98 protein-coding genes, 7 tRNA genes, 1 pseudogene and 1 riboswitch (2 of these 107 cut by a window edge) are annotated in these 115343 nt (G+C 59.9%); of the genes and pseudogenes, 42 read left to right on the top strand and 64 right to left on the bottom strand.

What is annotated here, in order from left to right; translation table 11 throughout:
• Window positions 1–241, top strand: partial view of a class I poly(R)-hydroxyalkanoic acid synthase gene (gene phaC / locus ASTEX_RS13990; protein ID WP_013480283.1) — the 3' portion only. The gene continues 1793 nt to the left of window position 1, outside the view; 241 of the gene's 2034 nt are visible here — the last part of the coding sequence; the start codon falls outside the window, past its left edge; its stop codon occupies window positions 239–241.
• Window positions 242–612: 371 nt separating this feature from the next.
• Here the strand turns inward: phaC and ASTEX_RS13985 are convergent, their stop codons facing one another.
• The 19 genes from ASTEX_RS13985 to ASTEX_RS13895 all read right to left on the bottom strand — a co-directional run bounded on the left by ASTEX_RS13985 (window position 613) and on the right by ASTEX_RS13895 (window position 19275).
• Window positions 613–2280, bottom strand: a complete 1668-nt coding sequence (locus ASTEX_RS13985) for a ribonuclease J (RefSeq protein ID WP_013480282.1) — start codon at window positions 2278–2280, stop codon at window positions 613–615.
• Complete coding sequence (locus ASTEX_RS13980) at window positions 2273–3061, bottom strand: type III pantothenate kinase (RefSeq protein WP_041659380.1); 789 nt, start codon at window positions 3059–3061, stop codon at window positions 2273–2275. The genes ASTEX_RS13985 and ASTEX_RS13980 overlap by 8 nt, the downstream gene beginning before the upstream one ends.
• On the bottom strand, window positions 3058–3786 hold the full coding sequence (locus ASTEX_RS13975) for a biotin--[acetyl-CoA-carboxylase] ligase (protein ID WP_013480280.1): 729 nt from the start codon (window positions 3784–3786) through the stop codon (window positions 3058–3060). Before ASTEX_RS13975 ends, ASTEX_RS13980 begins: the two co-directional genes overlap by 4 nt.
• 58 nt (window positions 3787–3844) lie before the next feature.
• Window positions 3845–5278: an NADH-quinone oxidoreductase subunit NuoN gene (gene nuoN, locus ASTEX_RS13970; protein WP_013480279.1), complete on the bottom strand. Its 1434-nt coding sequence runs from the start codon at window positions 5276–5278 to the stop codon at window positions 3845–3847.
• Between the two features lie 11 nt (window positions 5279–5289).
• On the bottom strand, window positions 5290–6792 hold the full coding sequence (locus tag ASTEX_RS13965; RefSeq protein WP_013480278.1) for an NADH-quinone oxidoreductase subunit M: 1503 nt from the start codon (window positions 6790–6792) through the stop codon (window positions 5290–5292).
• A 16-nt stretch (window positions 6793–6808) separates the two neighbouring features.
• Window positions 6809–8881, bottom strand: a complete 2073-nt coding sequence (nuoL, locus tag ASTEX_RS13960; protein WP_013480277.1) for an NADH-quinone oxidoreductase subunit L — start codon at window positions 8879–8881, stop codon at window positions 6809–6811.
• An 8-nt stretch (window positions 8882–8889) separates the two neighbouring features.
• Window positions 8890–9198: an NADH-quinone oxidoreductase subunit NuoK gene (gene nuoK / locus ASTEX_RS13955; RefSeq protein ID WP_013480276.1), complete on the bottom strand. Its 309-nt coding sequence runs from the start codon at window positions 9196–9198 to the stop codon at window positions 8890–8892.
• Entirely contained in the window at window positions 9195–9803 is a 609-nt protein-coding gene (locus ASTEX_RS13950; protein WP_013480275.1) for an NADH-quinone oxidoreductase subunit J, read from the bottom strand. The genes nuoK and ASTEX_RS13950 overlap by 4 nt, the downstream gene beginning before the upstream one ends.
• A gap of 115 nt (window positions 9804–9918) precedes the next feature.
• Window positions 9919–10410, bottom strand: coding sequence for an NADH-quinone oxidoreductase subunit NuoI (gene nuoI / locus ASTEX_RS13945; protein ID WP_013480274.1), 492 nt, complete (start codon window positions 10408–10410; stop codon window positions 9919–9921).
• Window positions 10407–11492 carry an NADH-quinone oxidoreductase subunit NuoH gene (gene nuoH / locus ASTEX_RS13940; protein ID WP_013480273.1) on the bottom strand — a complete coding sequence of 362 codons (1086 nt, stop codon included), beginning with the start codon at window positions 11490–11492 and terminating at the stop codon, window positions 10407–10409. The genes nuoI and nuoH overlap by 4 nt, the downstream gene beginning before the upstream one ends.
• Window positions 11493–11498: 6 nt before the next feature.
• Entirely contained in the window at window positions 11499–13562 is a 2064-nt protein-coding gene (gene nuoG, locus ASTEX_RS13935) for an NADH-quinone oxidoreductase subunit NuoG (protein WP_013480272.1), read from the bottom strand.
• 37 nt (window positions 13563–13599) lie between these two features.
• Window positions 13600–14040, bottom strand: coding sequence for an NINE protein (locus ASTEX_RS13930; protein WP_013480271.1), 441 nt, complete (start codon window positions 14038–14040; stop codon window positions 13600–13602).
• Between the two features lie 9 nt (window positions 14041–14049).
• Entirely contained in the window at window positions 14050–15363 is a 1314-nt protein-coding gene (nuoF, locus tag ASTEX_RS13925) for an NADH-quinone oxidoreductase subunit NuoF (protein WP_013480270.1), read from the bottom strand.
• A 2-nt stretch (window positions 15364–15365) separates the two neighbouring features.
• Entirely contained in the window at window positions 15366–16031 is a 666-nt protein-coding gene (gene nuoE, locus ASTEX_RS13920; RefSeq protein WP_013480269.1) for an NADH-quinone oxidoreductase subunit NuoE, read from the bottom strand.
• Between the two features lie 48 nt (window positions 16032–16079).
• A complete protein-coding gene (locus ASTEX_RS13915) occupies window positions 16080–16448 on the bottom strand; it encodes a hypothetical protein (protein WP_013480268.1) in 369 nt (122 codons plus the stop codon).
• On the bottom strand, window positions 16448–17707 hold the full coding sequence (locus ASTEX_RS13910) for an NADH-quinone oxidoreductase subunit D (protein WP_013480267.1): 1260 nt from the start codon (window positions 17705–17707) through the stop codon (window positions 16448–16450). Before ASTEX_RS13910 ends, ASTEX_RS13915 begins: the two co-directional genes overlap by 1 nt.
• A 9-nt stretch (window positions 17708–17716) precedes the next feature.
• A complete protein-coding gene (locus tag ASTEX_RS13905; protein WP_013480266.1) occupies window positions 17717–18331 on the bottom strand; it encodes an NADH-quinone oxidoreductase subunit C in 615 nt (204 codons plus the stop codon).
• Between the two features lie 15 nt (window positions 18332–18346).
• Window positions 18347–18907 carry a NuoB/complex I 20 kDa subunit family protein gene (locus ASTEX_RS13900; RefSeq protein WP_013480265.1) on the bottom strand — a complete coding sequence of 187 codons (561 nt, stop codon included), beginning with the start codon at window positions 18905–18907 and terminating at the stop codon, window positions 18347–18349.
• Window positions 18898–19275, bottom strand: coding sequence for an NADH-quinone oxidoreductase subunit A (locus ASTEX_RS13895; protein WP_013480264.1), 378 nt, complete (start codon window positions 19273–19275; stop codon window positions 18898–18900). The genes ASTEX_RS13900 and ASTEX_RS13895 overlap by 10 nt, the downstream gene beginning before the upstream one ends.
• 320 nt (window positions 19276–19595) lie before the next feature.
• Here ASTEX_RS13895 and ASTEX_RS13890 point away from each other — a divergent pair.
• The 4 genes from ASTEX_RS13890 (at window position 19596) to ASTEX_RS13875 (ending at window position 23734) form a co-directional block, all read left to right on the top strand.
• Window positions 19596–19672: transfer RNA gene (locus tag ASTEX_RS13890), tRNA-Asp, on the top strand.
• 60 nt (window positions 19673–19732) lie between these two features.
• Window positions 19733–19809 (top strand) — tRNA-Asp (locus tag ASTEX_RS13885).
• A gap of 326 nt (window positions 19810–20135) precedes the next feature.
• Complete coding sequence (locus ASTEX_RS13880; protein WP_013480263.1) at window positions 20136–23342, top strand: autotransporter family protein; 3207 nt, start codon at window positions 20136–20138, stop codon at window positions 23340–23342.
• A 146-nt stretch (window positions 23343–23488) separates the two neighbouring features.
• The gene (locus ASTEX_RS13875; protein ID WP_013480261.1) at window positions 23489–23734 is read left to right on the top strand and encodes a tumor necrosis factor receptor family protein; all 246 of its coding nucleotides are present in this window, start codon (window positions 23489–23491) and stop codon (window positions 23732–23734) included.
• 246 nt (window positions 23735–23980) lie between these two features.
• Here the strand turns inward: ASTEX_RS13875 and ASTEX_RS13870 are convergent.
• The 3 genes from ASTEX_RS13870 to lon all read right to left on the bottom strand — a co-directional run bounded on the left by ASTEX_RS13870 (window position 23981) and on the right by lon (window position 27089).
• Window positions 23981–24056 (bottom strand) — tRNA-Val (locus ASTEX_RS13870).
• Window positions 24057–24152: 96 nt separating this feature from the next.
• Complete coding sequence (locus tag ASTEX_RS13865) at window positions 24153–24431, bottom strand: HU family DNA-binding protein (protein WP_013480260.1); 279 nt, start codon at window positions 24429–24431, stop codon at window positions 24153–24155.
• 264 nt (window positions 24432–24695) lie between these two features.
• Window positions 24696–27089, bottom strand: coding sequence for an endopeptidase La (gene lon / locus ASTEX_RS13860; RefSeq protein ID WP_013480259.1), 2394 nt, complete (start codon window positions 27087–27089; stop codon window positions 24696–24698).
• 258 nt (window positions 27090–27347) lie between these two features.
• Window positions 27348–27454: riboswitch (SAM-I-IV-variant riboswitch) on the top strand.
• Window positions 27455–27495: 41 nt separating this feature from the next.
• Here lon and ASTEX_RS13855 point away from each other — a divergent pair.
• From ASTEX_RS13855 to ASTEX_RS13845, 3 genes are all read left to right on the top strand, one after another.
• Window positions 27496–28560, top strand: coding sequence for a threonine aldolase family protein (locus ASTEX_RS13855; RefSeq protein ID WP_013480258.1), 1065 nt, complete (start codon window positions 27496–27498; stop codon window positions 28558–28560).
• Between the two features lie 122 nt (window positions 28561–28682).
• Window positions 28683–28952 carry a hypothetical protein gene (locus tag ASTEX_RS13850; protein ID WP_013480257.1) on the top strand — a complete coding sequence of 90 codons (270 nt, stop codon included), beginning with the start codon at window positions 28683–28685 and terminating at the stop codon, window positions 28950–28952.
• Between the two features lie 172 nt (window positions 28953–29124).
• Window positions 29125–29628: a c-type cytochrome gene (locus ASTEX_RS13845; RefSeq protein ID WP_013480256.1), complete on the top strand. Its 504-nt coding sequence runs from the start codon at window positions 29125–29127 to the stop codon at window positions 29626–29628.
• A 77-nt stretch (window positions 29629–29705) separates the two neighbouring features.
• On the opposite strand, the gene gmk is transcribed toward ASTEX_RS13845, so the two are convergent.
• The 7 genes from gmk to fabD all read right to left on the bottom strand — a co-directional run bounded on the left by gmk (window position 29706) and on the right by fabD (window position 35936).
• Entirely contained in the window at window positions 29706–30347 is a 642-nt protein-coding gene (gmk, locus tag ASTEX_RS13840; RefSeq protein WP_013480255.1) for a guanylate kinase, read from the bottom strand.
• A 1-nt stretch (window position 30348) separates the two neighbouring features.
• Window positions 30349–31227: a YicC/YloC family endoribonuclease gene (locus tag ASTEX_RS13835; RefSeq protein WP_013480254.1), complete on the bottom strand. Its 879-nt coding sequence runs from the start codon at window positions 31225–31227 to the stop codon at window positions 30349–30351.
• Window positions 31224–32282 (bottom strand): endolytic transglycosylase MltG, encoded by a 1059-nt coding sequence (gene mltG, locus ASTEX_RS13830; RefSeq protein ID WP_013480253.1) that lies wholly within the window; start codon window positions 32280–32282, stop codon window positions 31224–31226. Before mltG ends, ASTEX_RS13835 begins: the two co-directional genes overlap by 4 nt.
• A gap of 1 nt (window position 32283) precedes the next feature.
• The gene (gene fabF, locus ASTEX_RS13825; RefSeq protein ID WP_013480252.1) at window positions 32284–33567 is read right to left on the bottom strand and encodes a beta-ketoacyl-ACP synthase II; all 1284 of its coding nucleotides are present in this window, start codon (window positions 33565–33567) and stop codon (window positions 32284–32286) included.
• Window positions 33568–33659: 92 nt separating this feature from the next.
• Window positions 33660–33899, bottom strand: coding sequence for an acyl carrier protein (locus ASTEX_RS13820; protein WP_013480251.1), 240 nt, complete (start codon window positions 33897–33899; stop codon window positions 33660–33662).
• 171 nt (window positions 33900–34070) lie between these two features.
• Window positions 34071–34811: a 3-oxoacyl-[acyl-carrier-protein] reductase gene (gene fabG, locus ASTEX_RS13815; RefSeq protein WP_013480250.1), complete on the bottom strand. Its 741-nt coding sequence runs from the start codon at window positions 34809–34811 to the stop codon at window positions 34071–34073.
• A gap of 180 nt (window positions 34812–34991) precedes the next feature.
• Complete coding sequence (gene fabD / locus ASTEX_RS13810; protein WP_013480249.1) at window positions 34992–35936, bottom strand: ACP S-malonyltransferase; 945 nt, start codon at window positions 35934–35936, stop codon at window positions 34992–34994.
• A 205-nt stretch (window positions 35937–36141) separates the two neighbouring features.
• On the opposite strand from fabD, the gene ASTEX_RS13805 reads away from it, so the two are divergent.
• The 20 genes and pseudogenes from ASTEX_RS13805 (at window position 36142) to ASTEX_RS13715 (ending at window position 59942) form a co-directional block, all read left to right on the top strand.
• A complete protein-coding gene (locus tag ASTEX_RS13805) occupies window positions 36142–38091 on the top strand; it encodes an alpha/beta hydrolase family protein (protein WP_013480248.1) in 1950 nt (649 codons plus the stop codon).
• Between the two features lie 52 nt (window positions 38092–38143).
• Window positions 38144–39427 (top strand): alpha/beta hydrolase family protein, encoded by a 1284-nt coding sequence (locus ASTEX_RS13800; protein ID WP_049781733.1) that lies wholly within the window; start codon window positions 38144–38146, stop codon window positions 39425–39427.
• A 27-nt stretch (window positions 39428–39454) separates the two neighbouring features.
• Window positions 39455–40087 (top strand): annotated as a pseudogene (locus ASTEX_RS19985) (alpha/beta hydrolase family protein); the annotation flags it as partial.
• A gap of 103 nt (window positions 40088–40190) precedes the next feature.
• Window positions 40191–42182, top strand: coding sequence for an alpha/beta hydrolase family protein (locus ASTEX_RS13795; protein WP_013480247.1), 1992 nt, complete (start codon window positions 40191–40193; stop codon window positions 42180–42182).
• Window positions 42183–42297: 115 nt separating this feature from the next.
• Complete coding sequence (locus ASTEX_RS13790; RefSeq protein WP_013480246.1) at window positions 42298–42825, top strand: peroxiredoxin; 528 nt, start codon at window positions 42298–42300, stop codon at window positions 42823–42825.
• Window positions 42826–43031: 206 nt separating this feature from the next.
• Complete coding sequence (gene rpsF, locus ASTEX_RS13785; protein WP_013480245.1) at window positions 43032–43406, top strand: 30S ribosomal protein S6; 375 nt, start codon at window positions 43032–43034, stop codon at window positions 43404–43406.
• Window positions 43407–43418: 12 nt separating this feature from the next.
• Window positions 43419–43697 (top strand): 30S ribosomal protein S18, encoded by a 279-nt coding sequence (rpsR, locus tag ASTEX_RS13780; RefSeq protein WP_013480244.1) that lies wholly within the window; start codon window positions 43419–43421, stop codon window positions 43695–43697.
• Window positions 43698–43709: 12 nt separating this feature from the next.
• Entirely contained in the window at window positions 43710–44294 is a 585-nt protein-coding gene (rplI, locus tag ASTEX_RS13775; RefSeq protein WP_013480243.1) for a 50S ribosomal protein L9, read from the top strand.
• Window positions 44295–44740: 446 nt separating this feature from the next.
• Window positions 44741–47200, top strand: coding sequence for a TonB-dependent receptor plug domain-containing protein (locus ASTEX_RS13770; protein WP_013480242.1), 2460 nt, complete (start codon window positions 44741–44743; stop codon window positions 47198–47200).
• A gap of 361 nt (window positions 47201–47561) precedes the next feature.
• Complete coding sequence (locus tag ASTEX_RS13765; protein ID WP_013480241.1) at window positions 47562–47900, top strand: P-II family nitrogen regulator; 339 nt, start codon at window positions 47562–47564, stop codon at window positions 47898–47900.
• 42 nt (window positions 47901–47942) lie between these two features.
• Window positions 47943–49349 carry a type I glutamate--ammonia ligase gene (glnA, locus tag ASTEX_RS13760; protein ID WP_013480240.1) on the top strand — a complete coding sequence of 469 codons (1407 nt, stop codon included), beginning with the start codon at window positions 47943–47945 and terminating at the stop codon, window positions 49347–49349.
• A gap of 333 nt (window positions 49350–49682) precedes the next feature.
• Window positions 49683–51122 (top strand): ammonium transporter, encoded by a 1440-nt coding sequence (locus tag ASTEX_RS13755; protein ID WP_013480239.1) that lies wholly within the window; start codon window positions 49683–49685, stop codon window positions 51120–51122.
• A 261-nt stretch (window positions 51123–51383) separates the two neighbouring features.
• The gene (locus ASTEX_RS13750; protein ID WP_013480238.1) at window positions 51384–52019 is read left to right on the top strand and encodes a TorF family putative porin; all 636 of its coding nucleotides are present in this window, start codon (window positions 51384–51386) and stop codon (window positions 52017–52019) included.
• A gap of 371 nt (window positions 52020–52390) precedes the next feature.
• Window positions 52391–53062, top strand: a complete 672-nt coding sequence (locus tag ASTEX_RS13745; protein ID WP_013480237.1) for a TorF family putative porin — start codon at window positions 52391–52393, stop codon at window positions 53060–53062.
• Between the two features lie 215 nt (window positions 53063–53277).
• The gene (gene parE / locus ASTEX_RS13740; RefSeq protein ID WP_013480236.1) at window positions 53278–55284 is read left to right on the top strand and encodes a DNA topoisomerase IV subunit B; all 2007 of its coding nucleotides are present in this window, start codon (window positions 53278–53280) and stop codon (window positions 55282–55284) included.
• 152 nt (window positions 55285–55436) lie between these two features.
• Entirely contained in the window at window positions 55437–56942 is a 1506-nt protein-coding gene (locus ASTEX_RS13735) for a DEAD/DEAH box helicase (RefSeq protein WP_013480235.1), read from the top strand.
• Between the two features lie 101 nt (window positions 56943–57043).
• Window positions 57044–58102 carry a GGDEF domain-containing protein gene (locus ASTEX_RS13730; RefSeq protein WP_013480234.1) on the top strand — a complete coding sequence of 353 codons (1059 nt, stop codon included), beginning with the start codon at window positions 57044–57046 and terminating at the stop codon, window positions 58100–58102.
• 98 nt (window positions 58103–58200) lie between these two features.
• Window positions 58201–58959 (top strand): lysophospholipid acyltransferase family protein, encoded by a 759-nt coding sequence (locus ASTEX_RS13725; RefSeq protein ID WP_013480233.1) that lies wholly within the window; start codon window positions 58201–58203, stop codon window positions 58957–58959.
• Window positions 58960–59034: 75 nt separating this feature from the next.
• Complete coding sequence (locus tag ASTEX_RS13720) at window positions 59035–59427, top strand: STAS/SEC14 domain-containing protein (RefSeq protein ID WP_013480232.1); 393 nt, start codon at window positions 59035–59037, stop codon at window positions 59425–59427.
• A 92-nt stretch (window positions 59428–59519) separates the two neighbouring features.
• On the top strand, window positions 59520–59942 hold the full coding sequence (locus ASTEX_RS13715; protein WP_013480231.1) for a hypothetical protein: 423 nt from the start codon (window positions 59520–59522) through the stop codon (window positions 59940–59942).
• Window positions 59943–59948: 6 nt separating this feature from the next.
• On the opposite strand, the gene ASTEX_RS13710 is transcribed toward ASTEX_RS13715, so the two are convergent.
• From ASTEX_RS13710 to ASTEX_RS13670, 9 genes are all read right to left on the bottom strand, one after another.
• Window positions 59949–60347 (bottom strand): HesB/IscA family protein, encoded by a 399-nt coding sequence (locus ASTEX_RS13710; RefSeq protein WP_013480230.1) that lies wholly within the window; start codon window positions 60345–60347, stop codon window positions 59949–59951.
• Window positions 60348–60416: 69 nt separating this feature from the next.
• Complete coding sequence (locus tag ASTEX_RS13705) at window positions 60417–60863, bottom strand: SUF system Fe-S cluster assembly protein (RefSeq protein WP_013480229.1); 447 nt, start codon at window positions 60861–60863, stop codon at window positions 60417–60419.
• A gap of 5 nt (window positions 60864–60868) precedes the next feature.
• Complete coding sequence (locus ASTEX_RS13700) at window positions 60869–62089, bottom strand: cysteine desulfurase (RefSeq protein ID WP_013480228.1); 1221 nt, start codon at window positions 62087–62089, stop codon at window positions 60869–60871.
• Window positions 62079–63137, bottom strand: a complete 1059-nt coding sequence (gene sufD / locus ASTEX_RS13695; protein WP_013480227.1) for a Fe-S cluster assembly protein SufD — start codon at window positions 63135–63137, stop codon at window positions 62079–62081. Before sufD ends, ASTEX_RS13700 begins: the two co-directional genes overlap by 11 nt.
• Window positions 63137–63886, bottom strand: coding sequence for a Fe-S cluster assembly ATPase SufC (gene sufC, locus ASTEX_RS13690; protein WP_013480226.1), 750 nt, complete (start codon window positions 63884–63886; stop codon window positions 63137–63139). Before sufC ends, sufD begins: the two co-directional genes overlap by 1 nt.
• A gap of 17 nt (window positions 63887–63903) precedes the next feature.
• The gene (locus ASTEX_RS13685; RefSeq protein ID WP_013480225.1) at window positions 63904–64227 is read right to left on the bottom strand and encodes a hypothetical protein; all 324 of its coding nucleotides are present in this window, start codon (window positions 64225–64227) and stop codon (window positions 63904–63906) included.
• Entirely contained in the window at window positions 64224–65690 is a 1467-nt protein-coding gene (sufB, locus tag ASTEX_RS13680) for a Fe-S cluster assembly protein SufB (protein ID WP_013480224.1), read from the bottom strand. Before sufB ends, ASTEX_RS13685 begins: the two co-directional genes overlap by 4 nt.
• On the bottom strand, window positions 65690–66814 hold the full coding sequence (locus ASTEX_RS13675) for a cysteine desulfurase family protein (protein WP_013480223.1): 1125 nt from the start codon (window positions 66812–66814) through the stop codon (window positions 65690–65692). Before ASTEX_RS13675 ends, sufB begins: the two co-directional genes overlap by 1 nt.
• Window positions 66814–67332, bottom strand: coding sequence for an Rrf2 family transcriptional regulator (locus ASTEX_RS13670; protein WP_013480222.1), 519 nt, complete (start codon window positions 67330–67332; stop codon window positions 66814–66816). The genes ASTEX_RS13675 and ASTEX_RS13670 overlap by 1 nt, the downstream gene beginning before the upstream one ends.
• Before the next feature lie 200 nt (window positions 67333–67532).
• On the opposite strand from ASTEX_RS13670, the gene ASTEX_RS13665 reads away from it, so the two are divergent.
• Window positions 67533–68183, top strand: coding sequence for an alpha/beta hydrolase (locus tag ASTEX_RS13665; protein ID WP_013480221.1), 651 nt, complete (start codon window positions 67533–67535; stop codon window positions 68181–68183).
• A gap of 201 nt (window positions 68184–68384) precedes the next feature.
• Here ASTEX_RS13665 and ASTEX_RS13660 read toward each other — a convergent pair whose 3' ends face one another.
• Window positions 68385–69515, bottom strand: coding sequence for an anhydro-N-acetylmuramic acid kinase (locus ASTEX_RS13660; protein WP_013480220.1), 1131 nt, complete (start codon window positions 69513–69515; stop codon window positions 68385–68387).
• 83 nt (window positions 69516–69598) lie between these two features.
• Between ASTEX_RS13660 and tyrS the strand changes: the two genes are divergently transcribed.
• Window positions 69599–70849, top strand: a complete 1251-nt coding sequence (gene tyrS, locus ASTEX_RS13655) for a tyrosine--tRNA ligase (RefSeq protein WP_041659376.1) — start codon at window positions 69599–69601, stop codon at window positions 70847–70849.
• A 225-nt stretch (window positions 70850–71074) separates the two neighbouring features.
• Here tyrS and ASTEX_RS13650 read toward each other — a convergent pair whose 3' ends face one another.
• Window positions 71075–75262 carry a DUF3971 domain-containing protein gene (locus tag ASTEX_RS13650; RefSeq protein WP_013480218.1) on the bottom strand — a complete coding sequence of 1396 codons (4188 nt, stop codon included), beginning with the start codon at window positions 75260–75262 and terminating at the stop codon, window positions 71075–71077.
• Window positions 75263–75363: 101 nt separating this feature from the next.
• On the opposite strand from ASTEX_RS13650, the gene ASTEX_RS13645 reads away from it, so the two are divergent.
• The 4 genes from ASTEX_RS13645 (at window position 75364) to ASTEX_RS13630 (ending at window position 78809) form a co-directional block, all read left to right on the top strand.
• Window positions 75364–75876, top strand: coding sequence for a peroxiredoxin (locus ASTEX_RS13645; RefSeq protein WP_013480217.1), 513 nt, complete (start codon window positions 75364–75366; stop codon window positions 75874–75876).
• 245 nt (window positions 75877–76121) lie between these two features.
• Complete coding sequence (locus ASTEX_RS13640) at window positions 76122–77261, top strand: peptidoglycan DD-metalloendopeptidase family protein (RefSeq protein WP_013480216.1); 1140 nt, start codon at window positions 76122–76124, stop codon at window positions 77259–77261.
• Entirely contained in the window at window positions 77245–77826 is a 582-nt protein-coding gene (locus tag ASTEX_RS13635) for a bactofilin family protein (RefSeq protein ID WP_013480215.1), read from the top strand. Before ASTEX_RS13640 ends, ASTEX_RS13635 begins: the two co-directional genes overlap by 17 nt.
• A 77-nt stretch (window positions 77827–77903) precedes the next feature.
• Complete coding sequence (locus ASTEX_RS13630) at window positions 77904–78809, top strand: YihY/virulence factor BrkB family protein (protein ID WP_013480214.1); 906 nt, start codon at window positions 77904–77906, stop codon at window positions 78807–78809.
• Between the two features lie 186 nt (window positions 78810–78995).
• On the opposite strand, the gene rplL is transcribed toward ASTEX_RS13630, so the two are convergent.
• Together rplL and rplJ are read right to left on the bottom strand one after the other, a co-directional pair.
• Window positions 78996–79382: a 50S ribosomal protein L7/L12 gene (gene rplL, locus ASTEX_RS13625; RefSeq protein ID WP_013480213.1), complete on the bottom strand. Its 387-nt coding sequence runs from the start codon at window positions 79380–79382 to the stop codon at window positions 78996–78998.
• Window positions 79383–79422: 40 nt separating this feature from the next.
• Complete coding sequence (gene rplJ / locus ASTEX_RS13620) at window positions 79423–79941, bottom strand: 50S ribosomal protein L10 (RefSeq protein ID WP_013480212.1); 519 nt, start codon at window positions 79939–79941, stop codon at window positions 79423–79425.
• A 391-nt stretch (window positions 79942–80332) separates the two neighbouring features.
• On the opposite strand from rplJ, the gene ftrA reads away from it, so the two are divergent.
• Both ftrA and ASTEX_RS13610 read left to right on the top strand, forming a co-directional pair.
• Window positions 80333–81355 (top strand): transcriptional regulator FtrA, encoded by a 1023-nt coding sequence (gene ftrA / locus ASTEX_RS13615; RefSeq protein WP_013480211.1) that lies wholly within the window; start codon window positions 80333–80335, stop codon window positions 81353–81355.
• Window positions 81345–81965: a MiaE family protein gene (locus ASTEX_RS13610; RefSeq protein WP_013480210.1), complete on the top strand. Its 621-nt coding sequence runs from the start codon at window positions 81345–81347 to the stop codon at window positions 81963–81965. Before ftrA ends, ASTEX_RS13610 begins: the two co-directional genes overlap by 11 nt.
• A 65-nt stretch (window positions 81966–82030) precedes the next feature.
• Here the strand turns inward: ASTEX_RS13610 and rplA are convergent, their stop codons facing one another.
• The 9 genes from rplA to ASTEX_RS13565 form a co-directional block, all read right to left on the bottom strand.
• Window positions 82031–82717 (bottom strand): 50S ribosomal protein L1, encoded by a 687-nt coding sequence (gene rplA, locus ASTEX_RS13605; RefSeq protein WP_013480209.1) that lies wholly within the window; start codon window positions 82715–82717, stop codon window positions 82031–82033.
• A gap of 11 nt (window positions 82718–82728) precedes the next feature.
• Entirely contained in the window at window positions 82729–83157 is a 429-nt protein-coding gene (rplK, locus tag ASTEX_RS13600) for a 50S ribosomal protein L11 (protein WP_013480208.1), read from the bottom strand.
• A 720-nt stretch (window positions 83158–83877) separates the two neighbouring features.
• Window positions 83878–84447, bottom strand: a complete 570-nt coding sequence (gene nusG / locus ASTEX_RS13595) for a transcription termination/antitermination protein NusG (RefSeq protein ID WP_013480207.1) — start codon at window positions 84445–84447, stop codon at window positions 83878–83880.
• Window positions 84448–84460: 13 nt separating this feature from the next.
• Complete coding sequence (gene secE, locus ASTEX_RS13590; RefSeq protein WP_013480206.1) at window positions 84461–84763, bottom strand: preprotein translocase subunit SecE; 303 nt, start codon at window positions 84761–84763, stop codon at window positions 84461–84463.
• 98 nt (window positions 84764–84861) lie between these two features.
• Window positions 84862–84937: transfer RNA gene (locus ASTEX_RS13585), tRNA-Trp, on the bottom strand.
• A gap of 106 nt (window positions 84938–85043) precedes the next feature.
• The gene (locus tag ASTEX_RS13580; RefSeq protein WP_013480205.1) at window positions 85044–85841 is read right to left on the bottom strand and encodes an SPFH domain-containing protein; all 798 of its coding nucleotides are present in this window, start codon (window positions 85839–85841) and stop codon (window positions 85044–85046) included.
• 242 nt (window positions 85842–86083) lie between these two features.
• Complete coding sequence (locus ASTEX_RS13575; protein ID WP_013480204.1) at window positions 86084–86926, bottom strand: GIN domain-containing protein; 843 nt, start codon at window positions 86924–86926, stop codon at window positions 86084–86086.
• A gap of 109 nt (window positions 86927–87035) precedes the next feature.
• On the bottom strand, window positions 87036–89261 hold the full coding sequence (locus ASTEX_RS13570) for a S9 family peptidase (RefSeq protein ID WP_013480203.1): 2226 nt from the start codon (window positions 89259–89261) through the stop codon (window positions 87036–87038).
• Window positions 89262–89335: 74 nt separating this feature from the next.
• Entirely contained in the window at window positions 89336–89686 is a 351-nt protein-coding gene (locus tag ASTEX_RS13565; RefSeq protein ID WP_013480202.1) for a YbaN family protein, read from the bottom strand.
• A 299-nt stretch (window positions 89687–89985) separates the two neighbouring features.
• Between ASTEX_RS13565 and ASTEX_RS19435 the strand changes: the two genes are divergently transcribed.
• Window positions 89986–90402 carry a DUF805 domain-containing protein gene (locus tag ASTEX_RS19435; RefSeq protein WP_013480201.1) on the top strand — a complete coding sequence of 139 codons (417 nt, stop codon included), beginning with the start codon at window positions 89986–89988 and terminating at the stop codon, window positions 90400–90402.
• Window positions 90403–90536: 134 nt separating this feature from the next.
• Here ASTEX_RS19435 and ASTEX_RS13555 read toward each other — a convergent pair whose 3' ends face one another.
• A complete protein-coding gene (locus ASTEX_RS13555; RefSeq protein WP_013480200.1) occupies window positions 90537–91400 on the bottom strand; it encodes a dienelactone hydrolase family protein in 864 nt (287 codons plus the stop codon).
• 152 nt (window positions 91401–91552) lie between these two features.
• A complete protein-coding gene (locus tag ASTEX_RS13550) occupies window positions 91553–92323 on the bottom strand; it encodes a YjbE family putative metal transport protein (RefSeq protein ID WP_013480199.1) in 771 nt (256 codons plus the stop codon).
• 115 nt (window positions 92324–92438) lie between these two features.
• Between ASTEX_RS13550 and ASTEX_RS13545 the strand changes: the two genes are divergently transcribed.
• Entirely contained in the window at window positions 92439–93059 is a 621-nt protein-coding gene (locus tag ASTEX_RS13545; RefSeq protein ID WP_013480198.1) for a class I SAM-dependent methyltransferase, read from the top strand.
• Here ASTEX_RS13545 and rlmB read toward each other — a convergent pair.
• Window positions 93007–93975: a 23S rRNA (guanosine(2251)-2'-O)-methyltransferase RlmB gene (gene rlmB / locus ASTEX_RS13540; protein WP_013480197.1), complete on the bottom strand. Its 969-nt coding sequence runs from the start codon at window positions 93973–93975 to the stop codon at window positions 93007–93009. The two genes, ASTEX_RS13545 and rlmB, sit on opposite strands and share 53 nt — an antisense overlap.
• A gap of 161 nt (window positions 93976–94136) precedes the next feature.
• Between rlmB and ASTEX_RS13535 the strand changes: the two genes are divergently transcribed.
• Window positions 94137–94220, top strand: a tRNA-Tyr gene (locus ASTEX_RS13535).
• Window positions 94221–94265: 45 nt separating this feature from the next.
• A tRNA-Gly gene (locus ASTEX_RS13530) sits at window positions 94266–94339 on the top strand.
• 17 nt (window positions 94340–94356) lie between these two features.
• Here ASTEX_RS13530 and ASTEX_RS13525 read toward each other — a convergent pair.
• Window positions 94357–94728 (bottom strand): DUF805 domain-containing protein, encoded by a 372-nt coding sequence (locus ASTEX_RS13525; protein ID WP_013480196.1) that lies wholly within the window; start codon window positions 94726–94728, stop codon window positions 94357–94359.
• A gap of 63 nt (window positions 94729–94791) precedes the next feature.
• On the bottom strand, window positions 94792–96510 hold the full coding sequence (gene metG / locus ASTEX_RS13520) for a methionine--tRNA ligase (protein WP_013480195.1): 1719 nt from the start codon (window positions 96508–96510) through the stop codon (window positions 94792–94794).
• 183 nt (window positions 96511–96693) lie between these two features.
• Here metG and ASTEX_RS13515 point away from each other — a divergent pair.
• A tRNA-Thr gene (locus ASTEX_RS13515) sits at window positions 96694–96769 on the top strand.
• 206 nt (window positions 96770–96975) lie between these two features.
• Here ASTEX_RS13515 and ASTEX_RS13510 read toward each other — a convergent pair.
• Window positions 96976–98943 (bottom strand): glycoside hydrolase family 84 protein, encoded by a 1968-nt coding sequence (locus tag ASTEX_RS13510; RefSeq protein WP_013480194.1) that lies wholly within the window; start codon window positions 98941–98943, stop codon window positions 96976–96978.
• 226 nt (window positions 98944–99169) lie between these two features.
• Entirely contained in the window at window positions 99170–99913 is a 744-nt protein-coding gene (locus ASTEX_RS13505; protein WP_013480193.1) for a GntR family transcriptional regulator, read from the bottom strand.
• A gap of 372 nt (window positions 99914–100285) precedes the next feature.
• Between ASTEX_RS13505 and ASTEX_RS13500 the strand changes: the two genes are divergently transcribed.
• Window positions 100286–102367: an alpha-L-fucosidase gene (locus ASTEX_RS13500; protein ID WP_013480192.1), complete on the top strand. Its 2082-nt coding sequence runs from the start codon at window positions 100286–100288 to the stop codon at window positions 102365–102367.
• A gap of 17 nt (window positions 102368–102384) precedes the next feature.
• On the opposite strand, the gene ASTEX_RS13495 is transcribed toward ASTEX_RS13500, so the two are convergent.
• The 6 genes in view from ASTEX_RS13495 to ASTEX_RS13470 are tightly spaced (at most 45 nt apart) and all read right to left on the bottom strand, a layout consistent with a single transcriptional unit that may run on beyond the window.
• A complete protein-coding gene (locus ASTEX_RS13495; RefSeq protein ID WP_013480191.1) occupies window positions 102385–104793 on the bottom strand; it encodes a hypothetical protein in 2409 nt (802 codons plus the stop codon).
• Window positions 104793–107081 carry a GH92 family glycosyl hydrolase gene (locus ASTEX_RS13490; protein WP_013480190.1) on the bottom strand — a complete coding sequence of 763 codons (2289 nt, stop codon included), beginning with the start codon at window positions 107079–107081 and terminating at the stop codon, window positions 104793–104795. The genes ASTEX_RS13495 and ASTEX_RS13490 overlap by 1 nt, the downstream gene beginning before the upstream one ends.
• Window positions 107082–107126: 45 nt before the next feature.
• Window positions 107127–108557, bottom strand: a complete 1431-nt coding sequence (locus ASTEX_RS13485) for a glycoside hydrolase family 125 protein (RefSeq protein ID WP_013480189.1) — start codon at window positions 108555–108557, stop codon at window positions 107127–107129.
• A 5-nt stretch (window positions 108558–108562) separates the two neighbouring features.
• Entirely contained in the window at window positions 108563–110404 is a 1842-nt protein-coding gene (locus tag ASTEX_RS13480; RefSeq protein ID WP_013480188.1) for a glycoside hydrolase family 35 protein, read from the bottom strand.
• Window positions 110405–110420: 16 nt separating this feature from the next.
• Window positions 110421–112991 carry a glycoside hydrolase family 3 C-terminal domain-containing protein gene (locus tag ASTEX_RS13475; protein WP_245532570.1) on the bottom strand — a complete coding sequence of 857 codons (2571 nt, stop codon included), beginning with the start codon at window positions 112989–112991 and terminating at the stop codon, window positions 110421–110423.
• Window positions 112992–113026: 35 nt separating this feature from the next.
• Window positions 113027–115343, bottom strand: partial view of a beta-mannosidase gene (locus ASTEX_RS13470; RefSeq protein WP_013480186.1) — the 3' portion only. The gene runs 365 nt beyond the window's last position; only the last 2317 of its 2682 coding nucleotides appear in the window; the start codon falls outside the window, past its right edge — the gene reads right to left on this strand; it ends in the stop codon at window positions 113027–113029.

Below are 115343 nucleotides of genomic sequence, written 5' to 3'. Positions count from 1 at the left end.
CCCGCCCGCGGCCCAGAAGTACCAGCACTGGATCAACGAACTGAGCAATGCCAAAGGCTTACCAGAGACTCTTGAGGCCTGGCAAAAGGACGCTGTCGAACATAAGGGGTCGTGGTGGGACTATTGGGCCCAGTGGCTGCACGACAAGTCCGGCCCGATGGTCCCGGCGCGTGATCCCTCCAAGGGCAAGTTCAAACCCGATATGGACGCGCCGGGTTCATACGTTCTGGTAAAGTCGTAAGCAGAAAATTCAAGATCGTGGGGCCGCAGGCCCCACACCCCAAAACCGGTAATCTGATGATGGCCGGGATTTTGGAACTGGGAACCACAGATTTCACAGATGGCACAGATTGGCGCTTCGCGCCCTCACGGGTCTTTGGCCTCTATCGTTGCCGATCTGACTAGAAAATCTGTGTAATCTGTGAAATCTGTGGTTCAAACCCTGGCCAAATTCGGCGGACGGACCTTTTAAAACCACGGATAAACACGGATGACGAACTCCGTTCGTCGGCACGGATATCCGTGTTGGCGGCAAAGCCGCCATCCGTGGTGAAAACTCTTTTATATGGGTAAAAGGGGTGCAGGGGCCTGTGGCCCCTGCGTCTTAAACCCTTACAGTCTAAGAATAATCGTCTCTACGATCGGTCGGCGGCCCCAAGTATTCTGAGCGGCCTTTTTAAGCACGCGCGCCACGGCGGTTTCGACGGTCTGATCATCGTCGCGTTCTTCGCGGGAAAGCTTCTGCACGGCTTTTTCTGCTAAATCGCACAGCTTTTCGAGCTGATCCGAGATGCTGTCTTCGTCCTCAAAGGCCAGACCGAGGCCGCGGACCTCGACGTATGACGCCAACTGGTTCTTGCTGTTGAGGGCGAAGGAGACGAACAACATGCCGTTATGGGCGGCATGGCGGCGCTCACGCAGGGCTTCGGAGGCTTCGGGGACCAGCATCCCGCCATCGACAAACAGGCGACCAGACGGCACTTCGTCGATGATTTCGGGCTTACCAGGAGCGAGGCGCACCATATCGCCATTGCGCAGGACGACCTGTTCCGGGATGCCGATTTCGGCCGCCAGAGCGGCGTGCTTTTGCAGGTGGCGGCGTTCACCGTGCGTCGGAATGGCGATTTTCGGCCGCGCCCAGGCGTACATCTGCTTCAGTTCGTCGCGGCAGGGGTGGCCAGAGACGTGGATGCCGGGGTGATCCTTTTCGGTATGAATTTCCACACCGAGGTCCGACAGGCGGTTTTGCAGGCTGCGGATGGCGATTTCGTTGCCCGGAATGACGCGTGAAGAGAAGACGCAGGAATCCCCGGCCCCCAGACGCACCAGCGGATGGTTGCCGTCGGCGATACGCGACAGGGCGGCGCGCGGTTCGCCCTGAGAGCCCGTGCACAGATAAAGGACTTCGGTGTCTTTCATCTTGACGGCTTCGGCTTCGGAGACGAATTCCTGAACGCCCTTCATCAGACCGACAAATTTGGCAGCCGCCGCCATGCGGTGCATTGAGCGCCCGACAAGGCAGACCGAACGGCCACAGGCTTCGGCGGCGCGGATGACGCTGTCCATGCGGGCGACATTAGAGGCGAAGCAAGCCACCGCCACGCGACCCGTCAGTGTACGGATCACCGCCTCAAGCGACACCTTCACATCCGCTTCGGAGCCCGCCTGCCCGTCCACGAACACATTGGTCGAGTCGCAGACCATGGCCAGCACGCCCTCATCGCCCAGAGCCACAATGCGGCTGATGTCGGTGGGTTTGCCGGTGATGGGGTCCGGGTCAATCTTCCAGTCGCCGGTGTGCAGCACCGTCCCCAGTGGCGTTTTGATGGACAGGCCGTTGGGTTCCGGGATCGAGTGGGTGATGGTGATATAGTCGATCTCGAACGGGCCCAGATGCACCTTGCCACCCAGCGGAACCTCGGTCAGGTCGAAGTCTTCGACACCTGCTTCGCGCAGCTTTTCGCGGATGAGGAAGGCAGTGAAGGGCGTGGCATAGAGCGGCGCCTTGATGCGGTCCCACAGCCAGCCCAGCGCCCCGATATGGTCTTCGTGGGCGTGGGTCAGGATGACACCCAGAATCTCTTCGCCTTCGAGGAATTTGGGGTCGGGCACAATGACTTCGATGCCGGGCGTAGTCAGGTCGCCGAAGGTCACACCGACATCGACCAGAATCCATTTACGGTCATGCTCCGGCCCGAAACCGTACGCATTGAGGTTCATACCGATTTCGTTTGAGCCGCCCAGCGGCAGAAACACCAGTTCGTCTTTATTTTTACTCATTTTTCTTTTGATTAGAGAGGGTACGCTGATAGATTTCAAGCAGACCCCGCAGCGTAAGATCGGGATCGAAATGATGGATGCGGTCGGTCGCGCCTTCGAACAGCGACGCCACGCCGCCGGTGGCTACGACCGTCATGGATTGACCGTATTCGGCCTGAATCTTGTCGGTCAGATATTCGATAAGGCCCATATAGCCCCAGAAAATGCCCGATTGCATAGCACTGACCGTGTCCTTGCCGATATAGTGCGCCGGGCGCTCGATCGCAATGCGCGGCAGCTTGGCCGCCGCCGAATGCAGGGCCTGAACCGACAGGTTGATGCCCGGCGCAATCGCCGTCCCTTCCAGCGCGCCATCGGCGGCAACGACATCGAAGGTGGTGGCGGTGCCTGAGTCAATCACGATCAACGGCCCGCCGTATTTGATCCAGGCGCCCACCGTATTGACCAGACGGTCGGCCCCGGCTTCAGACGGCTTGTCGATGCGGACTTCGATACCCAGATGCGTATTGTCGCCGATGACGTAGGGCGTCTTGTTGAAATAGCGCTGGGCCAGTTTGCGCAGGTTGAACAGGGACTGCGGCACGACCGAGGAGATGATGCAGTCCTCAATCTGATTGAAATCGAGGCCGTTCATCTGAAGTAGCTGATAGAGCCAGACGGCGTATTCGTCGGCGGTGCGCGTCGATTCGGTAGCCGTGCGCCATTGGGCGCGCCAGCCTTCGCCATCGTGCACGGCGAACAACGTATTGGTATTGCCCTGTTCGATGGCGAGCAGCATCAGGCCTCCGGATACGAAACGGACCCGCTGGCGATCACATGGATCGTGCCGTCCGGGTCTCTGACGCGCAGCGCGCCATAGTCATCGAGGCCAAGAATCGTTCCCGTCCGGGCCTGAGAGTGTTGCTCTATCAGACAGAGCTGGTCGCGGCCATAGGCCTGATCCCACCACTGCGCGGCTGTGGCTTCAAAGCCATGCGTAAGCCAGTCGTCCAGGCGCCGCGTCAGGGCCGCATCGAGGGCGTCCAGGACGACTTCGACGGTTTGTGGTTGCGCCGTCAGGTCGTTGAGCGCCGCGGTGCCATAGCTCAGTCCCTGCGGCGCTTTGGCGATGTTGATGCCGATGCCGATGACCACCCCCAGCCCTGTTTCAAGCGTTTCGCTCTGGGCCAGTATGCCACACAGCTTGCGGCCCTCGTACAGCACATCGTTCGGCCATTTGATCTTTAGCGGGTCCGGTGCGCTCAATACCGGACGGATAGCGTCGGTCACCGCCAGCGCCGCCACAAAGGAAAGTTGGGTCACACGGCGCATCTCGACCGGCAAAACCCCGTACCACGAGGCCATCAGATTGCCCGACGGCCCGTCCCACTGACGCCCCATACGCCCCTGCCCGGCCGTTTGCCGCTGCGCCCGGACCCAGCGCGGGCCGCGATCCCCCGCCCGCAGTCGGCTGAGGGCCTCGGTTTGGGTGGACGGCAGGGAGTCAAAAACGTCGATAAGGGCCATAAAAGAAATGCAGGGGTTACAAACCCCTGCACCCCGGAAGTTAAATTAAACAGCAGGCTCAGTTCAGGCCGAAGCTCTTGACCGCCGTTTCCGCCAGCGGATAGAGGCCCGACAAAGCGAAAGCCGCGATCGGGAAGGCAAAGGCGGCGGCGGCATAGGCAATCCACTTCGCTTCGAACGGGGCCTTGTCCAGCTCGCCCTTATCCCCATCGAACCACATCACCTTGATGATGCGCAGGTAATAAAAGGCCGCGATAACCGAAGCCACCAGACCGGCCACGGCAAAACCCCAATAACCGGCTTCGAGGGCCGCCCCGAAGACGAAGAACTTGCCCCAGAAGCCAGAGAAGGGCGGCATCCCCAGCACCGACAGGGCCAGCACCGTGATGGCGATAGTCAGCTTCATATCGACCTTGGACAGACCCGACAGGTCGTCAATCTTGCTGACCGCAATGCCCTTACGCGACAGTGCGATCTGAGCCGAGAACAGGCCCAGCGTATCGACCATGTACAGGACCGAGAACAGCAGCAGCGCCATAACGCCCTTGTCCGTCCCGGCCGCCAGGGCCAGCATGGCGTAACCCATATTGGCAATCGACGAATAGGCCAGCAGGCGCTTGAAGTCTTTTTGCATCAGACCGCCGAGGCCCCCGATCAGGAAGGACAGGGTGGCGATGGCAAGCAGCACCTGCGCCCACTGATCATGCAGACCGGCAAAGGCGTCGTTGAGGACGCGCGCCAGAAGCACCAGAGCCGCAAACTTCGGGGCACCGGCGAACAGGGCCACAACCGGGGTCGGTGCGCCTTCATAGACGTCCGGCGTCCACATGTGGAACGGTGCGGCAGAGACCTTAAAGGCCAGACCGGCAATGACGAAAACCAGACCGAAGATCAGACCGACCTGCATATTGGCCTGCGCCGAGGCGGCAATGGCGTCGAAATTCATCGAGCCTGCAAAGCCATAGACCAGCGAGATGCCATAAAGCAGCAGACCCGAAGACAGTGAGCCCAGCACGAAATACTTCAGGCCGGCTTCCGAGCCCTTGGCGTCGTCGCGACGGAAGGCCGCCATGACATAGGCCGCCAGCGAGTTCAGTTCGAGGCCGATATAGAGCGCGATCAGGTCGCCCGCCGACACCATCATGCTCATGCCGATGGCCGACAGGGTGACGAGGATCGGGAATTCGAAGCGGTTGTTGTTCTGACGCTCAAAATAGCCGCGCGCCAGCACCACGATCAGAGCCGAGGCGATGTAGATGAAGGTCTTGGCGAAATTGGCCACGCCGTCGGCGATGAAAGAGCCGTTGAAGACCTTACCGTGACCGTTGAAAGCCGCCGCAAAGGCCGCCGCGATCAGGGCCGCACCGCACAGTGCCGCGACCGAGCCTGCCGCCTTGTCACCGCGCAGCGCGCCGTAAACGAGGATGCCGAGTACGGAAACCGCCAGTATCAGTTCCGGAAGGGCCAGATGAAGAGCCGATGTCAAATCCATAAGGGGCGCTCCTATCCGCCGATAACAGCGCGGTACGTCGCCACAACGGCGTCCACGCTGGCGGTGGTAAAGTCAAATACAAAGGCCGGATAGATACCCAGCAGCAGCGTCCCCGCGATCAGGGGCGCAAAGATGATTTTTTCGCGCAAGGTCAGGTCCGGATGGCCTTTGAGCTGTTCGTTGGTCACCTCGCCGTACATGACGCGCTTGAACAGGGTCAGGGCATACATGGCCGACAGGATGACGCCGGTAGCGGCGACCAGCGCGGCCCAGGTCGAAGCCTGATAGAGGCCGGTCATGGTCAGGATTTCCCCGACAAAGCCCGACGTGCCCGGCAGGCCGACATTGGCCATAGTGAACAGCAAGAAGACGAAGGCGAAGTGCGGCATCAGCTTGGTCAGACCGCCGTAGAAGGCAATTTCGCGCGTATGCCAGCGGTCATAGACCACACCGACGCAGAGGAAAAGAGCGCCGGAGATAAAGCCGTGCGAAATCATCTGATAGACCGCGCCCTGCACGCCCGCCTGATTACCGGCGAAGATCCCCATGGTCACGAAGCCCATGTGGGCGACCGACGAATAGGCGATCAACTTCTTGATATCCGTCTGGCGGAAGGCGATCAGCGAGGTCACGACGATGGCGATGACCGACAGGGTCAGCACGAAGGGCGTGAACAGTTCCGAGGCATAGGGGAACATAGGCAGGTTGAAGCGGATGAACCCGTAGCCGCCGAGCTTCAGCAGAATACCGGCCAGCAGGACCGAGCCCGCCGTCGGGGCCTGCACGTGGGCGTCGGGCAGCCAGGTGTGCACCGGCCACATCGGCATCTTCACCGCGAACGAGGCGAAGAAGGCGAACCACAGCCACGGCTGCGCCGCTTGCGAGAAGGCGTAGGTCGAAAGAGTCGGAATATCCGACGTACCTGCCACACCGACCATGTACAGCATGGCCGCCAGCATTAGCACGGAGCCCAGCAGGGTATAGAGGAAAAACTTGTAGGCCGCGTAGATACGGTCCTTACCGCCCCAGATACCGATGATGAGGAACATCGGGACCAGACCGCCTTCGAAGAAGACGTAGAAGAGGAACAGGTCGAGCGCGGTGAAGACGCCAATGACCAGCGTTTCCAGCACGAGGAAGGCGATCATATATTCGACGAGGCGCGTCTTGACCGAGTCCCACGAGGCGAGGATGCACAGCGGCATCAGCAGCGCGGTCAGGGCCACGAACAGCACCGAAATGCCATCGACGCCCATGTGGTAGCTCAGGAAGCTGAACCACTGCACCTTTTCCACGAACTGATAGTCGGTGGTGGTGCGGTCAAACCCGGCCAGCAGGATGACGGTCAGCGCCAGCGTTGCCAGAGTCGTCCACAGGGCGATCCACTTGGCATTGCGTTCGATGACGCTGGCGTCATCCTTACGCGAGACCCATTTGACGCCAAGGATGGCAAACGCCCCTACCAGCGGCAGGAAGGTAATAAGGCTGAGAAGATTGGGGATTACCGGTGACATACTTAAAAGCTCTCCCCTATCGCGCCATACCAAAGACAACCCAGGTCAGAAGACCCGCGATGCCGAGGAACATGACGAAGGCGTAGTGATAGACATAGCCCGTCTGAGTCTTGACCAGACGTTGCGCCGATTTCAGCGCCGTCCAGGCCGCACCGTTCGGGCCCAAGCCGTCGATGATCTTCACATCGAGCACCTTCCAGAACAGGTCGCCGAGCGCCTTGGAACCCTTGACGAAGGTCGCCTGATACAGCTCGTCGAAGAACCATTTGTTGTACAGGAAGGTGTACAGCGGGCCCTTGCGCGCCGCCATGGCCTTGGGCAGGGCCGGCTTCAGCAGGTAGAAGTACACAGCCAGAGCTGTACCGATCAGGGTGACCACCAGCGGGGCCCACTTGACCCAGGCTTCCTCGATATGGTGCGCCTCATGCAGGACGTGGTTATGCGGTCCGTGCTGAATGGCGTGGCCCCAGAAGGCGTGGGCATGATCGCCGATAAAGTAAGGCGCGAAGACGAAACCGGCAGCCACCGCACCGATCGACAGCACAATCAGCGGGATCAGCATGACGATCGGGCTTTCGTGCGGCGTATGCGCATGGCCGTGGTGATCGTCGTGACCATGAGCGTGGGCGTGGTCGTCATGAGCATGGGCGACAGCCGCAGCCGCATCGTCGTCATGGACGTGGGCGTGATGATCGTCGTGCGCGGCTTCCCAGTGCTTCTTGCCGTGGAAGGTCATGAAGGCCAGACGCCAGCTATAGAAGGCCGTCAGCAGCGCCGCCAGAATACCGATCACGAAGGCGAACATGCCCTGCGGGGTATTATGGGCCGCCCAGGCGGTTTCGATGATCATATCCTTCGAGAAGAAGCCCGCGAAACCGATCTGCGTGTAGGGAATGCCCAGGCCGGTGATGGCGATGGTGCCAATGGTCATGGCCGCGTAGGTGACCGGCAGATACTTGGCCAGACCGCCCATGTGACGCATGTCCTGTTCGTGGTGCATGCCGTGGATGACCGAACCGGCCCCAAGGAACAGCAGCGCCTTGAAGAAGGCGTGGGTGAACAGGTGGAACATGGCCGCTTCGTAGGCCCCGACGCCCGCGGCGAAGAACATGTAGCCAAGCTGCGAACAGGTCGAGAAGGCGATGACGCGCTTGATGTCGTTCTGCGTGAAACCGATGGAGGCAGCGAAGATGGCGGTGATGGCCCCGATATAGGTGACGATCATCTTGGCCACCGGCGCATATTCGAACAGCGGCGACAGCAGGCAGACCATGTACACGCCGGCGGTGACCATGGTGGCGGCGTGGATCAGGGCCGACACGGGGGTCGGGCCTTCCATGGCGTCCGGCAGCCAGGTGTGCAGGAAGAACTGCGCCGACTTACCCATGGCCCCGATGAACAGCAGGAACGCGGCCAGATCGAGCGCCGAGAAGCTGTGGCCGAGGAACATCCAACTGGTGCTGGCCTTGGCGGCGATCAGCGGGAACAGTTCGTGGAAGTTGATGGTCCCGAACATCCAGTAGATCGTCATAATGCCCAGCGCGAAGCCGAAGTCACCGACGCGGTTGACGACGAAGGCCTTGATGGCCGCCGAAGACGCCGAGTCCTTCTGGAACCAGAAGCCGATCAGCAAGTAGGAGGCCAGACCGACGCCTTCCCAGCCGAAGAACAGCTGCATAAAGTCGGCCGCCGTCACCAGCATCAGCATGGCGAAGGTAAACAGCGACAGATAGGCGAAGAAGCGCGGACGGCTGGGGTCTTCGGCCATGTAGCCCCAGCTGTAAAGGTGCACCAGCGACGAAACTGAGGTCACCACGATCAGCATGGTGGCCGACAGGGCATCAATGCGGATCGACCACGCCGAGTGGAAGGTGCCGATATTGATGAAGTCGAGAAGCTTTACGGTGAAGGGCTCAAGACCTCCCCAGGTGTGCTGAGCAAAGGTGTACCACGACAGGGCGCAGGACAGGAACAGAAGCCCGGTGGTCACCGCCTGAGAGGCGATGTCACCGATCTTGCGCCCGAACAGGCCCGCCACCAGAGCCCCCAGAAGCGGGGCCAGAACAAGGATCGTAACCAGATTTTGCATGACTTCCCTTAGCCCTTCATCATGCTGGCGTCATCGACTTCGATGTCGCCGCGGTTACGGAAGAACGTCACAAGAATAGCCAGACCGACCGCCGCTTCCGCAGCCGCAACGGTGAGGACGAACATCGCCATGATCTGACCCTGCACATTATGCAGGTGCGTCGAGAAGGCGACGAAGTTGATATTGACCGCCAGAAGGATCAGTTCGATCGACATCAGGATGATGATGATGTTGCGGCGGTTCATGAAGATGCCAAACACCCCGATGGTGAACAGGATGGCCGAAACGATCAGATAGTGTTCAAGACCGATAGTCATTCCTTGATTCCTTCGCCGGTTTTGACCTTGACAATGGCCACGGCGTCCTTGCGGCGGCGCGTCACCTGGGTGTGGATGTCCTGACGCTTGACGTAGGTGCGATGCTGGAGCGTCAGCACGATGGCGCCGATCATGGCCACCAGAAGCACCAGACCCGACGCCTGGAAGACATAGACGTAATCTGTGTAGAGAACGCGACCGATGGCTTCGATATTGCTCATCTCTGCGCCATAGACCTGAGGCGATTGACCCGCCGCCGCGCCGCGCTGGGCCACGGCCGAAGAAATCATGATCAACTCGATCAGAAGCAGGATGCCGACCACCATGCCTATGGGCAGGTAGTTGGCGAAGCCCTGACGCAACTTGGTGAAGTCCACATCCAGCATCATGACGACGAAGAGGAAGAGGACCGCCACCGCGCCGACATAGACGACGACCAGAAGCATGGCGAGGAATTCCGCCCCCATCAGGACGAACAGGCCCGCCGCCGAAAAAAAGGCGAGGATCAGAAACAGCACCGAGTGCACCGGGTTGCGCGCGGTAATCACCAGCGCCCCCGATACGACGGTCACGGCCGCCAGAATGTAAAAGGCTATTGCCAGCATGATCGGGACCTCCGCCCCTTCTCTACTTTGCGGGTTCGGGATCGCTCCCTAGCCCCTCAGACTGTGATCCCGCAAGGCATATCCTTACGGAATCGGTGGATATTCATAGGCTCAATTAGCGGTAAGGTGCGTCCAGTTCGAGGGCGCGTGCAATCTCGCGCTCCCAGCGGTCGCCATTGGCCAGCAGTTTCGACTTGTCGTAGTACAACTCTTCGCGCGTATCGGTAGCGAATTCGAAGTTCGGGCCTTCGACGATGGCATCGACCGGACAAGCTTCCTGACACAGGCCGCAATAGATGCACTTCACCATATCGATGTCGTAGCGCGTCGTGCGGCGCGACCCGTCTTCGCGCGGCTCGGCCTCGATGGTGATGGCCTGAGCCGGGCAGATGGCTTCGCACAGCTTGCAGGCGATGCAACGTTCTTCGCCGTTGGGATACCGACGCAGGGCGTGCTCACCGCGGAAGCGCGGGCTGATCGGCCCCTTCTCGAACGGGTAGTTGATGGTCTTCTTCGGCTTGAACATATATTTCACGGCAAGGCCCGTGGCCCCGACGAAGTCAAGCAGCAGCGCGCCCTTGGCGGCTTGGACAAGACGGCCGATCATGCGAAATTACCTCCGAAAACCTGGTAGGCCGCGATGATAACGACGGCAACGAGAGACAGGGGCAGAAAGACCTTCCAGCCCAGACGCATCAGCTGATCGTAGCGGTAGCGCGGGACGATGGCCTTGGCGATGGCGAACATGATGAACCAGAACACCACCTTGAGGATGAACCAGCCGAGGCTGATCAGGGTGTAGGCCAGCGTGCCGGGGGCAATGATCGAGTCCATCGGGATGGGCGATTGCCAGCCGCCGAAGAACAGAATGGTGATCATCGCACACATCAGCACGATGTTGGCGTATTCACCGATCATGAACAACAGGTACGGCGTCGAGGAATATTCGACCTGATAGCCGGCGACCAGCTCGGATTCGGCTTCGGGCAGGTCGAACGGAGGACGGTTGGTTTCGGCCAGAGCCGAAATATAGAACATGACCATCATACCGAACATGACCGGCAGCTTGATGATGCCAAGGCCCAGAAGCCCGCCGCCGCCGAGGAAGTTCCAGTTCCAGAAGCCCCCCGCCTGCTTGTTGACGATGTCCGACAGGTTCATCGACCCGGCCAGCAGCACAACCGTAATGATGATGAAGCCCAGCGACACTTCGTAGGACACCATCTGCGCGGCGGAGCGCAGGCCGCCGAGGAAGGGGTATTTTGAGTTCGAAGCCCAGCCGCCCATGATGATGCCATAGACACCGAGCGACGAGATGGCGAACAGGTAGAGGATGCCGACATTGATGTTCGACACCACCCAGCCCGGCGCGAACGGAATGACCGCCCACGACATGAAGGCCAGAACGAAGGTCAGAAGCGGTGCAATCAGGAAGACCGGCTTGTCAGCCCCGGCGGGGATGATCACTTCCTTCAGCACGAACTTGAAGAAGTCGGCGAAGGACTGCATCAGGCCGAAGGGACCAACGACGTTCGGTCCTTTGCGCATCTGCACGCCGGCCCACACCTTGCGGTCACCCCACAGCAGGAAGGCCAGCGAGACCATCACGCCGACAATAACGGCGAGGGCCTGCCCGATGGTGATGATCGTCCAGCCCCACGGACCGGCCCAGAAATTAGCGTCTGTCATATGCTCTTACTCCGCCGCCAGGCTCACCGGACCGGACCGGGTGGCCGAAATATCGGCCATGGCCACGGACGCCCGCGCGATGGGGTTGGTCAGGTAGAAGTCTTTGATAGTGCTGGCGAAGGTTTCGCCGGTGATCTCGCCCCTAGCCCCCAGTATCGCCACGTCGAACGCCTTGGGCGTCGGGCGCGCGTCGATGCGGCCAAAGGTCGGATGATCGGTGATCAGGGCGTGGCGCAGGTCCGACAGGCTGTCGTAAGGCAGGGTCTTACCCAGCTTGGCCGACAGGGCGCGGAAGATTGCCCAGTCCTCTTTCGCCTCGCCCTTCGGGAAGACGGCGCGTTCGGAAATCTGCACGCGGCCTTCCATATTGACGTAGAGGCCCGACTTTTCGGTATAGGCCGCGCCCGGAAGGATCACATCCGCCGCCGAAGCCCCGACATCGCCGTGCGAGCCGACATAGACCACGAACGACCCTTTGAGCTTGGCCGTGTCGATTTCATCGGCACCCAGCAGGACCACGACGTCCAGCCTACCGTTCAGGATGCCTTGCGTATCCAGCCCGCCCTCACCCGGCACGAAGCCGAGGTCGAGGCCGGCGACGCGCGCGGCGGCCTGATGGACGATGTTGAAACCGTTCCAGTCTTCGCGCACCACATTGTAGGGCTTGAGGATTTCGCTGGCGATCAGGGCCAGCACGGCAGCACCCTCTTCGCCCGACACCGCTCCGGAACCGATCAGCACGGCGGGCTTTTTCGCATCCTTCAACAGGTCACGGAAAGCCGATTTCTTAAAATCTTTCAGCGCCTTCGCGCCGGTTCCTAAGTGCGCGTAATCGTAGGTCAGATCACAGGCTTCGCCGATCACGGCGACCTGAGTCTTGCCCTTGAGCCACGCTTTGCGGATGCGCGCATTGATCAGCGGCGCTTCGAGGCGCGGATTGGTGCCGATCAGCAGTATGACATCGGCCTCTTCGATACCGGCAATGCCGGAATTAAACAACCAGGCTTCGCGCGGCGTGTTGGCCGAGACCGGACCGAAGGCTTCGCCCGCCTGACGGCAATCAAGGTTTTTGACGCCCAGTGAAGTGAACAGGTCCTTAGCCGCTTTCAGGCTTTCGGCGTCCTGAAGGTCACCGGCGATCACGCCGACCTTGTCCGCAGACGTCGCTTGCAGCTTGTCCGCCACAGCGTCCAGCGCCTCATCCCACGAGGCCGGGGTCAGGCTGCCGTTCTTGCGCACATAGGGACGGTCGAGACGCTGACGGCTCAGACCATCGACGGCGTAGCGCGACTTGTCCGACAGCCATTCCTCGTTGATGTCGTCCTTCAGGCGCGGCAGGGCGCGCAGGACGGTCGAACCGCGATAGTCGATACGAATGTGCGCGCCCAGCGCGTCATGCACGTCGATGGTTTCGACCTTTTGCAGTTCCCACGGGCGGTAGTTGAACGACCATGGCTTGTGCGTCAGGGCTCCGACCGGGCACAGATCATTGAGATTGCCCGACAGTTCCGACGACACGGCCTGTTCGAGATAGGAGGTAATCTCGGCGTTTTCGCCGCGCGAAATCATGCCCATTTCGGTGACACCGGCCACTTCGGTCGAGAAGCGGACGCAGCGCGTGCACTGGATGCAGCGCGTCATAAAGGTCTTGATCGTCGGCCCAAGATACTTTTCTTCAACGGCGCGCTTATTTTCCTGATAGCGCGAACCATCGCGGCCATAGCCCATGGCCTGATCCTGAAGGTCGCATTCACCGCCCTGATCGCAGATGGGACAGTCGAGCGGGTGGTTGATAAGCAGAAACTCCATCACCCCTTCGCGCGCCTTCTTGACCATCGGCGTGTTGGTGAAGATTTCCTGACCGTCGGCGGCCGGCAGCGCACACGAAGCCTGCGGCTTCGGCGGTCCGGGCTTCACCTCGACGAGGCACATACGGCAGTTGCCGGCGATCGACAGACGCTCATGGTAGCAGAAACGGGGAATCTCCTCACCCGCCAGCTCCGCCACCTGAAGCACGGTCATGCCGGGTTCGAACTCGACCTCGACACCATTGACTTTAGCTATCGGCATCTGCCTCAAACCTCATACAAAAAAGCATTCCGAACCGTCAGAACCAGGACTTGTCGCCAGCGACATAGTCTTCGTGGAACTGTTGTTCGGACTTGAACAGGTAGATGATCAGCTCGATGAAAGAGATGAACGCCACCGCCAGACCCGGCAGAATCAGGAACCAGCCAATCGTGCCGCAAGCGAGCATGATAATGCCGGCATTGGTCTTGCCGAGATAGAATTTGTGGACGCCCCAGATCCCGAAGAAGAAGGTCAGGAGGGCGGCCACCCATTTGTTTTTGTCAGGGATGCCGGACTTGATGACGTAGACGCTGACGGCAACGCCTTCAGAGCCTTCGAAATCCACCGCCATACCGGCTGCTACGGAGCGGGCACCGCCCATCAGATCGGCGCGCGAAAAGCTGTAGCGCTGACCGTCATCGCCACTGATCAACCCCTGACCCGTGGCATCGCTGAATGAGAGTACCTTGCCCCGCATGACCGTCCCCTACTCTGCCGCAATCGAATGTCCGGCGAAATTACCCTTCGACGAACGATATAGGGCAATCCGGTCTTCAATTTCGTGACGGAAGTGCCGGATCAGGCCCTGAACCGGCCAGGCCGCCGCGTCGCCCAGCGCGCAGATGGTGTGGCCTTCAACCTGTTTGGTCACGTCCAGCAGGATGTCGATTTCCTTGGGGTCCGCATCGCCCTTAGCCATGCGCTCCATCACGCGCCACATCCAGCCCGTACCTTCGCGGCAGGGCGTGCACTGACCACAGGATTCGTGCTTGTAGAAGTAGCTGAGACGCGCGATGGCCTTGATGAGGTCAGTCGATTTGTCCATCACGATCACCGCCGCCGTGCCGAGGCCGGAGCCCAGGCCGCGCAGGGTGTCGAAATCCATCGGCATGTTTTCGCACTGTTCAGCCGGGATCATCGGCACGGACGAGCCGCCCGGAATCACCGCCTTCAGATTGCCCCAGCCGCCCCGGATGCCGCCGCAGTGATCTTCGATCAGCTGACGGAAGGGGATCGACATGGCCTCTTCGACATTGCAAGGGCGCTCAACATGGCCCGAAATGCAGAACAGCTTGGTGCCGGTATTGTTTTGCGCGCCGAAACCGGCAAACCACGCCGCACCGCGACGCAGGATGGTGCCGACAACCGCGATGGATTCCACATTATTGACCGTCGTCGGGCAGCCGTAGAGGCCGGCACCGGCCGGGAACGGCGGCTTCAGGCGCGGCTGGCCCTTCTTGCCTTCCAGCGATTCCAGAAGCGCGGTTTCTTCGCCGCAGATATAGGCCCCGCCACCGTGGTGGACATAGATGTCGAAATCCCAGCCGTGGACATTGTTCTTGCCGACCAGCTTCGCCTCATAGGCCTGCTTAATCGCCGCTTCGAGACGCTCGCGCTCGAAAACATACTCACCACGGATATAGATATAACAGGCGTGGGCCTGCATGGCGAAAGACGCGATCAGGCAGCCTTCGATCAGCAGGTGCGGATCGTGGCGCATGATTTCGCGGTCTTTACAGGTGCCCGGTTCCGACTCGTCAGCATTGACGACGAGATAGTGCGGACGGTCCTTGACCTCTTTCGGCATGAAGGACCACTTCAGACCGGTCGAGAAACCCGCGCCACCGCGACCGCGCAGCCCCGAATTCTTCACATTGGTGATGATCCAGTCGCGCCCGTAGGACAGGATGTCCCTCGTCGCGTTCCAGCAGCCGCGTTGCTTTGCCCCCTCGAGGCCCCAGTCATGGAAGCCATAGAGGTTGGTAAAGATGCGGTCCTTGTCTTCGAGAATACCCACCATGATTACGCCTTGACCTCCGCTTCCGGAGCATTGGGGATTTTGAGCGGCTTGGCTGCCGAACCGTCATACAGCGACGGGTCTTTCAGCGTGGTTGCGCCGCCCAGAGGTTCGGACGTGAAGCGGCCATTGTACGGGCCGGTCTTCGGCGTCTTACCCGCCGAGAAATCGTCGATGATCTGGGCCAGATTGTCCGGCGTCAGGTCTTCGTAGAAATAGTCGTTGATCTGCGCCATCGGGGCGTTGGTGCAGGCGCCAAGGCACTCGACTTCCTGCCAGTAGAACTTGCCATCAGCCGACAGCTTGTCCTTCGGGCCGATCTTGTCCTTGCACACCTTCATCAAGGCCTCAGAGCCGCGCAACTGGCACGGCGTCGTGCCGCACACCTGAATCAGCGCCGCCGAGCCCACCGGCTCCAGCATGAACATGGTGTAGAAGGTGGCCACTTCGTACACGCGGATGCGCGCCATGCCGAGCATTTCGGCGACGACGGCGATGGCGGGTTCCGACACCCAGCCCTCCTGCTTCTGGATCAGCCACAGGATGGGGATGACCGCCGACTGACGGCGGTTTTCGGGGTACTTGGCAATCCACCAGTTAGCCTTTTCAAGCGTTTCCGGCTTGAACGCAAAGCTATCCGGCTGAACGGCGGCGAGACGGCGAACGGACATCTCAGGCCTCTCTCATCTGGGATACGGTAGGATTATAAGCGGGCAGGCTCATTGTTTATAAGCCTCCCAGCGATCGTTGCGGGCCTTCATCATGCGCGCGCTGGCCGCCTTGACCAGCGGGATGCGCCGCGCGACCATCATCGACACGACGGCGACAGCGATGGAGGCAAACACCATGGGGGATTGGCCATACTGCGGATTGACGTCGATATAGATGCGGACGCCAAAGATGATCAGTAGCATGGGCGCATAGGAAATGACGGTTTCCAGCACCAGATCCTGCAAATAGCCCTTCATGCCGCCGGGGTGATAGCCCCAGGCGGCCTTAGCCAGCCACAAACGCAAACCCAGCGCCACCGCCAGGAACACGAGGACGAGCAGGAAGGTTTGCCAGGTTTGGAGTTGAAAGCCCTGCATCAGCGGTCCACTTCCCCGAACACGATGTCAAGCGAGCCGAGGATGGCCGACACGTCGGCCAGCAGGTGGCCACGGTTCATCCAGTCCATCGCCTGAAGGTGGGCAAAGCCCGGCGCGCGGATCTTGCAGCGGTACGGCTTGTTGGAGCCGTCTGACACCAGATAGACACCAAATTCACCCTTAGGCGCTTCGACGGCGGCATAGACTTCGCCCGGCGGGGTCTTGAAGCCTTCGGTGTACAGCTTGAAGTGATGGATCAGGGCTTCCATCGAATTCTTCATGTCGGCGCGGCGCGGCGGCGTGATCTTGTGATCGGTTGCCAGGACTTCACCGCCGGTTACGCGAAGCTTTTCAACGCACTGTTCCATGATCTTCACGGCCTGACGCATCTCTTCGACGCGGCAGAGGTAACGATCCCAGCAGTCGCCGTTCTTACCGATGACGATATCGAAGTCGAGTTCGTCATAGCATTCATAGGGTTGCGACTTGCGCAGGTCCCACTCGATGCCCGAACCGCGGATCATGACGCCGGTAAAGCCCCAGTCATAGGCTTCCTGCTTGCTGACCACGCCGATATCGACATTGCGCTGCTTGAAGATACGGTTTTCCGTGACGAGAGATTCGATATCGGCCAGAGCGCGCGGGAATTCCTTGCACCACTGTTCAATATCGTCGATCAGTTCCGTCGTCAGGTCCTGATGGACCCCGCCCGGACGGAAGTAGTTGGCGTGCAGACGCGCCCCGCAGGCGCGCTCATAGAACACCATCAGCTTCTCACGCTCTTCAAAGCCCCACAGCGGCGGCGTCAGAGCGCCAACGTCCATGGCCTGAGTGGTGATGTTCAGCAGGTGCGACAGGATTCGACCGATTTCCGAGAACAGGACGCGGATCAGTTGCGCGCGCTTGGGCACTTCGAGACCCAGCAGGCGCTCGATCGCCAGACAGAAGGCATGCTCCTGATTCATCGGCGCCACATAGTCGAGGCGGTCGAAATAGGGCGTGTTCTGCAAATAGGTGCGATATTCCATAAGCTTTTCGGTGCCGCGGTGCAGCAGGCCGATATGCGGATCGACACGCTCGACGATTTCCCCGTCAAGGTCGAGCACCAGACGCAGAACGCCGTGGGCCGCCGGGTGTTGCGGGCCGAAATTGATGGTGAATTTGCGGTCGTCAAAGTTGGCGCGTGCCTCGACCTCTTCGAAGGCCCCGGTGCGGGGATCGACGAAGGAGGACAGCGGGGTTTTGATGTCTTCAGCCATGATAACCCTCTACGCCTTGTTCGGATTGGCAGCCTTCTCATCGCCCGGAAGGACGTAGGAGGCCCCTTCCCATGGCGACAGGAAGTCGAAACGACGGAATTCCTGAACCAGCTTGACCGGTTCGTACACGACGCGCTTCTGCTCTTCGTCGTAGCGCACTTCGACGTGGCCCGTCATCGGGAAGTCCTTGCGCAGCGGATGGCCGGAGAAACCATAGTCGGTCAGGATACGGCGCAGGTCCGGCTGCCCCGAAAACAGCATGCCGTACATGTCGAAGGCTTCGCGCTCGTACCAGTCGGCGTTCGGATAGACGCTGCGCACGGTTGGCACCGGCACGGTTTCATCGGTCATTACCTTGACGCGCAAGCGCAGGTTCTGCGTCAGCGACAGCAGGTGATAGACGACGTCGAAACGACGCTCGCGCTTCGGATAGTCGGCCCCGCACAGGTCGATGAGCTGATGGAAGCGGTAGGGTTCGGCGCGCAGCTTGCTCAGCACTTCGACGATGCGCTCACGCTCCACCACCAGCGTCAGCTCGCCAAAGGCGTGGATAACGTCGATCAGCGCGTCCTTGAAGTCGGCGCGGGCCTGTTCGGCGATCTTGAGGAATTTTTCTTCAGACATTCCGTAAAATCCCTCTTAACGGCGGATCGTGCCGTTGCGGCGGATCTTCTTCTGAAGCTGAAGAAGACCATAAAGCAACGCTTCGGCCGACGGCGGGCAGCCCGGCACATAGACATCGACCGGCACGATTCGATCGCAGCCACGCACGACGCTGTAGGAATAGTGGTAATAGCCGCCGCCATTGGCGCACGAGCCCATCGACAGGACATAGCGCGGATCGGGCATCTGGTCATAGACCTTGCGCAGAGCCGGTGCCATCTTGTTGGTCAGCGTGCCGGCGACGATCATCAGGTCCGACTGACGCGGTGAAGCGCGCGGCGCCATGCCGAAGCGCTCCATGTCATACCGCGGCATCGACGCCTGCATCATTTCCACGGCGCAGCAGGCCAGACCAAAGGTCATCCACATCAGCGAGCCGGTGCGCGCCCAGGTGATGACATCGTCGGCCGAAGCGACGAGGAACCCCTTCTCGTTCAGTTCCGAGGACACCGCCTCAAAGAACTTGTCGTGGACCTTGGGATCGTAGCCCTCAACGGTGCTGCGGCCGGCCTGACCGGCAGGAATGATTACTCCCATTCCAGGGCTCCTTTGTTCCACTCATAGATAAAGCCGACCGTCAGGACGCCCAGAAAGACCATCATCGACCAGAAGGCAAACTGCATCCCCGCCTGCGGCAGGTCGAACATCGACACCGCCCACGGGAAGAGGAAGGCCACTTCGAGATCGAAGATGATGAAGAGGATCGAGACGAGATAGAAGCGCACGTCAAACTTCTGACGGGCGCTGTCGAAGGCGTTGAAGCCGCATTCGTAAGCCGAAAGCTTTTCGGTGTCGGGGGCCTTGGGCGCCAGAACCAGCGCCGCGATGATGAACCCCAGCCCAAGGACGAGGGCGATGCCGAAGAAAATCACAATCGGCAGATACTTTATAAGGAGGGCTTCCATTGTACGATCCCACTTTTGGCTCTGCCCCACCCATGGTGCACCGCAAAAGGTTCGGGGGACAGACTCAACTGAGCCTATTAGACCACCTCGCGCCGCGCTTCAAACACTCAAAAGCCTAAAATCGGGGGAAATGCCAAAAATGTCGTCGAATTCTCTGCACTTGAAAATCGTTCTCAAGCCCTCCCCGGTCTTCCACAGCCAAATGGCTTTTTGACGGTTTTCCGCAATATGACGCTTGACACCGCGGGCCGCCCCGCACTATCTAGCGCACCTCTTCGGAGGGGCTAACGTCCTGACGCAGAGAATGACAATGTATGGATGCGGGTGTAGCTCAGTTGGTTAGAGTGTCGGCCTGTCACGCCGAAGGTCGCGGGTTCGAGCCCCGTCACTCGCGCCACCCCTTGTAGCACAAGCCGGTGGCCTTCGCCTCCATAGACATTGTTGCCCGAACAGGAATGCGGGTGTAGCTCAGTTGGTTAGAGTGTCGGCCTGTCACGCCGAAGGTCGCGGGTTCGAGCCCCGTCACTCGCGCCACCTGGAGGATACGCTCTCTCAGGTGGCCCCGCATATCCTCTCTTCTTCTTTCATCAAAATTCATCTTCGCGCAAAATTTGCATTAGGCAAATCTTTGTCTTCGCGTGTATGTCTGTGACGAAACAGGGTTGACGCAAACGACATATACGGGCCCCGGCATGTCCGGGATGACATAGAATAGCCCATATTCGTCCCGAAAAGTCGCCGCTGACACGAAAGCGGGAAAATTCCGCCAGTACATTGTTTCTTTGGGGGCAGGCGCGCCATTGCATGACGCGACGCGTTGTTCTGTCTGAGAATTCAAATCGACGAGCGAAAGCGAGACTATGCGCAAATCTCATCTCTTAAATGCCACCGCCCTTGGCCTGGTCATCGCGGTTACCGCAGGTGTGGCGCAGGCTGAAGTCGTTATTAATACTTCGACGACCGCCCCTGTTAAAACTTCAACGGCGACTACGGCGGGTACGGCAGACGATATCAAGCTGGATACGGGCGGCACGATTACGCTCAAGACAGCAGGCGCGCGCGCAATCACGATTGATTCGAACAATAAGGTGAATGTCGTCGGCGCGATCGACATGTCGTCTTCGGGCGATGACGCCACGGGCATTTATATTGATGGTGGCCGCACCAGCGGCCTCACCCTCTCCGGCAAGATCACCGTCACCGACGACTACACCCCGACAGACACAGACTCCCCTGCGGACGGCATCGCCGATGGCGTCTTCGCCAAAGGCGAGCGTCGCTACGGCATTCGGTCCGTTGGCACCTCCCCTTTCATTGGCGATGTCAGCCTCGCTTCGGCCAGCGCTATTCAGGTCGAAGGTAACAATTCATACGGTGTGCGCTTTGAAAACGCCCTGACCGGTAATTTTGCTTCCGACAGCACGGTAAACGTCGTCGGCACAAACGCGCGTGCCTATTCGTTTGAAGGCGGTGTCACGGGTAATATCGTCATCGGCGGTTCGACAACGGTACAGGGTGAGAATGCTACGGCGCTCAACCTCGCGAGCAACCTTACCGGCGCGTTGATTCTGGACGGAACGGTCGCTGGCACCGGCTACCGCCTGACCACAGTGACGGACAAGGCGACACTGGACAAGCTTCAGGCAGAAGACAAGCTACAGGCGGGACCATTGGTCAATATCGCTGGCAACGTCACCAAGGGCATACTGATTCAGTCCACCATTGCCGATACTGATGCTTCGAAGGCGGAAGCCGAGCGCAATAACGACGAAGACGGCAATGGTGTCACCGACACGGGCGACGGTGCCGCCAGCCTGTCGCAATATGGCGGTGCGGCGGCCCTTAAGGTCGGTTCGTCCACGCAGGACATCACTATCAACGCGATCAATATCGCGACGACCGCGACGGATACCTATAAGAACCAGAAGTTCGGTCTGGTCGTGCGCGGCAGCATCGCCTCTTCCGGCGTGTTCGAAGGCGTGATCGCCAAGGCCATCGAAACGGGTGGCATGGGTCGCAACGTCACCTTTGAAAACGGCATCCTGATCAACGGCACCGTTTCGGCCTCTTCCTACCTGGCCGAAGCGCGAACCGCCAACCTTCTGGCCGGGACGTTCGCCAACGTCTTTAATGTCGGTGGCACCCTGCGCGCCGCCAACAGTTCCACCAAGAACGAAACCGCCTATGCCCTGTATATCGGCTCAGGGGCTAAGGTGCCCGAAGTCAATGTCAGCGGTACGATCAGCGCGGCGTCAACGGGCTCCAAGTCGAACGCGACGGCGATTTTTGATGGCTCGAACACACTGGTACGCCTGAACAATACCGGCAATATCACGGCCTCGCTCACCCAGACCGACGACGATGCTAATGGCGTGGTTGACCCGACCACCAACCGGGCCGTGGCCATCGATCTGAGCGGCAACACGGCCGGCGTCACCCTGGTCCAGACCGACCTCAAGCCGGATGATAACACAGTCGCCGCCCCCGTTATCTCAGGCGATATCCGACTGGGCTCGGGCAATGATGTCGTGAAGATCGATGGCGGCTTCGTCATCGGCAATATCGACTTTGGCGCCGGCAGCAACAGCCTGAGCATCACCACCAACGGCATTGTTGGCGGCAAGATGACCGGCTCCGGTACGGTGTCGCTCGACATCGTGAAAGGCGCGCTCAATCTCGACACCGGTTCCAAGCTCAATGCCACGACGGTGAATGTGCGCAAGGAGGGGACGCTGCGCTTTGTGCCGGATACAGCCAACCCCAACACCCCCCTTATCGCCGCCTCCGGGGCCGCCGTGTTTGAAACCGGCGCCAAGGTGCAGATCGGCATGTCCAGCATCGTCAAACCGGCGACGCGCTATACGCTTCTGACCGCTTCGAACATCACGCTCGGCACCCTCGATACGGCCAGCCTCGACAGCAATGTCCCCTATCTGTACAAGGCCGCCCTTTCGACCAATACGGCCAATACGGCGCTGTACGCCGATGTGCGCCTGCGTACACAGAGCGAAACCACCCTGTCGGTCAATGAGTTCGCGGCCTTCGATGCCGTTATGACCGCCGCCCAGGGCAATGCCAGCGCCACACGCGCCCTGCTCGACCCGACGACGGCGGATGGCTTTAACAAGGCCTATCTGTCCTTCCTGCCCGACTATTCCGGCGAAACGCTGCTGACCCTGTCCAAGAGTAATGACGGCCTGTCGCGCACCATGGCCAGCCAGTCGATTATCCCGCAGGCCGGCGTCAACCAGTACTGGGCGCAGGAATACGGCTTCCAGATCAATCGCAACCGCACCGACGTTACGGGCTTCGAATCGACCGGCTTTGCCTTTGCCGGGGGCGTTGAGCGGGGCATTACCTCGACGCAGGCCGCGGGTCTTTATCTGGCCTACACGGCCACCAACCCCAAGGGCACGCTGGGCGCGCCGGACGAAGACCTCAGCTCGACCGACCTGTCTCTGGGAGCCTATTGGCGCATGGATAACGGTTCGGGCCTGAAAGGTTGGGTGCGCGGTGGCGTGGGCTACGCCAACTTCGAATCGAAGCGTCAGATCCTCGAACCCGCCTTCATCGCCAGTTCGACCGCCAAGTGGAAGGGCGTCAGCTATTCGGGTAGCATCGGGGCCTCCTACAGCGTCGATGCCGGCTGGCTGAGCCTGACCCCCATGGTCAGCGCCGACTATTTTGGCCTGAAGGAAGACGCCCATACCGAGACCGGCGGCGGCACGGCCTTCGACCTGTCGGTGGATGAGCGCACCGGCCATATCTTCAGCGGCACCGCCTTGCTGAATATCGGCCGTTCGAACAAGAACGCCCTCTTCCGTCCGGAAATCTGGGTTGGTTACCGCAATAATTTCTCAGCGGAAATCGCCGATACGGTGGCCCGCTTCGGCACCGCCACCCCGTTCACGCTCAAGGGCGGCGACATCAAGGGCGGCGCACCGATTGCCGGTGTGCGCCTCGCAGCTTCGAATGAGTACAGCTATTTCGGTATCGAAGCCGAATATGAAAAGTACGACGCCTACGACAACGTGTCGCTGTCGCTGCGCGCCCGCTTCCAGTTCTGATCTGTTCCAGATCGGACCGCAAAAACCGCCGGTAACCCCGGCGGTTTTTTTTATGCGCTTCCTATTCGCCGCGGCTGTTATCCGTGCTGAGCGCTTTCACGGCTACGCCTATCCTCGGACCTTCGAAGAGATAGAGGAGCCTTCCTATGGCGAGTACAACGACGGCCCCCGGTAAGGGCACAAACAGCATTCTCATCCTGATTGGCGTGGCCGTGATCGCGCTTTTGGCGGTCGGTGCCGTGTTTCTGATGCAGGACAACCGTAGCGGCTCTGAGCGCATGGGCGATGCCGTAGAGGCCCTGCCGCAGGGCGTGGACAAGGCCGCTGATGAGTTGGGTGATCAGCCCCCTGCCGAAAACATCAAACGCAACGCCGAAAAGGCGACAAACTAAAAATCAGACCGGCCTGAGAACGTTCAGGCCGGTTTTTCTTTGCCGCTTTGGACGCGCAAAAACCAGTATGATGTGTGGGGAAATCGATGGCGATTACGGGATTGAACCCCTTTAGCGTCTGCAAACAAGCAAAGACGCGTCGGTTCGCAAATCGTAAGGGGAAATAGTGGGAGATGACGGGATCGAACCCCCGTTTGCGTCAGCAAGCACACAAAGATGCGGCGGTTCGCAAATTGTAGGGGGAAATGGTGGGCGATGACGGGATCGAACCGCCGACCTACTCGGTGTAAACGAGCCGCTCTGCCAGCTGAGCTAATCGCCCCTCCACAGGGGACCGGATATAAAAAACCGGAGGCCGGTCAATGCCAACCTCCGGTCCCGAAGTCAAGCCGTTTCGGCTTAAATTCTGTGAGTGGTCTTAACCGTTCAGGGCGTTCTTCAGGCCTTCGCCGACGCGGAAGCGCGCGGTGACCGAAGCCGGACGCGAAACGGTTTCGCCGGTACGCGGGTTGCGGGCGGTGCCGGCTTCGCGCTTCACAGCGAGGAAGGTGCCGAAGCCGACGAGGCGGACTTCTTCACCCTTTTTCAGGGCGTCCACGACGGAATCGGTGAAGGCGTCAACGGCCTTCTTGGCTTGTTCCTTGGTCAGGCCCGCCTGATCGGCAATGGCGGCCACGAGTTCAGCTTTGGTCGTCATAAGTTTCTCCCTGCCCGCCATGACGGGCATTTGTGTGAACCGTTCCCTGTCGGACTCAGCGAGTCGTCGGCGGGTGGACCCGATAGAGACTACAAAAACCCCCGCTCGTCAAAAGCGAAATCGCATTTTTTGCACTGCAAACCGAGTTTTTTTAATGACTTACACAAAAAAGAGCGAAATTTGAGGCGCTTAGCCTGCAAATTCCGCTCTTTTTTCTCAACCGTTTTGGCGAGTGCACGCCAAAATAGCGCTATCCCTTACGGCTTAATGGGCCGTAAGACCGTCTGCGTCATCCGCAGCGGGCACCGCGGGGGGCGGAATCACCGGCTCCACCCACTCGATAGATTCGAGCGGCCGGGTCAGGGCGTGGGTCAGAACCTGTTCGACATGGCTCACCGGAATGATCTCCAGACCGGCCTTCACATTCTCAGGCAGTTCAGTCAGGTCCTTCTCGTTCTCCTTGGGGATCAGCACGGTCTTAACGCCCGAACGCAGCGCCGCCAGCAGCTTTTCCTTGAGGCCCCCGATGGCCAGTACGCGGCCGCGCAGGGTGATTTCGCCGGTCATGGCGATATCCTTGCGCACCGGAATACCGGTCAGGACCGAAACCATAGCGGTGACCATGGCCACGCCGGCCGACGGACCGTCCTTGGGCGTGGCACCTTCGGGGACGTGCACGTGGACGTCGGTGCGTTCAAAGACCGGCGGCAGGATGCCGAACTTCGGCGCCAGCGCCTTGACGTAGGAATTGGCCGCCGAAACGGATTCCTTCATCACGTCCTTGAGGTTACCCGTGACCTTCATATTGCCCTTACCGGGCATCTTGATGGCTTCGATGGTCAGGATGTCGCCGCCGAATTCCGTCCAGGCCAGGCCCGTGACGATACCAACCTGATCGGTTTCATCGGTTTCGCCATAGTGGAATTTGCGCACGCCGGCATATTTGGCCAAGCGCGCCTCATCCACCGTGATCGAACTGACCTTCTCACGCGCCAGGTCACGGATAGTCTTGCGCGCCAGATTGCCCAGTTCCCGCTCCAGCGAGCGCACGCCCGCCTCGCGGGTGTAGTAACGGATCAGGTCGCGGATGGCCTGTTCAGGCACGATCCACTCGTCGCCTTGCAGGCCGTGATCCTTTGCCAGAGACGGCAGGATGTGGCGCTTGGCGATTTCGACCTTCTCGTCCTCGGTATAGCCGGGGATGCGGATGATCTCCATGCGGTCGAGCAGGGGCTGAGGCATGTTGAGCGAATTGGCCGTCGTCACGAACATGATCTTGGACAGGTCGTAATCGACCTCCAGATAATGGTCGTTGAAGGTCGAATTTTGCGCCGGGTCCAGCACTTCGAGCAGGGCCGAAGCCGGGTCGCCGCGCCAGTCGGCGCCCATCTTGTCGATTTCATCGAGCAGGAAGAAGGCATTGGTGGTCTTGGCCTTCTTCATCGACTGGATGATCTTGCCCGGCATAGAACCGATATAGGTGCGACGATGGCCCCGGATTTCCGATTCGTCGCGCACGCCGCCGAGACTGATGCGCACAAATTCGCGGCCCGTCGCTTTGGCGATGGACTTACCCAGACTCGTCTTACCGACGCCCGGAGGCCCCACAAGGCACAGGATCGGGCCTTTCAGCGTGCCCATACGCGCCTGTACGGCCAGATGCTCAAGGATGCGCTCCTTGACCTTCTCAAGGCCGTAATGGTCGGCATCCAGAGTATCTTCGGCCTTGCTGAGGTCGATCGGCTTGGGCTTGGACGCACCCCACGGGATGGCCAGCAGCCAGTCGAGATAGTTGCGCACCACGGTCGATTCGGCCGACATGGGAGACATATGGCGCAGCTTGTTCAACTCCGACATCGCCTTGGCGCGGGCTTCCTTGCTCAGCTTGGTCGCCTTGATCTTCTTTTCGAGTTCGAGGATCTCGTCCTTGGCGTCGTCCTGCTCACCCAACTCGCGCTGAATGGCCTTCATCTGCTCATTGAGGTAATATTCGCGCTGGGTCTTTTCCATCTGGCGCTTGACGCGCGAACGGATCTTCTTTTCGACCTGAAGGACGCTGATCTCACCTTCCATCAGGGCATAGATCTGCTCCAGACGCTTGGCGACCGCAAGTTGCTCCAGAAGCTGCTGCTTCTCGCCGATCTTGATGACCAGATGCGCGGCAATCGAGTCGGCCAGCACGTCGGCTTCCGACACTTCGGCCAGAGCCTGAAGCGCTTCCGGCGGAATCTTCTTGTTGAGCTTGATGTAGTTTTCGAACTGATCGGTGACGGCGCGCACCAGCGCTTCGAGGTCCGGGCCCTGCGTCACGGCAGGCTCCAGCGCATAGGCTTCGGCCTCATAGAATTCGCTGCGGCCGGTAAAGCGCTTGATCTTGGCGCGCGACTTGCCTTCGACCAGCACCTTGACCGTGCCGTCCGGCAGCTTCAGCAACTGCAGCACATTGGCCAGAACACCAATGTCGTAAATGGCGTCGGCTTCGGGATCATCGTCACCGGAATTTTTCTGGGTAGCCAGCAGAATCTGCTTGTCGCCCTTCATCACCTCGTCGAGCGCCTGCACAGACTTTTCACGTCCGACAAACAGCGGCACGACCATGTGCGGGAACACCACAATATCCCTTAAAGGCAATACGGGTATGGTTAGAACATCAAACATTACTTACTCCTGAGCCGGACAGCGCGCCTCGCCAAGGCGTCCAACGACCACCCTGCGTAAAGAAAAAGGGCGCGTTCTCCGGATATATACGCGCAATGCCTGCGCAGGGGTTCACCATTCACCTTAGACGATTCCTCGGCTGAACCTAGGCTGAATGTGGGACTTTACCACCCATATTCAAGGGAGGCCGGATCGGGCCCCGCCACCGGTTTCCGCAGAAACTTTCGCTTGCGCGAGCGCTTATGAACGGCTATGGCGAAAAGGCATCCAGAGTTAAGCGACGCGCTTAACGCCAACCTGCCCTTCCCGGCAAGGTGGCGTCCGGAAACGGAGATGCGGCCGAACCGGCAATTAACGGGACCAAGGCTCATGCGTCGCTCAACTCATTTTATCTGAGAGACGCCCCATGCCGGACACCGCCCTGCCCCTCACGATCTTAGCGCCGCAGCAATTCGCCAGCGACAACTATGCCGGCATCTGCCCCGAAGCGTGGAACGCCATGCACGAGGCCAATGCCGGCTCGGTCCCCGCCTATGGCGACGACCCCTGGACGCAGCGCGCCGCCGACGCCCTGCGCGACCTGTTCGAGCATGAGGCCGAGGTCTTCTTCGCCTTCAACGGCACAGCGGCCAATTCCATGGCCCTTGCGTCATTGTGCCAGTCCTATCACAGCGTCATCTGCTCGGCCACGGCCCACGTCGAAACCGACGAATGCGGCGCGCCGGAATTCTTCTCCAATGGGTCGAAACTGTTGGTCGCCGCCTCGACGGACGGTAAGCTGACGCCAGACGCCATACGGGCTATGGCCACCAGTCGCTCTGACATTCATTTCCCCAAACCACGCGCCGTCACCATCACCCAACCGACCGAAACCGGCCTCGTCTATACCATCGACGAAGTGAAGGCCATTGCCGCCGTCTGCCTGGAACTGGGCCTGCGTCTGCACATGGACGGGGCGCGTTTTGCCAATGCCTGCGCGGCGCTCAACTGCGCCCCCGCAGACATCACCTGGAAGGCCGGGGTCGATGTTCTATGTTTCGGCGGCACCAAGAACGGCATGGGCGTGGGCGAAGCCATCCTGTTTTTTGATCGCGGTCTGGCGCAGGATTTCGACTATCGCTGCAAACAGGCCGGGCAACTGGCCTCCAAAATGCGCTTTCTGGCCGCGCCGTGGCTGGGCATGATCAAGGACGGTGCGTGGCTAAGGAATGGTCACCACGCCAATGCCTGTGCCCGCCGTCTGGCCGACAAAATTTCCGGTTTACCGGAAATAGAGCCCATCTTCGCGGTGCAGGCTAACGCGGTCTTCCTCAAGGCACCTGAGAGCGTTCTGGACGCCCTGCGCGCCAAAGGCTGGCGCTTCTATACCTTTATCGGTGGTGGGGCGCGCCTCATGTTTGCCTGGGACGCTGACCCGGCGAGGGTAGATCAACTGGCCGCCGATATTAAAAACGCATCTGAAAGCAAATAATCCGGCGCATTTTCTGAGAGTCCACTTGCGGTCTCGGCGAACCACCTGCGGCATTGCGCGCATTGATTATTTACCGGGCCGGGCGCATCCTGATCGCTCAACCACAAGATGGGAGATGGATCATGCCCGGACTGGCCTACCGCTTTTTCGACAATAATACTGGTGAAGAGGTGTTCGCCTCGGATGATTTCGACTTTGCCGCCATGCCGACGGTCAATCACCTGATCCGCGATCCGGAACTGGTGGCGCGCTACGGCGGCCCGGCGGTCATCAATCGCATCGAACAGGGCGAGGTGAACACCGCGGGTGCCGTCGAATACCGAATCTTTATCGACGGCTCTGAGGAGCGCCTGAATTCGCAGGACATCGACGAGAATTACCGACGCTCCTGAGCTTTTCTTTGTAAGGCACTGATTTTAAAAAGCCGCGTCCAATGGAGGCCGCGGCTTTGTTCTGTCGGGATGCCTCCTGCTGCGGCAAGGCGTCACAGCCCTCCAGGGCGTCACCTCTCGCCAAAGTCCACTCTGTCAGCTAAACGCTTGACGTGAAGCCATGGAGACTTTGATGCGCGCAGCCCTGTTTTTTGCCCCCCTGACCCTTGCCCTGTGTCTGTCAGGCTGCGGCGACAAACCCGCAGAAACGGCAAGCGAAACCGCTGCACCACAAGCCAGTGTGCCGGCGGTCGAGGGACCGTCCGAAGCGGAAAAAGCCGCAAAACTTGCTGCCCTGCCCGCCCCCTACAATACGGCCGATCTCAAGGCGGGTGAGAAGGCGTGGACCAAGTGTCGCTCGTGCCATACGCTGGTCGAAGGCGGGGCCAATATGGTCGGCCCCAACCTTTACGGCGTGTTCGGGCGCAAGTCAGGCAGCAAGGCCGATTATCAGTATAGCGACGCGATGAAAGGCCACAACGCCGTGTGGGACTTTGCTACGCTCGATGACTATATCACCCATCCGCAGGCAACCGTCCCCGGCACCAAGATGGGCTTTATGGGCCTTAAGGACGAGACGGAGCGTCACAATCTGATCGCCTATCTCAAGGTCGAAACCAGCCCGGCCCAGAAGTAAGCAAAAAGCCCTCCGAACCGTTCGGAGGGCTTTATAGTTCCGGGGTGAAGGGGGCGAGCCCCCTTCCTCTTTTGAGCCTAAAGCGGCTCGCTCATCAGCTCATCGACAAACGGGGCGATCCACAAACCACGTGAACGGCGCGCCGTTTCCGAATGATAGATGTGCACCAGTTCAGCATAGGAGCGGTCGAAATCATCATTCAGAATAACGTAGTCGTATTCGGCCCAGTGCGCGATCTCACCTTTGGCGCGGCTAAGACGGCGCTGGATGACGTCATCAGCGTCCTGCGCGCGGGCATAAAGGCGGCGCTTCAGTTCTTCCATCGAGGGCGGTAGGATAAAGACACGCACCACATCCGACGGCGCCTTGGCCGAGATGCGCTGCGCCCCCTGCCAGTCGATATCGAACAGCACGTTCTGCCCCTGCGACAAGGCTTTTTCCACCGGTTCACGTGGCGAGCCATAGCGGTGGTCGTGCACCGCCGCCCATTCCAGCAGGGCGTCGTTTTTGACCAGATCATCCATCGCGGCGTCGCTGATGAAGTGATATTCGCGGCCATCCTTTTCACCGGGGCGCGGTGAGCGGGTGGTCACCGAAATCGACAGGTCGAGATCGGCGTGATCGGCCATCAGGCGACGGCACAGAGAGGTCTTGCCCGCGCCCGAAGGCGAGGAAACAATCAGCATAAGGCCGCGGCGAAGACGTTGGGAATTAGGCATATTACTCTACGTTTTGAACCTGTTCTCGGAACTGGTCGATAACCGACTTTAACTCCAGACCGACCTTGGTCAGGTCGCTAAAAGCGGCTTTCGAACAGAGGGTATTGGCTTCGCGCATGAATTCCTGCGACAGGAAGTCGAGCTTGCGCCCCTGCGACTGGCTGTCGCTCAGGAGTGTATGCGCGGACGCGATATGGGTGCGCAGACGATCCAGCTCTTCACGAACATCGGCCTTGACGGCCATGACGGCGGCTTCTTGCATGACGCGCTCCTGAAGGTCAGAACCGGGCAGAAGCTCATTCAGGCGCCTGGTGAAGCGTTCGCGGATCACTTCGGTCTGCTGCGCCGCCAACGCCTCGGCCCGATCCACGGCTTCGGTCATCGCGACCAGGTGCTGGGCCAACACCTCAAACAGCGCCCGCCCCTCGTCCTGACGTGCGGACTTCAGATGCTCCAGCGCTGCCCCTAGATCGGCCAGCAGGGGCGCTTCCAGCGCCGCCAAGTCGGTATCGGTTTCCGCACTGGTCGCTTCGATGACTCCTCGCAGGGACAGAAGCCCGTCCAGTGACGGCATGGTGGCCTGACCGGCCTGCATCAGGCCCTGGCCCACTTCAAGATACTGGCTGAGGACCGCGTGATTAACACTGTAGCCAGTCTGGGCCTCGGTCGTCTGGATGCTGAGGTTCAAAGACACCTGGCCGCGCTGAAAACGCTGCTTGACCAGATCGCGCGCCGCCCGCTCCACATAGTCATAGCCTGAGGGTACGCGCGTTTTGAGGTCCAGAGACCGCCCATTGACTGAACGCACCTCATAGACCCAGGCGAACGTCCCATGATGGCCTTCCACCCGCCCGAAGCCGGTCATGCTTGACAGGGTCATTTACCGGTGTCCTTGACGCGTTGGGCCGAAGAGAGAGTCGTTTGCGCCTCGATCTGACGCCATTTAGCCACGTTGATCAGGTGCTGCTCATAAGTTTCGGCGAAGATATGCCCGCCCGTGCCATCAGCGACGAAATAGATATCGTTGCTCGACGGCGGGTTGAGCACGGCCTTTAAGGATTCCTTGCCCGGATTGGCGATCGGAGTGACAGGCAGACCGTCGATCAGATATGTGTTCCACGGGCTGGGCGTGTCCAGTTCGGAGCGTTTCAGACCCCGCCCCAGAGGCTCACCTTTGGATACGGCATAGACGACGGTTGGGTCCGATTGCAGGCGCATCCCGTTACGCAGGCGGTTCACAAACACCGCCGCGACCTTCGGACGTTCATTGGCCAGCCCCGTTTCCTTCTCAACCACGGAAGCGAGGATCAGGGCCTCTTCCTTGGTTTTCAAAGGCAGATCCTGCGCGCGTGTCGCCCACAGCTCATCAAGTGATTCACGTCCGGCGGCCAGCATGCGGTCCAGCACAGACTGACGGGTTTCACCGATCTCGTACTGATAGGTTTCGGGCAGAATGGAACCTTCGGGCGGCACCTCGACATCACCGGTCAGGCCCTGCGTCGCCATCAGAATGCGCACTGCCTGAGCCGAGGTGCGTCCCTCGGGAATGGTAATGAAGTGCTGCACCACGCGGCCCTCAAGGATCTGATTGAGGACGCCGATCATCGACAGGCGCGACGGGAACTCATAGGTGCCGGCGCGCAATGCGTTATCACGCCCATCCAGCTTGGCAGCAATGCGGAAGAAGGTCACCGAGCGGATGACACCCTGCTGTTTCAGCTTGCGCGCTATGGCATTAAGCCCCTGCCCGCGTTCAACCGTCACGGCGGTGACATTCCCGGATTTCGCCGATGGTCCGGGGCCATAGGTGTTGGCAAAAACGAACAGTTCTGCCGCCAGAAGCAGCAGGACAATACCGGACAAGAGGCCCGCCACCGGCGCCATCAGACGCCGGTCTTTGCGCCGCGGGGCTGGGTGGGCCTTCTGCTTTGCCATCTTAGTCCACTTTGCCGAGGATCAGGGCCGCATTGGTGCCGCCGAAGCCGAAGGAGTTAGACAGGACCTTGTTGATAGTCATCGGCTTGGCCTTATGAGGCACAAGGTCGATGGGGGTTTCATAGGCCGGGTTGTCGAGATTAATGGTCGGCGGCGCGATCTGATCACGGATGGCCAAAGCGCAGAAGATGGCTTCGACCGCGCCGGCACCACCCAGCAGGTGGCCGATGGCCGATTTGGTTGAAGACACCGTGCCGGTGGCCGCGCGATCGCCCAGAAACTTCTCAATGGCTTTTAGTTCAATACCGTCGGCCATAGTCGAGGTGCCGTGCGAATTGACGTAGTCGATTTCCTTGGGGTCGATACCGGCATTCTTGGCCGCCGCGACCATGGCGCGATAGCCGCCGTCGCCGTCTTCGGAAGGCGCAGTGATGTGGTAGGCGTCACCCGACAGGCCGTAACCCAGCACTTCGGCATAGATCTTGGCGCCGCGCGCCTTGGCGTGTTCGTATTCTTCCAGCACCACAATGCCTGCGCCTTCGCCCATGACGAAGCCGTCGCGGTCTTTGTCGTAAGGGCGCGAAGCCTTGATCGGCTGATCGTTGAAGGCGGTGCACAGGGCGCGGCAGGCGATAAAGCCGGCAATACCGATGGGAACGATGGCCGATTCGGCACCGCCAGCGACCATCACATCGGCATCGCCGCACTTGATCAGGCGGGCGGCATCACCGATAGCGTGCGCGCCGGTGGCGCAGGCGGTGACGACCGAATGGTTCGGTCCCTTGAGGTGGTGACGGATCGACACCTGACCGGAGGCCAGATTGATCAGCGAGGACGGTATAAAGAAGGGCGAAATGCGCTTCGGACCTTTCGCCCGAAGTTCCAGCGCCGTCTCGGCGATAATGCCCAGCCCCCCGATGCCCGACCCGATCATAACGCCGGTGCGTTCCTGATCCTCGGCGCTTTCGGGGTGCCAGTTGGCATCGTTTAGCGCTTCATCGGCCGCCGCTATAGCATACAGGATGAAGTCATCGACCTTGCGGCGTTCCTTGGGCGATAGGACCGTGGATGGATCAAACGAGCCTTCGATGTCAGGGCCGCCACCGCCGCGGCCATCGACCGTCGGAATTTCGCAGGCCACCGTGCAGGCGTAGTCTGTGGTGTCAAAGGCGGTGATGTTTCCGGCCCCCGACTGCCCGTCGAGCAGACGCTTCCAAGAAATATCCACACCCGCGCCCAAAGGCGACAAGAGACCCAAACCGGTGATGACGACGCGACGAACCATATAAAATCAGCCCTGTTATGCAAATAGCAGAAGGGCGCGGCTTCGATGCGGCAGTCACCGTCGAAACCACGCCCTCAATCCGGTACTTCAGATTAAGCGGAAAGCTTTTCCTGAATGTAGTTGACGGCGTCGCCAACGGTCAGGATGTGCTCAGCCGAGTCATCAGGAATTTCGATGTCGAATTCTTCTTCGAAAGCCATGACAAGCTCAACGATGTCGAGGCTGTCGGCTTCCAGATCGTCGATGAAGCTCGCCTTTTCCGTGACCTTATCCGGATCAGCATCCAGATGATCAATCACAATCTTGCGAACACGTTCAAGAACTTCAGACATATCAGGCCCTCTAACAGGTTATATAAACACGACCCAAAGCGGCTTATGGCTTTGCAGGGGCCGGGTATCGGAATCTAAGCCAACTGCCTTTTATGCACACACTGTGCAGGTTTCAAGCCATTTTCAGCGGCTGGAAAGGCAGTCTTTCACAACAAAGACGTGATGGCGGGGTTAAATCATCACCATGCCGCCGTTCACATGCAGGGTTTGGCCCGTCACGTAACCGGCTTCATTGCTGGCGAGATAGACGGCGGCGGCGGCAATATCAGCCCCTTCACCAAGTGTACCGGCCGGGATTTTCGACAGGATACCTTCGCGTTGCTGCTCGTTGAGCACATCGGTCATGGGGGAAGCGATGAAGCCCGGCGCGATGCAGTTGACCGTGATATTGCGCGAAGCGACTTCCTGTGCCAGCGCTTTGGAGAAGCCGATCATTCCTGCCTTTGATGCCGCATAATTGGTTTGCCCCGCATTGCCCATGACACCCACCACCGAGGTGATGCCGATGATGCGCCCATAGCGGCGCTTCATCATGCCCTTCACGGCTGCGCGCGATAGGCGGAAGTAGGACTCGAGGTTGACCTTGATCACCGCTTCCCAGTCCTCATCCTTCATACGAAGAATAAGACCGTCCTTGGTGATGCCGGCATTGGCTATGAGGATGTCGAGCGGCGAACCGGCTGCGACTTCAGCTTTGGCGATCAGTCCATCGACCTGTGCCGGGTCAGACAGGTTGCAGGTCGCAACGGAGGCCCCTTCGCCCAGTTCGGCAGCCAGTTCCTGAAGTACGGCTTCGCGCGTGCCGGACAGCACGACCTTAGCCCCTTGTTTATGCAAGGCGCGGGCGATCTGCGCCCCCAATCCACCGGTGGCACCGGTTACAAGCGCCGTCTTGCCGGTCAATTCAAACATTGGTGTCTCCTGTGAAAAGGGTAGGATTGACCACGAAAAACAAGAAAAACAAGAAAGGTCTTTGCCATCTATCGCGCCTGAAGGGCCATAAATCAAACGGTGGCGTGAAGGTGTGAGGGCGCTGCACGCCTGAATTCAACCTCCCTTTTTGCGTTTTTCGAGCTTTTCGTGGCTGAAAACTTAAATACTCTTGGCAAACGCCTCAAAGTCCAACGCGCCGTTCAGCGCCACGGCCTCGCAGCCGGGGGCCAGCCGCTTGATCATGCCGGTTAACACCTTGCCTGCACCAAGTTCGGCGAACTGCGTCACACCGCCGTCCTGCGCCAGCCACTGTACCGACTCGCGCCAGCGCACGCGCCCTGTCACCTGCTCAACCAGCAACGGCGCCACCTGCGCCTTATCGCCAACGGGCTGGGCTGTAACATTGGCGACCAGAACGGACTGCGGGTCACGGAAGTTGATTTTGGATAGGGCCTCAGCCATTTCTTCGGCCGCCGGCTGCATCAGCGGGCTGTGGAAGGGGGCAGACACATTGAGCAGCATGGCCTTGGCCCCCAGTTCCTTGGCCTTTTCGACGGCCAGATCGACGGCTGCCTTTTCGCCGGAAATGACCACCTGACCGGCATTGTTGTCATTGGCCACGACGACCACGCCCGCGGCACGTCCGGCTTCGCAGGCGACTTCGGCCAGAGCCAGATCGGCCTTGGCCCCAATTAAGGCGGCCATAGCCCCCTGACCTACCGGCACGGCGCGCTGCATGGCCTGACCGCGCAGTTTCAGCAGTCTGGCAGCGTCCGCAAGTGTCAGCACCTCCATCGCCGCCAGCGCCGAATATTCTCCGAGCGAGTGACCGGCGCAGAAGGCGGCTTCCGACACATCGACGCCGAAATCGGCCTTCAGCACGCGCACAACGGCAAGCGACACCGCCATCAGGGCCGGCTGCGCATTTTCGGTCAGGGTCAGGTCGGCTTCCGGGCCTTCGCGCATCAACCTGAGCAGGTCCAGCCCCAACACCTCGTTGACTTCGCCGAAGACCTCACGGGCTGCCGCGAAATTATCGAACAACTCGCTCCCCATGCCGACGCTCTGAGAGCCCTGTCCCGGAAAAACGAATGCCAAAGTCATGTAATGCCTTGTCCCGACCTGTTGGTTTGAGCGGCATGGGTTAGGGCAATCCGTCAGTAAGGGCAAGAGGCTTGAGCCCCAGCCCGGCGGACACAGCGTGTCTGATCGACATGAAAACGGTTGTAGGTGACCGCAAATATCCGTAAAGATAGAAGCGATTAAGGACGGTTGGGGCTGTCCGGTGAGGGTATTTCTGGGGGATTTCATGTATTTATTGAAAAGCAGCGTCCTTGCAGGCGTTCTGGCGGCCTGCGCCTTTTCGGCGGCGGCCAAAGCTGATCCGGCAAATACGCTGGGGGCGCCCCCGCCGCTCACCGCATTCAGTAAACTTCCGGATATTGATAAGGTGGCCCTATCGCCCGACGGGAAACGCATAGCCCTGATCAAGGGGCTGGGGGCGCAACGGCTCTTGCTGGATATTGACCTTGAAAAGGATGACTTCAAAGCGCTGAAGGTTGGCAATGTGAAAGTCCGCCACCTGTTTTGGGGCGATGACACCCGCATCATCCTGATTACTTCGCAATCCGTTTATCTGCGCGAATTTGTCGGCGGCAAGGATGAATATTATTCGGGTCAGATACTTGATTTGCCCCGCAACAAGACCTTTGCCATGTTTGATAATACGGAAGGTTTTTATCCCATCGTTATGGGCGATTATAACCGCATCAAGGTCAAGGACGCGTACCGGGTCACCGCCTCCAACGTCAAAATTCAGGGTGAAGGCCTGCGCAGTCTGTATAGTTTCGATCTAAATACCGGGCGCGGACGTCAGATGGACGAAGAGCCCCATCACGTCCAGAACTGGATCGTACGTCCAGATGGCGAGATCATGGCTAGAGCAGAGTATGATCGCGATACCAAGGTATGGACGCTGCGCTACCGTCAGAATGGTAAGCTTCGCGCAATCTACTCGGAAAAGCAGTTGCTGGATGCGCCGTCTCTGGTGGGGCGCGGCCGCGATGACGAATCGGTGCTGGTCTACATCAATGCGGGAGAAAAGGCCGGCAACTATTACGAAGTCTTCCCGGATGGCCGCTTCAGCGAGCCTCTGGATACCAAGGGCAGCAATGTCGGGACCTTCTACCATCCGGCAACCGGCAAGCTGGCGGGCTTTATCAACTACAATCCCGATGGCCCCGCCTACACCTTCTTTGCACCTGATCTGGCCAGCCTGCCACGTCTGATCGAAAAAGGTATGCCCGGCTATACCTATCGCACTCTTGAAGATGTTTCGGATGATGGCAAAAAGATTATTGTATACGGCGAAGGCCCAGGCGATCCCGGTTCCTACTACTTTATAGATTACACCACCAAAAGCTTTAAGGTGGTAGGGCAGACGCGCCCCGACGTACCCGCGGAATGGGTCGCCGAAAAGCGCAAGGTCACCTACAAAGCGGCGGACGGCCTTGAGATTAATGGTTACCTGACCCTGCCGCCGGGCCGGGAAGCGAAAAACCTGCCGCTTATTGTCTTGCCGCATGGCGGCCCCGAATACTATGACGACATCAGCTATGACTGGATGTCTCAGGCCATCGCTTCGCGCGGCTATGCGGTCCTGCAACCCAATTTCCGCGGTTCCAGCGGTTACGGCGAGGCCTTCACCGAAAAGGGTTATGGCGAGTGGGGCCGCAAAATGCAGACCGACCTGTCGGACGGCGTGCGCTATCTGGCCAAGGAAGGCACGATCGACGCAAAGCGTGTGTGCATTGTCGGTGCGTCCTACGGTGGCTATGCGGCCATGGCCGGCGCGGCACTCGATCCCGGCGTCTATCGCTGCGCCAGTGGCATTGCCCCTGTCACCAACCTCAAGAAGATGATCGCCTACGAAGAAGAATCCGTCGGTTATGACAAACAAGCGCGGAAGGTGCTGTACTGGAAGCGTTTTCTTGGTGACGAAAGCCGCTGGGCGGAGGTCTCTCCGGATCTGAAAGCGGCCAATATCACCATCCCCATCCAATTGATCCACGGCAAGGACGACACTGTGGTGCCCATTGACCAGAGCTACCGGATGCGCGACGCCCTGAAAAAAGCCGGCAAGGAGGTCGATCTGATCCTGCTTAAGGAAGAGGACCACTGGCTGTCACGCGAAGCGACCCGCGTGCAAACCATGGATGCCGTGGTCAGCTTTATCGAAAAGCACAATCCGCCCCATTGACGAACAGACATACCGTGGATTGAGCCATTCAAACGTAAAAACGGGGGCGTTTATGCCGAATGAAATTTTTAATCGTCGCAGCTTTATTGGAGCGGGGGTCTCCGTATCTGCGCTTTGGGCGACAGGGGCGCTGGCAGAAAAGAACACCCTTGGCGTGCCACCTCCATTGACGCTTTATGGCGATCTCCCCGCTATTGATCACGTTGACCTCTCGGCCGACGGTGGGAAAGTCGTCATGGCCTCCGGACGTGGCGAGTCGCGCAGCCTGATTGTGTACGATTTGCAAAACCAAAAGGTATCAAAACAGCCGATTGGCGATATTAAGGTTCGGTCAGTCTCCTGGATAGATAAATCTCATCTTTTGATCGAGAGTTCCCTGACCTCAACACTCGCCATGTTCAGTGACGTACAGCAGGAGCTTTTCACAGCCATTGCGCTGAACTACGAAACCGGCAAGGCGCGGTCCATATACGGAAATATGGCTGACTATTTCCCCGTTCTGGGTTCCGATGCGTCGGTTATCCGAACGGATAAAAAAGCTTACGTGTTGGCGGGTGGTGTAACCCGCGTAAAATATCTTCGCATTCTAAATCGCTTTGATCCCGAAACCGGCAACGCCTTTCAGGTTGACGAAGGGAGCCCCGACACCACGGACTGGGCGATCAATGCGGAAGGCGGGTTGGTGGCGCGGGAAAACTACCGCCGCGAAACCTACACCTGGAGCCTTGAGATGAACCGGGGCGGTTGGAAGACCGTTATGACAGAAAAGGCTGAACTCGATTACCCCAACCTCGTCGGGCTGGGGCGGAGCCCTCAAACGGCAGCTATTTATTTCAATCAGGGAGACCGCGCCAACCGCTATTACGAAGCGACTCAGGACGGCGCACTGACCCCTATGTTCGAGGACGCCAAAGGCAGCATCAGCCTTCTGAGACATCCCAAAACGCATACTGTGGTTGGGTATGCCACGCACGGGCACTGGATCAAATACGCCTACACTGACCCGCAATTGGCTAAACTCGCCGAACAAGTCGGCAGCATTTTTACTGGCTACCGGACTTTGATCGTGTCACTGGCCGATGACTGCCAAAAGGCCATCATCTATTCCGAAGGTCCAGACGATGCAGGCACGTATTTCTTTGTGAATTTCGCTACAAGCGAAAATGTGCGCCTTGGACAAGCCTATCCCGATCTGCCTGCTGCCTGGATCACTGAAAAGATACCGTTTACTTATAAAGCCTCGGATGGCTTGGAGATCGAGGCCTATTTGACACTACCGCCGGGCCGGTCACCTGAAAAACTCCCTTTGATCGTCCTGCCGCACGGCGGCCCTTAGGCACGCGATACACAGAGTTTCGACTGGGACGTTAACGCCTATGCCTCACGCGGATATGCCATCCTGCAACCGAATTTCCGCGGTTCGGACGGCTACGGAGACGCCTTCGTCGAAAAGGGTTACGGCGAATGGGGCCGAAAGATGCAGACCGACCTTAGCGACGGCGTCCGTCACTTGGCAGCCAAGGGTATAATCGACCCCTCCCGTGTCTGCATTGCCGGTTATTCTTATGGCGGATATGCGGCTATGGCCGGAGCCACTTTTGATCCTGGTGTCTATCGCTGCGCTGCCGCCTATGGCGGCGTATCGGACCTACGCAGTATGATGGTGAGTGAAGGTAAGCAGTCTGGTGATAACAACAGTCACGCCATCCGTTATTGGAAACGTTATCTCGGCGATCCAGCGAAATGGGACGCCGCTTCCCCTCTACGCAACACCGACAAGGTGACCATACCGCTACTGTTGATACACGGAAAGGACGATACGGTCGTCGATTACATGCAGTCCAAGCTGATGGCGGAAGCTTTACAAAGAGCCGGCAAGCCAGTCGAACTTGTAACCCTCAGCGGTGAGGATCATTGGCTGTCGCGCAGCGAAACACGACTCACCATGCTGACCGCCATCGTCGCCTTTATCGACAACCATAACCCGGCCTATTAGCCTTACGTCCAACAACACAGGACTTTTGCAAAAAGCGGTGCTTGAAGTGTGCATGAGTTGACATATAGTTTCTCCGCTAGGGGATCTTTTTAAGGGGGAAATCATGCTATTCATCAATCGTCGGCACGCTCTGGGTCAGTTTTTGTCGGCCAGCGGTCTGCTGACCACTGTTCCACTGACAGTAAGCGCTTCTAAGGCGACGGCGGCTGAGTCCCCTCGTCCGGCTGTCTCAGTTTACGGACGCTTGCCCGACATGTCGGAGGTCACGATATCGCCGGACGGCAAGCGAGTGGGCTTTATTCGGAACATCAAAGGGCAGTTGGTCTTGATGGATTACGAGATCACATCCGGCAAGCTGAATTTTATGCCCATCACAGATATGAAAGTGCGTGATTTGACTTGGGCCGATAATGATCGGTTACTCGTGACATCCTCTGTGACGGCTGATCTGGTCAGATTTATCGGAGACAAGAACGAATATTCGCGCGCTCATATCGTCGATGTAAAAGCGCGTACCTCTTTGCTGCTTTATGAGAATCTGAAGGACTACTACCCAATAGTCATGGGCAGCCTTGGGCGCATTTTGATCAACGGTAAACCCCATGTGACCGCCTCGAACGTGCGGTTTGGTGCTGAGATTTTTTACAGCCTGCTGGCTTTCGACACCACCACAGGCCGTTATACCAAGCTGGATGAAGGCAGGGAACACGTCCTGAACTGGGTTTATAAACCCGACGGCACTCTGATCGCACGTTCGGAATACAAGCAGAGCGAAAAATTGTGGCGCCTGCGCTATCTCAACGCACTGTGGACCACCATTTACGAAGAGGTGTTCGACGAACTTGAGCGCCCGTTCCTAGTCGGACGAGGTCGCGCCGAAGACAGTCTGCTGGTTCGGTTTAACGGGGGGAAGTGGGACGGAAAATATATTGAGTTTTCACGGGACGGCACGCCGAGCGAACCAGCCACACTTACAGGAGACAATGTGTCTCCACTCATTCATCCGGCAACAAAACGGCTTGTCGGTTTTTTGCGGCGCTCCCCCGAAGGCAATGAATACGAATTTTTTGATCCATTGCTTGAAAAATTACATAAGGAAACCAATGCTCTGCTCGAAGGCAGTATCGTCACGCGCGTATTATCGCGGGCGGATGATCCCCGTAAGCTGATTGCCTACAGCGAAGCCGTTGATGACGCCGGAAGCTATTACTTCATCGACTTTACGACCGGCCAGAACAAGCTGGTGGGACAAACCCGTGCAGATTTGCCTGCCGATTGGATCGCTCCCAAAAGCGAACTCACCTACAAGGCGGCAGACGGCCTCAGCATTCATGGTTACCTGACACTGCCCCCGGCCCCGGCGCTCAAGGGCCGTGGCCCAAAGAACCTTCCCTTGGTGGTTTTACCGCACGGCGGTCCGCAAAGTGCTGATGAGATTGGTTTCGAGTGGTGGTCACAGGCGCTGGCCTCGCGCGGATACGCTGTCCTCCAACCGAACTTCCGTGGTTCCGACGGTTATGGTCAGGAATTTGTCGAGAAGGGCTACGGTGAATGGGGCCGCAAGATGCAAACCGACCTGAGCGATGGTGTGCGCTACCTCGCAAAGGAGGGCATTATTGACGCTAGGCGCGTTGCCATCACCGGCGCGTCCTACGGCGGCTATGCGGCCATGGCGGGGGTAACACTCGACACCGGCATATACCGGTGTGCGGTAGCTGTAGCCGGCGTATCCAACCTGAAGGCCATGATGGACTGGGAATTCAAGGAAACAGGTCGCCGACTGAGCCCAACGCTTCAGTATTGGAACCGTTTTATGGGCGACAAGAGCCTGTGGGATGCTGCATCCCCTGATCTGCACGTGGACAAGTGCGATGTCCCAATTCTGCTCATCCACGGTAAGGACGACGATGTGGTCCCGATAGAACAAAGCCAGCGCATGCAAAGGGCTATGCAAAAAGCCGGCAAACCGGTAGAAATGCTCGTACTCGCCGGGGAGGATCACTGGCTGACCACAGAAGCGACACGTCTTCAGATGCTTGAAGCCACCATCGCCTTCCTTGAAAAGCATAATCCCCCCGACCTGAGACGAGCCTAACTTGCAAAACGCAAGCTTTTTGGTTGCGAGAGACAAGTCAAATTCGCCCGGATTATCTGAGCCAGGGACAGAAAACTGTCGTATAAGACGTTACGAAATCCAATGGAGACGTCCCATGATCACCCGTGCCGCTCTGGTTACCGCTGCCTTCGTCCTCACCGCCACCTCGCCCGCCCTTGCCGCGCTTAAGGTGGGCGACAAGGCTCCCGACTTCATGGTCAAGGCCGCCACCAACGGCAAGGTTCATGATTTTTCGCTGAAATCAGCCCTGAAGCAGGGCCCGGTGATCGTGTACTTCTATCCGAAGGCCTTTACGGGTGGCTGCTCGCTGGAGGCACGTCAGTTCTCCGAGAACATGGACAAGTTTGCCGCCAAAAAGATCAGCGTGGTCGGCCTTTCGGCGGACGATGTGCCGACGCTTCAGAAGTTCTCCACCGCGGACTGCGGCGGCAAATTCCCGGTGGGCTCCGACAAGGGGGCTAAGATTGCTGAAAAATACGACGCCAAGCTGCCGGCGGTGCCCATGTCCGGCCGCGTCTCCTACGTGATCGGCAAGGATAGCAAGATCGCCTTCGTGCATGACTCGAAAGACGCTGCGACGCACGTCCCCAGCCTGCTGGCTGCCGCTAACGGGCTTAAATGAGCGGTTTTCAGAATCGGAAGCGCAGAAAACGTCCGTTGCAGACCGTTTGCACGCGATTACCGAGACTTGATTATGCCGGCGTTATAGACTATAGCGCCCGCTTCGCTTGCGTGGTGGTCATCCCTCATTGTGAGGAGCCATGATCCATCGTGTGTCCGGGACTTCCGCCCGAATGCGCGCCACCCCGCTCAACGGAAGAGGACCAAATGGCACTTTATGAACACGTCGTGCTCGCACGGCAGGACATTTCGCCGCAACAGGCGGAAGGTCTCAACGATACCCTCAAGGCGCTGATCGAAGAACTGGGCGGCTCGGTCGCCAAGATCGAATACTGGGGTCTGCGCAACCTCACCTACCGCGTGAAGAAGAACCGCAAGGCGCACTACTCGCTGCTGGCCATTGATGCGCCGGCCGCCGCCGTGAAGGAAATGGAACGTCAGTTGTCGATCAACGAAGACGTCATCCGCTTCCTTACCGTCCGCGTCGAAGAGCTGGATCTGGAACTGTCGCCGGTTCTGTCGCGTCGTGACCGTCCGGAGCGCGCTGAGCGTTCCGAACGTGCTGAATTCGCTGAGCAATAAGGAGAGCTGAAGATGGCTGAAGACACTATCGCCGCCACTCCGGGCGCTCCCGTCGGCTCCGCTCCGGCTCGTCGTCCGTTTTTCCGCCGCCGCAAGGTGTGCCCGTTCTCCGGCGCCAACGCCCCGAAGATCGACTATAAGGACGTCAAGCTGCTGCAACGCTACATCTCCGAGCGCGGCAAGATCGTGCCGTCGCGCATCACCGCCGTGTCGCAAAAGAAGCAACGTGAGCTGGCCAAGGCCATCAAGCGCGCCCGCTTCCTGGCACTTCTGCCCTACGTCGTGAAGTAAGGAGACGCACCCATGAAAGTTGTTCTCCTGGAACGCGTTGAAAATCTGGGCGTTATCGGTGACGTCGTGTCGGTGAAAGACGGCTTTGCCCGTAACTTCCTGCTGCCGCGTCACAAAGCCCTGCGTGCAACGTCCGCCAATCTGAAGTTCTTCGAAGCGCAGAAGGAACAGATCGTCGCACGTAACGCCGCCGCTCGCTCCGCTGCGGAAGCGCAAGGCGCCGAACTCGACGGTCAGCAGTACGTGATCATCCGTCAGGCGGGTGAAACCGGTCAGCTCTACGGCTCGGTCACCGGCCGCGACGTTGCTGACGCGGTCGCCGAAACCGGCGGCAAGGTTGAGCGCAACCAGATCGTTCTCGACACCCCGATCAAGACCCTTGGTCTGCACGCCCTCAAGGTGCGCCTGCACGCGGAAGTCACGATCTCGATCACGGTCAACGTCGCGCGCTCGGCTGAAGAGGCCGAGCGTCAGGCCGCAGGCGAAAACGTTATCGCCTCGCAGTTTGAAGAAGACCGTCTGGCTGACGAAGCCGCCGCCGCCGACCTTCTCGAAGGTGGTGCCGGTCAGGCCATCGAAGAGTCGTACGAGTACTAAGCGATCCATCACACGATCGAAAAGAAACCCCCTGAGTCCGGGACTCAGGGGGTTTTTTTGTGTCCAGTCGCCAAAATGGCGTACGCTCTCTTCAAAAAAACGTCACATTTCGGCAACGTCACGGCGGTATCTTTCGTTCCGCATACGTGCGCGTCTCTTTTCTGAACGGTGTCTTTAGACCGTTGTTTTTTGACGCTCTGGATAACTCCGGAAACTTCCAAAGCAAAAAGCGAAAAAAATCATTGTTATCAGTATTTGACACAAGCGTCACAAAGGGACGTCACGCGCTTTGCGGTCTTCCGCACCTGATCTGGCGGCCCAAACCCGATGTCTTCACATGTGACAAACTTGTGTCAACACTCACCTGAGCGACGGGCGAAAACACATGCCTGTCTTATTGGCGAAGCGTCTTCGCCAAACCCGTTTCCAGCTCAGAGTGGTGCCTTATGACTTTTTCCGCGCGCAAACTCCCTCTCCGTCAACGTCTGCTGAGGGTGAGCAGTGCTATCGCCCTCTCGCTTTCGGCCTCCCCTTTGCTGACCCCGACCGCTCTGGCCCAGTCCGCCGCCGAGGAGGCCACCGAGGTCGTGGTGACCGGGTCGCGGGTCAAGCGCTCGAAGCTTGAAACCCTCGCCCCGGTGGACGTCATCAAGAGCGAAACCCTTCAGAGCATGGGCTCGACCGAGCTGGCCGAAGCTCTGTCGCGTCTGGCACCCTCCATTTCCTTCCCGCGCCCAGCGGTCACCGACGGCACCGACAGCGTGCGCCCGGCGACCTTGCGTGGCCTGAGCCCAGATCAGACCCTCGTCCTGATCAATGGCAAGCGCCGGCACGCTTCGGCGCTGGTCAATATAAATGGCTCTGTCGGGCGTGGTTCGGCGGCGGTCGATCTCAACACCATTCCCGAAGCCGCCCTCGGCACCGTCGAAATCCTCCGCGATGGCGCTTCGGCGCAATACGGCTCCGACGCCATAGCCGGTGTAATGAACCTGCGCCTGCGCGAAGCGTCCAGAGGCGGCTCTGTCACCCTGTCTGGCGGCTATTACAACACGCGGGTCAAGACGGCGAACACCTGGTACAACCGCAGCGATGGCGAAAGCCTGTCGCTGAGCGGCTGGGTCGGCCTGCCTCTGCTCGGCGACGGTTTTCTGACCCTTTCCGGAGAGTACAAGGACCGCAAGCCCACCTCACGCGGCGGCCTCGATACCCGCGTCACCCCGGCGGCCATCAAGTCGCGCTATGGCGACCCGCAGGAGCGCGGCCTGACCCTGTTTGCCAATGCGGGTAAGGCGATCAATGACGTGTGGTCGGCCTATGGCTTTGCCGGCTATCAGGACCGGCGCAACGACAGCGCCGCCAACTACCGCAACCCGACCAACTCCGGCAATGTGGTGGCCATCTATCCGGACGGCTTCCTGCCCATTATTCAGGTGCACACCAAGGACATGTCAGCCACCGGCGGGGTTAAAGGCAGTCTGCGCGGCTGGGACGCCGATTTCAGCCTGACCTTCGGCGACAACAAGTTGGACTACGCAACGGCCAATAGCGTCAACGCCTCCTACGGCACAGCCTCAAAGACGTGGTTCTATTCCGGCTCACTCGACTACAGCCAGACTGTGTTGAATGCCAGCTTCGTCCAACCTTTCGACATCGGCCTGTATAAGCCACTGAACGTAGCATGGGGTCTTGAGGCGCGCGGCGAAACCTACAAAATCGAACAGGGCGAGGAACAATCGTGGGCCAAGGGGCCGCTCAGCGCGCCGCAGGGGGCCCAGGGCTTCCCCGGCCTGTTCCCGCAGAACGTCGCCGACGTGGATCGTCATAATTTCGGGGCCTATCTCGACCTTGAAACCAGCCTGACCGAAAAGCTGTCGGGCAGTATTGCGGTACGCTACGAAGACTATTCCGATTTCGGTGACAACACTTCGGCCAAAATCGCAGCGCGTTACGACTTTACCCCCGCCTTCGCTATCCGGGGTTCGGCATCGACCGGCTTCCGGGCCCCGTCTCTGCAACAGCAGTATTTCTCTTCGACCGCCACCAATTTCGTCAATGGCATCCCCCTGCTGATCACGACCTTCCCGGCCACGAGTTCGGTCGCCAAGGCGCTGGGGGCCGCACCTCTGGAGGCCGAAACCTCCAAAAACCTGGCGCTGGGCTTCGTCTTCCATAGCGGGCCGTTTGAACTGACACTCGACACCTACAAGATCGAGATCGAAGACCGCATCGTCCTGACCGAGAACCTGATCGGCAAGAGCGGCACGACCATTAGCAATCAGGGGGTCTATAACCTCTTGTCGCCTTATGGGGTGGACGCGGCCCGCTTTTTCATGAACGGCGTGGACACCACGACCAAGGGCATCGACCTCGTCGCACGTTATCGCCTGCCTTCCGAAGGCTTTGGCACCTACGATTTCAGCCTGGCTTATAACCACGGGGAGACGGATATCGACCGCTTCCCGGCCATCAACACGCTGTCGAGCCTGCCGTCACCCCCGGCCCTGTTCGCGCGCGTCAATCAGAACCTGTTGTCCAGTTCAACGCCGGAGGACAAGCTGAACGCGGCTATCGACTGGAAGCTGGGCAAGTGGTCAGCGGGCGTTTCGGCCGTCTCCTACAGTTCGGTCCTGGTCGCGCAGTCGAACACCGCCTTTGATTTTGAAACTGGCGACAAGACGGTGGTCAATGTGTCCGGCAACTACAAGTTCGACAACGGCGTCACCTGGGCCGTAGGCGTCGACAACATCGGCGACGTCTATCCCAAACAGACGCCACTGACGACGCTATCAGGCACGCTGACGCCAACCGCCAGCACCCAGTATAACGGCGGTGCGGCCTTCAGCGCCCGCTCACCGTTCGGCTTTAATGGGCGCTATCTCTACACCCGCATCACCAAGTCGTGGTGAGGGACAACTTTCTGACGTATGCTCACGCCCCGTCCTTCGCGGCGGGGCTCTCTCAGGCTTTAGACGCTTTTGTTGGGTGCGTTTCGTTTTAAACTTTACCTGATCCACGACTGCATTTAATTTCAAGCGCAATCATATCGGGTTGCGCTGCGCCTATAAGCGGACACCGAATAGGGGAAATCAGCTAACAGGCGTATTTTCCTTTTGAATTCGCTCCCGTCTGGGTCTAAAGGCAGGACGGGTGCGCTCACGCATCGTAATAAATCTTTACAGTCAAGTGAGCTGTTTCACCGGAATCTGGCTTGCATTCTGTCGCAATGCAAAAGATTTTCGCTGTTAACGGTCGTGATCAGGATTGCTCATGAAAAAGATCGAAGCTGTTATCAAACCTTTCAAGCTGGACGAAGTGAAGGAAGCCCTTCAGGAAATCGGCGTGCAGGGTATGACCGTTCTGGAAGCCAAGGGCTACGGCCGCCAGAAAGGACATTCCGAACTCTACAGGGGTGCGGAATATGTTGTTGATTTTCTGCCGAAGATCAAAATTGAACTCGTGGTTGCCGACGATCTGGCACCGGCCGCACTTGAGGCCATCCAGACCGCCGCACGCACGGGCAAGATTGGCGACGGCAAGATTTTTGTGAGCGACGTCATCGATGTCGTTCGCATCCGCACCGGGGAGTCCGGACCGCAAGCGGTCTGATCTTCTCCAAACTACCCAACCAAAAACCCAGGGCGTCAAAAAATGACCGCAGCAGACATTCTCAAGCTCATCAAGGAAAAGGACGTCAAGTACGTTGACGTTCGCTTCACCGACGTTCGCGGCAAGATGCAGCATGTGACCTTCGACATCGATCTCGTCGATGAAGACTTCCTCAATGACGGCACCATGTTCGACGGTTCGTCGATCGCCGGCTGGAAGGCCATCAACGAATCCGACATGAAGCTGCGCCCGGACCTGAAGACGGCCTATATCGATCCGTTCTATCAGCAGACCACCCTCTTCCTGTTCTGCGACGTTATCAATCCGGACACCAACGAGCCATATAACCGCGACCCGCGCTCGATCGCCAAAAAGGCGCTCGCCTACGTACAGTCGGCCGGTATCGGCGACACCGTCTATTTCGGTCCGGAAGCCGAATTCTTCCTGTTTGACGACGTCCGCTGGTCGATCGCGCCGAACAACACCGGCTTCTCCTTCGACTCTTCGGAACTGCCGATCAACTCAGCCAAGGAATACGCCGAAGGCAATATGGGTCACCGTCCGGGCCCGAAGGGCGGCTACTTCCCGGTCAACCCGGTGGACTCCTGTCAGGACCTGCGCGGCGAAATGCTCGCCGTCATGGGGGAACTGGGCATGGAACCGGAAAAGCACCACCACGAAGTGGCTCCGGCCCAACACGAGCTTGGCCTGAAATTCTCGGACATGCTCACCATGGCCGACCGTACCCAGCTCTACAAGTACGTCGTGCAGAACGTCGCCCACGCCTACGGCAAGACCGCGACCTTCATGCCGAAGCCGATGTTCGGTGACAACGGTTCGGGTATGCACGTGCACCAGTCGATCTGGAAGAACGGCAAGCCGCTGTTCGCCGGCGACAAGTATGCCGGTCTGTCGGACCTGTGCCTGTGGTACATCGGCGGCATCATCAAGCACGCCAAGGCCATCAACGCCTTCGCCAACCCGACGACCAACTCCTACAAGCGTCTGGTTCCGGGCTACGAAGCTCCGGTGAAGCTGGCCTATTCGTCGCGTAACCGTTCCGCCTCGATCCGCATTCCGTGGGTCTCCTCTCCGAAGGGCAAGCGTATCGAAGCGCGCTTCCCCGATCCGCTGGGCAACCCCTACCTGACGTTCACAGCGCTGCTGATGGCTGGTCTCGACGGTATCGAAAACCGTATCGATCCGGGCCCCGCGGCCGACAAAAACCTGTACGACCTGCCGCCGCAAGAGCAAAAGGCCGTTCCGGAAGTCTGCGGCAGCCTGCGTGAAGCCCTCGACAACCTCGACAAGGACCGCGCCTTCCTCAAGAAGGGTGGCGTGTTCGACGACGACTTCATCGACTCCTACATTGAACTGAAAATGGAAGAAGTGATGGCCTTCGAACTGCGTCCGCACCCGATCGAGTTCGAGATGTACTACAAAGGCTAAGCTGAATATCTCCCTGCAAGGGGTTGATTTCAAAGAACAAGCCGCTCCTGAAAAGGAGCGGCTTGTTTGTATTTGGCGACAAAGCCCACCACTTGGTACCGTTACGTCATGTCGGTTCCAGATTTAATTTCAAGCGATACCTTTATAGTCTCATATGTTACCAAAACGTTTTTCTGGGTTTGCGCGTTTAAGGCGGCCATATTGACACATAAATGACGCATTGCGCTCCGCGACGCCCGCTCTCTGCCTCAGGTCTCAATAAAACCCTTTGCGAAACAATCGGATGGCGGCACTCTTCGCCAGTGCAACATCCGCTTATCCAAGGGGGATAACTTGAAAACGTGGATTAAACTCTCAAAGGTGCTTGCGGCCTCCGCAACCCTCCTCATGGCGGCTCCGGTCGTCACCGTCGCCCACGCGGCGGCTGTCACTTCCGAAGCTGCGGTTTCGGAAGCGGCTCCGGCCTCAGAGGCCGCTCCGGCTGAAGCGGCTGCAGCCGAACCGCCGGCTCCAACCCTGCTCGCTCACCAGAAGCCGTTGGAACTGGACCTCGCGTCCTCGTCCTTCGTCTTCCTTTCGACTGCCCTCGTGCTTATGATGACCCTGCCGGGTCTGGCCCTTTTCTACGGCGGCATGGTGCGTAAAAAGAACGTCATCGCCACTGTGACGCAATCCGTCGCCGTGTCGTGCGTCGCCGGCATCCTCTGGTATGTTGTCGGTTACAGCCTGTCCTTCGGGGTGGCTGACAAGGCGCTATTGGGACTTCCGGCCGAGACCGTCAACAAGTTCATCGGCGGTTTTGATACGGTCCTGCTGAAGGGCGTCACCAAGGATACGGCTTTCAATCTGGCCCCCGGCCTGCCTGAAATGCTGTGGATCTCCTATCAGATGACCTTTGCGATCATCACTCCGGCCCTGATCACCGGCGCCTTCGCCGAGCGTATCAAACTGTCGGGTCTGCTATTGTTCATGGCCCTTTGGTCGGTCTTCGTCTACGCACCGATCTGTCACCAAGTGTGGGGCGGCGGCTTCATGGGCAGCATGGGCGTGCTCGACTTCGCCGGTGGTGCCGTTGTTCACGTGAACTCCGGTGTGGCCGGTCTGGTTGCGGCTCTCTTCCTCGGCCGTCGTAAGGGCTATGGCACCGAAGAAATGGCGCCGAACAACCTGATCTTCGTTATGATTGGTGCCGCCCTCCTGTTCGTCGGCTGGATCGGCTTCAACGCCGGCTCGGCCTGGACTCCGGACGGCATCGGTGCAGCTGCTCTGCTCAACACGATCCTGGCGGCACTCGCGGCGGCCCTGTCGTGGAAGCTGGTCGAATGGACCATACGTCGCAAGCCGTCGCTGCTCGGCATCCTGTCTGGTCTGGTGGCAGGTCTGGTCGCTATCACCCCGGCTGCGGGCTTCGTCAACCCGACGGGCGCCCTGATCATTGGCCTGATCGCGGGTCCGGTCTGCTACGTCTTCGCTTCGTGGGTCAAGAAGCTGCTCGGCTACGACGATTCGCTGGACGCTTTCGGCATCCACGGTGCGGGCGGTGCACTCGGCGCTATCCTGACAGGCGTGTTTGCCGACCCGGCGATCAACAGCCTGTCGGAAGGTGCCAGCGTCCTTACGCAGGTCATGGGTCTTGTCTACACTATCCTGTGGTCGGCCATCGGCACTCTTGTCATCCTCGTCATATGCAAGTTCACTACGGGCCTGCGCGTGTCGGAAGCGGATGAAGAAGCGGGTCTAGACTCGGCTCTCCATGACGAAGTGCATCACTAATACTTAAATACAAAATCCGTGATACAGATGGAGCGCTTTCGGGCGCTCCATTTTTTTTATCTAAATTTAAAATAGTATCTCTCAACGCTATTGTTTAGAACTTTGCATTTTTGTTACACGTCATTTGTTTATTAACCACGCAATAGAAATTTCTTTTCTCGCATGTACAATGAACCTGATGGCGTCGTAAAATTTTTCACGGCGCCAATACTATGCAGGAGGAGCGTTCAGGTGGCTCCATTAAAAAATGAGGAAGTCATCATGAAAAAAGTAATTATCATTGCCGCGGCCACTACGGCTCTATTCACAGCGGGCGCCGCCTCGGCCGAAAGTACGGTCAGCTATAATATCGGGGTTACCACCGACTACGTGTGGCGTGGCGTCACCCAGACCGATGAAAATGCGGCCATTCAGGGCGGCATCGATTACACCAACGGTATGTTTTACGCCGGCACTTGGGCATCAAACGTCGAATTCGGTGGCAAGGCCGACTATGAGCTGGACCTTTACGCAGGGGTGAAGCCCACAGCAGGTAATTTTACCTTCGACATCGGCGTGCTGGCTTATCTCTATCCGCAGGAAGACGACCTGAATTTTGAGGAGGTCAAACTGGGCGTTAGCCACCCCCTCGGCAAGGGCACAATCGGTGCGGCGGCCTATTTAAACACAGATGATAATTTCGAAGACTATTTCGAAGTCAACGCCGCCTATCCCCTAACCGATAAAGTGTCCGTTTCCGGCGCATTTGGTGACTATGGCACCTACAGCACCTGGAACCTTGGCGGCGCTTACGCCCTCACCTCCAACCTGTCTGTCGACCTGCGTTACCACGATACCGACGTCGATACACGCTACAGCGACGAACGTGTAGTTCTAAGCCTGAAGGCCGCGTTTTAAGACGTAGATACGGTTTGATCAGGAAACCGCCCGCGACTCGCGCAGGCGGTTTCTTGGGTTGCGGCCCATTCGCTTTTTGCGCACTGCGGCGCAAAAGTAACGCTGCGCCGCAGGAAAACCTCGCCACATTTGCAACACATAGAGGAGAAAGGCCACCTGAAATTCAATTTTTATTATTTAATTTCAATTATATAATTGAATTTATAGCTTGTGAACATCGCGTTAGAGATTCGTGACAATTTTACATCAAGCGCTGCCAAACCTTCCGCAGGGGGTAGTACGCAGCGTAAAAATTGCTACATTCATTATCGATTTACACCGCAGCTGCGTACTGCGGCCTATAATCTGAACCATAAAACAGGATACAGACCATGAAGAAGTTCCTCCTCGCCGCTACGATCGCAGCCAGCGCTCTGGTCGCAGGTGCCGCCTCCGCTGAAGGCGCCCTCAGCTACAACATCGCCGCCACCAATAACTATGTCTGGCGCGGTATCTCGCAGTCGAACAAGGAAGCCGCTGTTCAGGGTGGTATCGACTACACCAACGGTTCGTTCTACGCTGGCACTTGGGCTTCGAACGTCGATTTCGGCTCGGACGCTTCGCTGGAAGTTGATCTGTACGCTGGCCTGAAGCCGACCGTTGGCAACTGGTCGTTCGACTTCGGCGCTATCTATTACGCCTATCCGGACGAAGACGCCTTGAACTTCGGCGAGCTGAAGGCTGGTTTCACGCACCCGATGGGTAAGGGTACGATTGGTGCCGCCATGTACACCAACTGGGAGACGCTGGAAAATCCTTACTATGAGCTGAACGCGGCTTACCCGCTGACCGAAAAGTGGTCGGTTTCGGGTGCCATGGGTAAGCAGGAACTGACCAACGGTGACTACACCACCTGGAACATCGGTGCGGGCTACGCACTGACCCAGAACCTGTCACTCGACGTCCGCTACTGGGACACCGGCGACCACGATCTGGGTTGGACCGCAGATGGTCGCAACAACATGAAGGAGCAGATCGCTGTGACCCTCAAGGCGGCGTTCTAAGCCTTTAGGCTAATCCATCTGGCATTAAGCCACAGAAATCAGCCGCAAACCCCTTTGGGTTTGCGGCTTTTTTGTTTATGGATTGTTCACGCCCTCCATCGCCTGCCGGATGGAAATTCACCGAATCGGTACACAGTACGCGCATGTCCACTACGCCTCCACAGCCCTCTCTCTTCGGCGGCGACGCCCCCGTGTCTCAAACGGATACGCCAGCCATGCCTACTGCCAAACCCGCTCCCGCCAAAGCTGAGCCCGCCAAGACCTCGGCTCCCGCGCCCTCGGCCCTGACCGCCGAAGGTTACGGGGCTTCGGCGATTGAGGTGCTTGAAGGGCTGGAACCGGTGCGCAAGCGTCCGGGTATGTATATCGGCGGCACTGACGAAAAGGCGATGCACCACCTGTTCGCCGAAGTGCTCGACAACGCCATGGACGAGGCCGTCGCTGGTCACGCCAAGGCTATCTGGGTCGAACTGGATGCCGAAGGCTATCTCTCAGTACGCGATGATGGACGCGGCATCCCCGTCGATCCACACCCCAAATATCCCGGCAAATCAGCGCTGGAGGTTGTCATGACCGTCCTGCACTCCGGCGGTAAATTCTCCGGCAAGGCCTATGAGACCTCCGGCGGTCTGCACGGCGTCGGCGTCTCGGTGGTCAATGCCCTGTCTGAACACCTCGAGGTGACCGTATGGCGCGACGGGTTCGAATGGCAGCAGGTCTTTTCGCGCGGTCTCAGTCAGGGCCCCATCCGTCAGGTCGCGCCCTCCAAAAAGCGAGGCACCCGCGAACGCTTCAAGCCGGATGAAGAGATTTTCGGCGTCGGCGCGCACTTCAAACCGGCACGAATTTACCGCATGGCTAAGGCCAAGGCCTATCTGTTTCGCGGCGTACAAATCCACTGGAAGTGCGACCCTAGCCAGATTTCTGACCATACACCGGCAGAAGACAAGTTTTACTTCCCCAACGGTCTGGCCGATTATCTGGCCGAGCGCGTTCAGGAAACCGAAACCGTCACCGACATCTTCTCCGGCCGCGTAGAGCGGCAAGGCGAAGCCGGGGCCGTCGAATGGGCCGTCACCTGGTCCGGGGCCGGGTTCGGTGAATTTGACGGCTTTACTCAGTCCTATTGTAACACCATCCCCACGCCCGACGGCGGCACGCATGAGGCCGGCCTTCGCGCTGCCCTCACTCGCTCTTTGAAGACCTATGCCGAGATGACGGGCGACAAGCGCGGGGGCATTATCACTGCCGAAGACGTAGTAGCGCAAGCCGGCGTGGTGATCTCGGTCTTCATCAAGAACCCCGAGTTTCAGGGTCAAACCAAGGACCGCCTATCCTCCAGCGAGGCCCAGCGCCTGGTCGAAAAGGCGCTGGCCGATCCATTCGATCACTGGCTGATCAGTTCGCCAAAACAGGCCGACCGCCTGCTGCAATTCGTCGTCGAACGCGCGGAAGACCGCCTGAAAAAGCGTAAGGACAAGGAGGTGCAGCGCGCCTCAGCCACCCGTAAGCTTCGCCTGCCGGGCAAACTGGCCGACTGCGCACGTCAGGACGCCAATGGCACCGAACTGTTCATCGTTGAAGGCGACTCCGCCGGTGGCTCAGCCAAACAGGCGCGTAACCGCAATACGCAGGCCATCCTCCCCCTTCGCGGTAAGATCCTCAACATCGCCTCAGCCACTGCTGACAAGGCCAAGTCCAATCAGGAATTGTCCGATCTGGGGCTGGCCTTGGGTGTGCAGCCCGGCGCGCGTTTCAAAGAAGACGACCTGCGCTACGAGCGCATCGTCATCATGACTGACGCCGACGTGGACGGCGCGCACATTGCCTCACTGCTGATCACCTATTTCTACCGCACCATGCCGTCGATGATCCGCAATGGTCACCTCTATCTGGCCATGCCGCCGCTGTACCGCATCAGCCACGGCACCAAGATCGTCTATGCCAAGGACGACGCGCACCGGCTGGAAATCCTTGAAAAAGAGTTCAAGGGCAAGAAGCCCGAAATCGGCCGCTTCAAGGGTCTGGGCGAAATGATGCCGGCGCAGCTCAAAGAGACAACCATGGATCCGAAGACGCGCACCCTTGCGCGCGTCACCCTGCCTGAGAATGAGAGCGACATCGAGGATCTGGTCGAGACCCTGATGGGCCGCAAACCGGAACTGCGCTTCAAGTACATTCAGCAAAACGCCGAATTTGTCGGCGATGATCTGGACGTCTGAGCCGCCGCAGCGCAATAAATCTCTGTCCTTTTATGTAAAATCTGATACTAGAGGCCGCAAAGCCTTTACCGGCGTATTTATCGCCGTGTCCGCGCTTACGCGGCGGCTGATTTTTCCTGCGACTGTCCGAAACGGCAACCCTTCAAAGCTGAATGACCAAATTTACCGATCTAGGCCTGAACCCCGATATCCTGAAAGCCGTAGCCGATACCGGCTATGATACGCCGACCGCCATTCAGGAACAGGCCATACCCATCGCCCTGATCGGACTGGACGTTCTGGGAATCGCCCAAACCGGCACCGGTAAGACAGCGGCCTTTACCCTGCCGATGATCGAAAAGCTGGCTTCGGGTCGTTCGCGCGCCCGGATGCCGCGTGCCATCGTGCTGGCACCGACCCGCGAACTGGCCGATCAGGTGGCCGAAGCGTTTGAGAAATATGCCAAATATTGCAAGCTCAACTGGGCCCTGCTCATCGGCGGCGTCTCCATGGCCGATCAGGTGGCCAAGCTGGACAAGGGCGTCGATGTCCTGATCGCCACGCCGGGCCGTCTGCTCGACCTGTTTGAACGCTCCAAGGTGATGCTCAACGGCGTACAGCTGATGGTGGTTGACGAAGCTGACCGAATGCTCGACATGGGCTTCATCCCCGACATCGAACGCATCTTCAAGCTGACACCGCCGTCTCGTCAGACCCTGTTCTTCTCAGCGACCATGCCGCCGGAAATCACGCGTCTGACCGAGCAGTTCCTGAAGAACCCGGTCCGCATCGAAGTCTCACGCCCGGCGACAACCAACGAAAATATCACCCAGTACGTCTATCGCGTGCCTTCGGGCGATTCCAAACTGCTGGCCAAGGCCAAGCGTCTGGCGCTGCGCACCCTCATCGGGCAGCTGGAGATCAATAACGGCATCGTCTTCTGCAACCGCAAGACCGATGTCGATATCGTCGCCAAGTCTCTGTCGGTACACGGCTTTAATGCGGCCCCCATCCATGGCGATCTGGATCAGTCCTTGCGCATGAAGACGCTCGATGCCTTCCGCAGTGGTGAACTGAAACTGCTGGTGGCTTCTGACGTCGCGGCGCGCGGGCTGGATATCCCCAGCGTCAGCCACGTCTTCAATTTCGATGTGCCACACCATGCCGATGACTATGTACACCGTATTGGCCGCACGGGCCGCGCCGGTCGCACGGGCGAAGCCTATCTCATCCTCGCGCCCAACGATGAAAAGAACTACGATAAGGTTCTGAAGCTCATCAAGAAAGAGCCGAATACGCTGGAGCTGGATGTCGATTGGAGCCCGCTGGCCGATGCGCGTCCAGAGCGCGAAAAGCCTGCGCGCGGTCGCGGTGAACGCACTGAGCGCGACCGTTCGGCTCGCCCGCGCCGTGAACGCGGTCGCAAGGGCGAATCGGCCGTTGAAGCGGTCACCGAAGCCGTAGTCCCGGAAGAGATCGTCGTGGATGCCGCGCCGCCTCCGGAGAAAAAAACGCGCCGCCGCAAATCCACTGCGGCAGACACCCCGCCCCCGCGCGCAAAGGCAGTCTCTGACGATTTTCCGTTGAAAGACAACGAAGACAGCCTGCCCAAAGGTCCGGACTGTCAGGGTTTCGGCGGCCATGTGCCGGCCTTTATGCTGCGCAGCGCCTATCGCTGAGGGCAAGGGTAACGCAAAATAAGTTCCCGCGTTAACCGCCTGTCAGAGAAATTGACTTAATGTGTTTCTCGTCACCCGATTCGTGACACAAGGAAGCCTTTATGAGCAACGACATAGAAGTGAGCGTTCGCAGTTCCAATGCCTATAGCCTGGCAGTCGAGGCCATTCGGCTTATGGAAGTGCACGGGGTCTGGCCGACGCCGCTCAATTATGAAATCTGGCTCTATGTCGCGGGCGATCCCAACTCGGCTCTGGCGCAGGAAATTCATCGCCTGATCGGTTCGGGTGAGAAGATTACCGAGGAAATCTCCGAAAGCCTCGCTTCGAAATTCATTTCCCGCCTCAAGCTGAATGACGAAGTGCGCGACGCAGGCCTGCGTCTGACGCGTGAGTTGGCCTCGGTCAGCGAAGTCATCAGCGAAGCCCAGAAGGCGCAGAAAGACTATAACGAGACTCTAGAAGGCGCACGCAGCAGCATCGACGGTGATTCCGATGCACAACGCCTGCGCCAGCTAGTCGGGCGTCTGACGGACGCCACCTCGCAAATCCTAAACCAGCACGCCCATTTCGAGGTTCGCCTCAGCGAGTCCTCACGCGAAGTGGCACGTCTGCGTAAACACCTCGATCAGGTGCGCCTGGAAGCCATGACCGACGCCCTGACCAATCTGGCCAATCGCAAATCCTTCGACGAAGCGCTGGAACGCCACTGCGACAGCGACGAAGGCAAGAATATCACTCTGGCCGTTCTCGATATCGACCATTTCAAACGCTTCAACGACACCTGGGGCCATCAGACGGGCGATCAGGTCCTGCGTTACGTCGCCTCAGTCCTGTCGCGCATTGGTCGCGCCCCACGCATGGCCGCGCGCTACGGCGGTGAAGAATTTGCTATGATTTTCCCCAGCGAAAATATGGCTGTCGTCGAGCGTCTGCTCAACGAAGCGCGACAGGAAATCGCCTCCCGCGTGCTCAAGCGCCGTTCCACGAATGAAGATCTTGGCACGATCACGATTTCTGTTGGCATCGCCGAGCGTGACTACGGCGAAGACGCCTACGACCTGCTTGATCGCGCCGACAAGGCCCTCTATCAGTCGAAGAATAACGGTCGCAACATGGTCACCTGTGCCAAATCGGCCTTGAAAGCGACCGACGCCGCCTGAGAAACATAACTGAGAAAATATAATTTGAACATTGTTCAAATTTATGCAACAAGAAGCTGGTGGCGATCCCGTCACCAGCTTTCTTTGTGGATACTACCATGCGCGCCTTCGCCTTCGCCCTTGCCTACTGGGTTTTCTCCATCGGCTACAGCCTGATGGCTATTGGCCTGTCGCTCTTGCCGGGTCGCAAACCGGTTCTGTGGGTGGTGCAGCGCTATACGCGGCGAATGGTCTGGGCCATGCGGGTACTAGCCGGCATCCGGCTTGAGGTGCGCGGGCGTCACCTCGTGCCGGACACGCCGGTCATCTTCGCCGCCAAGCATCAGTCCTGGGGCGACGGCTTTTGTCTTTATTCGCAGTTTGAGGACGTGGCCTTCGTCACCGGCGATCATCTGGAAAAGTTTCCGCTGATGGGCACGCTGCTGCGCAAGCTGGGGGCCATTGTCGTCAATAATTGCGGCGGCCACGAAGCGCGACGCAGTCTCAGCCAGCGTTCGGCCGAAGCCGACCGTGACGGCCGCCACATCCTCATCTACCCCGAAGGCCACCTCAATGCGCCCGGCACCTATCGCCGCTATCGTTCAGGCGTGTGGCACATGTATAAGAATTTCAACCGCCCCGTAGTGCCCGTCGCCACCAATCTCGGTCTGTTCTGGCAGGAAACGCAGTACCGCAAGACCGCCGGCACAGCGGTGCTGGAGTTCCTTGAACCGATCGCGCCCGGCCTCGACAAAGCGCAGTTCATGACAGTGCTGCAATCACGCATCGAAGGCCGCACACAGGAACTGATTGCCGAAGTGCGCGGCGGCCCGGTTGAACCTTCCGAGTTGGTCAGTGAAGGGCCCGTTGCCGCTTAAATACATAAGATATAAGGTTTTTTAACAGACGCCCTTTAAGAATACAGCAGCCAGTCCTGTTCTGTAAGGTCCGCCGTGCCGCGCCCTCTCCGTCTCTCCCATCTTATCGACACGGATAAAAATCTGCTGATTGTCACCGCCCGCGGCGACTATACCAGCGAGGGCTTTGTGGATGCCCTGATCGATATTTATCAGCGGATCGACCAGCCGTGGCTCTACAACCGTATTCTGGATATGCGCTCCGCTCAGGGCGTGGTGGAACTGGCCGACCTGATGCGGGCAGCCGCCTGGTTGGCTCAGGCCGCCGGTACGCCGCCCCCACCGCGGCGGCGTCTGGCCCTGCTCTCCAGCGACCCGTTCGACCGCGCACGCCTGAACGCGCTGGGTGACGCCTTCCCCAAGGCCTTCATACAACTCTTCGAACGCCGCGACGAAGCCATCGAATGGCTCACCACCCCACAACCCTGACTCGTGGGAGGGACACCGGTTCCCTTTTAAGATAAGTGGTTCTTAAGTATTGGCATGTAAGCTAACCGGATAAATCACAAAGTTCGCTTACCATGTCGCAAAAATATCGCCTCAGTGTCTATCTGGATGACATTCATTCCATCCTGATTGCCCGCGTTTTCGGCCCTATGCCCAGCGCCGAACTGTGCGACCGCTTCATCGAAGCCTATGCCGAAATCGGCGAGCCGTGGCGCTATGACCGTCTGATCGACTTTCGCCGCTACACCGGCCATCTGGAAGACGAAGACCGCGAACGTTTTGCGCAGACCTGGGCCGAGTGGACCCGCAATGTCCCCGAAGGTCGGCGTGTCGCCTTCGTCACACACGATGCGGTCGAAGAAGACTCCATTCAGCGCGATTACGCCTCTTTCCCCAAAGACACGATGCGCAACTTCTACACCGCCGATGAAGCGCTCGACTGGCTAACCGGACGCAGTGGAGAGGTCGAGTTTGTGCCTCTGGCCTTGCGGGCCTGATGCGGGTTAGTCCGATTCCGTGGCTGCGGGCTTGATCGTTACACTTTCACCACACCCACAGGCATCCGTCTCGTTCGGATTGTTAAACACGAACTTCGACGCCAGCTTGGTCGTCTCATAGTCGATAACGGTGCCGACCAGATACAACACCGCCTTAGGTTCGATCAGTATGGTCACCCCTTTGTCGGTCACCACCTCGTCAAGCGGGTCCGCGGCCTCGGCATAGCTCAGCACGTATTCCTGACCCGCGCAGCCGCCCTGCTTCACACCGACGCGCAGACCCACATAGGGCTTGTCAGCGCGCGACATAATGGTCTTGACCTGCGCGGCGGCCGCATCCGTCAGCGACACGATGGCTGGACGGGGCCGACGGGGACGAGGCGTGATAACAGGCTGAATATCCATAGCTATCTCTGCGGCCTTTATACTCACGGAAGGGGGCACATAGGGGAAACCGCGTTTCCCCTATGCGAACTAAAACATGTTGAGCTGAAGTTTGGCTTCGTCACTCATCTTCGAAGAGTCCCACGGCGGATCGAAAACCAGATTAACGTGACAATCGGCGACACCACGCACGCCCATCACCGCATTTTGCACCCAGCCGGGCATTTCCCCCGCCACCGGGCACCCCGGCGCGGTCAGGGTCATATCGACCACCACTTCGCGGTTGTCATTGATATCGACGCGATAGATCAGGCCCAGCTCATAGATATCGACCGGGATTTCCGGGTCGAACACCGTCTTAAACGCCGCGATCAGCTCATCGGTCAGGCGATCCAGTTCCTCCTGAGGCAGTAGCTCAGGATTTTGGGGCTCGACCGCCGTCGTTTCTTCCGGTGCAAACAGCTCGGCCTGCCCCGGTTCGGCAACCGTTTCGCTGGCGTCCTCAGCGGACAGGGAAATGATCTCGTGCTTGGACATGGTCATTACTCAAAAAACCCTTGCGCCTTTTCGACCGCCGCAATCAGCGCGTCGATCTCGGCCTCGGTATTGTAAAGCGCGATGGAGGCGCGCACCGTCGAGGTCACCCCCAGCCGTGTCATCAGCGGTTCGGCGCAGTGCGTCCCCGCCCTCACCGCTATATTGTAGCGGTCGAGTATCTGCGCAACGTCGTGCGCGTGGGCAGAGCCCAGAGAAAAGGTCAGGATCGACCCTTTTTCCGCCGCTTCGCCATAGATGCGCAGGGCGTTGATCTTTTTCAGCCCCGCATGAGCGCGTTTATAGAGCGCCACTTCATGCGCCGCAGCGGCTTCACGATCGATCTGCGACAGCCAGTCAATGGCCGCTTTCAGCCCGATGACCTCAAGAATAGCGGGCGTCCCGGCCTCAAAACGATGCGGCGGCTCAGCATAGGTAATCATCTCCTTGGAGACGCGGGCGATCATTTCGCCGCCCCCTTGCCAGGGCGGCATGGCCTCCAGCAGGTCATATCGGCCCCACAACACCCCCAGACCCGTCGGGCCGTACAGCTTGTGCGCCGAAAACGCATAGAAATCGCAGCCCAGCGCCTGCACATCGACAGGCAGATGGACCACACCCTGACAGCCGTCAATCAGCACCCTAGCGCCGACCGCGTGAGCCTTTTCAATGATCGCCTCAACCGGATTGATAGTGCCCAGCACATTCGACATGTGCGCCACGGCTACCAGCTTCACGCGATTGGTAAGCAACTGATCGAACGCCGCCATATCGAGGCTGCCGTCCTCAAGGATCGGCACCCATTTCAGCACCGCACCGGTGCGCTGCGCCAGCATGTGCCACGGCACGATATTGGCGTGATGCTCCAACTCGGTGATCAGGATTTCATCGCCCGCCGTGATATTGGCCAGCCCCCAGGTCTGGGCGACGAGGTTCATCGACTCCGTCGCCGACTTGGTGAAGATCACCTCTTCCGAGCGGGCGGCGTTGATGAACTTCGCCACAGCCTCGCGCCCGGCCTCAAAGGCATCGGTGACCTCATTGGCCAGCCGGTGCAGGCCCCTGTGCACATTGGCGTAGGACTGCGCCATATGGTGGCTCATGGCGTCGATCACGGCGGTTGGTTTCTGCGCCGAGGCTCCGGAATCGAGATAGATCAACGGTTTACCGTTGATCTGACGGCTGAGGATGGGGAAGTCGCGGCGGACCGCTTCGACATCAAAGGGCATAGAATCCCTCCGTCTTGTCGGCGATCCAGTTCAGCACCATGTCACGCAGGGCTTCGTCCTCGATCTGCTCGGCGACGGGCACGACGAAGGCCTGCATCAGCAGGGCGCGCGCCACCTCTTCGGGCATACCGCGCGACTGACAGAAGAACAGCGCCGACTCGTCCAGCGCGCCGATGGTGTTGCCGTGCGCGCATTGCACGTCGTCGGCGTAGATTTCCAGCTCCGGCTTGGCGCGCACATGCGCTCCGTCATTGAGCATCAGGGCCTGATGGCGCATGCGCGCGTCGGTGCCGTCGGCGCCCTTTTCGACATAGATGCGCCCCTGAAACACCGCCGTAGCGCGGTCCTTGACGAGGCCCTTGATCAACTGTTGCGTTGCGCCATCGACCTCGGCGTGGTTGACGCGCGTCGTATAGTCAAAGTGCGCCGTGTCTTTCAGCAGATAGGCCCCGTGCATCTCGACCTGCGCGCCATGACCGTCGTGCTCGACGTGGGTTTCAAAGCGCTGGAACTTCGCCCCGGTGGCGAAGACATACTGCTTGAAGACGCTGCCCGGAGCGGTGGTCACGGTCGAACGGCGCACGGAAACGGCGCTTTCCGGCTCATCGAGAATGACCACGCGGATCAGAGTCGCCCCTTCGGCCAGATCGAAATGGAGGACTGTGCTGGTGGCATAGTCCAGCGCCCCGCTGTAATCTTCGAGCAGGATCAGGTGTTCACCCGCCCCCAGCGCGATGCGACCTTCGCCCTGATAACCGGCAACGGCTCCCTCCCCGCCGACATCGCTCATATCGAGGTAGAGACGGCCATCAGAACTCTGAACCGCTCTGGAAACGGCGGCTTGCAGATCAGCCAGTTGCCCGTCTCCGGCACAGTGCCAGTAGAAGCCCCCGAAATCCCCGGCTTCGGCCTGCATATGCGTCAGGTCGGCGCGCGCCGGTGCCTCCCGCAGGGCGCGCGACAGGTCGGAATATTTCCATTCCTCATGACGCCGCGTCGGATAGGACGACGGGTCGAACAGGTCGAGCGGGGTCAGGTCAAACGCCATTACGCCGCCTCATTGACATAACGGTCATAGCCGTGCGCTTCCAACTCCAGCGCCAGCTCCGGGCCACCCGAATGGACGATCCTGCCATCGACTAGGATGTGGATGCGGTCGGGTCTGATATGATCAAGCAGGCGCTGGTAGTGGGTGATGACCAGCATCCCGCGATCGGAACTGCGCAAGGCATTAACGCCGTCGGACACCACCTTGAGCGCGTCGATATCAAGGCCCGAATCCGTTTCATCGAGGATCAGGAACTTCGGTTGCAGCAGCGCCATTTGCAGCACTTCCATGCGCTTCTTTTCGCCGCCGGAGAAGCCGACATTGAGCGGACGTTTCAGCATGTCCATGTCGATTTTCAGCGCCTTGGCGACCTCGCGGATGGTCTTGAGGAATTCGGGGGCCGACATCTCCTCTTCGTCGCGCAGCTTACGCTGGGCATTGAGCGCCGTGCGGATGAAGGTCATAGCCGGCACGCCGGGGATTTCCAGCGGATACTGGAACGACAGAAAAAGACCGGCCGCGGCGCGCTCATGCACGTCCTTTTCCAGCAGGTCTTCGCCGTTGAAATCGACCGCCCCTTGCGTCACTTCGTAATTTGGTCGCCCGGCCAGCGTGTAGCCCAGCGTCGATTTCCCGGCCCCATTGGGCCCCATAATGGCGTGCACTTCCCCCGCCGGAACGCTTAGGTTCAGGCCCTTAAGGATGGTCTTGTCGTCAACGCTGACGGTGAGGTTTTCAATATTAAGCATTGTTTTAGCAACCTTCTTTAAGCCGAGCCTTCACCGACTTCATACACATACCGAACTTTTGAGGCGGGCACACAAATGTCTACCAACGCAAAAGGATGGGACTTGTCATCTATTTCCGTCCAAAGGAAATCTTTGTTTCCATCTGCGACACCAAGGACAAGCAACCGATCTCCAGGTTGCACCACAAGGGGCGGTTCATTTTCGGCATAGTGCTGATAAATCCCCTCTATGGGGGTAACCACAGAATGCATGCCTATAGGGTGTCCAAGGCTGTCGAGAGCCTCGTCTTCAAACCAAATGCATTTGGTTTTTCGTATCTCAATGTCGAAAGACAGCGTCATCCCACGCTCCCTTCAAGACTGATGGCCAGCAGCTTCTGCGCCTCGACGGCAAATTCCATCGGCAGTTCCTGCAACACTTCGCGCACGAAACCGTTGACCAGCAGGGCCACCGCTTCTTCCTGCGACAGGCCGCGCTGCATGGCGTAGAACAACTGATCTTCGCTAAGTCGCGTCGTGGTCGCCTCGTGCTCGAACTGCGCCGAAGCGGTATCGGACTCGACGTAGGGCACGGTGTGGGCGGCGCAGGTCTTGCCGATCAGCAGGCTGTCGCACTGGGTAAAGTTGCGCGCACCGCCGGCCTTGGCGTGGGCCGAGACCAGCCCACGATAGGTGTTGGACGATTTGCCCGCCGACACACCCTTACTGATGATACGCGAGCGGGTGTTTTTGCCCAGATGGATCATCTTGGTGCCGGTATCGGCCTGCTGCATCCCGTTGGTGACGGCAATGGAGTAGAATTCCCCCACGCTGTCGTCACCGCGCAGGATGCACGACGGGTATTTCCACGTCACCGCTGAACCGGTTTCCACCTGAGTCCACGACACTTTCGAGCGCGCGCCCCGGCAATCGGCGCGCTTGGTCACGAAATTATAGATGCCGCCCTTGCCCTCGGCATCACCGGGATACCAGTTTTGCACGGTGGAATATTTGATCGAGGCGTCTTCCATGGCGACCAGCTCGACCACGGCGGCATGAAGCTGGTTTTCATCGCGCATGGGGGCCGTGCAGCCTTCCAGATAGGAGACGTAAGCCCCCTTATCGGCGATGATCAGGGTGCGTTCAAACTGACCCGTATTTTCGGCGTTGATGCGAAAATAGGTCGAAAGCTCCATCGGGCAGCGCACACCCGGCGGCACATAGACGAACGACCCGTCGGAAAACACGGCGGCATTCAGCGCGGCAAAATAGTTGTCCGACACCGGCACGACCGAGCCGAGATACTCTTTCACCAGTTCAGGATGTTCGCGTAAGGCCTCGGAAATAGAGCAGAAAATGACGCCCGACTTCTTCAGTTCTTCCTTGAAGGTGGTGACGACCGACACCGAGTCGAACACCGCATCGACGGCGTATTTCGGCGCACTGGCCACACCGGCCAGCACCTCCTGCTCTTTGAGTGGGATGCCCAGCTTGGCATAGACGGCCAGCAGTTCCGGATCGACCTCATCCAGACTGTTCAGTTTGGGCTTCGGCTTGGGCGCGGCGTAGTAATAGAGGTCCTGATAATCGACCTTCTGATAACGGACCTTGGCCCAGTCGGGTTCGTCCATCGACTGCCAGCGCTCAAAGGCCGCCAGACGGTAGTCGAGCATCCATTGCGGCTCGTTCTTCTTGGCCGAAATGAAGCGCACGATGTCGGCATTGAGCCCTTTGGGCGCATATTCCGTCTCGATATCGGTGACGAAACCGTGCGCATAGGTCTCAAGCTTCTGAACCGTTTCAATGGTTTCCTTGACCGCTGCCATCAGGCGCTTTCCTTTACTCTGCTGGCTTTTCGGGCCTGATGCTTCGCATAACCCGTTGACCAGACGTCTATAAATTGTTGCCAGTCGGCGGCGCTTGTCGTCCATCCGGACGAGACGCGCAAGGCCTTGTCCGCCACGTCGGAAAGGCCCATGGCCTCCAGCACGCGGCTCGATTTGACCTTGCCCGACGAACAGGCCGACCCCGATGAGACGCAGACACCCGCCATATCCAAGTGGATAAGCTGAAGCTGCGCCGTCCAGTCGGGGACGGTGAAACAGGTAATCCCCGGCGCGCGCGGGGCGTCTTCGCCGACAATGGTCGCACCCAGCGCCTTCAAAGCCACCTCGGCCTCGGCCTGAGCACTATCGGTCATCGGTCGCGCGTGGCGGGTGGCTTCGGCAAAACCGGCGATCCCGGCGATGTTTTCCGTGCCGGCGCGGTGGCCGAATTCCTGACCGCCGCCGGGAGTGGCCGCCCGAATGTCACGGTCAGCGCTGTAAATCAGCGCGCCCACGCCCTGCGGTCCGCCGATCTTGTGCGCGGCCAGTGACAGGCTGTCGGCCCCCAGCGCCTCAAAATCAAGCTCGATCTTGCCCCCCGCCTGCACCGCATCGACATGCAGCCAGCCACCGGCGACGTGCACCTGATCTGCGATCTCACGGATCGGATTGATGACGCCGGTTTCGTTGTTGACCCACATGACGGCCACAAAGGGCTTGCCATCTGCGTTCAACTGTTGATCCAGCGCTTCTCTATCGACCACGCCAGACCTTAACAGCGGCGCATAAACCACGGGCAAACCATAACTTTCGGCGGCTTTAAAGACGCTGTCGTGTTCACCGGCGCTGACGATCAGGCGGTCAAAGCCGTGCGACTGACTGAGCGCCAGTTGATTGGCCTCCGTGCCGCCCGACGTGAAGATCAGACGCGCCGGACCGACGCCGTTGACGAATCCAAGCACGTCGTTGCGCGCCTCTTCCAGCAAAAGCTTGGCCTTCCGCCCAAGCGCGTGCACGGACGAGGCATTGGCCCCGATCTCCCATGCCCGGATCATGGCCTCGCGCACCTGCGGCCGGATTGGCGAGGTGGCGGCATGGTCCAGATAGAGGGGGGTGTCTGCCATCAGGCCAGTTCCTTCTGGGCATCGACCGGAAAGCGGTTTTCGATCGTCACCCGCTTGCGCGTGCGCTTATGCACGACGTCGTTCAGGGATACGGTCGAAAGATAGTCGTGGATGGCAAAGCCCAGATCTTCCCACAGATTGTGCGTCAGGCAGCGCTGACCGCCCGGCATACAGCCGATTTCACGCGCCGCACTCTCCTTGGACAGACGCTTGTTGGCCCCCAGTTTGTTGGAGGTCAAAGCGCAGCGCGTCGCCTTGATCGGCTCATCGACAGCCAGCACGATCTCACTCACGAACAAAGCGTCCGCCGTCCGCGCCAGCGTGTAACCGCCACCGGGCCCGCGCGCGCTCTTGACCAGCCCGGCCTTGCGCAGGCGGGCAAAGAGTTGCTCCAGATAGGACAGGGAAATTTGCTGACGCTCGGAAATTTCGGACAGGGAGATGGGCTTGCCCTGCGCATTTAGCGCCAGATCCGTCATGGCCATGACGGCGTAACGTCCCTTGGTCGATAATCTCATGCCGTCAGTCCTGTGGCTACCCTCGGCTAAATCGCAACAGGCCGATGAAAAACCTGCACAAAGCCGAAAAGAGTGTGCTAAACGGCTTGCCTGATAAGGGGACGCCGCCTTCCCTGCGCGGGACATAGTAATCCTGACTATTATAGTCAAGAATTATGCGCCGCACCATGACACATTTTATTACGAAACAAGGGTTCTACATGCCTGAAGTGATCCTCGCCGGTGCTGCCGGTCGAATTGAGGCCCGATACACCGCCGGAAAGACGGACAACGCGCCCATTGCCCTGATCCTTCACCCCCACCCCAAGGCCGGCGGGCACATGAATAACCCGGTGACGGCGCAACTGTTTCACCTGTTTATGACGCGCGGCTTCTCGGTGCTGCGCTTCAACTTCCGCGGCGTCGGCAAGTCGCAGGGCGAATTTGATGCGGGCATTGGCGAACTGGCCGATGCGGCGACCGCGCTCGACTGGCTTCAGGCCAAGAACCCGACGGCATCGCAATTCTGGGTCGCGGGCTATAATTTCGGGGCCTATATCGGCATGCAATTGCTGATGCGCCGCCCGGAAACCGACGGCTTTATCTCGGTGTCACCGCCGGCCAATGCCTATGATTTCAGCTTCCTGGCCCCTTGCCCGGCCTCGGGCCTGTTCATCAACGGCTCAGCCGATTCGGTGGTACCGCCGACCGAAGTCGAGCGCGTCGTGGCCAAGCTGCGCACGCAGAAGGGCATCACCATTGCCCACGAAGTCGTCGAAGGCGCGGGCCACTTCTGGACCGAGCATCTGCCGGAAATCGAAGGCCGCGTCGGCGGTTACCTCGACCGCCGTCTGGCCGGTGAGCTTGAGTAGGGTTTAAAGGACGCTTCGGCGTCCTTTTTTATGGCCGCGAATGGGGTTTAGCCACGAAAAACACGAAAAGCTGAAAAAGCAGCTGTGTGAATTTTCAGCGCATAGCGCCGATCTGGTAGTGCCTACGGATTAACGCGGCCCTGCGGGCACGGCAGGATCAAAAGCTTTTTACCAACTTTTCGTGTTTTTCGTGGCCAATTCTTAAGCGCTGCGGCGCGCGTTTGTGGCGCGATAGATGACCCCGCCGGTCAGCGGCGTCTTCACACCCGTCGTGCCGGGGAAGGAAATCGGCAACCCTTTCAGCGACCGCGCCGCCATATAGGCAAAAGCCTCGGCCTCAATGGCCCCACCGCGCCAGCCAAGGTCTTCGGCAATGCGTACCGGCGCGATGTCGGCCAGACGCTCACGCAACACCTTGACCAGTTGGCGGTTATTGCGCCCCCCACCACACAGGACGATGGCCGAAGGCGTCACGCCTGCGCGCACGATCTCATGGCGCAGGCTTTCGACCGTAAAAGCCATCAGGGTCGCCATGCCGTCTTCGTGACTGAGGGGGCTGACGCGCTCCAGCGTAAAATCGTATCGGTCCAGTGACTTGGGCGCAGGCGCTGCGAAATAGGGGTGGCTCAGATAGTCCGCCACAATGGCCACATCGGCCCGGCCTTTTGCCGCCACTGCGCCGTCTTCATCGAACCATTGGCCGGTGTGCTGACGCATCCACTGGTCCATCAGGCCGCTGGCCGGGCCGGTATCGAGCGCCGTCAGGCCGTCAGGCGTAATCACGGTGATATTGGCCACCCCACCCAGATTGACCACCACAACCGGCAGGTCCAGCCCCGCCTTGTGCGCCAGCGCGCGGTGATAGACGGGGGCCAGAGGCGCCGCCTCGCCGCCCGCTTCGATATCGGCGCGGCGGAAGTCGCAGACGACCGTCAGTCTGGTTTTTTCGGCCAGATAGTCACCGTCGAACAGTTGCACCGTCCGCCCCGGCATCCCGTTTTTCGGCCGTTCGTGCAGCACGGTTTGCCCATGCACCCCCAACGCATCAAAATCCCTAATATTCAGATCGTTTTCGCTTAAAAACTGATCCAGTGACTGAAGATGATAGTCGGCGATCACCCGACGCGCCGTGGTGAAACTGTCAGGTTCCGCCGCACCGCGCGGCCAGTTCAGCGCGTCCTTAGTGGCGGCCTCCAGAACGGCCCGGACCTCACCAGGCATGGGCTTTTCGGCAAAGGGCCCGAAGCCCAGCTCAGCCTCGCCATCGGTTTCCAGCACAGCCATGTCGATGCCATCGAGCGAGGTGCCGGTCATAAAGCCGATGATTTTCATGCGAAAAGCCTATGGAAAAGCGGGGGCTACGTGTTAGACGCAACTTGCACGCAAACCCGCGTGACAGCAACATTGTTAGAGACATGACCTCCTTCAAATCCGATTTCCTCAACGTCCTCTCGGAGCGCGGTTTCATCCACCAGTGCACGGACGCGGAAGCCCTCGATACGCTGGCTTCTGCCGGACCGATCACGGGCTATATCGGCTATGATGCCACGGCTTCGTCGTTGCACGCCGGGCATCTGGTGCAGATCATGCTGCTCTACTGGCTGCAAAAAACGGGCAACAAGCCGATCGTCCTGATGGGCGGCGGTACGACCAAGGTTGGCGATCCGACCTTTAAGGACACCCAGCGCCCACTTCTGACCGACGAACAAATTCAGTCGAACATGAACGGCATCAAGTCGGTGTTCAACAGCTTCCTGACCTTCGGCGACGGCGCGACCGACGCCATCATGGTCAATAATGACGACTGGCTGTCGGGCTTTGGCTATATCGAATTTCTGCGCACTTTTGGCACGCACTTCACCATCAACCGTATGCTGACCTTCGACTCGGTCAAGCTGCGCCTTGAGCGTGAGCAGCCGATGACCTTCCTCGAATTCAACTACATGCTCATGCAGGCGGTCGATTTCCGCGAACTGAACAGCACCTATAACTGCGTCCTGCAAATGGGCGGTTCGGATCAGTGGGGCAATATAGTCAACGGCGTCGAGCTGACGCGCCGCCTGAACCAGAAAGCCGCCTTTGGTCTGACCACGCCGCTTTTGACCACGGCATCGGGTGCCAAGATGGGTAAGACGGTGGGTGGCGCCGTGTGGCTCAATGCCGACGCGCTGTCGCCCTATGACTACTGGCAATACTGGCGCAACACCGAAGACGCCGATGTCGGCAAGTTCATGCGCCTGTTTACCGACCTGCCGATGGACGAAATCCGTCGCCTCGAAGCCCTGCAAGGTGCGGAAATCAATGAGGCCAAGAAAATCCTCGCCGACGCGGCCACCCGCATGGTGCACGGCGAAGCGGCCGCCGCCACGGCCCGCGACACGGCGCAAAAGGCCTTTGAACAGGGCACTCGTCTCGTAAGCAACGTTGTTGAAATGGATTGGCAGCAAGGCCAAGAGTTCACATACAGAACTCCTGAAGCACTCGCGGCAAAAGCATTCAACCTCAGCATCAAAGACGCTAAGCGTTCAATCGCTAATAATGAGATCAAAATTAACGGGGAGCATCCTGCTACCGATAAGCTTTACAAAAGGTCAGAAGTGAATGCAGAGGACGCCGCTTTTGTCCTTCAACGAGGAAAAAAAACTGTTTTGGTAAAACCCGTTTAAAATCAATCTTCCCCCCTGATATCAGGGGGGATACCGCCGGAATCGGCGGAGGGGGGTTATGGGTCGGTCATTAACCCCACCGTCTTTTTGTCTTTCAGACAAAAATCCACCTCCCCTGAAATCAGGGGAGGTGCTTTGCCAAAAGTGTTGAAAGGCCGGAGTTCGCGCTCCGGCCTTTCCTTTGGCTCCCAGTGAAGGGGTGTGGGCCTGTGGCCCCACGACTCCTTAACTCTTACGCGGCGAAGTCACATCGACCGGCGGCAGCGGGTCTTCGTGTTTTTCATCGAGAATGCGGCGCAGGAAGCCCGGCAGGACCAGCGAGAACGGGTTGATCTCAGCCTGCGGCGTGCCAAAGCGGCCCTTAAGGCGGTATTTGAGACCCAGCACGCCTTCGCCGCGGTTGGAGGTCAGGGCGTCCCCGACCAGCGGAATACCGACAAAGGCGGCGTTGACGCCGTAGGCCGGGATCAGGGTGCCGTGATAGTCCATGGTCTGTTTACTGAAATCCTGTGCCCCCCAGACATTGATGCGCAAGGCGTCGCCCTTGGCCCAGCCATTGCGGATAAACAGATAATTGTCGCGGTAGCGGATGGGGAGTTCGTAGTCGTCGAACTTGATACCGGCTCCGGACAGGGTGTCGGACAGGCCGCGCAGCGAGGCAAGGGTCAGCACCTGCCCCAGAGCCGGTATCTGCTTGATGCGGATGTCTTCTCCTTTCAGCGTGGCGTCAATCTGACCGTTGCGATAGACGCCCTCGATCACGGCATCACCACCCGACAGGCGCTTGTCGCCCAGGGCTGTCGCCACAAGATCACCGAGGTCGTCAGCTTCGAAGGTAAAGGCGGTGTAGTCGTTCTGCGGCTTGAAATCGAGCGTTACCAGAGAGCCCAGACGCGTCAGGGCCGAGCCTTCGCCGGCAATCAGATTGCGCCCATCCCAGCCGGCCTTAAGTTCCACCTCACTAAACACACCATCTTGTGAGGTGCGCACGGCGCTGATGTCCACCAGCAAACGCACGGGCCGGTCAAGGCGCGGCGCGGTGTTGGCCGCCGTCGCCGGGGCGCGCGGCAATTCCGCAGCGGTCACCGGGCGGGCGTCAGTGACAGTCGGCTGGGTACGTGGCGGATTGAACCACGGCCGCACATCAAGTCGTTTACCGCGCAGCGTCAGGGTCTGGACCCCGGACGCGTCAGCAGGCGACAGGCGCGCGGTTAAATCCGCGAAGTCCTTCAGATAGAGTTTTGAAAAATCGACATAATCGACTTCACCAGATTCTTTCACAGACACCCGCCCGTCGATCTCCACGCGCTCGCCGGTGGCGCGAATACGCGGCATGTCGAGACCGCCGCCGCTGCGCTCATCGAAGCTGATCGACAGTCTGGCCGCCTCACCCACCGGCTTGACCCAGTCGCTGCGCGCCAGTTGCAGCCGTGTCGGCGTGGCGTCGATATCGAGCACCGCCGCCGAAATCTGCGCCGGAGACAGGGCGCCCAGCGTGCGGTTTTCCGTCTGATAGAGGTTGAGTTCAAACCCGACCTTGCCGTCCAGTTCAAGGCTATGGCTGACATAGCCGAGCCGACTTAAGAAGGCGCGGTCCACGGTCCCCCCGATGCGCGCCCACGCTTTGGGCGGGCCAAACAGGAAGGTCGCGCCATCGCTGTCGGGCAGGTCAAACGTCAACAATTGATCGCCGATAAACACATCGCCGTCGATACCGCGCGCATCCTGTTCCCAGCGCGCAAACACAGGCAGGGTTTCCTGCGGAGTGAACCACGCGCGCGGCAGGCCCAGCGCGTACATCTGCTCCGGCGTCAGGCGCGTGGTCAGGGTCCGCTTGGGCGGCTTGTCGTCTTCATCGGTCCAGTCGAGAACGGAATTGATGTCGCCCACACGGATGCGGGCTTCGCGCGACTCGGCATCCAGCCCGATATTGACCGTCAGGGGCCGCGTCTCGCTGAAATAGGGCAAGGCCCCCAGACCCAGCAACCGGGCGCGTTCGGGCGAGATATTGGCCATATAGACCAGCCGCGGATGCTGGCTGTCGATATAGGCCAGATTGCCGGAAAAGCCTTCGGCCTCCACCTCGCCCGTCCACACATCACCCGACCGGCGCAAACGGATGTCGGTAGGGATTTCGGGACGGAAACGCCCAAAGATGGGCAGGCCCTGCCCTTTCATACCGTCGCTCAGCGTATTGCCGGACAGCACCACCTGCGTCGGGCGCGCTTCGGTGCCATCCCAGTTGACCGTACCACTGAAAATATCGGACTCGATGCGGCCCTTGCCGATATTGTTGAACAGTTCCAGTTGCCCGCGAATGGCGACGCGTTTGGTGGGCGACCCGCCAAACTGCCGCGCATTAAAGCTGCCCGTGAAGTCGATATACTGCATGGTCGGCTCGAACTGCGTCCGGTAGCCGATCTCACCGGCATAGGGCCCCAGTTTCGCGGGACCACGCACCTCAAGACGGTTGGCGAGGTAGTCGCCGGTCACCGTCAGGTCGCCTTCGACAATGTCCCAGCCCAGCGCTGCCTGTTTGAGGCCGGCATTGCGTATCTTACCCGCAAAGGTCAGGTTGAGATTTTTGAGCGTCAGATTGTCAAAGGTCGGAAAGCGGATATCAAGCCGCGTTTCGGCCTCCCCGCTCAGGCGATCGCGCGTCAGCCCTTCCTTTTGCAAATGGCCGCCGGTTAGTGGGTCAATGGCCTCGATCAGTTGCGCCGCCCCGCTTTGCGCCGTCAGCCAGATATGGGTTTCGGCCCTGGGTGCGCGGCGCTTATGGAACTGCGGCACGGAGACGCCGCCGCCGGTCAGCGGCACCTCGACCAGATGGCCACCACGCAGGCTGAGGTCAAAGCTGGTCCCCTGCAAGAGGCCCGTCCCGTAAAGCCCGGCAGCATCCTGCAAGCGGCTATCGACGCTGAGGCCCATATTGCGGAAGCCAAAAGTCAGGCGCAGGTCCTCTTTTTCAAGCTGCCCGTCGCGGAAATGGCCCGGCGGAGCTTTCAGCACGAAATCGGCGTTGGAATAGGTGCCACCCTTGATACGACGGATCAGGTCGCCGCGGGTAATCGGCGTCAGGTTTTCCGGCCAGAAGGCGAACACCACCTCCTTACGGAAATCCCCGTCGATGCGCGCCGTCAGATCGGCCCCCAACTGCCCCTTTTCGTCCGTGTAAAGCCGCCCCTTTGTGGTCAGCGGCGCATCGACCAGCAGGGCCTTGCCCGACTCGATGTCGAGCTGCCGCAGGTCAGGGGTAAAGGTGCCCTTGAAATGCACTTCGGTCAGGGTCTGGGCCGGGAAGTCGTCGGCCAGTTGCCCGGTGACGCGCGGCCCGGCAAAATCGAAATGCACCGCCATCTTGCGGTCGCGCTTGGGGTCTTCCGGGGTCATAAACACACGACCCGACAGGTCGGTATCGATATAGCGCGAGTCAAGCCGGAAAGTGGTGAAACGCACGGTACGCGTCTTGGGCACATAGTCGGCCTTAAGACTTAGGGCGTCAAAATCCTGCGCCGACTTGCCGAAATCATAGCTGCCCTTGCCGGCGGAAATATCAAGAAAGGCGCTCTCGATACCTGTGCGCGCCGCGTATTTCAGATTGCCGCGCCCGTTGATCGCCGCGCGAAAATGCGACAGACCCCGCAGGGCACCCGCCGACGGGAATATCTGCGACGGGATAAGGTCACGGATTTCCGCCTGAACCTCGGCCGTCTTCAGGCCCGTCTGTGCCTGCGCGTTCAGCGTCAATGAGGCCTTGCGCCCCTGACTTTCGACCTCCAGACCGATCTTAGATTGAATCCGTTTATTGCGTTTGGAAAAGTCGATCTGCGCCACGCGGGCGCGCCAGTCGAGCGGCGTCCCCACCTGCCGGAAGGCCAGCGTGCCGTTGGTCAGATGGACTTCGCGCGTGTAGCTGAGCGGGCGGCCCAGAGTCTCCTTGCCGGTCAGGTCATAGAAGAGGCGCTCAATCGCAAAGGCTTCGGGATTGCCGGTAGCGTCATAGCCCAGTTCGATACGGCCATTGGGTGACGCCGACAGGGCCACAAAAAACCGGTCCGCCGTCAGCCGTGCCGGGGCCAGATGCCACCAGATCAGACTGTCGAGCGCCAGCGCGGCCTCCATCTGATCGGCCGAGGCCACGGTGCGGCCCGCCTTGTCCTTCAGCAGCAGGTCGTCAAACCGCAGACCCAGCGCGTTGGAGTCATGGAACCAGACAAGGTCCAGATGCTTCAGACTGGCCTCAGCCCCCGGAATGGTGCGCTCCAGCCGCGATACGATCAGAAACCGCAGGCCATCCACGCGGATCGGCCCCTGCGACAGGCACCCGACAAACACCAGCGCCATCAACAGAATGACGCCGCTCAGGCTAAGCCTCCAGTGTTGTCTGAGCTGGGTGATCAGGCTATGCACGAAGATCCGAACGCACGCACCGGGCGTACCACTAAACGAAACCAAAAAGACCGCCAGTATGCGGCGTTCCTTTTCTCATATGATTAACCGAAGGCATTGTCATGGCAAAAAATTTGGCAAAAAAGTCAACGAGTGAGTCCGCAGCCGACGCATTCGCGCCCTACCCTCTGCCCGACTTCACCCTGCCCGGCGATGATGGCCAAAACTGGACGCCGGAACATTTCAAGGGCCGCTGGACGGTGCTGTTCCTCTACCCCGCCGACAACACCCCCACCTGTACGCAGGAAGCCATCGACTTCACCGCCGCCGTCCCGCAATTCGAAGCGCTGGGCGCGCAGGTGATCGGTCTGTCGAAGGACGATCTCAACAGCCATGCCCGCTTCAAAACGAAACACAAGCTGACGCCTGTCCTGCTTTCGGACACCACACTGGGCCTGATCGAGGCGCTGGGCGCGTGGGTCGAAAAGTCGATGTACGGCAAGACCTATATGGGGACCGATCGCTCGACCTGGCTGATCGATCCGCAAGGCGTAGTGCAGGCCGCATGGCGCAAGGTACGTATCAAAGGTCACGTCGAGGCCGTACTCGACACACTGCGGGCAAAAATCGCCTGAGCCGCGAAATTCCCTATTGACATCCTATTTTCACAATAACCGCGTTACGCGGCACTTTTCTTGAAACAGGCGATTTTGTCCCTCTCGAAACGGGACATATCGCCTGAAAGGCCCCATACTAACCTTCTGTTTTACAACAGATTACACCTTAGGTGTGCGGGGCATCTTCCGGCGATTCGATTAAGGCTTGCCAAAGCGCATTTGGTTAAGTCATAATTAAAATCAAGTGGAAGGGCGCGGGTGTTATGCCTAAGAGAAGCTTTCATCGCCTGAGGAGCGCTCTGGAACAAACCTTTCCGGAGCGGCATCTTTACATCCGCAGTGGCGACGAAACCCACGGTTATATTCTCAGCACGGGCAAACAATTCGGCTTCGCGGTACTGGCCACCATCGGCCTGACCTGGCTGGCCATGAGCACCGGGGCCGTCTTTTTCATGGCCATTTCCGGCGGTAACGGTGCTGAAAAGCAGATCATGATGGCGCGGGCTCAGTCCGAGCGCCTCGTGGCCGACCGTCAGGCGCGTCTGGACGTGCTGATGAAGCAAAGTGAAGCCTCCTCCGGTTCGCTGGAGCAACTGGCGCAAACGGTCGAAAAGCGTCACGGCGCACTGGTCCAGATTCTTCAGGATTTCAAAGGTGTACCCGGTGCGGCTCCGGCTCTGGCCCCGGCGCGCATCGACCCGTCCATGCCGCCGGTGGAACGCATCTATGCGGTGCGTGCCGAACAGGAACGCATGGTGTCCAAAGCTGAGACATTCGCCAAATCGCGCGCCGAGCGTCTGCGTCTGGCCTTCCGTCTGGCCGGGCTCAATCCGCAGAGCTATGCCGGGGCGGGCTCAAGCGCGCTTCTGGAAACGCGCGACGCCAAGGAACTGGCGACATTTCTCGATGTCGATCAAGGGTTTGCCGAACGCATCCGCAGCGCGGCGCTCAATCTTTCGGACATGCGCGGCCTCGAAAAGTCGTCCCGCGTCCTGCCTTTTGCCCGCCCGACCGTCAATACGCGCATGACCTCCGGCTTTGGCGTCCGCTTCGATCCCTTCACCCGGCGGCCCAAAACGCACGCTGGCCTAGATTTTGCTGGACCCTTCCTGACGCCGATCCATGCCACGGCTCCCGGTATTGTATCCTTTGCCGGGGTACGCAGCGGCTATGGCAACTGCGTCGAAATCGACCACGGTAACGGCTTTAAGACCCGTTACGCCCACATGCAGTCCTTTGCCGTGCGCGCCGGTCAGCGCGTCGGCGTTGGTCAGCGGGTGGGCGCGATGGGCTCAACGGGCCGATCCACTGGTGTTCACCTGCATTATGAGGTCTGGCTCAACGGCCGTCCTCAAAACCCTGCGCGCTTCGTAAAGGCTGGAGACTATGTTCAACAAAACTAGCAAACCCGTCCGTCCTCAGTCCGACGCCAGTCGCGCGCCGGTAAAGGCCAACACCCCGCCGCCGCTGGATATGTCCACGGTCAATATGAAGACGCCCGGCGCACCCGCTCCGGCCCCGGCTCCGGCGGCCCCGGCTGTGTCGCGCGGTGCCCCGTCGCTTCTGGCCGCGCATCTGCGCATCGAAGGCAATATCAACGGCACGGCTGATCTTCAGGTCGATGGCAATGTGCGCGGCAATGTGAAGGTCGCCCACCTGATCGTCGGTGAAGCCGGCAATATCGAAGGCGATGTCGAAGCCGAAACCATCGAAGTGCGTGGCCGCGTCGTCGGCAGCATCTCCGGCAAGGCCGTCAAGCTCTATTCCTCGGCCTATGTCGAAGGCGACATCACACACGAAACCCTGTCCATCGACATCGGGGCCTTCTTCCAGGGCCGCTGCCTGCAAAGCCGCCCGGCTCAGCCTGCTCCTGCCCCGGTGGTTCAGACCGCCCCGGCCAGCTATACCAGCGGCGACGCCACGGCGATGAACAGCTATGATTTCAACGCGCTGTCGGACCTGAAATAAGAAACCGATAGCCAATTTTGCACAAGACGCCGGAAAAGGATTGATCTTTTTCCGGCGTTTTTGCGTTTGATACCCCTATGACCCACACGCCACCACCCGCCCGCCCGCCCCTGACCCTCAGCCTGTTGGGGCGTATGCTGCGCGAAGCCTTACACGAATGGAATGAGGACAAGGCCCCGCGTCTGGGGGCCGCGCTCGCCTTCTACAGCATTCTCTCCATCGGGCCCCTGCTGCTGATCGTCACTGGCATAGCGGGCATTGCCTTCGGGCGTGAAGCGGTCAACGGCTACATGATGGCCGAACTGAGCGCCCTGATCGGCGATCAGGGGGCCGGTGCCGTACAAACCATGCTCAGCGGCGCATTTAACCCGCAACAGGGGTTAGTGGCCACGGTCATCGGCTTTGTGACGCTGATCATTTCGGCCACCGGCTTCTTCGCCCAGCTTCAGGAAGCGATGAACGACATCTGGAATGTCGAACCACAGCGCCTGCACTGGAAAGTCTTTATCCAGAAACGGCTTCTGTCCTTCGCGCTGGTGGTGGGGATCGGCTTCCTGCTGCTGATCTCGCTGGTGGTGTCGGCGGGACTGGCGGCCTTCAGCGCCTTTATCGCCCCCTATGTCCCCGCGCCCGTCATGGCACTGATCAATCTGATCATCTCATTCGGGGTGGTAACCTTCCTGTTTGCCATGACCTTCAAAATCCTGCCCGATGCGCGCATCGAATGGACCGATGTGTGGGTCGGCGCGGCCATCACCGCCGTGTTGTTCAGCTTCGGCAAGCAACTGATCGGCCTCTATCTGGGGCAAAGCGCCCTGTCCTCCGCCTACGGGGCGGCCGGGTCGCTTATCGTGCTTCTGGTGTGGATCTACTATTCGACGCAGATCTTCTTTTTCGGCGCGGAGTTCACGCAGGTCTACAGCCGCCATCTGGGCAAGACCATTCAGCCGCGGCGCAAACGAAAAGCCGCCCCGGAGTTATAGAGCGTATGATTTCGAATGGAATTATCCTGCTCAAGCCGCCATTGAGGCGGCGGCCAAGGCGGCGGAGCCGCCGCCCGGCGAGGGGCTAAGCAAAATCTAGATCATTAAACCATAATGATCCACATGCAAAAAGCCCGGACCTTGCGATCCGGGCTTTCTGTTTTGACTTTCCGAAGAAAGGCGAAATTACTTAACTTCGACCTTGGCGCCGGCGTCTTCCAACTTCTTCTTGATGTCAGCCGCTTCTTGCTTCGAAACGTTTTCCTTGACGGTCTGCGGAGCGCCTTCGACGAGGTCCTTGGCTTCCTTCAGGCCGAGCTCCGAACGGATGCCACGGATTTCCTTGATCACGTTGATCTTCTTGTCGCCGCCGTCAACCAGGACGACGGTGAATTCGGTTTGCTCTTCAACGGCTTCAGCCGGAGCGGCAGCAGCGCCACCGGCGACGGCAGCGACGGCGACCGGAGCGGCGGCCGAGACGCCCCACTTGTCTTCGAGGAGCTTCGACAGTTCAGCAGCTTCCAGAACGGTCAGGGCGGACAGGTCGGCGACCAGTTGTTCGAGTTTGGACATGGTATTTCCTTAAGGATGAGATGGGTTGGGGAATGAGCTGTTAGGCGTTTTCTTTGGTCGCGTAAGCGTTGAAAACGCGAGCCAGTTGGCCGGCAGGCGCCTGAAGCACGCCAGCAACCTTGGTCGCCGGGGCCTGAAGCAGACCGATGAGCTTGCCACGCAGTTCGTCCAGCGACGGCAGGGTGGCCAGAGCCTTGACGCCATTGGCGTCGAGGACGGTCGTCCCTTCCATGATGCCGCCAACGATCTTGAACTTGTCATTCTCTTTGGCGTACTGGGCGGCGATTTTCGCGGCCGTCACCGGATCATTGGCGTAGGCGAGCACGGTCGGGAATTTGAACAGGGCATCGCCCTGTTCACCCGCAGCGCCAGCCAGAGCCTTCTGAGCCAGACGGTTCTTGAACACTCTGAGAACCGCGCCTTCCTTACGAAGACGCAGACGCAGATCAGCCATTTCCACAAAGGTCATGCCCGAATACTGGGCAACAACCACGGAGCCGGATTCGGCGAAGACGCTCTTAAGCTCTTCAATCGATTCGGCTTTTTTAGCGCGGTCCATTGTGGCCTCCAATTGAGGATTGCTTTGCGGGACAATCCCGCAAAGGTGAAACGACTTAAACGTCCCGGTTGCCCGGAACGGCAAAGTCACTGTCCCATGATGGGAGGCAAAGGCAACCAGACCACGCTGCCCTTAAGGCAGACATGAAATCCTAGAGGCGTTTCGCGTCCCGTCTATATTCGGGTTCCGGCGGCTACCGGAAGCTTATGGAACAGGCGGCCCCTGCTCCCACGAAGGTCTCGGACAGAACGGAGGGAAACCGAAATTCCCACACCGAGGCGGCTCCCTTACCCCTAAGTCGCCGCAAAAGCAAGAGGCCCTCGACATTTATTGCCTTTACCGCGGTTCAGCGCTATGGCGCTTGGCAGATATTAGCCCGAAAGGCAAAATCATGCCAAAGACCCTGCTCAATCACGATGTCTGCGCCCTCGCCTTCGACGGGATGCCTTTGTTTGAGTTTTCGATCGCCGTTGAGCTGTTCGGGCTGGAACGCCCGGAAATGGGACCGGACTGGTATCGCTTTCAGGTGGTCAATGTCGAAGATGGCCCCTGCCGCACGACGGCGGGCCTTAGCCTGACGGCCACAGGGCCGCGCGAGTGGCTGGAGACCGCAGGCACGCTGATCATCCCCGGCTGGCCGTTGGACAAGCCAATCCCTGAGCATCTGGTGGCCCTGATCCGGCGGGCCTATGCACGCGGGGCCCGCATCGTCACCATCTGCTCCGGGGCTTTCGTGCTGGCTGCCGCCGGGTTGCTCAAAGGGCGGCGTGCCACGACCCACTGGAAATATGTCGAGCACGTCAAATGCCACTGGCCGGAAGTCGAGCTGGTACCGGACGTGCTCTATATCGACGAAGGACAGATCATGACCTCGGCCGGGAGTGCCGCCGGGATCGATCTGTGCCTGCACGTCATACGCCGCGATTTCGGCCCCGAAGCCGCCAATAAGGTCGCCCGCCGCCTGGTCGTGCCCCCACACCGCGACGGCGGTCAGGCGCAATATATCCAGAAGTCCGTGCCCATCGAATATGAGCGTAACCGGCTGGGGCCCCTGCTTGATTATATGCGTGAATGCCTGGATCAGCCGCATACGGTGGCGCAACTGGCGCGCCGCGCCGGTATGAGTGAGCGCACCTTCCTGCGCCGCTTCGAAGAGGCCACCGGAACGACCCCCGCCAAGTGGCTGATGCAGGTTCGCTTGCAAACCGCACGCGATCTTCTGGAGGCCACGACCGACAGTATCGACCTGATCGCCCACGCCTGCGGTTTCGGCAGCGCCGCCAACTTCCGCCACCACTTCCGCGAACAGCTTTCGACCACGCCCACGGCCTACCGCCAGACCTTTCAGCGTTTACCCCCTGCCGCGACTTGCGCGCCGTCGCCGGATTTGGCAGAGGCAGGCTATGCGTACTGATCTTGACGACATACTGACCTTTCTGGGCTCTGCGACGCCGCCGGAGTGGATTGAGGCCGCCCTGGCCCATCAGGAAATACTCCTGCTCGATCACAAGGCGTGCGAGTACAAGGCAGCCTCCAACGCCATCAACCTGATGGCCAAGTATCAGACCCATGCAGAGCTGGTCGATGCCATGAGCCGGTTGGCGCGCGAGGAACTGGTCCACCACGAACAGGTGATGAAGCTGATCAAAAAGCGTGGCATTGCCCTGCGGCCCCTTTCGGCGGCGCGCTACGCCTCCGGATTACGCACGATGGTCCGACGCAGCGAACCCGGCATGATGACCGATATTCTGGTCATCTCCGCCTTTATCGAAGCGCGTTCGTGTGAGCGCTTCGCCGCGCTTTATCCGCATCTCGATGAGGAATTAGGCAAGTTCTACAAGGGGCTGCTCGACAGCGAGGGCCGCCATTTCCGCAACTATCTCAAACTGGCGAACCTCTATGGCGACGCCGATGACATCGCGGCGCGCATCGACGCCATCCGCCCGGTGGAACAGGCTCTGATCCACGACCCCGACCCGGAATTCCGCTTTCACAGCGGCTTACCGGTGCTCGTGGCGGCCTGAAACCAGACACAAGAAAGCCGCCCCGTTGCCGGAGCGGCTTTTTCCGTATCAGGTTACCCTGAAACTTACATAGCGGAGGACGTATCGACCTTCACGCCCGGCCCCATGGTCGAAGACAGCGAGATCTTCTTCACATAGAGACCCTTGGCACCCGACGGACGCGCCTTCACGAGGGCGTCCACCAGAGCCTTGGCGTTAGCTTCGAGTTGCTCGACCGTGAACGAGGTCTTGCCGATGCCGGCGTGCACGATACCGGCCTTTTCGACGCGGAATTCAACGGCACCCGACTTGGCGTCCTTGACGGCCTGAGCGACGTTCGGGGTCACGGTGCCGACCTTCGGGTTCGGCATCAGGCCGCGCGGGCCAAGCACCTTACCGAGGCGACCGACCAGAGCCATCATGTCCGGAGACGCGATAACGCGGTCAAAGTCCATGAAGCCGCCCTGAATCTTTTCGACCAGGTCCTCGGCACCGACGACTTCGGCACCGGCGGCCAGAGCTTCCTCGGCCTTCTTGTCCTTGGCGAACACGGCGACGCGGACGTCCTTACCCGTGCCCGACGGCAGTTGAACGACGCCACGGACCTGCTGGTCGGCGTGACGCGGGTCAACGCCCAGGTTGACGGCGATTTCGACCGACTCGTCGAACTTGGCCTTGGCATTGGCCTTCACAACGCCCAGAGCGTCGGTCAGGTTGTGCAGCTTGTCGGCCTCGACGTTCCAGGCCTGAATGCGCTTTGCAATCTTGGTCATCAGAATTCCCCTTAATCGACGATCTTCAGACCCATCGAACGGGCCGAGCCCTCGATGATCTTGGCGGCGGCGTCGATGTCGTGAGCCGAAAGGTCCTTCATCTTCTTTTCGGCGATGTCACGCAGTTGCGCCTGCGTGATCTGGCCGGCCGAGTCACGACCCGGCTTCGACGAACCCGACTTCAGGTTCAGCGCCTGCTTGATGAAGAAGGTCGCCGGCGGCGTCTTGGTGACGAAGGTGAACGACTTGTCCTGATACACCGTGATGATGGTCGGGAGCGGCGTGCCTTTTTCGACGTTTTCGGTGCGGGCGTTGAATTCCTTACAGAAACCCATGATGTTGACGCCGCGCTGACCCAGAGCCGGGCCGATGGGGGGCGAAGGCGTGGCAGAGCCGGCCTTCACCTGGAGCTTGATGTAGCCCAGGATTTTCTTAGCCATTGGATATCTCCATAAAGTCCCGGTATTTTGGGACGTTGTGAGCCGTGGTGCGGGTCGCCCCTTCCACGGATTTAGCTCCGTCCGGAGACGAAGAGCCGGTGCCTTAGACGAAAAGCCCCGTCACCGCAAGGGCGATTATGCGATTTCCTAGCAAACCCAGAGGAGGGGCACGGCCCCTGCACCCGGTTCTGAGAAAGCCTACAGCCGCGAAGACCTGAACCTGTTGTGGCCCGATCTCTTCCCGCTGGATACGGGGTGACGGGTTTAACCGCTGAAGATTTAGCCACGAAACGTAGTTCGGCGAAGCCAAAAGAGCCGTTGAAACGCCCGGCCAGCAGGGCCCTTTCCCTCTGTGCGGCTTGCACGGATGAATGGCGCTGCGCGCCCCTGCGTGACGCAGACACGAATAATCTGTGAAAGCTGTGTAATCTGTGGTTCCTAGAGCATTCGTCGGCTCAGCTGCGCCGCCGAATGGCTCTACGTTTTTGTTTGGTCAAGCAATTTTCCGAAAAGTGGTGCCCACTTTATCGGCTTGCGCTCTAAAATCTCGCGCGGCACAGCACAGCACTTGATACATTAAGCGCAACGCTATGCCCCAATCTCCCGTTCGTGCTTTTCGTGCCGTTCGTGGCTAAAATCTTCCGAGCACCAAACGCGCAAAAACAAACCCCACGTAGCCGGGCCACATGGGGTTTGCGTAAGCGGATTTGACGAAGAGGATCAGACGGTCTTTTCGACCTGACCGAATTCCAGATCGACCGGAGTGGCGCGACCGAAGATCGACACCGACACCTTGAGGCGGGCGTGATCCTGATCGACGCTTTCGACCACGCCGTCGAACGAGGCGAACGGGCCGTCGATGACCTTGATCTTTTCGCCGATGTCGAAGGACAGAACGGTCTTGGGCTTTTCAGCGGCGACTTCGACATTGCCGACGATGCGCTGAACTTCTTTTTCGGAGACCGGCATGGGCTTGGAGCCCGAACCGAGGAAGCCGGTGACCTTGGGGGTGTTCTTGACGAGGTGGAAGGCTTCGTCGGTCAGTTCCATCTTCACCAGCACGTAGCCAGGGAAGAATTTGCGTTCAGAGTTGAACTTACGACCGCGACGGACTTCGACCACTTCTTCGGTAGGGACGAGGATTTCGGAGAATTTATCCTCAAGGCCCTGTGCCTTGGCCTGCTCGCGCAGGGATTCGGCCACCTTCTTTTCGAAGTTGGAATAGGCGTGGACGATGTACCACTTGTGCTTGGGGTTCGGTGCGAGCGTCGCTTCCAGGGTTTCGGCCATGTGTTGTGAGCCCTTAACGTCCGATATTGATGAGCGAGTTGACCGCGAATCCCAGTCCGCCGTCAACGATATAGAAGAACGCACAGGCGACAACGACCATGATGAACACCATCACTGTGGTGATCCAGGTCTCCTTGCGCGAGGTCCAGGTGATCTTGCGCGCTTCCTGACGGACTTCGGAGAAGAATTTGGCCGGGCTGGTGCGCTTCTTCGGGGTGACGGCTTCGCTGCCGGCCGCCCTGGCCGCAGCCACGGGGGCGACCGCGCCTTTGCGCGCGCTGTCTACCGTCGGGGTCGAAGGGGGCTTTTTGGCCATAAGTGTCTCGTCCAGCTTTCTCTAAGGGTGCGCCTTACAGGCGCTTCCAGCACAAATGAGGCTCGAAATCGTGATTTCAAGCCTCATTTGCGATGAAATGGCAGGGGCAGAGGGACTCGAACCCACGACTTCCGGTTTTGGAGACCGGCGCTCTACCAGCTGAGCTATACCCCTATAAGAAACACGCCCTGTTGTGACAGGTGGTTTCAGAGGAAGTCGCGTGTATCAGCGGTTGGCGCAAAGGGCAAGCCACCGCTACGCAAAATCCACCAAAAACTTGTTATTCACCAGACAGACGCTTCGCCGCGTGCAGCAGTTCCTGCGGGAAGCCAAGGATGATGGTCGAATTCTGCTCGGTGCCGATCTCTTGCAGCGTCTGGAGGCGGCGCAGTTCCATCGCGCCCGGTGCCTCGGCAATGGCCATGGCGGCGGCCCGCAGGGTTTCCGACGCTGCCTGCTCGCCCTGCGCCTTGATCAGGCGGGCCTTGGCTTCGCGGGTGGCCTCGGCTTCCTGAGCTAGGGCGCGCTGCATCTGCACCGGAATGTCGAGATCGCGCATTTCCACAGCGTCAATATCGACACCCCATTTGTTCGCCGCACGATCAAGCTGCGTCATCAGGAGGGCGTTGATCTGTTCACGGCCTTTGAGGATGGCGTCGAGATCGTGCTGCCCGATCACGTCCCGCAGCGAGGTTTCGGCGGCCTGAAGCACTGCTGTATGCGGGTCGAGCACACTGTTGACGGCCTTGGCCGGGTTGTCGATGCAGTACCATACCACCGCATTCACCTTCACCGCTACGCCGTCGCGGCTCAGGGTTTCCTGAGTCTGGAGATTGACCGAGAGGATACGTACATCGACCTTGGTGCTCCATTCGATGAACGGGATGATCCAGAACAGGCCCGGTCCGCGCACATTCACAAAGCGCCCCAGCCGATAGACGATAGCGCGCTGGTATTCCTGATTGATGCGGAAACCCTGAATGACGAAGACAAACAGGATGACGGCGATCGTCGCGACCTGCATAAAATTGATGCGCCAGCCGCCAAGCACCGACAGGCCGTCCAGCAGGGTCTGCATGACACCCCTCCCCCTTACTCCAGAATAAAAGGGTTAACGCAGTCGGAGCCGGTTGTCAAAAGACGGTACGATGACAAAAAAACGCGACGGTCACCAGGGCCGCCGCGTTTGAGTTTATGGAGAACCAGAGAGTGCCAGACCGAAAGATCAGGCCCGTCTCCTGATCGCCACCTGCCCCGGAAAGCGCAGGCGGAGATTTCGCCGTCGGATCAAAATATGACCCGACGAAATACCTGTTTCTGTCAGCGGCCGCCCTCACCGATGCGTACTTTGCCGGAGCCCATGACGGAACGTGAGACGTGACCGGTGACCTTGCGCACGGAAACATCGCCCGCGCCAACGATAGAGACATCGACATCGACCGCTTCGCCGCCAAAACGCACATTGCCCGAACCGGCGATAGAAACGTCCACCTTGCGGGCCGTGCCCTTGTCGATCCTCACATCACCGGAGCCGCCGATGGCGATTTCGACCGGCCCGGCCACTTCGGCGACATTGATCGAGCCCGACTCGCCGATGGCCCCCGACAGGGATTTGATACGACCCAGATAGACATCGCCGGAGCCGCCGACGGCGACTTCGGCATCGCCCGCATTGGCAGCGCGAATGCTACCTGACCCGCCGATGTTCAGTTCGGCCTTGCCCTGCACCGTATCCACGGTCCAGTCACCGCAGCCGCCCAGCGCGAACTCTAGCGATTTGGCCGCCCCGATGCGCCCGGAGACGGCCCCTTCCGAGGCGACCTTGGCATCCATCGGTACCCGCAAATAAACCACCGGCAAATCGGCTACGGCTACCTGCCCCTTGCCGTCGATGCGCACCGTCTGATTGCCGGAGCAGCCATAGCTGCGTTTGCGCAACTGGCCCGAGGCGACCAGCTTGTCGCCCTTCGTGCTGACCATAATTTTCGGCAGATCGGCCCTGCCGTAGGTGACGGTGAGTTTCACGTCACTGCGGTTTTCCGGCGTGACGATGACGCGCGCCGCCATGTGTTTCAGTTCGACCTGCGTTGCGGCCTGCGCGCCCGCTGCGGCCGCCATAGCTGCGATGGCGACGAAAACGCCCGCCTTGATGCCCGTGCCCATTGTTAAACCCCTGATCGGTTTCAATAGGCCTAGCATGAAGAAGGCGGGCGCTCAGAACAACTTAATTACGTGTCATGAAGCAATTGTAATATAACAAGGTTTTAGGCCGTTATTTCTTCAGTTTTCGGTCGAAAAAGTCGAGATACAACCGATAGCGGAACAGATTCTTCTCATTGCTGCGGATGCCGTGTCGGTCGCCCGGAAAGAGCATCAGCTCAAACGGGATCGACCTCTTTTGCAGGGCATCGACGACGCGCGTGGTGTTTTGCAGGATGACATTGTCGTCGGCCATGCCGTGCATCAGCAACAGGCTGCCCGGCTTTAGATTATCGAGGCGGTTGACCACATCATATTTGGCATAGTTCTCGGCATTGGCCTGCGGCGTGGACATATAGCGCTCGGTATAGGCCGTATCATAAAGCCCCCATTCGGTCGGCGGCGCGCCGGCCGCCCCGGCGACAAACGGCGTGTCCTTGGCCGTCAGAGCCATCAGGGTGACAAAGCCCCCCTGTGACCAGCCCATAATGCCGATCTTCGCCGGATCGACATAGGGCAGGCTTTGCAACCACTTCGCTCCCATGATCTGATCGTCGATATCCGGCCCGCCGAACTGCTTATAGATGGCGCGCTGGAACTTCACCGAGCGGTTGGGCGTGCCGCGGTTGTCCAGCGTAAAGACGATGTATCCGGCCTCCTGAAACAGGCGGTTGGCGGGCGACACCCAGCCGCGCCGCACATCCTGCCGCGCCGGGCCACCATAGATGGAAACGATGACCGGGTATTTTTTCGCCGGGTCGAAGCCGCGCGGCTTGAGCATCAGCCAGTGCAGGTCTTCGCCATCCAGCGCCTCCAGCTTACCGAATTCCGGCGCGCTATAGGTGTCTTTGTACGCGAAATACGGATGTTTGGCGTCGAGCGCGTTCTCCTCGATCCAGCGCACGCGCTTGCCCGTCGCGTCATAAAGACCGGTCTGGGCCGGGGTTTGGGGGTCCGTATAGGTACCGATAAAGGCCTTGGCATTGGGCGATACGTCCGTGGACCACCAGCCGCCGGCTTTGGTCACGGCCACCGGCTCGGACGGCTTGAGGAAGGAGGTCTTGTAAAGCCCCATCTCGACCACGGCCTTATAGGACGACTCAAACCATACCTCGCCCTTCGCCTCATCGACGGCGGCGACCTTCGCCACCGGGAAGTCGCCCCGCGTGACCTGACGGATCAGCTTGCCGTCCTTGTCATAGAGGTAGAGGTGGTTATTGCCATCGCGTTCCGACGCCCACAGGAAACGCCCGTCCTTCAGGAAACGCAGGTCGTTATTCAGCTCGACCCAAGTGTCCGAGGTCTCGGTCAGAACCGTCCGCGGTGCCCCGCCGGTAAGCAGGTATTGCAGCAGGTCGAGCGTCTTCTGATCGCGGCTCAGGCGCTGCACAAAGACGGACTGCCCGTCCGGGCTCCAGTTGACGCGCGCCAGATAGATGTCGCTATTGGCCCCCAGATCGAGCGGCACATCGGTTCCGGTTTTCAGGTCGTGCACAAACAGGGTGACGATGGCGTTGGGACGCCCGGCCTTCGGGTAGCGCTGATCGACGGTGCGCGTGCCCGTGCCGTTGATCTCAAAGCGTTCGACGATATCAACCGGGCTTTCATCGACCTTGGCATAGACGATCTTCGTGCCGTCCGGCGACCACCAGTAGCCGGTATAGCGGTTCAGTTCTTCCTGCGCGATGAACTCAGCCACGCCGTAGGAAATGACTCCCTCGCCTTTCGGTGTAATGGCGCGCTCGGTGCCGGTCGCGAGGTCGCGGACATAAAGCGTCTGATCGCGGACATAGGCCACCTGCCCGCCCTTAGGGTTCAGCTTGGCATCAACCTCATCGCCCGGCGTCTCGGTTGCGCGGCTGATCTTTTTGGTCGCCCGATCGACCAAATAGACGTCGCCATCCAACGGCACCAACAGCGTCTTGGACGACGGGTCCCAGTCATAGGCCACCACGCCGCGCGCCGACACGCGCATCCGCTCGCGTCGCGCCTTTTCGGCCTCAGATAACTCCTTGCCCTCGGAAGACAGGCTGTCGGCATCAACTAGCACATAGGGCGCGCCGCCCTTGACGTCGACGGCCCACAGGTCCTGCACCGTGGCATTGGTCAGCTTGGGCTTCAGGAAGGTCAGAAGGGTCCCGTCCGGCGACAGGCGCGCCCCGACCGCCTTCGGCCCGGACAGGTCCGGATTGGCAAACACCCGCTCAGGGGTCAGCGTAGCCTGCGCAAAGACGGGAGAGGCGACCGCCGCCCCCAGCAGGGCAGCGGCAGAGACGGCAAGGGTCAGCTTGGACGGCATGGGGGACTCCGGAAATCAATGCCGGAAGCTAGCCCCTTCCCTTGCAGCGGGTCAAGCGGTCACACGGGTAACTATCATTGCGACGGCCGGGACAGCACGTAAAGGGCGCACAGCAGGCACACCCCCGCGGGCACAAAGGCCCACACACCGCGCAGGGTGACGAAGCCGATTACCGACGACACGGCCATGCCGCCGACCGCGGCGATCTTGGCCGCCGGACCAATGACACCGCGCTCACGGAAGGCGCGGACGGGTGGGCCGAACTTTGGGTGCGCCAAAATACGCCGCTCCCATTCCGGATTGAAGCGGGCAAAGATCACGGCGGCGATGATCAGAAACACCGTCGTCGGCAAAACCGGCACGAAGATGCCGATGACGCCAAGCGCCACGAAAAACAGGCCAAGCAGGTTCAGAACCACTCTCATTCGCACAGCATAGCCCCGATTGCCGGCGGGCGCACCTGTCTTATGGTCACAGCGTAACTTAGAAGACTAGCTTCTTATGCAATAATCTCACTCAAGCCGCCATTGAGGCGACAACCAAGGCGGCGTTGCCGCCGCTCGGAGAGGGACTAAACAAAGGCGAGCTCATTATGCTTCTTCCAGAAACCATAATGATCCAGCTGCTCCCGATAAGTTTACCGCCCCCCTTCTGCGGTCTGGAACCGCGTTATGGTAAATTCACTGAACAAGAGAGTCGCCTAGGATGCGGCCGGGAGGAAACCATGACTATCATCAATACACTGCTAAGCCCGAACGGGCGGCTGTCGCGCATCGGCTTCTGGGGCTGGTGCCTCGCGATCGCCGTCGTCTGCGCAACCCTGTGGTGGCTGAGGACCCATTATGGCACCGCTGTGGGCCTGAGTCCGGCCGAGGGGGTGGACCCGATGTGGCTGGTTCTGGGGCTGCCGCTCCTGTGGATCGGCTTCTGCCTGAGCGTCAAACGCTGGCACGACCGGGGCAAGTCCGGCTGGTGGCTGATGGTCGTCCTCGTGCCGGTCCTGGGGCAGGTCTGGGCGCTGATCGAATGCGGCTTTTTGGCCGGCCAAAGGGGCGGCAACCGCTTTGGCCCCTCGCCCGAAGGCCACCGCCCGATGCTCGACGCCTATCGCCTCGAGGACATGCCCGAAGACATGCCCTAGATCATTATGATTTCTGGTAGAAACATAATGATCTAGGTTTTTGTTTAGCCCCTCGCCGGGCGGTGGCTTTGCCACATTGGCCGCCACCTCAATGGCGGCTTGAGCGGAATGAGTCCATTAGAGATCATTCTGCTCTAATCAAAATATTTCTTGAAGAAACCAACCGTTCGCTGCCACGCCAGATCGGCAGCCGCCTTGTTGTATCGCGCCGGTGAGGTGTCATTGTTGAAGGCGTGATTGACGCCTTCGTACATGTGAATCTCGAAACGCTTGCCCGCTGCGGTCAAAGCTGCGCGGTAGGCTTCGATCCCGGCATTAATGCGCTCATCCAGACTGGCATAGTGCAGCATGAGCGGGGCCTGAATGCCGGGCACGTCGGTCAGAGGAGCCTGTGAGCCATAATAGGCAACGCCGGCATCCAGCGCCTTCGACTGCGTGGCGATACGGTTGACCAGACCGCCACCCCAGCAAAAGCCCATTGCCCCGGTCTTGCCGTTGCCATTTGAATAACCGCTCAGCCAGTTCAGATAGGTTTCGGCATTGGCAACGGTCTGCGTGCCGTCCAGCTTGCCGATCAGGGTACGCGCCTCGTCTTCATTGGCCGGGGTGCCGCCGACAGGTGACAGGAAATCCGCCCCCAGCGCCACGAAGCCTTCCAGCGCCAGCTTTCGGGTGACATTGCGGATATGCGGCGTCAGGCCGCGATTTTCATGGATGACCAGCACACTCGGCAGCCTGCGCGACACAGCTTTGGGCCTCGCCAGATAAGCTTTCAGCCCCTCAATCGTCACCTCTTCGGTCACCAGACGGCTGTCATCGGCCGCAATGGTCTGTGCCGCCGCCTGCCCGGCACTCAGAAGCGGCAGGACCGCTGCGGCGGCGGCAGCCGATCCGGTCAAGGCCGTCAGGCGGCTCATAAAGGCGCGGCGATCAAATGAGGTATGGGTGAATTCATCATAGGCGTCGATCATCGCCTGTGTAACAACGGGTTTGTCCATGGAGCCCTCCAGTCTGAGGTTTCTACGCCCAAACCCCGCCCATCCTTCGGACATCTCCCAGAAAAAAGCGGCCCCTGAGGATCAGGAACCGCTTTCAGAACGCAATCCGATAAGGTGGCCACCCCTTTTCGGACAATTTGTGCACTCAAAACTCAATTCGCGGGTTTGGGGCCGAAGTGTTTGATGTCTTTTTCGGTGATGTCCATAAAGTCCGGCACAATCTGATTGTATTCCGTGACCTTACCCGTATCGACCACGATGTCGCGATGGCCGTCCCAGATCATGTTCAGCGCCACGTAGAGCACCACGGCCAGACCGAAGAAGCCGATCCAGCGGTACTTGTGCAGGACCTTGGCGATAAAGTGCGAGGCGACCCCCATCAGAGCGATGGCGAGGATCAGGCCGAAGACCATGATTTCGGGATGGGCGTGTGACGCCCCGGCTACGGCCAGCACATTGTCGAGCGACATCGACAGGTCGGCGATCAGAATCTGAACCACGGCGGCCTTGAAGCTCTTGCGCTTAGGCGCCGGAGCGGTCGCCCCACCCGTGGTGGGATTGCCGTTGATGTCGGCCCCGGTGGCGTCTTCCAGCACCGCTTCGGCGTGTTCCTGCGCGTGAGTATCGGGCTCGCGCAGTTCGCGCCACATCTTCCACGCCACCCACAGCAGAAGCAACCCACCCGCAAGCAGCAGACCGACAATCAGCAGCAGCTTGGCCGTCACCAGCACAAAGCCGATGCGCATAATGACCGCGGCGATCAGCCCATAGAGGATGGCCTTCTTACGATCACTGGCCGCCAGACCTGCCGCCGCCAGACCGACCGCCACGGCATTGTCCCCGGCCATGACGATGTCGATAAAGACGACCTGAAAGAAGGCCGAAACCTGAGACGCGAACTCAGGATTGCTAAAAAAGTCCATGACAGGCCCATAAATAGAAAGGTTTGCACACCCTCCTAGTTTTCACATCCCGCCTTGTCCAGAGGCAGATCGCATGACAGGCTGGAGAAGTTCAGGTCGCCGTTGAGGTTCGTCCATGCCTACTGATCCTTCCGAAGGCTGGGACGCACTTGCCGAGCGCTTCATGCAAATGCGTTCCGGCGTTGGGGCCAGCCTTGTACGCGACTGGGCCATTGCCCAATTGCCAGCGGGTAGCGCCATTGTCGATGTCGGTTGCGGATCGGGCGTGCCGATTGCTGAAACCCTGATCGAGGCAGGGTTTGCCGTGTCGGGCATAGATGCTTCGCCCCGTCTGGTCGCCGCCTTTCACGCCCGCTTTCCCGAAGCGCCAGTCGCCTGCGAAGCGGCGCAGCTCAGTGCCTTCTTTGGCCGGACGTTCGACGCGGCAGTCTGCGTGGGCCTGATCTTTCTGCTGTCGAAGGTGGATCAGGCGGCTCTGATCGGCCGGGTAGCCCAAGCGCTGAAACCCGGCGGGCGCTTTCTGTTTACCGCGCCACTTCAGGCCTGCGAATGGCCGGACACCCTGACCGGACGCCTTTCCCGCTCATTGGGCCAGACGGCCTATGCGGCGCTTCTGGACGCGCACGGCCTGTCCCTCGTCGCCAGCCACAGCGATGAGGGCGGTAACCACTATTACGAGGCGATCAGACCGCGCGACCCAGAGCCTCATACAAGGCAATCGACGTCGCATGGCTGACATTCAGGCTCTCAAAGCCACCCGGCATGGGGATTTTGACCAGATGGTCGCAGTGTTCGGCCACCAGTCGCCGCAACCCCTCGCCTTCTGAGCCCATGACGATGACCAGCGCACGCGGGCTGCCGGCCTGACGCCAGCCTTGCTGTTCCAGCACGGCCTGAAGGCTGTGCTCCGCCTCCCCGGCCATGCCCAGACTGACAAAGCCGTTTTCCGTCAGGGACTCCAGCGCCCGCGACAGGTTGGTGACCCGCGCAAAGGGCACTCTATCCATCGCCCCCGCCGCCGTCTTGGCCAGCACGCCCTGCATGACCGGCGAATGGCGGTCCTGCATGATCAGCCCGGCCGCGCCAAAAGCAGCGCAGGTGCGCAGGATGGCCCCGATATTCTGCGGATCGGTCACCTGATCCAGCATGACCAGCACCGGGCGCTCTTGCCGAAGCGCCCCTTCCATCAAACCGTTCAGATCATCGCCTTCCAGCGGGGGGCCATTCAGCGCCACACCCTGATGCACCGCCCCCTGTGGCAGAAAGCCGGAAAATTCAGCCATTTCGGTCAGGCGCACATGCAGGTCGCCACGCTTTGGGGCCACCTGCTCCAACGCTTTTTGACGGTCCGGCGTCACATAGAGACGAATCGGTCCGAGCCGGGACTGATTTTTCAGCGCCGCCTCCACCGCGTGCAGGCCCCAGATCCAGCCGTCTTCGGACACACGCACCGGCGGTTTAGGTCGCGCCTGAGCGTGGGTCTGCGTTTGGGATCGCGCTGTCTGGGCCGGGGCATAGCCGCCCTTGTCGCGCGGTTTGTCCTTAGCATAAGGCTTGGATTGTCCGGAAAAAGCGGCCTTAGACCCCGATTTTTTGGGACCATTCGGTCCTTTCCGCGATTTAGGGTCGTTGCGTTCGCGTTGGCTTGACACTATAAGACGCGCTCCGATGTGAGGCCGGTAAGGCTTTTTGGCAGGATTGGCGGTCTGTTTAATGCGGGCATCCACAGAAACCAAAAAGTTTTTTTGTTTTTGGGCTTGTTCTTTGTTCAAAGATTGAGTTTAAGGACCACCTCGTTTCAACGGGCGCGCTTGGGGGAATGTCCCGAGCGGCAAAGGGGGCGGACTGTAAATCCGCTGCGTAAGCTTCGCAGGTTCGAGTCCTGCTTCCCCCACCACCGCGCGCCCTTGAAACGTTCTTCGGCCACGGCCCTGCCTCAAGGGCGGGTATAGCACAATGGTAGTGCAGCAGCCTTCCAAGCTGAGGATGTCGGTTCGATCCCGTCTACCCGCTCCAAAATCTTCCCTGAAATCTCAGAGCCTGGTTGCCGCCCCGTAGCGGTTATCGCCGTTTGTGCCTTCCAGAAAGCCGCACTCGATCAGCACCCAGAGCCAGCCAATCACCGGCACCAGTGTGATCAGCGCCCACCAGCCTGACTTGTTGCGATCATGCCAGCGTTTGACCTGCACGGCGGAGGTGGCATAGAGCACGCCTAGCCAGGCGAGAAAGCCGATCAGCCCCACCCCGTCAAAGCGATAGGGCCGCAGCAGGTTGATGCCGTGATTATCACCGCCAAACAGGGCCACGAAGGCCGAACTGATCAGCCACAGAAAAACGCTGTAGAGCCAGAAATCCCGGCGGCGAAAACGTCCGTGATAGCTGAAAAAGGCGTTCGATATATCCATAACGGGACTCCTCTGTCGCTTATGGATATGTCCGAACGCCTTTGTTCGCTAATGAATTATTGTTCAGGCGGCGTCACTGCCACCAAAGCGCGCGGCCCAATCGGCGACCATGTCGTCGTCGATCTTTTTGAACAGCACCTCGCCCGATTTGACAGCCGCGCCGCCGGGCAGCTTGGACAGTTCCGCCTGAGCGTCCGTCGTGGGCCAGTCGAGCGGCAGTTCGACGCCCACACAGTCGGCAATGGACTGCGCCGCAAACGGCGTCAGAGGCTGGGCCAGCACCGCATAGAGGCGGACCAGATTGAGGCCGTGGCGAACAATGACGCCCGCGCGCTCGACATCAGTTTTGAAAGCCGTCCACGGGGCGGCCTCCTGAAGATATTCGTTCCCTAGCACCCAGATGCGGCGCACCGCCTGCGCCGCCTTGCGCATTTCCATGGCCTCAAAGGCTTCGGTCGCCTCCGCCAGCAAGGCCGACAAATCGGCATAGAGCTTCTGTTCCTGAGGCCCCGCCTCGCCGCCTTCCGGCACCACCCCGCCGAACTTCGACTCGGTGAATTTGAGGATGCGGTTGGCGAAATTGCCAAGCACGTCGGCCAAATCCTTGTTCACGGCGCTCTGGAACTGCTCCCAGGTAAAGGACGAATCAGAGCCTTCCGGCGACTGCGAAATAAGATACCAGCGCCAGTAATCGGCCGGCAGAAGCTCCAGCGCCTGATCCATGAACACGCCGCGGTTCATCGAGGTCGAGAACTTGCCACCGTACCAGTTCAGCCAGTTAAACGCCTTCAGCGTATCCACCATCTTCCACGGTTCATTGGACCCGATAATGGTCGCCGGGAAGCTCACCGTGTGGAACGCCACATTGTCCTTGCCCATGAACTGCACATAGGTGACGTCGACCGCCCCCTGATCGAGGCGCCACCAGCTTTGCCAGCCGTCGGCATTTCCCTTCGCATTGAAATATTCCTGCGTGGCACCGATATACTCCACCGGCGCATCAAACCACACGTAGAAGACCTTGTTTTCAAAGCCATCTCTGGGCTTTCCGTCCTTGGTTATCGGCACGCCCCATTTGAGGTCGCGCGTGATGCCGCGGTCTATCAGCCCCTCGTCGAGGTGCTTCATGGCGATGGACTTGGCCAGTTGCGGCCACTGCGTCTTCGACTCGATCCACGCCCGCAACTGCGGCTCGACCTTGGTTTGCAGCAGATAAAGGTGCTTGGTATCGCGCACCTCAAGGTTCCGCGACCCCGACACCGCCGAATAGGGATTGATCAGGTCCGTGGGGTCGAGCAGCCGCCCGCAATTGTCGCATTGGTCCCCGCGCGCCTTTTCGAACTTACAATGCGGACACGTGCCTTCGACATAGCGATCCGGCAGGAAACGCCCGTCGTCGATGGAATAGACCATCTTATCCGTGCGTTCCTCGATCAGACCGTTACGATCCAGCGCCTCGCAAAAGGCCTGAGTTAGGTGCCGGTTTTCCTCCGAGCTGGAACGACCGAACCAGTCATAGCTGAGCCCGAACGCCTCACCAGCGGTCTTCTGGATCAGGTGCTGCTCGTCGCAATAGGTCTTGACATCCTGTCCGGCCTTGGCGGCGGCCAGCTCAGCCGGCGTGCCATGTTCGTCGGTCGCGCAAATATAGAGCACCTCATGCCCGCGCGCCCGCATGAACCGGGCATAGACATCCGCAGGCAGCATGGACCCGGCCAGATTGCCGAGGTGCTTAATGCCGTTGATGTAGGGCAGCGCGGAAGTGATCAGAATGCGGGACATGCTCAGACCCTCTAAAACTCAGGAAATCGGCTTGTCCTTTAGACCATTTTGCCGCCCTGCACACAGGTTTGATGGCCAAAACACGAAAAAATCTGTGGCGAAGCCGCCAAATCCGTTGCGTTCTGCGATGGCTCCCGGCATAAGGACGGCCCTGTCTGCGACAGACCTCATGACTCGCAGCGTGCCGGTTTAGCTCAGTTGGTAGAGCAGTTGTTTTGTAAACATCAGGTCGCGGGTTCGAATCCTGCAACCGGCACCATAACCTTCTCACAAATTCAGCGGTTTACGCACATACGCCAAAGAACACAGGCGGAACTTTTACTGGCGTGTGACGCGCCTCAGGCCATGGCCTTGGTGTGCGCTTCCTCCTCCTGAGAAAGTCTCCTAAGTAGCGGAGTGCCTTGGTGCGGGCGTCTCAACAACACAGCCTGCACGTCAGGGGCCGAGCTTATCTCATAGAACTGATCATTTCGCCTTTTCCGGCCAATAGATCAGCTTCGGGGCCTCATTGATAAATACATCCAGCACGCCATCGGCGATCCTGATCGGGCCTTCGGGGCGTGTGGCACCGGGTATGGTGCGCAGTTTTGACGCCTCGGCCGCCAGTCCTTGCGCCGCCGCAAAGCGATCCGCAGCCGTTTGGGCATCGGTGGCCTCAAGACCCTCCACGGTCAGGCGCAAAGCCTTGCCCCAAAAAGCAGTGGCCGCCAGCCACGGGGCCGCTTCCTCCACAAACCCTTTATCCGTAACCCCGGTGCGGATGCGGTCGGGCGCATTGGCGAGATCATCGGCCCGTTGCGACAGGGCGTTCAGCGCCACCTGCCGCTCGGCTATATCTGTCCCCGCCAACGCATCGCGCACGCGGTTGATGGCGGCCCTCAGTTGCGGGGCCTGCGCCTGCCACGGCTGATTGCCAAAGGTGGGCGCCAGATGCTGCGTATCGAAAAAGGTCAGAAGCGCCTGCGTCACCTGCGGATCATTCCTGGCCAGATCACGCGCCGCCGCCCGCCAGGTGCGTTCGGCGTCATAGCCCTGATCGTTCCACGCAAAGGCCACCAGCCCCGTCACCGCGGGGCGACTGGCCACCTCCTGATTCATCGGATTGGAGACGATGCCGCTCAGTTCCGCCGACAGGCCGGCCTCACGCCGCGCGTAAGGTGCCATCAGCAGACGACCAGCAGACTCACCGAAATCATTGACCGGATAATTGTCCCACAACAGCGTCTTGCGCCCGAAAGCCTTGGTGGCATTGCGCGCATCAGCCACCGAAATCGACGGGGGCACGGTGTCCGTCCCTGTCCACTGGATCACCACCCGTGGGTCGAGCGTCGCGGCCAGAGCGGTCTTATAGGGCGAGACCTTGGCATCGTAATATTCCGTCGGCACCATGATCAGTTCGCCGTGCCCACTGGCGGCCAGATCGGCCTGCACGGCGTTCAGGAGACTGGCCTGCGCCTTCGCCGCCGCCTCTTCACCCGAAGGTCCAAAGGCCGCTTCATCGGCCGTACAGTTCCATTTTTTATACTCGATATCATCGAGCGCCACATAGAAACTGCGCACCCCAACGCCGCGCAGGGCTGCGAACTTGGCACGAATATGCGCCAGATCGGCCGGGTCGCTGTAGCAGATGGACGGCCCCGGTGAGACGGCATAGACGAAGTTGACATGCTGCCGGTTGGCCTGCGCCACAAGGTTCCCCAGGTCCTTTAACGTCTCCGACGGATAGGGCTCGCGCCACTTGTCGCGCGCATAGATGTCATCCTTGGGGCTGTAGATATAGGTGTTGGCCTTCAGCCCCGACAGGAACTCAATGTGGGCGGCGCGCTGAGCCATGCTCCAGGGCTTGCCGTAGAAGCCTTCGATGGTGCCGCGCACCGGCATGGACGGATAGTCACTGATCGTCAGCGCCGGGAAGCGGCCCTGCGCCACAATCTGACGCAGACTCTGGGCGGCGTAATAGAGACCGTCGGCATCGGCACCCGCCAGCACGATCAGCGCCCCGGAGGCCTGCTGGCGCATCGTCAGCACATAGGACTCGGCGCGTGTGGGGGCTGTCGTGCCAGTGGCGTTGAGCGCGGCCTTGACCACGGCATCGTTGACCGTGCCGATCAGCGCATAGTCGCCCGCAAAGCGCTTGGGGAGGCGCTTTACCACACGAACCGTATCCACGCCCGCCGCCGTCAGAACGCGACGCACCAGCGCTTCGGTTTCGGCATCGACCTTATCACCACGTACCAGCAACAGCGACGTCCCCAGCTTGAGGTCCGGCCCGGTCAGGGTCAGGGATTGTGGCGTGGGATAGACCGCTGGTGCCGTGGCCACCGGTTGCGCCTGTGCAGTCACCCCTGCTGCACACAGTATGGGCGCGCTGACGGCGCACACAAACCAGCGTAAGGCCAGCCAGCGCGAACAACGGGTTGACTTCAATCCCATGGTCAGGTCCTTCAAAGGTAATACAGAGGTTCTATATAGGTATTAGGTATAGGCGAAAATTGCGCCTGTCCATAGCCCGCACCTTCACAATGCGGGATTCGGGATCGAAGATGCGTCTATCCTACCCTCCCGGCTAAGGGCACAGCCGCACGCAAGACGGCGGCGATTCGACGCCACCGCCGGATCGCTCTCAGAGACAAAAGACGTTTGGGATCAGAAAGCCGGATCAGCCCAGTTCGGCGATAACGTCGTAAGCTTCGCCGTGATAATAACACTGGCTGAATTCGACCGCCGTACCGTTGGACAGGAAGCCGCGACGTTCGATAAACAGGCCGCATTCCCCCGTTTGTACGCCCAGCAATTCCGAATGCGCCTCACTGAGGGGCGCAGCGCGCAGGCGTTGCAGGGCGCGCACCGGACGGCTGCCCGCTGCGGCCATGGCTTCGTAGAGCGATTCCTGCACCACATCGACCGAGGGCAGGAACTGCGCCGGGACGACGACGAACTCCAGACAGACGCGCACGCCGTCGGCGCAACGAATGCGGTGAAAGCGGTGGACCAGCGACCCCGGCGACAGACCGAGCGCCAGCGCCTCTTCGGGCGTGGTCATACTGGTGGTCTTTTTCAGCCAGATGCTTGATGGTTTATAGCCACGCGAGCGGATATCCTCGGAAAACGAGGTGAGAATGGCAAAATTCTTCTCAACTCGCGTAATCGAGGGCATGGACACGTAGGTGCCCGAACCCCGCGTGCGCGTCAGAAGCCCCTCTTCGACCAGCCCTTCGACGGCTTTACGCACGGTGATGCGCGATACGCCATAAAGCACGCACAACTCACGCTCAGGCGCAAGCGCCGCCCCCGGCTTCAGCTTACCTCCCGCGATCTCGTCGCGGATGGCATTGCGGATAAGCAGGTAGGCGTGGCCGCCATCATCTTTCAGAAAGGCAGAGCGCAGAGCTGACTCGTTCATGTCATATCCAGTCGTTTCCTACCCATTTCATGTGGGTCTTCTGGCTTTCAGTCAATTAGAAGTTTGCATTTTAAGTCTTTGCGCGTTGTCCCCACACGCAAAACGGAAATCGTATACGGTGGCGATATCAATCGCAGCCGAAACAGACAATACATATTAAATACATTTGCTTGCCAAAATCCTAAGGCCAATGACGATCGAAATCGCGGCGTTCACCCCCCTGATCTAACCCGCCTGTGCACCCGTTGACCATACGAATGCCTGTGTTTTCAGCATTAAAAGCAAAATAGGAAGCGTCTGACTTTAAGGCTTGCAATCAATCCCGGCTGAATTAGGATGTTACCAATTATGAACCAAAGAGGCAAATTGGCCATGATAATGGATCGTCGCACCCTGTCCCTGTCCGTTTTCGCTGGTCTGGTCGGCGGCCCGGCCCTGGCCCGCGCCCCCAAAGGCCCCACCCCCTTCGGCGCGACACCGTCGGTGCGTCAGTACGACTGGCAGCGGCTCGAAACCTACGGCTTCATGCACTACACCATGAACGCCTTTACAGACCGCGAATGGGGTTATGGCGATGAGCCCGTCAGCCTGTTCAACCCGACCGATTTCAGTGCCGACCAGATCGTTCTGGCTGCGAAAGGCGGTGGTCTGAAAGGCATTATCCTGACGGCCAAGCACCATGACGGCTTTTGCCTGTGGCCCAGCCGCTATACCGAGCACTCGGTCAAGTTCAGCCCTTACAAGAACGGCAAGGGCGACATTGTCGGCGAAATGGCCGAAGCCTGCCGCAAGCATGGTCTGAAGTTCGGCGTCTATCTGTCGCCCTGGGACCGCAACCACGCGGAATATGGCCGCCCGGCCTATGTCGAATACTATCACAATCAGCTCGAAGAACTGACCACGCAGTACGGCCCACTGTTTGAAGTGTGGTTCGACGGGGCCAATGGCGGTGACGGCTATTACGGTGGGGCGCGCGAACGGCGCAAGATCGACGCCCTCACCTATTACGGCTGGGACACGGTGCGCGCCATCGTGCGCAAAAACCAGCCGCACGCCGTCATGTTTGCCGATGAGCACATGGATGTGCGCTGGGTCGGCAATGAGCATGGTCAGGCCGGTGACCCCTGCTGGCCCACAGTCGATGAAACCCCCTACACCATGGCCAAGGGCAATGCCGGTGTGCGCGGCGGCAACATCTGGAACCCGGCGGAAACCAATACCTCGATCCGGCCCGGCTGGTTCTGGCACGCGGACGAAAGCCCGCGCACGCCGGCCAATCTGACGCGCGTCTACTTCGAGTCGGTCGGGCGCGGTACGACCCTGCTGCTCAATCTGGCCCCGGACCGCCGCGGCCGCGTACCCGATGCGGATGTGGCCTCGCTCAGCGGCTGGAAAGCCATTCTGGACAAGACCTTTGCCCGCAATCTGGCCACCGGAGCCAGGGTGACCGCCTCCTCGACCTATGGCGAGGGGTTCGATCCGGCGCAGGCCCTGAAAGCCAATGGCTTCTGGGCGGCGCGCACCTCGGACAAGGCCGGGGCGTGGATTCGCTTCGATCTGCCCAAGGCGCAGACCTTTGACGTCATCCGCACCGCCGAAGACATCCGCAAGGGCGTGCGCGTCGATGATTTCGCTATCGACATCCTCGAAAACGGCCGCTGGCGTACCCTGCAAACCCACACCTATATCGGCTATAAGCGCCTGACGCGCCTGTCCGCCCCCGTCACGACGCGCGCTGTACGTATCCGCATCCTCAAGGCGGCTGCCTCGCCGGTTCTTGGCGATTTCGGCCTGTTCCTGATGCCACCTGTGCTGGAAGAACCGGTCATCAAACGCGACCGTGCCGGGCTGGTCAGTCTCAGTGCCGCCGAAAGCGATGTCCGCCTGTTCTACACCCTGGATGGCAGCGCGCCGACGACCGCTTCGACGCCGTTCAGCGCCCCCTTCCCCCTGCCCGAAGGCGGTCAGGTGCGGGCCGTGGCCTTCAGCCCGGCGCGTAAAGTGCTAAGCGCGGCCTCGGTCGCGCTGTTCGATGTGGCCCCGGTCGGCTGGCGCACGGTCTCGGCCAGCAGCGAGACGCCGAACGCGCTGCTCGATGGTAAGGGCTTTGTCGGACGCAAGGGCCAACCCGCTGAACTGATCCTTGATCTGGGCAAGGTCTATGACCTCAAGGGCTTTACCCTAACACCCGGCGTTCAGGACATCTATCTGGACGTGAACACGGTGGCCCAGATGGGGGCGCCGGCGGGTTACATCGCCTCTGTCAGCCTTGACGGTCAAACCTTTGCACCCGCAGGCGAAGGCGAATTCTCCAACATCGCCAATAGCCGCAGCGAACAGCGCATCCGCTTCGATGCGCCGCATAAGGGGCGTTACCTGAAACTGGTTCTGCCGCGCGCTGTACAGGACAAGCCGACCGTAGCCTTCAGCGGCGTAGGCGTTATTACGCGGTAACGGACGGCGCAGGCGGCTTATCGCGGATAGAGCCAGACCTGCGCCACCTGCCGTCCGCGTCCGGAACCGCCCAGCCCTTCCGGGCGAAACCACTTGAGGCTAAGGCGACCTGTGGCCGTGACCTCTGGCGGCAGATCCAGTTCTACCGTTTCCGGATTGCTGCGGCGGGTGCGGGCCGCGTGTAGGGTCGCCGTATCATTGGCCACAAGCGTCAGCGGCAGGGCATAGTCTTCGCCAGCATAGACCACCTTCAAGCGATAGGCGCGCGCACGATCAAGCCCCTCATAACGCAACTCCAGCGGTGTTTCGTACAGCGCCTCGGCATAGGTGATCCACGCCAGCCGCCAGCCATCATCCGGCGTGCGGTCGGCAATGCTGTCTATGGCCCCCGCCATGCGCTGCGGGTCGTCGGCCCAGTCGCCCCCCCGCACCAGATGTGGTGAGGCCTGCGGATCACCCAGATCATCGTAAAACCCGCCGGGTGGCGGTGTATCCCGGCGTAAAAGCGCCTCCAGACGTTCAGCGCGCGCGGATTCGGGCAGAGCTTCGATCTCAGCCAGCTGCCGGGTCAGCCACGCCCGGTCGTTCAGCGACACCTCAAGCCGGTCGAGATTGGCCCCGCGCTCCCAGTTGGACGCCCCATAAAGCCGCACGCTCAGTTGCAGACCGATGCCCTCATACAGCCGTCCGGCCAGTGCCTGAATCTCTGTGCGGAGGGCCAGAGTGTCTGCATCGTCAGGGGTCGCCAGCGCAACACGCGCCGCCTGAAAGTCATTTTTAAACAGCGACTTATAGGCTTCATCTTCACGCTGCGTCTCCGCCACAGCGCGCCGCTGCACATAGGCGTCATAGAGGGCACGATAGGCCAGCATGTCGTACCGCCAGTTATCGCGTCGCGGTAAGGTCCTCAGCGTCATCAGGGTGCGCGAGATGTCGCGGTTTCGGCGCAACGGCCCACGCCAGTTGCGCTCCAGACCTTCCAGCACCGCCCCGAACCGCGCGTCCCCCAGAAAATAGCGCCCATAATCCGCCGCTATGGTGGCGGGCGTTTGCGCACGATCCATTCCGAAACCCACCCACAACATCTTGTTCACATCGTCCGTCACGCCTTCGGAATAGGTGACAAAGCCCTCAAAATCAGCGGCGAAATGGCGGTAGATATGGCCTTGGGCCTGCGGTTGCGGGTTGATGGGTTCGCGGCCTTCGGTGAGGGCGAAGGCCGCATCAAAGCCCGGCACCGGGAACTGCGCGTGCAGGGTATGGGCGATGTCCGGATAGAAAAGCACCTTGTACCGCGCCGGAATGCGGGCCCGCTGCACCGACACGGTGTCGCGCGACTGCGGCCCGACAAAGACACCGGTCAACCATGGATTTTCTTCTGCCATCAGGGCGTAGAAACGCTCATACTGCGCGCGGTCAAAGCCTTGCGCCGACACCCACACCGTCGCCTTCGGGTGATAGCGGCGCAGGATCGCCGCCTCATCACGGATCAGGGGGAACAGGATATCCGGTTGGGTATGGCCGGGGTCGCCACCGGGAATGAACAGACTGCTTATGTACGGTGTGGCGCGCACCAGTGCCTCAAAGCGTTTAAGCTCCGTCGCTCTTTGCGCCGGGTCGCCATAGTCGGCCATCATCTGCGGGTAATAGAGGTGAAAATCGACGCCATAACGCTCCGTAAGCCGCGACACCCCGATCAGGGTGTCCAGCGCCGGTGCCGGAAACAGCGGGCTTTCGGCGGCGTCGTCTGAAATGGGCGCGATCCATTGCAGGCCATTGGTGCCGAACACGATAAGGTCGCGCAGGTGGCGCTCAAACACAGGCAGCGTAAAAGCATCATAACTGTTGTTCTTGAAACGGTAGCCGATCTGATGCGCGCGAATGGCCTTGTCAGGCACTACATAGAGCGGCAGGCCGCGCACCCGCCCCTCTAGATCATTATGATTTCTCATGGAAACATAATGATCTGGATTTTTGTTTAGCCCCTCGCCGGGCGGTGGCTGCGCCACCTTGGCCGCCGCCTCAATGGCGGCATGAACGGAATGATTCCGGTAGAAATCATTCCGCTCTAGCGCCTTGCGCAGCACATGGCCCATACCGAACATCAGGCCGCGATCATCGTCACCGGCGATGATCAGCCAGTTGTCTTTGGAAAACAAGGCATAGGCTTCCGGGCGCGCGGCCGGCAGGGTGCGGCTCCAGTCCTGCCACGCAGCACGCACCTTGGGCGGCAAAAGTGCCGCCACCTGCGACCGCTGCGCCAGCACCACCTGCCCTTTTAAGGCACCCAGCGCCGGCTCCTCCCGGAACCACGCCGTCGTGGTCTGCGCCTGCGGGCTGGCGTCCGGCGCGGTGATCAGGTTGGCCGCGACTGCCTGTGACGCCGACAGGCACAGCCACACACACAAGCAAAGTAAGCGTCGCATCACACGAAGGACGGCGGGCGGTCAGCCAGCCGCGCCCCGAAGGCCGGGTTGGGCGTGGCGCTCATCAGGAAGCGCAGTTCGCCACCGCGCATCAGGGTATCGTGGGCAATCCACGACCGGCTCCACGCCTTACCATTCAGGCGCACGCCGCTGACATAAACCTTATCCGGCCCGTTGCCTTCGGCGACAATACTCAGATGCCGCCCGTTACCGAGCGCAAGGCGGGCGCGATTGACCAGAGGCGAGCCGAACACATAGACACCGCTGACCGGATCAACCGTATATAGCCCCAGCGCGCTCAGCACGTACCAGGCGCTCATCTGGCCGCAATCCTCATTGCCCTCCAGCCCGTTAGGCTCAGCGCGGTACATGGCCTTCATCAGCATCCGCACACGCGACTGCGTCTTCGGCAGGGCCCCGGCATAGGCATAGAGATAGGCGACGTGATGGCTGGGCTCATTGCCGTGCGCGTACTGCCCGACCAGCCCGCTGATGTCGTCCAGCGAGCCGTGATCAAGGTCAGACGGCGCATTAAATAGCGCATCCAGCTTGGCCTCAAATGCCTTCTCGCCGCCGAACATCCGCATATAGCCGTAGAGGTCGTGCTGATTGAGGAAGGTCGCCTGCCAGCCATTGGTTTCCGTGTAGTCGCGCCAGCGCTTCTGATCGTGGCCCAGAGACTGCGGGAAATAAGGCGTCACCCAGGAACCATCGGCCTTTTTGCCGCGCATAAAGTGGATGTAGAAGTCAAAGAGATTACGATAATTTCTTGAACGTTCACGCAATTTGCGTGCATCCTCATGCGCGCCTACCGCCGCCGCCAGCTTAGAGGCGCACCAGTCGCTATAGGCGAACTCCAGCGTGCGCGACACGGACTCATCGACCTTGTCCGCCGGGATATAACCCAGTTGGCGATAGAGGCCAAAGCCGTGCACATCGTCATCGAAGGCGCGCTTGCGGATCACCTTATAGGCGGCCTTATAGTCCACGCCGGGCACGCCCTTGACGCAGGCTTCGGCCAGAACGGCGGCGCTGTGGTAACCGATCATGGTGTCGGTTTCGCGCCCCTGAAGCGGCCAGATGGGCGCGCCCGCCGGGTTTTCCTGCCCCATGCGCGCCAGACCGCCGATCATACCGGGCAAGCGCGGCCCTTGGGTAAGCGTGTAGAGCGGGTGCGCGGCGCGATAGGTGTCCCACAGGCTGTAGGTCGAATAGTTCTCTTCGCCGGGTTTCAGGAGGTGCACCTGATTGTCCATGCCGCGATAGCGCCGATCGATGTCGGAAAACAGGGTCGGCGCCAGCAGGCTGTGGTAATGGGCCGTATAGAAGACCTTACGGTCACCGGGGTCGCTGAGGTCCACGCGGATGCGCGACAGTTCGTCCTGCCACGCCAGATGCGCCGCCCGCCGCGTGCCCTCGAAATCAAAGCCCGGCTGTTCGGCCTCAAGGTTTTTCAGCGCACCCTCTATGTCGACAGCCGAAATCCCCACCTTGACCAGCAGCGGCGCCGATCCGGCCTCGTCGAAATGCAGCGCGCATTTCAGCTTACCACCGGCAACCTCCGTGCCGCTGACGGAGGCGTCGTTCTGATAAAGTTCGGCGCGGCTGAACGGCCGCGACAGTTTCAGGGCGAAGAATATCCAGCGCCCACCCGCCCACATGAAGACCTGACGCCCACCCACCAGCGTGTCATTGCCAATCAGACGCAGACTTGTGTTATCGAGCTTGGTCGCTGGTGATTTTTCCCACCAGTTGCGCTGCCCATGCGCCCAGTCGATCAGCAGGTGACCGGCCTCCCCCGCTGGAAAGACATAGCGATGCAAGCCGGTGCGCAAGGTGGCCGTCAGTTCGGCGCGCACGCGGCTGTCGGTCAGGGTGACGGCGTAGTAACCGGGGCTGGCCACTTCTTCGGTATAGCGCGAGCGGTAACTGCCTTCGATCTGGCCCGGTTCGCCGGGATTGAGCACCACCGGCCCGGTGCGCGGCGTCACCAGACAGTCGAGCATGTCCGCGCAGCCCGTCCCCGAAAGGTGGGTGTGCGAAAAGCCCATGATCGAGCCGTCCTTGACGTGATAGCCGGAACAGGAATCCCAGCCATTATTGCTGGTGTCCGGCGACAACTGCACCATGCCGAACGGCAGGGTCGCGCCCGGATAGGTGTGGCCGTGGCCGCCCGTGCCGATAAAGGGATCGACATGGGCGCACAGGTCATCTTCGGCGGCCAGAGACTGAACCGGCAGGACAGAAGCCACCGAGGCGGCCCCCAGAAGCGAACGGCGATTGATCATCGAAAGGCACTCCATAGTCGCGGGGTATCGCGGCAAATCACAAGGTCACAGAAGGTCGGGGGCAGTCCGCATCAGGGTCAGCACCGTCTCTCCGAACAGGCTGTTGGCCCAGGCAAACCATGAGCGGGTGAAATGACCGGCGTCATCCTTATGCACCGACTCATTGACGAAGCCGCGCGGGGCCGAGGCCCGCAAAATCCCCTCAAGGCAGGCGCGTTGCTCCGCCTTGTCCTGCGTGGTCAGTATCTGCATCATCAGGGCGATGGGCCACACCGTCTCAGGTTCCGAATGCGGGCTGCCGACACCGGACAGGACCTTGCCTTCGAAATAGTAGGGGTTGCGACGGCTCAACACCGCGCGTCGGGTGCGTTGATAGAGCGGATCGTCGATCCGACAGGCCCCCAGATAGGGCAGGCTGAGAAGGCTCGGCACATTGGCGTCGTCCATGAACAGGCCATTGCCGAAGCCATCGACCTCATAGGCCCACATGTCGCCACCGTCCGGCGCGCTGAGGCGGCCATAGGCGTTCAGGGCGTCACTGACCTCCTGCGCCAGCGCCAGACAGGACTGCGCAAACGCCGTCCCCAACCCTGTCGGCTCGGCCAGTTCCGCCAATTGCCGCAGGCTCACGACCGCGAAATGATTGGCCGGGATGAGGAAGGGATAGAGGCAGGCATCGTCGGACGGGCGGAAGCCGGAATGGATCAAACCGACCTTGCGTGTCGGGGCCCCGTAGCCGCGGGCAAGCGTCTCGGTGGGTTCGGATGCCGTGCGCTGAAAGCGGTAAGGACCATTATTCTCTTTGCGCTGCTGCACGCGGAAAGTATCGACCACCGTGTGCATGGCGGCGCGCCAGGTGTCGTCAAAAGCGCTGACATCCCCGGTCTGACGCCAGTACAGGTAGGACAGGCGCACCGGATAGCACAGCGAGTCGATTTCCCATTTGCGCTCGGCTACGCCCGGCTTCATGTCGGTAAAGTCGGTCTGCGACCACGAAAGGTTGGTGCGCGCCTTGGGGTCGTGCATATAGGCATTGGCATAGGGGTCGATCAGAATGCAGCGCGACTGACGATGTATCAGACCGACAAACAGGCGTTGCAGCGCCTTGTCCTCCGTAACCAGCGGCAGATAGGGCGTCACCTGCGCCGAGGAATCGCGCAGCCACAGGGCTTTGATATCGCCGGTAATGACGAAGGTGTCGGGCTTACCATCGACCTCCCCCAGTTCGACCGTTGTATCGAGCGTGTTGGGATAGGCATTTTCAAACAGCCGCGCCAGAGCCGGATTACGGATAGCACGCCGGGCCCTGGCGATGGTGGCTTCGACCGCCGCCGAGCGGAAACCGCGCTGTTGCGGCGGCAGCCGCAGGCCGGACGCCACCTGTGGCGACATGGGCGGAATCTCGGCCAAAGCGGGCGTCGCCAATGCCGCGAAGCTGGTGGCCCCCAAAGCGGTCAGGAATTGTCTGCGTTGCATGGCCCCTATCCCTTCACCAGACCCGGCAGGTCCCAGATCTGCGATCCCGAACCGGCCAGTGAGCGTTCGCCCTGATCATGGAGATCAAGCACCACCACCTCATTGACACCCCTCTTGAGATAGGGGGCCGGGACGAAGACGGCGCGCTGCGGCCCAACGGACCAGTAGCGGCCCAGATTGTGGCCATTGACCCAGACATAGCCCTTGCCCCAGCCGCGCAGGTCAAGGAAGGTGAAGCCCGCCTCTGAGGTTTCAAACGTGCCGCGATAAAAGGCCGGGCCATTAACGCGCTGCCGCTTGAAGCGCAAGACGCTCAGGTCATCGAGCGGCACGCCCTGATGCGTCCAGCCGGTGAGCGGCTTGCCGTTCAGGGTCACCGGCCCGATCAGCCCCTTCTGATCCTTGCCGATCTGATCGCCATAGTTGACGTGGCCCATAGCGTCGATCAGCAGGTCGAGCGTATCCCCAGCCTTCAGCGACACCTCAATCTCGGTCTCTTTCAGGCGGCGATCCAGCGTTCCGAAGCGCGTCTGACCGGCGCTGACGAGGGCATAGTCGCGCACATCAGCCATTTTCAGATGGCCGGAAACAGCCGTCTTGGCCGCGTGGCGATACAGCATCAGGCCATGATTTTGCCCCATCTGCTCAAAGGTTTTGGGTTGCGGGTGGCTGGTCCCCTTCGGGTAGAGTTGCGACAGGGGCGCGGTTTCACGCAGGGCGAAGCGCTCAATTTTGAGGGCCTTTTCCGGTTCCGGCAAAGCGGTGAAACGCTCCGGCGGCAGGTAGCGACGGAACAGCTCGCGCGCCGCCTCGTATTTCGGCGTGACGCGCCCGGCCTCATCCAGCATGGCGTCGTAATCATAGCTCGAAATATCCGGCTGATAGCCGTGGGTCTTGTGGAAGTTGGCCCCGGCGTCAAAGGCAAACGAGGTGCCTCCGTGCAGCATATAAAAGGAGAAGCTGATGCGGTTATCGAGCATCCATTTGAGGCTCTCCATCAGAGGCGAGATTTCCATATTGGAATGCACCTCACCGAAGTGGTCGAACCAGCCGCCCCACAGCTCGGTACACATGCGCGGGCCCTTGGTCTTGAACTTGGCATAGCGCGCAAACTCGCCTTCCGCCTTGTCATAGGTGCCGAAATTGATGCCGTTAAACAGCTCCGGCAAGGCGCCGTTCTCGATGACCGCCGCCCCATCGACCGTATAAAGCTGACCGCTGAAACCGGCGGCGCGCACCTGATCGCGGACGGCGCGCATATAGTTGAGATCGTTGCCGTAGGAGCCGTATTCGTTCTCGATCTGCGTCATCAGGACCGGGCCGCCCTTGTCGATCTCAAGGTGCGCCACCTCCTGCCCCAGCCGCTTCAGCCACTGCCCTGACGGGCCCATATAGCGCGGATCGAGCGAACGCGGGCGGATGTCCGGGTCATTGAGGAACCAGGCCGGATAGCCGCCATTGTCCCATTCAGCACAGGCATAGGGGCCGGGCCGCAACAGGACGTGCAGCCCCTCTTCCTGCGCCATCTTCACCCATGCGGCGACATCGAGATTGCCGCTGAAATCATAGACGCCGGGCTTTTTCTCATGCGCGCTCCAGAAGGTGTAGGTCGAGAGCGTGTTCAGCCCCAGCGCCTTCAGCTTACGCAGACGATCACGCCACAGTTCGCGCGGGATGCGTGGATAGTGCATCTCACCCGCCATCAGGTGCAGAGGCTGTCCGTCCAGCAGGAACTGATCGTCCTTTATCGTAAAGCGCGACGGGGCCGCGCTGGCGTCACCGGCTGAAAAACCGAGCGTTACCGCCGAAGCGGCCAGCCCACCGAGAATCTGTCTGCGATCCATCATGGAGTCTTTTCCTGTCTTATTTCGGCAGCGCCATCTGACCGGTAATTGAAAAATCGGCGTTGAGGGTCGGGGCAAAGCCGGGCTGACCGCCGCCAACCGACAGGCCATAGGCCCCCGCCCGGATGGCGCGCTCCCCCTCAAGCGTGACCGTGCTGAGGTCGCGCGGGTCAATCGTCATGACGACCGTCCGGCTTTCACCCGCCTTGAGGCTGACGCGCGCGAAGGCCGCCAGCGAGGCGTTCAGACCGAAGGTATCGGGCCGTTTGACATAAAGCTGCACCACCTCGTCACCCGCGCGTTGCCCGTTGTTGCGCACGCGCACGCTGACGCGCAGCGGCTGACCCGCCGTCAATGTGGACGTATCGAGTTTCAGATCGCTATAGCTGAACTGTGTGTAGGACAGGCCGTGGCCGAACGGATAGAGCGGCTTGCCCTTGAAATAGCGATAGGTGCGCCCTTCCATGCGATAGTCGATAAACGGCGGCAAATCCTGCACCGAGCGGTAGAAGGTCACGGGCAGACGACCCGACGGGTTAGCTTCCCCGGTCAGGGTGCGGGCAATGGCCGTACCCCCCGCCTCGCCCGGATACCAAGCCGCCACCACGGCATCGGCATGGGCGTCGGCCCAGTTGAGCGCCACAGCCGAACCAGACAGCAGGACCACGACCAGCGGCTTACCCGTCGCTTTGACCGCTTTCAACAGGTCCTCCTGCGTGCGCGGCAGGCCGAGGTCAGTGCGATCCCCACGGTCAAAGCCCGGCACCAGAATTTGAAGTTCTTCGCCTTCGATGTCGGGCGACAGGCCGACAAAGGCGACAATGGCATCGGCGGCCTGCGCGGCCTTGACCGCTTCGTCGATCTGCGGCTGCGCCGGGGCGATCCATTGCAGGCGCACGCCCCAGTCGCCACCCACATGGCGGTACTCAAGGCGCAGGCGGCGCGCGGCGGCGCTGTCGAAGGTCAGTTCAGTCTCCAGCGACTTGCCGTCGCCCGTATCGACGATGACCGGCTTGTCGTCCAGATAAAGGCGAACCTCATCGTGCTGGTGGCTCTCGCAGGACCAGCAGCGATCCACAAAGACCTTAAGGCGATAGGTACCCGCCGCCGGGGGCACAATCTGACCGCTCCAGCGAATACTGTAAGGCCCGTCTTTCAGGGCCTTGACCGGCATCCGGTTCATGAATTCCAGATTCACGGTACGCTCGGTGCGGGTTTCTACCGGCGCACCGGCGAAGTCAGCATTGGCGTAGTAGCTGGCCGTTAGGCCCGACAGGCCTTCGGGCGTGCGTAGCGCGGTTTCCGGCACAGTGGTCGGCACCCCTTCGGCGAGGGTCGCACCCTGTGCATAGAGGACCTTTGCCGCCCCCAGTTGCGCCCGCAATCCGGTCAGCGGCGTCACCGGCTGGCGCGCTATGCCATTGTAATTGCCGCGCAGCGTCTCCTCCGTATCAGCATTGGGGCCGATCACCGCCACGGTCTGCCCCGGCTTGAGCGGCAGGACGCCGTTGTTTTTAAGCAAGACCAGCGACTGTTCCGCCGCCTGTAGCGCCAATCCTTGCGCTTGCGGCGTATTGATCGCCTCCGGGCTGATCCTCGCCCAAGGGCTCGGCGCGCCGTCGATCCCCAGACGCTTGCGCACATCCAGCAGACGGTTCAGCGACTGATCCATCAGGGATTCGGGGATCAGACCCTTCTGAACGGCTTCGGGCAGGGCCGCATAGGCATTGCCGCAGTTGAGATCGACACCGGCCTTCAGGCTTTCGGCCGAGGATTCGGCGTCATTGAGGCGATAAAAGTGAAAGCGCGTCATGTCGTAGATGGCGTCGCAATCGGTGACGACATAGCCCTTAAAGCCCCATGCCTCGCGCACATAGGTCTTAAGCAACAGGTCCGAGGCACAGGCCGGGACGCCACCTACGGCATTATAGGCGCACATGACCGACTGCGCTTTTGTGGTCATCACGGAATAACGGAAGGCCGGCAGATAGGTCATTTCCAGATCATAGGGCGACACCGAGGCGGCAAAACCATGCCGCCCGGCCTCAGGCCCCGAATGCACGGCCAGATGCTTGACCGAAGCCACGACCTTGGGGTGCTGCGGGTCCGGCCCCTGAAGCCCGGTAACGAAGCCTTCGGCCAGACGGCTGGTCAGGAAGGGGTCTTCGCCATAGGTCTCCTGCCCCCGGCCCCAACGCGGATCGCGGAAGATGTTGATATTGGGTGACCACAGGGTCAGGCCGTAATAGCGCTGGTGATCGCCCGCCGGATCGGTCGAATTGAACTTGGCGCGCGCCTCGGTCGAAACCACATCCCCCACCTGTTTCAGCAGGGCCGGGTTCCAGGTGGCCGCCAGTCCGATGGCCTGCGGAAAGACAGTCGCTTCGCCAGCCCGCGCCACGCCGTGCAGGCCTTCGTTCCACCATTCGTAGGCGGTCAGGCCCGCCGACGGCAGGTCTGGGGCGCGGTTCTGCATCTGCGCCGCCTTCTGTTCGACCGTCATACGGGCAATGCGCGGGTCCATGGGTGGCTCAGCGGTTTGCGCCAGTGCCACCCCTACGGACAGGGCGCTGAGGCTCGCGGTCAGCAACAAGGGTTTCAAACGGGGAAATACAGATCGGGAAATCATTGCGCGGCGCCATAGAGGGAACGGATGGTCAGCGCCCGGCGCAGTTGCGCCTCGGAAGCTGAGGTTTTGAGATCGAGGGTAACGGTTTCACCCGGCATCAGGTCAAAGGCATTGTCGGACAGGCTCACCTCCAGCGCGTCCGTATCGACCCACACCTGCCGCGCCAGCGTGCGTGCCGACAGGGTGAGGCGATAGCCGTCGGCGGTGCGGGTCAGGCGCGACTTGATCTTCGGATCGCTGAGCGCCAATGCCTTGGAGGCGACGAAATAGCTCTGATGACGCGAGATGACCTGATCGTTTTCCAGAAGCTCGACGCTGACCAGGGTCGATTTGGGATCGGCGCCTTTCAGCAGGTCGGCATCGCTGAGGCGCGTGACAACCTGTGCGCTGAGCGGGGCGGCGTTGAGGTCCTGCGTCCATTGCGACAACAGCTTGCCGTCGAGCGTCATCACCTTCAGCCGCCAGTGCAGGCGCGCCTCGCTCTGGCGATCCGACACCACCGACAGTTCGGTCACGCCCTCGCGGCGCAGCAGCGATACGGAGACGGGGGCATAGAAGCGGCGCGCCGAATAGTGCAGCGCCTTCCAGCGGCCGTAATAATCGACGCTCGACCACGACGCCACCGGCCACACATCGTTAAGCTGCCAGTAGAGGCCGCCCATATTCTGCGGGCGCGAGGCGCGCAGGTGCCGCGCCGCCAGTTCGATGCCTTCGGCCTGCATCACCTGCGACAGATAGACGAAATCCTCAAAGCGCTTGGGCTGACCGTAATTGTTGTTGATGTACATCAGAAGGCGCTGATTGCCGCGACCCTTGTCAAACTTCTGGTGCGCGATCATCACAGCGGCATCAATGGCCATGTCCTTTGGGCCCGCAAAGGCCTTGATCGTCGCCATGACCGGGAAGGATTGCAGCCCGTATTCCGACATGAAGCGCGGCGTTACCGTCAGATAGGTCTCCACGGGCTGCTTGCCGCCCCAGACCGTCCAGTAGTGGCGGTCCCCGTCCCTGTCGCCATCCGATGGCCCGTCATAGTCAGCCGTGGGGGAACCTGGCCAGTAGGGCGTGCCCGGCGAATACCTATCGACCGCGCCGCGCAGCACCTGATCGAACAGGCGAACCAGACCAGTATGGATGCGTTCGGCCTCCTTGCGGCCTACCTTGTCCTTCAGGGCCTGACTGTCGCCCCAGTTATCCCAGTTGACCTGCACCTCATTATTGCCGCCCCAGATGACGATGGACGGATGGTGGCGCAGACGGCGCACCTGATCATAGGCCTCCTGACGCACATTTTCGCGATAGGCTTCGTCATAGGGCGGGATCGAGCCGCCGAACATGAAGTCCTGCCACAGCATCAGGCCATGGGCGTCGGCCCAGTCGTAGAAGCCGTCATCGAAATAGTGCCCACCACCCCACAGGCGCAGCATGTTCATATTGGCATCGATGGCGGTTTTCAGAATGCGATCACGGTAGGCATCCGACACCCGCGGCGGCATCATGTCGAGCGGGATCATATTGGCGCCTTTCATATAGATAGGCACGCCATTGATCAGTATGTCGAAGCTGCGACCCCATTCGTCCTTCTGGCGGCGGATTTCCGAGGTGCGCAGACCGATGCGGTGGGTACGTTCGCCCATCACCACATTCTCGCGCAGGACACGCGCGCGAACCGTGTAGCGATCCGGACGACCATAACCCACCGGCCACCAGCGTTTCGGATGATCGATACGTACCGGCAGGCTGAGGCTGTTATTCCCGGCATAAAGCGGGACACTTTGTGTCTGGGTCTGCGTCTTGCCGTCCGGATCGGTGACGGTGATCTCCAAAGTGGCGTTGCGCGCCGTATCGGAGACGATCTCAAACCGCGCCTCAAGGGCGGCGACCTGATCATCGAGGTGCTGCTGCTGCGCATAAAAGTCCGACAGGCGCACCCCGTCATAAATTTCCAGCCGCACCGGTCGCCACGGCCCCAGGGTCACGATGCGGGGGCCCCAGTCCCAGCCGTACTGATACCCGGCCTTGCGCACATAGGCCGAACTGTTCTGCCCCAGCGGCTCATCACCAAAGGCCGAGTCATAGGCCCCCGGCTGGTAATAGCTCAGCCCCTGCATGAAGGGCCGCATTTTGTTGATGGGAGAGGCAAAGCGAATATGCAGGCGATTGGTCCCGCCCACCACCATGCTCTTAACCGGCACGCGCCAGCTACGGAACATATTGTCGGCCGACATCAAGGCCTTACCGTTCAGCGTCACTTCGGCAAACGTATCCAGCCCGTCGAACACCAGATCAATATGACCGCGTTTAAGCGTCGCC

The sequence above is a fragment of the Asticcacaulis excentricus CB 48 genome (assembly GCF_000175215.2).
Taxonomy (GTDB): domain Bacteria; phylum Pseudomonadota; class Alphaproteobacteria; order Caulobacterales; family Caulobacteraceae; genus Asticcacaulis; species Asticcacaulis excentricus.
The sequence above is the reverse complement of the archived record's forward strand: the minus strand, read 5'-3'. Positions and strand labels throughout refer to the sequence as shown.

What these genes read in the sequence shown, in the direction of transcription:
- rplA (WP_013480209.1), bottom strand. Translation starts at nt 82,717, where the DNA reads ATGACCAAGATTGCAAAGCGCATTCAGGCCTGGAACGTCGAGGCCGAC.
- rplL (WP_013480213.1), bottom strand. Translation starts at nt 79,382, where the DNA reads ATGTCCAAACTCGAACAACTGGTCGCCGACCTGTCCGCCCTGACCGTT.
- ASTEX_RS13880 (WP_013480263.1), top strand. Translation starts at nt 20,136, where the DNA reads ATGCGCAAATCTCATCTCTTAAATGCCACCGCCCTTGGCCTGGTCATC.
- ASTEX_RS13580 (WP_013480205.1), bottom strand. Translation starts at nt 85,841, where the DNA reads ATGCAGACCCTGCTGGACGGCCTGTCGGTGCTTGGCGGCTGGCGCATC.
- ASTEX_RS13550 (WP_013480199.1), bottom strand. Translation starts at nt 92,323, where the DNA reads ATGGACTTTTTTAGCAATCCTGAGTTCGCGTCTCAGGTTTCGGCCTTC.
- ASTEX_RS13790 (WP_013480246.1), top strand. Translation starts at nt 42,298, where the DNA reads ATGATCACCCGTGCCGCTCTGGTTACCGCTGCCTTCGTCCTCACCGCC.
- fabD (WP_013480249.1), bottom strand. Translation starts at nt 35,936, where the DNA reads ATGACTTTGGCATTCGTTTTTCCGGGACAGGGCTCTCAGAGCGTCGGC.
- ASTEX_RS13610 (WP_013480210.1), top strand. Translation starts at nt 81,345, where the DNA reads ATGCGTACTGATCTTGACGACATACTGACCTTTCTGGGCTCTGCGACG.
- ASTEX_RS13510 (WP_013480194.1), bottom strand. Translation starts at nt 98,943, where the DNA reads ATGGGATTGAAGTCAACCCGTTGTTCGCGCTGGCTGGCCTTACGCTGG.
- nuoK (WP_013480276.1), bottom strand. Translation starts at nt 9,198, where the DNA reads ATGACTATCGGTCTTGAACACTATCTGATCGTTTCGGCCATCCTGTTC.
- nuoF (WP_013480270.1), bottom strand. Translation starts at nt 15,363, where the DNA reads ATGGTGGGTATTCTCGAAGACAAGGACCGCATCTTTACCAACCTCTAT.
- ASTEX_RS13850 (WP_013480257.1), top strand. Translation starts at nt 28,683, where the DNA reads ATGCCCGGACTGGCCTACCGCTTTTTCGACAATAATACTGGTGAAGAG.
- ASTEX_RS13630 (WP_013480214.1), top strand. Translation starts at nt 77,904, where the DNA reads ATGACCCACACGCCACCACCCGCCCGCCCGCCCCTGACCCTCAGCCTG.
- ASTEX_RS13725 (WP_013480233.1), top strand. Translation starts at nt 58,201, where the DNA reads ATGCGCGCCTTCGCCTTCGCCCTTGCCTACTGGGTTTTCTCCATCGGC.
- rplJ (WP_013480212.1), bottom strand. Translation starts at nt 79,941, where the DNA reads ATGGACCGCGCTAAAAAAGCCGAATCGATTGAAGAGCTTAAGAGCGTC.
- ASTEX_RS13910 (WP_013480267.1), bottom strand. Translation starts at nt 17,707, where the DNA reads ATGGCTGAAGACATCAAAACCCCGCTGTCCTCCTTCGTCGATCCCCGC.
- nusG (WP_013480207.1), bottom strand. Translation starts at nt 84,447, where the DNA reads ATGGCCGAAACCCTGGAAGCGACGCTCGCACCGAACCCCAAGCACAAG.
- ASTEX_RS13715 (WP_013480231.1), top strand. Translation starts at nt 59,520, where the DNA reads ATGTCGCAAAAATATCGCCTCAGTGTCTATCTGGATGACATTCATTCC.
- glnA (WP_013480240.1), top strand. Translation starts at nt 47,943, where the DNA reads ATGACCGCAGCAGACATTCTCAAGCTCATCAAGGAAAAGGACGTCAAG.
- ASTEX_RS13685 (WP_013480225.1), bottom strand. Translation starts at nt 64,227, where the DNA reads ATGACGCTGTCTTTCGACATTGAGATACGAAAAACCAAATGCATTTGG.
- ASTEX_RS13730 (WP_013480234.1), top strand. Translation starts at nt 57,044, where the DNA reads ATGAGCAACGACATAGAAGTGAGCGTTCGCAGTTCCAATGCCTATAGC.
- ASTEX_RS13640 (WP_013480216.1), top strand. Translation starts at nt 76,122, where the DNA reads ATGCCTAAGAGAAGCTTTCATCGCCTGAGGAGCGCTCTGGAACAAACC.
- ASTEX_RS13670 (WP_013480222.1), bottom strand. Translation starts at nt 67,332, where the DNA reads ATGAGATTATCGACCAAGGGACGTTACGCCGTCATGGCCATGACGGAT.
- ASTEX_RS13495 (WP_013480191.1), bottom strand. Translation starts at nt 104,793, where the DNA reads ATGCGACGCTTACTTTGCTTGTGTGTGTGGCTGTGCCTGTCGGCGTCA.
- ASTEX_RS19435 (WP_013480201.1), top strand. Translation starts at nt 89,986, where the DNA reads ATGACTATCATCAATACACTGCTAAGCCCGAACGGGCGGCTGTCGCGC.
- ASTEX_RS13845 (WP_013480256.1), top strand. Translation starts at nt 29,125, where the DNA reads ATGCGCGCAGCCCTGTTTTTTGCCCCCCTGACCCTTGCCCTGTGTCTG.
- ASTEX_RS13525 (WP_013480196.1), bottom strand. Translation starts at nt 94,728, where the DNA reads ATGGATATATCGAACGCCTTTTTCAGCTATCACGGACGTTTTCGCCGC.
- ASTEX_RS13950 (WP_013480275.1), bottom strand. Translation starts at nt 9,803, where the DNA reads ATGCTGGCAATAGCCTTTTACATTCTGGCGGCCGTGACCGTCGTATCG.
- ASTEX_RS13750 (WP_013480238.1), top strand. Translation starts at nt 51,384, where the DNA reads ATGAAAAAAGTAATTATCATTGCCGCGGCCACTACGGCTCTATTCACA.
- ASTEX_RS13800 (WP_049781733.1), top strand. Translation starts at nt 38,144, where the DNA reads ATGCCGAATGAAATTTTTAATCGTCGCAGCTTTATTGGAGCGGGGGTC.
- ASTEX_RS13675 (WP_013480223.1), bottom strand. Translation starts at nt 66,814, where the DNA reads ATGGCAGACACCCCCCTCTATCTGGACCATGCCGCCACCTCGCCAATC.
- ftrA (WP_013480211.1), top strand. Translation starts at nt 80,333, where the DNA reads ATGCCAAAGACCCTGCTCAATCACGATGTCTGCGCCCTCGCCTTCGAC.
- fabG (WP_013480250.1), bottom strand. Translation starts at nt 34,811, where the DNA reads ATGTTTGAATTGACCGGCAAGACGGCGCTTGTAACCGGTGCCACCGGT.
- ASTEX_RS13645 (WP_013480217.1), top strand. Translation starts at nt 75,364, where the DNA reads ATGGCAAAAAATTTGGCAAAAAAGTCAACGAGTGAGTCCGCAGCCGAC.
- rpsF (WP_013480245.1), top strand. Translation starts at nt 43,032, where the DNA reads ATGGCACTTTATGAACACGTCGTGCTCGCACGGCAGGACATTTCGCCG.
- nuoN (WP_013480279.1), bottom strand. Translation starts at nt 5,278, where the DNA reads ATGGATTTGACATCGGCTCTTCATCTGGCCCTTCCGGAACTGATACTG.
- ASTEX_RS13930 (WP_013480271.1), bottom strand. Translation starts at nt 14,040, where the DNA reads ATGCGGGGCAAGGTACTCTCATTCAGCGATGCCACGGGTCAGGGGTTG.
- metG (WP_013480195.1), bottom strand. Translation starts at nt 96,510, where the DNA reads ATGTCCCGCATTCTGATCACTTCCGCGCTGCCCTACATCAACGGCATT.
- nuoE (WP_013480269.1), bottom strand. Translation starts at nt 16,031, where the DNA reads ATGTCCGTTCGCCGTCTCGCCGCCGTTCAGCCGGATAGCTTTGCGTTC.
- ASTEX_RS13635 (WP_013480215.1), top strand. Translation starts at nt 77,245, where the DNA reads ATGTTCAACAAAACTAGCAAACCCGTCCGTCCTCAGTCCGACGCCAGT.
- ASTEX_RS13975 (WP_013480280.1), bottom strand. Translation starts at nt 3,786, where the DNA reads ATGGCCCTTATCGACGTTTTTGACTCCCTGCCGTCCACCCAAACCGAG.
- ASTEX_RS13660 (WP_013480220.1), bottom strand. Translation starts at nt 69,515, where the DNA reads ATGAAAATCATCGGCTTTATGACCGGCACCTCGCTCGATGGCATCGAC.
- rplI (WP_013480243.1), top strand. Translation starts at nt 43,710, where the DNA reads ATGAAAGTTGTTCTCCTGGAACGCGTTGAAAATCTGGGCGTTATCGGT.
- ASTEX_RS13565 (WP_013480202.1), bottom strand. Translation starts at nt 89,686, where the DNA reads ATGAGAGTGGTTCTGAACCTGCTTGGCCTGTTTTTCGTGGCGCTTGGC.
- ASTEX_RS13765 (WP_013480241.1), top strand. Translation starts at nt 47,562, where the DNA reads ATGAAAAAGATCGAAGCTGTTATCAAACCTTTCAAGCTGGACGAAGTG.
- sufB (WP_013480224.1), bottom strand. Translation starts at nt 65,690, where the DNA reads ATGGCAGCGGTCAAGGAAACCATTGAAACGGTTCAGAAGCTTGAGACC.
- nuoI (WP_013480274.1), bottom strand. Translation starts at nt 10,410, where the DNA reads ATGATCGGCCGTCTTGTCCAAGCCGCCAAGGGCGCGCTGCTGCTTGAC.
- ASTEX_RS13835 (WP_013480254.1), bottom strand. Translation starts at nt 31,227, where the DNA reads ATGACCCTGTCAAGCATGACCGGCTTCGGGCGGGTGGAAGGCCATCAT.
- ASTEX_RS13570 (WP_013480203.1), bottom strand. Translation starts at nt 89,261, where the DNA reads ATGCCGTCCAAGCTGACCCTTGCCGTCTCTGCCGCTGCCCTGCTGGGG.
- ASTEX_RS13905 (WP_013480266.1), bottom strand. Translation starts at nt 18,331, where the DNA reads ATGTCTGAAGAAAAATTCCTCAAGATCGCCGAACAGGCCCGCGCCGAC.
- ASTEX_RS13915 (WP_013480268.1), bottom strand. Translation starts at nt 16,448, where the DNA reads ATGCAGGGCTTTCAACTCCAAACCTGGCAAACCTTCCTGCTCGTCCTC.
- mltG (WP_013480253.1), bottom strand. Translation starts at nt 32,282, where the DNA reads ATGGCAAAGCAGAAGGCCCACCCAGCCCCGCGGCGCAAAGACCGGCGT.
- ASTEX_RS13855 (WP_013480258.1), top strand. Translation starts at nt 27,496, where the DNA reads ATGCCGGACACCGCCCTGCCCCTCACGATCTTAGCGCCGCAGCAATTC.
- ASTEX_RS13575 (WP_013480204.1), bottom strand. Translation starts at nt 86,926, where the DNA reads ATGGGCACGGGCATCAAGGCGGGCGTTTTCGTCGCCATCGCAGCTATG.
- ASTEX_RS13865 (WP_013480260.1), bottom strand. Translation starts at nt 24,431, where the DNA reads ATGACGACCAAAGCTGAACTCGTGGCCGCCATTGCCGATCAGGCGGGC.
- ASTEX_RS13795 (WP_013480247.1), top strand. Translation starts at nt 40,191, where the DNA reads ATGCTATTCATCAATCGTCGGCACGCTCTGGGTCAGTTTTTGTCGGCC.
- ASTEX_RS13505 (WP_013480193.1), bottom strand. Translation starts at nt 99,913, where the DNA reads ATGAACGAGTCAGCTCTGCGCTCTGCCTTTCTGAAAGATGATGGCGGC.
- rplK (WP_013480208.1), bottom strand. Translation starts at nt 83,157, where the DNA reads ATGGCTAAGAAAATCCTGGGCTACATCAAGCTCCAGGTGAAGGCCGGC.
- tyrS (WP_041659376.1), top strand. Translation starts at nt 69,599, where the DNA reads ATGACCTCCTTCAAATCCGATTTCCTCAACGTCCTCTCGGAGCGCGGT.
- sufC (WP_013480226.1), bottom strand. Translation starts at nt 63,886, where the DNA reads ATGCTTAATATTGAAAACCTCACCGTCAGCGTTGACGACAAGACCATC.
- ASTEX_RS13900 (WP_013480265.1), bottom strand. Translation starts at nt 18,907, where the DNA reads ATGGGAGTAATCATTCCTGCCGGTCAGGCCGGCCGCAGCACCGTTGAG.
- ASTEX_RS13965 (WP_013480278.1), bottom strand. Translation starts at nt 6,792, where the DNA reads ATGTCACCGGTAATCCCCAATCTTCTCAGCCTTATTACCTTCCTGCCG.
- ASTEX_RS13770 (WP_013480242.1), top strand. Translation starts at nt 44,741, where the DNA reads ATGACTTTTTCCGCGCGCAAACTCCCTCTCCGTCAACGTCTGCTGAGG.
- ASTEX_RS13485 (WP_013480189.1), bottom strand. Translation starts at nt 108,557, where the DNA reads ATGCAACGCAGACAATTCCTGACCGCTTTGGGGGCCACCAGCTTCGCG.
- parE (WP_013480236.1), top strand. Translation starts at nt 53,278, where the DNA reads ATGCCTACTGCCAAACCCGCTCCCGCCAAAGCTGAGCCCGCCAAGACC.
- ASTEX_RS13710 (WP_013480230.1), bottom strand. Translation starts at nt 60,347, where the DNA reads ATGGATATTCAGCCTGTTATCACGCCTCGTCCCCGTCGGCCCCGTCCA.
- ASTEX_RS13490 (WP_013480190.1), bottom strand. Translation starts at nt 107,081, where the DNA reads ATGATCAATCGCCGTTCGCTTCTGGGGGCCGCCTCGGTGGCTTCTGTC.
- nuoH (WP_013480273.1), bottom strand. Translation starts at nt 11,492, where the DNA reads ATGACAGACGCTAATTTCTGGGCCGGTCCGTGGGGCTGGACGATCATC.
- lon (WP_013480259.1), bottom strand. Translation starts at nt 27,089, where the DNA reads ATGTTTGATGTTCTAACCATACCCGTATTGCCTTTAAGGGATATTGTG.
- fabF (WP_013480252.1), bottom strand. Translation starts at nt 33,567, where the DNA reads ATGGTTCGTCGCGTCGTCATCACCGGTTTGGGTCTCTTGTCGCCTTTG.
- ASTEX_RS13805 (WP_013480248.1), top strand. Translation starts at nt 36,142, where the DNA reads ATGTATTTATTGAAAAGCAGCGTCCTTGCAGGCGTTCTGGCGGCCTGC.
- ASTEX_RS13545 (WP_013480198.1), top strand. Translation starts at nt 92,439, where the DNA reads ATGCCTACTGATCCTTCCGAAGGCTGGGACGCACTTGCCGAGCGCTTC.
- ASTEX_RS13555 (WP_013480200.1), bottom strand. Translation starts at nt 91,400, where the DNA reads ATGGACAAACCCGTTGTTACACAGGCGATGATCGACGCCTATGATGAA.
- ASTEX_RS13820 (WP_013480251.1), bottom strand. Translation starts at nt 33,899, where the DNA reads ATGTCTGAAGTTCTTGAACGTGTTCGCAAGATTGTGATTGATCATCTG.
- ASTEX_RS13500 (WP_013480192.1), top strand. Translation starts at nt 100,286, where the DNA reads ATGATAATGGATCGTCGCACCCTGTCCCTGTCCGTTTTCGCTGGTCTG.
- ASTEX_RS13705 (WP_013480229.1), bottom strand. Translation starts at nt 60,863, where the DNA reads ATGTCCAAGCACGAGATCATTTCCCTGTCCGCTGAGGACGCCAGCGAA.
- ASTEX_RS13735 (WP_013480235.1), top strand. Translation starts at nt 55,437, where the DNA reads ATGACCAAATTTACCGATCTAGGCCTGAACCCCGATATCCTGAAAGCC.
- sufD (WP_013480227.1), bottom strand. Translation starts at nt 63,137, where the DNA reads ATGGCGTTTGACCTGACCCCGCTCGACCTGTTCGACCCGTCGTCCTAT.
- nuoG (WP_013480272.1), bottom strand. Translation starts at nt 13,562, where the DNA reads ATGCCGATAGCTAAAGTCAATGGTGTCGAGGTCGAGTTCGAACCCGGC.
- ASTEX_RS13700 (WP_013480228.1), bottom strand. Translation starts at nt 62,089, where the DNA reads ATGCCCTTTGATGTCGAAGCGGTCCGCCGCGACTTCCCCATCCTCAGC.
- gmk (WP_013480255.1), bottom strand. Translation starts at nt 30,347, where the DNA reads ATGCCTAATTCCCAACGTCTTCGCCGCGGCCTTATGCTGATTGTTTCC.
- ASTEX_RS13480 (WP_013480188.1), bottom strand. Translation starts at nt 110,404, where the DNA reads ATGATGGATCGCAGACAGATTCTCGGTGGGCTGGCCGCTTCGGCGGTA.
- rpsR (WP_013480244.1), top strand. Translation starts at nt 43,419, where the DNA reads ATGGCTGAAGACACTATCGCCGCCACTCCGGGCGCTCCCGTCGGCTCC.
- ASTEX_RS13875 (WP_013480261.1), top strand. Translation starts at nt 23,489, where the DNA reads ATGGCGAGTACAACGACGGCCCCCGGTAAGGGCACAAACAGCATTCTC.
- ASTEX_RS13895 (WP_013480264.1), bottom strand. Translation starts at nt 19,275, where the DNA reads ATGGAAGCCCTCCTTATAAAGTATCTGCCGATTGTGATTTTCTTCGGC.
- nuoL (WP_013480277.1), bottom strand. Translation starts at nt 8,881, where the DNA reads ATGCAAAATCTGGTTACGATCCTTGTTCTGGCCCCGCTTCTGGGGGCT.
- ASTEX_RS13665 (WP_013480221.1), top strand. Translation starts at nt 67,533, where the DNA reads ATGCCTGAAGTGATCCTCGCCGGTGCTGCCGGTCGAATTGAGGCCCGA.
- ASTEX_RS13985 (WP_013480282.1), bottom strand. Translation starts at nt 2,280, where the DNA reads ATGAGTAAAAATAAAGACGAACTGGTGTTTCTGCCGCTGGGCGGCTCA.
- secE (WP_013480206.1), bottom strand. Translation starts at nt 84,763, where the DNA reads ATGGCCAAAAAGCCCCCTTCGACCCCGACGGTAGACAGCGCGCGCAAA.
- ASTEX_RS13745 (WP_013480237.1), top strand. Translation starts at nt 52,391, where the DNA reads ATGAAGAAGTTCCTCCTCGCCGCTACGATCGCAGCCAGCGCTCTGGTC.